Here is a 114,920-nt window from a genome sequence, read left to right as displayed (position 1 = left end):
TGGCGGTACAGCAGCATTTCCCTGAGGGCACACAGATGACTCGGCCCACAGGCGGATTCATTCTGTGGGTCAGTCTTCCGGGGCGGGTCAATACCCAGGAGCTGCATGTGCGGGCGCTGGAGCAGGGCATCAGCATCGCGCCCGGGCTCATCTTCAGCAACACCGAGCAGTTCAACCACTGCATTCGCTTGAACTGCGGGATTCCCTGGAACAGGGAAGCCGAGCGTGCAGTCATGACGTTGGGGCTGTTGGCCCAGCAGTTGTGTCGAGAATCGTCTATGGCCATTTTCTAGCTTGTCATATGCGCGTTTAACGGGGAGCATAGGCATTTTGATGCCATGCCTTCGATCGCTATGACTGCCTTCCGTCTTTCTGCACTGCTGTTGTGTCTAGCGTGCCCCTTGTGGCCCGGCATTGCGGTGCATGCTGCGCAGGCGCCAGCTGCAAGTGAGGCTGCGTCGGCTAAGACGGGTGGTGCCGCTGCCAAGCCTGCAGTCAAGCAGGCTGCCAAGCCGGTCGCGAGGAAGCCGGCGAAGGCGCCGAGCAAATCGGCAGCCAAGGCCAAGCGCAAGGCGGCCAAGAAGTCCGTCAGTAAGGCTGCCACCCAGCCGCTGCCCAATCCTAAGCTCGACCTCAGTCTGCCGAGCGATATGGTGAGAAACCTCAAGCCGGATGTAAGGTCTACACCTGCCCCCCGAAAGGCGTTGTTGCCGGCCATGTTCCCCGACAAGTCTGCCGGTGATGACAGCCCGTTCCAGCTCAATGGCAGGCTGATCAGCAATGAGATGCAGCTTCAGTTGCGTAACGACAGCCGTCGTGACGTGGAGGGCGCTGCCATTGAATTCGAATTCCGTAACTGACTATCGAGTCACGGCGGATTTCATCGAGTCGGCAATTTCAAACGTATGTTTGAGCGGTTAGTATCCAGGGATGTCCGTCCCGTTCTGTTCCAGGGAGTGCAGTGGTCATGAAATGCCGTGAGGGCTGCGGTGCTTGCTGCATCGCCCCGTCCATCAGTTCGTCGATACCCGGAATGCCGCATGGCAAACCGGCAGGCGAGCGCTGCTTGCATTTGTCTTTGGATAACCTCTGTGCTTTGTTTGGCAAGCCCGAGCGGCCGAAAGTCTGTGCCGGATTCAAGGCTGAGGTGGACATCTGTGGGAGTGATCGCGACGAGGCGATCAGGATCATCGGCTGGCTGGAGCGAATGACGGCGGCGTGACATTGGGCTCTTCGACAAAAGGAACAAGATGATGAGATCGATCAAGCGCGTTGTTTTGCTGTGTGGCATGGGCGTTCTCCTGGTGCCGGTAGCCTGGGCGGAGAACTGGCAGGTGGCCAAGAACGAGGAGGGCATCCAGGTGTCCCTCAGCGAAGTGGCTGGCTCGAAGTACAAGGCCTATCGCGGCGTCACCGTCATCAAGGCGCCATTGGCCAAGATCAAGGCGCTGCAGGAGGATGTGGCGAGCTCTTGCGCGTGGGTGCATGAATGCAAGTCACAGAAGCTGCTCAAGCACGAGGGCGACCAGAGCTGGACCTATACGCAGTTCAATACCCCATGGCCAGTGACACCGCGTGACTCGATCCTGCACGTGACCACCGTGCAGGAAGCGGACGGCAGCCTGATGCGCAAACTCGAAGGTGAGCCCAAGTACCTGCCTGAAGAGAAGGGCTTCGTGCGAGTGGCCCAGGTGGAGGGCTTCTGGAAGCTGGTGCCCAAGGGTGACAGTACCGAGGTGACCTATCAGGTGCACACGGAGCCGGGCGGCAGCGTGCCGTCATGGCTGGCCAACAAGTTCGTGGTCGAGGCGCCGTTCAATACGCTCAAGGCGTTGCGCGAGCGGGCTGAAGCGCGCTGATCGAAGAGCAATCCGCCCCATCGCGTGGGGCGGGTGCTCCATTGATCAAAGCGGGTCAATCTCCTTCACGCGCTGCGTACCCAGGGCCTTTATGACCCTCATTCGGACATCGTCGTAGTCTGCTGTCCGTGAAAATGTGGCTTCTCTCACCTTGACGGAGACAGGACGATGGGTGGTGGCGTAGTGCTGCTGAGTTATCCAGTTGTCTTCAGGCGATTGCGCGCAATCGAAGTGCAAGCTCTTCAAATCGAAACGGTCCGGCGCGACGATCCGAACGGTTGCCACTCTCTTCTGAGAGAGGTCGCTGCGCTCTCGGTTGGTATAGGCAAACATCCGCAGCCTCGCCTCTACCGACAAGCGCTCCAGTAAGTCTGCGCTGGTAGTATTTTCTGCCAACGATTTGATGCTGAAGGTATCGGTGAGTGTCTCTGTTCTGTTCAGAAACGAGGTCATGCTCCAATGAAGGTTATTCAGGCTGGCCAGGCACGTGACCGCCCATTTGTCTGGAGCATCGAACGCGTCATGTTGGCGGCTGGCAGAGAGTTGTGCCAGCAAAAGGGTGTCCAGTATGTCCTGTCGGTCGATAGCGCTGATCGAGCAGGGGATGGACACGATCGCCTGGGCTACTCGATAGAGATTGCTAGATTCGTCGTCCATGAGGTCGTCCTATTAAACCGTCAGAAATTCAGTGAGTCGAAGAATTTGCTCGTGCTCTCACCGAGCTTTTCCTTGACTTGGCTTTCCACGCTCTTGTAGTGCGAGTAGTTGAATGTCCACTCATTGGCGCAATGTTCCAGGCTGACATTGCTCGAGGTCCAGCTCCAGAACCAAAAGCCCCCACTGTCTTCCTTGTGCTCGAACACCATGGCGTGGCTGTACATCACCACGTCGTCATCCTTCTGCATGACGGGCAATATGTCGAAGGCACCCGATGCGCCTGAACTTGAAGACTTCTGGAGTTTGCTTAGTACTTCGCTGTCGCCTTTGAGGGCATTGATGGTGGCGCTGGTGAGGTCAGCAATGAGCGCAGCATTCGGGCCGGCCGCGAGTTTGATCAGTTCAATCGCCACATTTTCCATGGTGACTTCGAATTTGCTGCCTTTGTAGCGGGTCAGCTTGTTGTCCGAGCCAATCCAGCCCAAATGTTGGAGTGCTTCGTTGTACACCTCATACCATTGCATGCGCTGTTCGATGTGATTGAATTTTTGATCGGCCGCGCGTTGCGCAAGCTGTGTCGAATACTTGACGGCCTCTTTGAAAGGGGTATCCAGGTTCGAGGTGAAGGCAATCAACTGCGATTGGACTACGCCGGCCTTGGCGTCCGTATTCTCTGGAGTGGGGGCATCCGGGGTATCGACCGCGTTACGACGCACGCGTGGGGCGGGAATCTGATCGATGAATGCCAGGCTTTTTTCGATAGTCATTAGTTTGTCCTGCTGAGGCTGTGTGAGTTCGCACGTTCTGACGTGCGCTCGGATCGTCTCGTGTCCGTTGGCGACACATCAGCAGGAAGGGTTTCGTTGGATTGGGTCGGTCAGTAGAAACGAAAAGCCCCGGCAAGTTGCCGGGGCTTTTCGTTCGACGCGCAGTGATCGTTTACTTGCGATCTTTCAGTGCGGTCAGGTCACGCTGCGGTTCGCCGGTGTACAGCTGGCGCGGACGGCCGATCTTGTACGGGCCGGACAGCATTTCTTTCCAGTGCGAGATCCAGCCTACGGTACGGGCCAGGGCGAAGATCACGGTGAACATGCTGGTTGGAATGCCGATCGCCTTGAGGATGATCCCTGAGTAGAAGTCGACGTTCGGGTACAGCGAGCGCTCGATGAAGTACGGATCGGTCAGGGCAATCTCTTCCAGGCGCATGGCCAGTTCGAGTTGCGGATCGTCTTTGATGCCCAGTTCGCGCAGCACTTCGTCGCAGGTCTGCTTCATTACGGTGGCGCGCGGGTCGCGGTTCTTGTAGACGCGGTGACCAAAGCCCATCAGCTTGAACGGATCGTTCTTGTCCTTGGCCTTGGCGATGAAGGCATCGATGTTCGAGACATCGCCAATTTCATCGAGCATGGTCAATACGGCTTCGTTCGCACCACCGTGGGCAGGGCCCCACAGCGCTGCGATGCCGGCGGCGATACAGGCGAACGGGTTGGCGCCCGAGGAGCCTGCCAGGCGTACTGTAGAGGTGGACGCATTCTGCTCGTGGTCCGCGTGGAGGATGAAGATCCGGTCCATCGCCTTGGCCAGCACCGGGCTGATCGGTTTGATCTCGCACGGGGTGTTGAACATCATGTGCAGGAAGTTCTCTGCGTACGACAGGTCGTTGCGCGGGTACATCATGGGTTGGCCCATGGAGTACTTGTAGACCATCGCGGCCAGGGTCGGCATCTTCGCCACCAGGCGCACGGCCGAGATCTCGCGGTGCTGGGGGTTATTGATGTCCAGCGAGTCGTGGTAGAAGGCCGAGAGGGCGCCGACCACGCCGCACATGACGGCCATGGGGTGCGCGTCGCGGCGGAAGCCGTTGAAGAAGGTTTTCAGCTGTTCGTGAACCATGGTGTGGTTCTTGACGTTGCTGACGAACTTGGCCTTCTGCTCGGCGTTCGGCAGTTCGCCGTTGAGCAGCAGGTAACAGGTTTCCAGGTAGTCCGACTGCTCGGCGAGCTGTTCGATGGGGTAGCCGCGGTGCAGCAGTACGCCCTTGTCGCCGTCGATGTAGGTGATCTTGGATTCGCACGAGGCGGTGGCCATGAAGCCCGGGTCGAAGGTGAAGTGACCGGATGCCCCCAACCCGCGGACGTCGATGACATCGGGACCAACGGTGCCGGTTAAAATGGGCAGCTCTACGGGGGCTGCGCCCTCGATGACCAACTGCGCTTTTTTGTCAGCCATGTGGCCTCCTATTAATGCTTGAAATCATCAGTCAGACCCCCCACGCAGGGCCCGCACCACTATAGAGGGATAAATTCAGATGTCAATTTGCCTAAAGGCTGGTTGAAACCCTCTCCAAGCCCATGATTTTCACGAAATTGCCGGCCATTTACGCCTTTTGTTCACTAAAGGCAATGCGCTATTCGGGCTAGCCCCTCACGTTGTCATAAGCAGCCTAACTGTCTATACTCGGCAGCCGACTCCCAGGGGCTTTCCAGCCCGCCCTGCTGGGTGTCGTGTTCTCTCCGGTGGTGGGTACCTGACCAGTACACTTACCAACAACTTTGCCCTGTTCCCTAGGGGCTCTTCAGTGTGAAAAAAGCCGTGAAAAGCCAACGACCTGTAAACCTAGACCTAAGGACCATCAAGCTCCCTATAACCGGCGTAACGTCCTTCCTCCACCGCGTATCCGGCATCATCCTGTTCCTGGGGCTGGCCTTCATGCTTTATGCATTGGGTCAATCTTTGGGTTCGGAAGAGGGCTTTGGTGAGGTCAAAGCGACCTTGACCAGCCCGCTGGCGAAGTTCATTGCGTGGGGTCTGCTGTCTGCTCTGCTGTATCACCTGATTGCTGGCGTACGCCACCTGATCATGGATATGGGCATCGGAGAGACGCTGGAAGGCGGACGACTGGGTTCGAAGATCATCATCGTGGTGTCTGTCGTGATGATCGTTCTGGTAGGAGTTTGGATATGGTAACCAACGTCACGAACCTTTCGCGTTCGGGCCTTTATGACTGGATGGCGCAGCGTGTCTCTGCGGTCGTTCTCGCGGCTTATTTCATTTTCCTGATCGGCTACCTCGCCGTGCACCCGGGCCTGGACTACGCGCAGTGGCACGGGCTGTTCTCTCACAACGCGATGCGAATCTTCAGCCTGCTGGCCCTGGTCGCACTGGGCGCTCACGCCTGGGTCGGCATGTGGACCATCGCCACCGACTACCTGACGCCTATGGCGCTCGGCAAATCGGCGACGGCGATTCGTTTCCTGTTCCAGGCGGTATGCGGCGTTGCGATGTTCGCTTACTTCGTCTGGGGTGTGCAGATTCTCTGGGGTATCTGATTCATGGCTAACATTCCAACCATTTCCTTCGACGCCATCATCATCGGTGGCGGCGGTGCTGGTATGCGCGCTGCGCTGCAGCTGGCTCAAGGCGGCCACAAGACTGCCGTAGTCACCAAGGTCTTCCCGACCCGTTCGCACACCGTATCCGCCCAGGGCGGCATCACGTGCGCCATCGCTTCGGCCGACCCGAACGATGACTGGCGCTGGCATATGTACGATACCGTCAAGGGCTCCGACTACATCGGTGACCAGGACGCTATCGAATACATGTGCCAGGAAGGCCCGGCTGCGGTCTTCGAACTGGACCACATGGGCCTGCCGTTCTCGCGTACCGAAACCGGTCGTATCTACCAGCGCCCATTCGGTGGCCAGTCCAAGGACTTCGGCAAGGGTGGCCAGGCCGCGCGTACCTGCGCTGCGTCCGACCGTACCGGTCACGCCCTGCTGCACACCCTCTATCAGGGCAACCTGAAAGCCGGCACCACTTTCCTCAACGAGTACTACGCCGTTGACCTGGTCAAGAACCAGGACGGCGCGTTCGTCGGTGTGATTGCGATCTGCATCGAAACCGGCGAAACCATGTACATCAAGTCCAAGGCCACCGTACTGGCCACCGGCGGTGCTGGCCGTATCTACGCCTCCACCACCAACGCCCTGATCAATACCGGCGACGGTATCGGCATGGCGCTGCGCGCCGGCGTACCGGTGCAGGACATCGAGATGTGGCAGTTCCACCCGACCGGCATCGCCGGCGCTGGTGTACTGGTCACCGAAGGCTGCCGCGGTGAGGGTGGTTACCTGATCAACGCCCACGGCGAGCGCTTCATGGAGCGTTACGCGCCGAACGCGAAAGACCTGGCTGGCCGCGACGTGGTCGCCCGTTCCATGGTCAAGGAAATCATCGCCGGCAATGGCGTGGGTCCGAACAAGGATCACGTCCTGCTCAAGCTCGATCACCTGGGCGAGGAAGTGCTGCACAGCCGCCTGCCAGGTATCTGCGAGCTGTCCAAGACCTTCGCCCACGTCGATCCGGTGGTCGCGCCGGTACCGGTGGTCCCGACTTGCCACTACATGATGGGCGGCGTTGCCACCAACATTCATGGCCAGGCCATCACCATGGACGCCGACGGCCAGGATCACATCATCCCGGGTCTGTTCGCCGTGGGTGAAGTGGCATGCGTATCGGTACACGGTGCCAACCGCCTGGGCGGCAACTCGCTGCTCGACCTGGTGGTGTTCGGCCGTGCTGCCGGCCTGCACCTGGAAAAAGCCCTGAGCGATGGCGTCGAGTACCGCGATGCGAGCGACACCGATGTCGACGTGGCGCTGAACCGCCTGAACAAGCTCAACGAGCGTACCAGCGGCGAAGACGTCGCCAGCCTCAAGCGCGAACTGCAAAGCTGCATGCAGAACTACTTCGGTGTATTCCGTACTGGCGAATACATGCAGAAGGGTATCGAGCAGTTGGCCGGTCTGCGTGACCGCATCGCCAACGTCAAGATCAACGACAAGTCCCAGGCCTTCAACACCGCGCGCATCGAAGCGCTGGAGCTGCAGAACCTGCTGGAAGTCGCCGAAGCTACCGCCATCGCGGCCGAAGCCCGTAAAGAGTCGCGCGGCGCACACGCCCGTGAAGACTTCGAAGACCGTGACGACGAAAACTGGCTGTGCCACACCCTGTACTACCCGGGTGAGAAGCGCGTAGCCAAGCGTGGTGTCAACTTTGCGCCGAAGACAGTGCCTGCCTTCGAACCAAAAGTCCGGACTTACTAAGGGTGGCCGCTATGTTGAAAGTCGAAGTTTATCGTTACAACCCGGACACCGACTCGGCGCCCAAGATGGAGTCGTTCGACGTCGATACCGGCGGCAAGGACCTGATGGTGCTGGACGTGCTGGCGCTGATCAAGGAAAAGGACGAGGGCTTCTCGTACCGTCGTTCCTGCCGTGAAGGCGTGTGCGGTTCCGATGGCATGAACATGAACGGCAAGAACGGCCTGGCCTGCATCACCCCGTTGTCGGGCGTGGTCAAGGGCAACAAGCTGGTGCTGCGTCCACTGCCGGGACTGCCGGTCATTCGTGACCTGGTCGTCGACATGAGCATCTTCTACAAGCAGTACGAGAAGGTGAAGCCGTTCCTGCAGAACGATACGCCGGCACCGGCCATCGAGCGTCTGCAGTCGCCGGAACAGCGCGAGAAGCTGGACGGTCTGTACGAGTGCATCCTGTGCGCCTGCTGCTCGACCTCCTGCCCATCGTTCTGGTGGAACCCGGACAAGTTCCTGGGCCCCGCCGCGCTGCTGCAGGCCTACCGTTTCCTGGCCGACAGCCGTGACACCAAGACCCAGGAACGCCTGGCGTCGCTGGATGACCCGTTCAGCGTATTCCGCTGCCGCGGGATCATGAACTGCGTGAACGTCTGCCCGAAGGGTCTCAACCCGACCAAGGCGATCGGCCACGTACGTAACATGCTGCTGCAAAGCGGCACCTGATTCGAATGTTGCACCAGCAGTAAGCCGACGCGCGGGTGGTGAGCCCGCGCTGAGGTAAAACCGGAGCAAGGGCCCACAAAGCCCGCGCTCATTACCTTTGAAGATATGAGACCAGCAGGGGCTTCCGGGCTGGTACCCGGAAAATCTGCAGGATCCAGGTGGCGTGGTTGGTCGCTGTGTTCGGACTTTTCCAGGTTTGCGTGGTTCTTGTCGATCCGTCCCCTAACGAGGGTGACCAAGCATGCAAGAAAGCGTGATGCAGCGCATGTGGGAAAGCGCCCACCTTTCAGGTGGTAACGCTGCATATGTGGAAGAGCTCTACGAACTCTACCTGCACGACCCTAACGCTGTGCCAGAAGAGTGGCGCACCTACTTCCAGAAGTTGCCCGCCGACGGCAGCACCGCTACCGACGTCTCGCACTCGACGATCCGCGATCATTTCGTACTGCTGGCGAAGAACCAGCGCCGCGCTCAACCGGTATCTGCCGGGAGCGTGAGCAGCGAACACGAGAAGAAGCAGGTTGAAGTGCTGCGACTGATCCAGGCCTATCGTATGCGCGGTCATCAGGCTGCCAAGCTCGACCCCTTGGGGTTGTGGCAGCGCCCTGCGCCCGTAGACCTGTCGATCAATCACTACGGCTTGACCAATGCCGATCTTGATACGACCTTCCGTGCCGGCGACCTGTACATCGGCAAAGAGGAAGCGAGCCTACGCGAAATCGTCGATGCCTTGCAGAAGACATATTGTCGCACCATCGGCTCCGAGTTCACCCACATCGTCGATTCCGAGCAGCGCAGCTGGTTCCAGCAGCGCCTGGAAAGCGTGCGTGGTCGTCCTGACTTCTCCGTCGACGTGCAGACTCACCTGCTCGAACGCGTCACCGCCGGTGAAGGCCTGGAGAAATACCTGGGCACCAAGTATCCAGGCACCAAGCGTTTCGGCCTGGAAGGCGGCGAGAGCCTGATTCCGATGCTGGACGAAATGATCCAGCGCTCCGGCTCCTATGGCACCAAGGAAGTCGTGATCGGCATGGCCCACCGCGGTCGTCTGAACGTGCTGGTCAATACCTTCGGCAAGAACCCGCGCGAGCTGTTCGACGAGTTCGAAGGCAAGAAGATGAACGAGCTGGGTTCCGGTGACGTGAAGTATCACCAGGGCTTCTCCAGCAACGTCATGACCAGCGGCGGCGAAGTCCACCTGGCCATGGCATTCAACCCGTCCCACCTGGAAATCGTCTCGCCGGTGGTGGAGGGCTCGGTTCGTGCCCGCCAGGACCGTCGCAACGACAGCGTCGGTGACAAGGTTCTGCCCATTTCCATCCACGGTGACGCGGCATTCGCCGGTCAAGGTGTGGTCATGGAGACCTTCCAGATGTCGCAGACCCGCGGTTTCAAAACCGGCGGCACTGTGCACATCGTGATCAACAACCAGGTCGGCTTCACCATCAGCAACCCACTGGATGCGCGTTCCACCGAGTACGCCACCGATGTTGCCAAGATGATCCAGGCGCCGATCCTGCATGTGAACGGCGACGACCCGGAAGCCGTGCTGTTCGTCACCCAGCTGGCCATCGACTATCGCATGCAGTTCAAGCGTGACGTGGTGATCGACCTGGTCTGCTACCGCCGTCGCGGGCACAACGAGGCTGACGAGCCCAACGGCACCCAGCCGCTGATGTACCAGCAGATCAGCAAGCAGCGCACGACCCGTGAGCTGTACGCCGACGCGCTGATCCAGGCTGGTCGCATCGACAGCGAGCGCGCCCAGGCCAAGATCGACGAGTACCGCAGCGCGCTGGACAACGGCCTGCACGTGGTCAAGAGCCTGGTCAAGGAACCGAACCGCGAGTTGTTCGTCGACTGGCGTCCGTATCTGGGCCATGCCTGGACCGCGCGTCACGACACCCGCTTCGACCTCAAGACCCTGCAGGAACTGTCGGCCAAGCTGCTCGAGCTGCCGGAAGGCTTCGTCGTCCAGCGTCAGGTCGCCAAGATCTACGAAGACCGGCAGAAGATGCAGGCCGGTGGCCTGCCGATCAACTGGGGTTACGCAGAGACCATGGCCTACGCCACTCTGCAGTTCGAAGGTCACCCGATCCGCATGACCGGCCAGGACATTGGCCGTGGCACCTTCTCGCACCGTCACGCGGTGCTGCACAACCAGAAGGACGCCGGCACCTACGTACCGCTGATGAACCTGTTCCCGGGCCAGCCGCGTTTCGAACTGTACGACTCCTTCCTTTCGGAAGAGGCCGTGCTGGCGTTCGAATACGGCTACTCGACCACCACGCCGAACGCGCTGGTGATCTGGGAAGCCCAGTTCGGCGACTTCGCCAACGGTGCGCAGGTGGTAATCGACCAGTTCATCACCAGCGGCGAACATAAATGGGGCCGTCTGTGCGGTCTGACCATGCTGTTGCCGCACGGTTATGAAGGGCAGGGCCCGGAGCACTCCTCGGCACGCCTTGAGCGTTACCTGCAGTTGTGCGCTGAGCAGAACATCCAGGTCTGCGTGCCGACCACGCCAGCGCAGATCTACCACCTGCTGCGTCGTCAGGTCATCCGTCCGCTGCGCAAGCCGCTGATCGTGCTGACGCCCAAGTCGCTGTTGCGCCACAAGCTGGCTGTGTCGACCCTGGAAGACCTGGCCGAAGGCTCGTTCCAGACCGTCATTCCGGAAATCGATGCGATCGAGCCGGCCAAGGTCGAGCGTCTGGTGCTGTGCAGCGGCAAGGTCTACTACGACCTGCTGGAAAAACGCCGTGCCGAAGGCCGCGAAGACATCGCCATCCTGCGTATCGAGCAGCTGTATCCGTTCCCTGAGGACGATCTGGTCGAAGTCCTGGCGCAGTACACCAACCTCAAGCATGCGGTCTGGTGCCAGGAAGAGCCGATGAACCAGGGCGCCTGGTACAGCAGTCAGCACCACATGCGTCGCATCCTGGGCCGCCACGACAAGGCGCTGGTCCTCGAGTACGCCGGTCGCGACGCCTCTGCCGCGCCTGCTTGTGGCTACGCGTCCAAGAGCGCCGAGCAGCAGGAAAAACTGCTGCAAGACGCGTTCACTGTCTAACGCCTTCGCGCACCTGAAACCGAATTTAAGGAAACACTGATAATGGCTATCGAGATCAAAGCCCCAACCTTCCCGGAATCGGTTGCCGACGGCACCGTTGCCACCTGGCACAAGAAGCCGGGCGAAGCCGTCAAGCGTGACGAGCTGATCGTCGACATCGAGACCGACAAGGTCGTCCTGGAAGTGCTGGCCACCGCCGACGGCGTACTGGGCGACATCGTCAAGGGTGAGGGCGACACCGTCCTGTCCGACGAAGTACTGGGTTCGATCGTTGAGGGTGGCGCAGCTGCCGCTGCACCTGCCGCCGCCGCTGCTGCTCCGGCTGCTGCCGCCGCTGACGCTGACGCTGGCGAAGATGACCCGGTCGCCGCGCCTGCCGCACGCAAGCTGGCCGAAGAGAACGGTATCGATCTGGCCTCTGTGAAGGGCACTGGCAAGGGCGGTCGTGTGACCAAGGAAGACATGGTCGCGGCCATCGCCAACAAGAAGTCCGCGCCTGCTGCTGCTCCGGCCGCCAAGCCTGCCGCTGCCGCCGCTGCCCCGGTCGTCGTCGCTGCCGGCGATCGCACCGAGAAGCGCGTGCCGATGACTCGTCTGCGCGCCAAGATCGCCGAGCGTCTGGTCGAAGCGCAATCGAACATGGCCATGCTGACCACCTTCAACGAAGTGGACATGACCGAAGTCATGGCCCTGCGTTCGAAGTACAAGGACCTGTTCGAGAAGACCCACAATGGCGTGCGCCTGGGCTTCATGTCGTTCTTCGTCAAGGCCGCCACCGAGGCGCTCAAGCGCTTCCCGGCAGTCAACGCATCGATCGACGGCAACGACATCGTCTACCATGGCTACGCGGACGTCGGCGTAGCCGTTTCCAGCGACCGTGGTCTGGTGGTGCCTGTGCTGCGTAACGCCGAATCGATGTCGCTGGCCGAGATCGAGAACGGCATCGCCACCTTCGGCAAGAAAGCCCGTGACGGCAAGCTGTCCATCGAAGAGATGACTGGCGGTACCTTCACCATCACCAACGGTGGTACCTTCGGTTCGATGATGTCGACCCCGATCGTCAACCCGCCGCAGGCTGCGATCCTGGGTATGCACAACATCATCCAGCGTCCGATGGCGATCAACGGCCAAGTGGTCATTCGCCCGATGATGTACCTGGCGCTGTCCTACGACCACCGTCTGATCGATGGCAAGGAAGCCGTAACCTTCCTCGTCACCATCAAGAACCTGCTGGAAGATCCGTCCCGCCTGCTGCTGGACATCTAATCGCACAGTTGCAAGCGGCAAGCGCCAGGCTTCATGACGAAGCCTGCCGTTCCAGCCGCTTGCAGCTTGAAGCTTGAAGCTAAAAAGGAATCTTTTATGACCCAGAAATTCGACGTAGTGGTGATTGGTGCGGGTCCTGGCGGCTATGTGGCTGCCATCAAGGCTGCCCAGCTCGGTCTGAAGACTGCCTGCATCGAGGAATACACCGACGCCGAAGGCAAGCTGGCCCTGGGCGGTACCTGCCTGAACGTCGGTTGCATTCCCTCCAAGGCGCTGCTCGACAGCTCCTGGAAGTACAAAGAAGCTAAAGAAAGCTTCAACGTCCACGGTATCTCCACGGGTGAAGTGAAGATGGACGTCGCCGCGATGATTGGCCGTAAGGCCGGCATCGTCAAGAACCTGACCGGTGGTGTGGCCACTTTGTTCAAGGCCAATGGCGTGACCTCGATCCAGGGCCACGGCAAGCTGCTGGCGGGCAAGAAAGTCGAAGTCACCAAGGCTGATGGCAGCAGCGAAGTCATCGAAGCTGAGAACGTGATTCTCGCTTCCGGCTCGCGCCCGATCGACATCCCACCGGCGCCAGTCGACCAGAAAGTCATCGTCGACTCTACCGGCGCGCTGGAATTCCAGGCCGTGCCTAAACGCCTGGGCGTAATCGGTGCCGGCGTGATCGGTCTGGAGCTGGGTTCGGTCTGGGCTCGCCTGGGCGCAGAAGTGACTGTCCTGGAAGCTCTGGACACTTTCCTGATGGCCGCCGACACCGCGGTTTCCAAGGAAGCCCAGAAGACCCTGACCAAGCAAGGTCTGGACATCAAGCTGGGTGCACGCGTCACCGGTTCGAAAGTCACTGGTGAAGAAGTCGAAGTCACCTACACCAACGCCGAAGGCGAGCAGAAGATCACCTTCGACAAGCTGATCGTCGCCGTGGGCCGTCGTCCTGTGACCACTGACCTGCTGGCCGTCGACAGCGGCGTCAATATCGACGAGCGCGGCTACATCTACGTTGACGACTACTGCGCCACCAGCGTCCCAGGCGTCTATGCCATCGGCGACGTGGTGCGTGGCCTGATGCTGGCGCACAAGGCCTCGGAAGAGGGCATCATGGTCGTCGAGCGCATCAAGGGTCACAAGGCCCAGATGAACTACGACCTGATCCCGTCGGTGATCTACACCCACCCGGAAATCGCATGGGTCGGCAAGACCGAGCAGGCATTGAAAGCCGAAGGCGTTGAGGTTAACGTGGGCACCTTCCCGTTCGCGGCCAGCGGCCGTGCGATGGCGGCGAACGACACCGGTGGTTTCGTCAAGGTCATCGCCGATGCCAAGACCGACCGTGTGCTGGGCGTTCACGTGATCGGCCCATCGGCTGCCGAGCTGGTTCAGCAGGGCGCTATCGCCATGGAATTCGGCACCAGTGCCGAAGACCTGGGCATGATGGTGTTCAGCCACCCGACTCTGTCCGAAGCGCTGCATGAAGCCGCGCTGGCTGTGAATGGCGGCGCCATTCACGTGGCCAACCGTAAGAAGCGTTAATTATAAAAACCACGGCGGGCTGCCCGTCGTGGGTCTTGCGCGCAAGATCCACCGCGGAATGTCCGCCGGACCGGGCCACCGGAACAATCCGGGGTTAACGGTCACAGGTGGCGCGGCGCTGGAAACAGCGCAGCGCCGAAGCGCAGTACCTAACGAAGACGGTAAAAAGCATGAATCTTCACGAGTATCAGGGTAAACAGCTGTTCGCTGAGTACGGCCTGCCAGTTTCCAAGGGTTTCGCGGTCGATACCCCTGAACAAGCCGCAGAAGCCTGCGACAAGATCGGTGGTTCCGAGTGGGTGGTAAAAGCCCAGGTTCACGCCGGTGGTCGCGGTAAAGCGGGTGGCGTCAAGCTGGTTCGCAGCAAAGAAGACGCCAAGGCGTTCGCTGCGCAGTGGTTGGGCAAGAATCTGGTGACCTACCAGACCGATGCCAACGGTCAGCCAGTCTCCAAGATCCTGGTCGAGTCCTGCACTGACATCGCCAAGGAGCTGTACCTGGGCGCTGTAGTGGATCGCTCGAGCCGCCGCATCGTGTTCATGGCCTCCACTGAAGGTGGCGTGGACATCGAGAAGGTTGCCCACGACACCCCCGAGAAGATCCTCAAGGCTACCATCGACCCGCTGGTCGGCGCTCAGCCGTTCCAGGGTCGCGAGCTGGCGTTCCAGCTGGGTCTGGAAGGCAAGCAAGTTCAGCAGTTCGCCAAGATCTTCGTAGGCCTGGCCAAGCTGTTCAAGGATCACGATCTGGCCTTGCTGGAAGTGAACCCGCTGGTGATCAAGGCCGACGGCGACCTGCACTGCCTCGATGCCAAGATCAACATCGATGCCAACGCCATGTACCGTCAGCCCAAGCTGAAGACTTTCCACGATCCGTCGCAAGACGACGCCCGTGAAGCCCACGCTGCCAAGTTCGAACTGAACTACGTCGCGCTGGAAGGCAACATCGGCTGCATGGTCAACGGTGCTGGCCTGGCCATGGGTACCATGGATATCGTCAACCTGCATGGCGGCAAACCGGCCAACTTCCTCGACGTGGGCGGTGGTGCTACCAAAGAGCGCGTGACCGAGGCGTTCAAGATCATTCTGTCCGACAGCAATGTCGCGGCCGTTCTGGTCAACATCTTCGGTGGTATCGTGCGCTGCGACATGATCGCCGAAGGCATCATCGGTGCAGTCAAAGAAGTCGGCGTGAAAGTGCCGGTGGTTGTTCGCCTCGAAGGCAACAACGCCGAACTGGGCGCTAAAGTACTGGCAGAAAGCGGTTTGAACATCATTGCGGCAACCAGCCTGACCGACGCTGCTCAACAAGTTGTCAAAGCTGCGGAGGGCAAGTAATGAGCGTCCTGATCAATAAAGACACCAAAGTCATCTGCCAGGGCTTCACCGGCTCGCAAGGTACTTTCCACTCCGAGCAAGCCATCGCCTACGGCACCAAGATGGTTGGCGGCGTTACTCCAGGCAAGGGTGGCACCACCCACCTGGGCCTGCCGGTGTTCAACACCGTCAAGGAAGCCGTGGAAGCCACCGGTGCTGACGCTTCGGTCATCTACGTTCCGGCTCCGTTCTGCAAGGACTCCATCCTCGAAGCGGCCTTCGGCGGTATCAAGCTGATCGTCTGCATCACCGAAGGCATCCCGACCCTCGACATGCTGGACGCCAAGGTCAAGTGCGACGAATTGGGCGTGACCCTGATCGGTCCTAACTGCCCAGGCGTCATCACTCCGGGCGAGTGCAAGATCGGCATCATGCCAGGCCACATTCACTTGCCAGGCAAGGTCGGTATCGTTTCGCGTTCCGGCACCCTGACCTATGAAGCGGTCAAGCAGACCACCGACGCCGGCTTTGGCCAGTCGACCTGCGTCGGCATCGGTGGCGACCCGATCCCAGGCTCCAACTTCATCGACATCCTGAAGCTGTTCCAGGAAGATCCGAAGACCGAAGCGATCGTCATGATCGGCGAGATCGGCGGTTCGGCTGAAGAAGAAGCGGCTGCCTACATCAAAGCTCACGTTACCAAGCCGGTCGTTTCCTACATCGCCGGCGTTACCGCGCCTGCAGGCAAGCGCATGGGCCACGCTGGCGCCATCATCTCCGGCGGCAAAGGCACTGCGGACGAGAAGTTCGCTGCCCTGCAGGACGCTGGTGTCAAGACCGTGCGTTCCCTGGCAGACATCGGCAAGGCCCTGGCCGAGCTGACTGGCTGGGAAGCCAAGAAGTAAGCAACTCGCTGTACCCCCCACGCGCACAGAGGCCACCTTCGGGTGGCCTTTGTCGTTTCTGTCCTGCAGCTCTAGGATTTTTCCTCATGGTTAACAGGATCCTTCATACAGAAGCTTTCCGCGTCTCTGGAATAATCCCTACGTCATCGGTCGCTTAAACGACAAACATGTACGCACATCGGACAAGCTGCACCGCTACAGTGCGTTTGCTGGCCAAATTCTGTACCCTACGCGTCACTCTGTGCCCGTACCCCAAAAGGGAACGACACGCTAAACGGGTCTGGCTCATCAGGCCGGGCAGCATTTCCGCCATCCATGTGGAAATCCCCTCTCGAACCCCGATTTCAGCAGTGTGGTACTTCCTTAAATGAAAGTGTTAAAAGGCCAGGATATCCTGGCACTTGGCTTTATGACGTTCGCGCTTTTCGTGGGTGCGGGCAATATCATCTTCCCCCCTATCGTCGGCCTGCAGTCCGGGCCGCATGTGTGGATGGCGGCGCTGGGCTTTCTGGTCACGGCCGTGGGCCTCCCGGTCATCACCGTGGTGGCGCTGGCCAAGGTCGGCGGCGGCATGGATGCGCTGAGCAGTCCGATCGGCAAGTTCTGTGGTGGCCTGCTGGCTGCTGTCTGCTACCTGTCGGTGGGGCCGTTGTTCGCCACGCCGCGCACGGCGACCGTTTCCTTCGAGGTAGGCGTTGCACCCCTGACCGGCGAGAGCCCACTGGCGCTGTTCATTTACAGCCTGGTGTATTTCATCGTAGTGCTGGCGGTGTCGATGTATCCGGGCAAGCTGCTCGATACTGTCGGACGTTTCCTCGCACCGCTGAAGATCATCGCCCTGGCGGTACTGGGTATCGCAGCCTTCATGCTGCCAGCCGGCGGTATCGGCGAAGCGCAACCTGCCTATGCCGCCGCGGCGTTTTCCAAAGGCTTCTCCGATGGTTATCTGACCATGGACACCTTGGGCGCTCTGGTATTCGGCATTGTCATCGTCAACGCCATTCGCTCGCGTGGTGTCGAGTCGCCGAAGTTGATCACCCGCTATGCCATCATCGCCGGGCTGATCGCTGGGGTCGGCCTGGCCCTGGTGTATATGAGTCTGTTCCGGTTGGGGGCGGGTAGCCACGAGATTGCTGCCGGCGCCAGCAATGGGGCTGCCGTGTTGCATGCCTATGTTCAGCATACCTTCGGCTCGCTGGGCAGTGGTTTCCTCGCCGTGCTGATCGCGCTGGCCTGCCTGGTCACCGCCGTAGGCCTGACCTGTGCCTGCGCCGAGTATTTCAGCCAGATGCTGCCGCTGTCCTATCGCGCGTTGGTGGTGATTCTCGCCGGGTTCTCGCTGCTGGTGTCCAATCTTGGCTTGACCAAGCTGATCATGTTCTCGATCCCGGTGCTCACTGCCATCTATCCGCCGTGCATCGTGGTAGTCGGGCTCAGCTTCGTCAACGACCTGTGGAATTCGCCGACGCGTATTCTCGCGCCGGTGATGCTGGTTTCGCTGATCTTCGGCATCGTCGATGCGATCAAGGGCAGCGACATCGCCCATATGTTGCCTGACTTCCTGGCACACCTGCCGCTGAGCGATCAGGGACTGGCCTGGCTGGTGCCTTCGGTAGCGACATTGGTTGTTGCCGTGGCGTGCGACCGCCTTCTTGGCAAACCACGCGAAGCCTTGGCCTGACAGATCGAAGGGTGCCGGTGGTAACGGCTATACGTTACGCAGCCACTGAGTGAAGTGCCCATCAATAACCCTGCAATCGTCAGACTGCAGGGTTTTTTTAGGAGAGTAAGCGACAGCCGCCAGGCGAGGGGTGCACGTGGAGAAGTTGCTCTGGCGCGAAACGCGCGCGTTCAGTAGTCGTTTCGGCAAGAACAAGAGTTTGCACTTCCCAAGTGAAGCGTTTCACCATTAAGTTGCGGCCATAAAAAAACCCGACATTGTCGGGTTTTTTGTTCTGCTTGAATTACTGCTTGGCAGGTTCAGCAGGAGCGGTGGTCGGCGCCGGATTGGACGGCTGAGCTTCCTCGACGGCCTTCTGCTGCGCTTCAGCCTGATCTTTGGCAGCTTCGGCATTTTCCTTGGCGGCGTCGTTCACTTTATCCTGGGCTTCGCCCATCTTTTCCTGGGCCTGCTCGGCATGTTTCTGTGCGTCCTGAGCTTTATCTTCGCTGGACTTGTCGCATGCAGCCAGACCCATGGCAGCGGCCAGCATCAGAGCAAAAGCGAAAGGTTTACGCATGGGATGTTTCTCCTTGTGGAATAAGTGAGTTGAAACCTTCGAGTTCGACGGTGTGTGAGAAGTTCAATGCCGCGTGCAGATATATAAACACGCCACTCGCCTCGACTTTTTCCAGGCCCTGTGGGCCAGTACAACATGGAGCGCTCTGGTCATGAATCCAACCCCTACAGAGCTCAGTACGCTGATGGCAATGTCGCAGCGATTCCTGTCGGCGCTGCGGCATTGCCAACAGTTGCAGATGCGGGTGCAGCATGCCGACGCGCAGGGTATGACCTTGATGCTGCCTTGGTCGGACAGGTTGGTGGGCAATCCGCAGACCGGCGCCGTGCACGGCGGGGCGCTCACCACGTTGCTGGACACCACCTGCGGCATGGCCACGCTGTGCGTGCTGCCGAAATTCGAAGTCTGTCCGACGCTGGATCTGCGTATCGACTACATGCACCCGGCCAAGCCAGGTTTGGACCTTTACGGTCATGCGCACTGCTACCGGGTGACCCGCGATGTGATCTTCACTCGAGGTAGCGCTTACCAGGACGACCCGGCGCAGCCGATCTGTCAGGTCGTAGGCACCTTCATGCGTCTAGGTGGTGAGGCGCGCGGAGGCCTGAGTTTTGCCGCGCGCATGGGCGAGGGGCAGGCATGATCCCTGCGCCGATACGCCAGCAACTGACAGAGGCGCATGCACGCGGCGACTATGCGCCGTTATTGGCACTGATTCCCTACGCCGGGCTGATCGGCATCGAATGTCAGCGCGAGGGCGATGATCTGCTGTTTCGTCTGCCCGCCAACCCCGACAACATCGGCAACCCGCTGCTCCCGGCCATTCATGGCGGCGTGATCGCGGGTTTCATGGAGCTTTCAGCCGCCCTGTACCTGTTGATCTTCAGTGACAGCCTGAGCATTCCGAAGATCATCGACTTCTCCATCGATTACCTGCGCGCCGGCCATTACCGCGACACCTTCGCCCAATGCCAGCTGTGGCGCCAGGGGCGGCGGGTGACCAATGTGTCGATCACCGCCTGGCAGGGCGAGCGCGGCTCGCCCATCGCCACGGCCCGGGCGCATTTCAAGATCCAGCCGCAGCCACCCTTGAAATAGCCAGCCATGCCCCCATCTGCTGAACATCCGCCCATCAGGCTCGACGCCTGGGGCGCAATGACCAACAGATCGGAGTGTGAAGACGATGAGTGTGGAGACTCAAAAAGAAACCCTGGGCTTCCAGACCGAGGTCAAGCAACTGCTGCACCTCATGATTCATTCGCTGTATTCGAACAAAGAGATCTTCCTGCGCGAATTGATCTCCAACGCCTCCGACGCTGCTGACAAGCTGCGTTTCGAAGCCCTGGCCAAGCCCGAGTTGCTAGAGGGCGATGCCGATCTGAAGATTCGCCTGAGCTTCGACAAGGAAGCCGGCACGGTCACCCTGGAAGACAATGGCATCGGCATGAGCCGCGCGGATGTCATCACCCACCTGGGTACCATCGCCAAGTCCGGCACGGCCGACTTCATGAAGAACCTCACCGGTGATCAGAAGAAGGACTCGCACCTGATCGGCCAGTTCGGCGTGGGCTTCTATTCCGCGTTCATCGTTGCCGACAAAGTCGATGTCTACAGCCGCCGTGCTGGCACTGCTGCCGCCGAAGGCGTGCATTGGTCGTCCAAGGGCGAGGGCGACTTCGAAGTCGCGACCATCGACAAGCCGCAGCGCGGCACGCGCATCGTCCTGCACTTGAAGCAGGATGAGCAGGAGTTCGCCGACGGCTGGCGCCTGCGCAATGTGGTGAAGAAGTATTCCGACCACATCGCCTTGCCGATCCAGTTGCCAAAAGAGCAATCGGCCGTAGCCGAAGGCGAAGAGCAGCCTGCTGAAGAGTGGGAAACCGTCAACCGCGCCAGCGCGCTGTGGACCCGCCCGCGTACCGAGATCAAGGACGAGGAGTACCAGGAGTTCTACAAGCACATCGGCCATGATTTCGAAAACCCGCTGGCCTGGAGTCACAACAAGGTCGAAGGCAAGCTGGAGTACAACTCGCTGCTGTACGTGCCGGCACGTGCGCCGTTCGACCTGTACCAGCGCGAAGCACCGCGCGGCTTGAAGCTGTACGTGCAGCGCGTGTTCATCATGGACCAGGCCGAATCGTTCCTGCCGCTGTACCTGCGCTTCATCAAGGGTGTGGTCGACTCCAACGACCTGTCGCTGAACGTCTCGCGTGAAATCCTGCAGAAGGATCCGATCATCGATTCGATGAAGTCGGCCCTGACCAAGCGCGTGCTGGACATGCTGGAGAAGTTGGCGAAGAACGAACCTGAACAGTACAAGGGCTTCTGGAAGAATTTCGGCCAGGTGCTCAAGGAAGGTCCGGCCGAAGATTTCGCCAACAAGGAAAAGATCGCGGGTCTGTTGCGCTTCGCCTCCACGCACGACGACAGCGGCGAGCAGAGCGTCAGCCTGGCCGACTACCTGGCTCGCGCCAAGGAAGGACAGGACAAAGTCTACTACCTCACTGGCGAGTCCTACGCGCAGGTCAAGAACAGCCCGCACCTGGAAGTCTTCCGCAAGAAAGGCATCGAAGTGTTGTTGCTCACCGACCGTATCGATGAGTGGCTGATGAGCTATCTCACCGAGTTCGATGGCAAGAGCTTCGTCGATGTCGCCCGTGGCGACCTGGACCTGGGCAAGCTGGATTCCGAAGAGGACAAGAAAGCCCAGGAAGAAGTGGCCAAGGACAAGGAGGGGCTTGTCGAGCGCCTGAAAACGGCGTTGGGCGACAGCGTTGCCGAAGTGCGCGTATCGCACCGCTTGACCGATTCTCCGGCGATCCTGGCCATCGGCGAGCAGGACTTGGGTCTGCAGATGCGCCAGATCCTCGAAGCCAGCGGTCAGAAGGTGCCGGACTCCAAGCCGATCTTCGAATTCAACCCGACTCACCCGCTGATCGAAAAGCTCGATCACGAACAGAGCGAAGATCGCTTCTCGGAGCTGTCGCACATTCTGTTCGACCAGGCGGCCTTGGCCGCTGGCGACAGCCTCAAGGATCCGGCAGCGTATGTGCGCCGCCTGAACAAGCTGCTGGTCGAGCTGTCTGCTTGAGATGACGCACCGCAAAGCCCGCTTCGGCGGGCTTTTCTTTTGGTCAAGCCTGAGGAATGCATGATGAGCAAGGTAATCGTCGAGTCGCTGGTCTATCACCTGTCCGGCCGTAGCTATGAGAGCCGCCTGGTCTTTGAGCCAGGGGCGGCCGCACGGCCTGCGTTGGTGATGGCACCGAACTGGATGGGTATCGGCGAAGTGGCTGAGCGCGTCGCCAAGGAAGTGGCCGAACAAGGCTACGTGGTCTTGATCGCCGACCTGTACGGGCAGGGCGTGCGTCCGTCGAATGCTGAAGAGGCGGGGGCGGCGATGATGCCGTTGAAGAATGACCGCGACGAGTTGCGCAAACGTATGCATGAGGCCCTGGCGCAGTTGCTCGGCCAGTCCAAGGCGCTCCTGGCGCCTGGTAAAGCGGGCGCGTTCGGTTTCTGCTTCGGTGGGTGCTGCGCACTGGAGTTGGCACGCAGTGGCGCGGACCTCAAGGCGACGGTGTCTTTCCATGGCACCCTCGATACGCCTAGGCCTGAAGACGCTTCGCGTATCAAGGGCTCGGTACTCGTGCTGCACGGCGCCTCCGACCCGCTGGTACCCGCCGAACAACTGCCGGCATTCGAGGCCGAAATGAACGCGGCCAAGGTCGATTGGCAACTGCTGAGCTATGGCGGTGCGGTGCATTCCTTCACCGATCCTACCGCCAACGTGCCGGGCAAGATGCAGTACGATCGACGCACCTCGGAGCGTGCGTTCCGCTCGATGCACAACCTGCTCGAGGAAGTGTTCAAGGCGTGAAGTGGCAGTCCTGAACGATCGGCCCGCGGCGGTGGTCTACGCTGCTTCGATTGCCATCAGGACGTTGCCCCATGATCGCCAGAGCACTGGCCTGCCTGCTGTTTTCCGCCAGCCTGTGCCCAACGGTGCAGGCTCGCGATTATCGCTACAGCGATGCCCACCTGCATTACGTCGACTTCTTCCAGGAAAGTGAAGGCATGCCCGCCTTGCTACGGGCCATGGATCAAGCAGGGGTCGATCACGCGATGATCTCCGGTATTCCGGTGGCGAAGAAATGGCACGAGGACGAACCCAAGCGTCCTCGCTATTACGCCGGCGACGATGCCGAAGCGTACTGGTTCAGTGCCACCGACATTCACGTCGCGGCGGCGGTGCAGAAACTGCCCGCCGAACAGCGCGAACGCTTTCATCCGTTTCTTTCCGGGATCAATCCGGTGGACAAGAACGCGGTCAGCCATGTCGAGCGCATGCTCGAACTGTATCCCGATTTCTGGCAAGGCATCGGCGAGGTGTTCACCCGCCACGATGACCTGACGGCGCTGACCAGCGGCGATACGCCCCGGGCCAACAACGAGGCGATGGCGCGAATTTATCACCTGGCTGCTGAGCGGGATCTGCCAGTGATGGTGCACTCTAACATCACCTCTAAACGCGAGCGTAACCCGCTGTATCTGGCGGAGATCGAAGAGCCGCTGCGCGATCATCCGCATACCCGATTCATTTGGGCCCACGCTGGCACCAGTCTGGAGATCCATCGTCACCAGACCCAGATGGACTTCATTCTGCCCACCCTCGAGCGCATGCTCGAAGCCTACCCCAACCTCTACATCGATTTGTCCTGGAGCATGCGTCAGCCCTATCTGCTGGATGAGCAGGGAAAACCCCGCAAGGCCTGGCTGGCGCTGGTGGAGCGCTTCCCGGATCGATTCATGTTGGGTTCGGATGTGGTGGGCCGGTTCGCCAGCGTAGGCGAGCAGATGCATGGCTTCGACGTGTTTCTGGATGCGTTGCCCGAAGCCGTGGCCCGCCAAGTGGCGAGGGACAACTTCCTGGCACTATTACCAAAGCGTCGATGAGCACGCTTATCGTATGAACCGTGTTGCGCAGGTCCGTGCGTGCCTACGCAACACCTGTGCTTATCAGGCGTGCGGCTCTTTGGCCAGGCGTTTGAGCAGTGCCTCGGCCGTGGCGTGCGATGAGGCAGGATTCTGACCGGTGATCAGATGGTCATCTTCGATCACGTAACTGGCCCAGTCGGCCGCCTTGGAATACTCGCCACCCTGGGCCTTGAGCATGTCTTCTACCAGGAATGGCACCACGTCGGTCAGGCCGACGGCGTGTTCTTCACTGTTGGTGAAGCCGGTCACGCGCTTGCCATCGATCACCGACGTGCCGTCGGGCGCCTTCACCCGCTTCAGTACGCCGGGCGCGTGGCAGACCGCGGCAATGGGTTTGTTGGCCGCATAGAACGCTTCCAGCAAGATGATTGAGTCCTTGTCCTGGGCCAGGTCCCAGAGTGGGCCGTGGCCGCCCGGGTAGAACACGGCGTCGAAATCGTAAGGATCGATCTCGCCCAGCGGTACGGTGTCGGCCAGCGCCATCTGTGCCTGGGTATCACCTCGGAAGCGTTCGGTGGCTTCGGTCTGGGCATCGGGTTGGTCGCTCTTCGGGTCGAGCGGCGGCTGGCCGCCCTTGGGCGAAGCCAGGGTGATCTCCGCGCCGGCATCGACGAACACGTAATACGGCGCGGCGAACTCCTCGAGCCAGAAGCCGGTTTTCTGACCGGTATCGCCGAGTTGGTCGTGGGAAGTCAGCACCATCAGGATCTTGTACATGCGAGTGGTCCTCCAGATCTTCGTGGGCAGCGCGCTATTGGCCTGCGTTAGTGTGGGAGGTCTCAAGGGCTTGGACGTTCCATCGGATAGTCTCGGGCGACATTTCAACTGAGGAGGCGACTTCGATTCGGGTGAACCTTCCGAGTGTCGCGTAGGGCTTTTCCCATGATGCTATTTCCCCGTGTTGAGCCGTTGTGCCTTGACCAGGGGCCCTCTAGGCTTCGCCTGCTTGCTGCATTTCCCCATCCTGCCTCAGCCCACGGGCAGAGGCGCACGCCGGGTTCGCGTGAGTCTGGTTGAGCTAGGACGAGGAAGTGTGGCAAGCACTTCATGACGATTTCCAGGAGGATATATGGGCAGTGACGATCAATCATCCAAGGGGCCTGAGCTCAAGGTCATCAGCGCCATGGACCGCTTGCGCCGCAAGCCGAGGATGGACTGGGTGCAGGCGATACCTGGCCTGCCGGCCAAGGACACGCTCATGGAAATTTCCGCCATCATGGGTTGCGTGACCGAGCTCACCCGTCGGGCCATCAATCACCCCAGTGAAGCCGCCGTGTTGATGCGCGCCACCTTCTACCTCAGCGGCATGAGCAAGGCCATGATCGACGGTCAGATGGCACAAATGCGCGGTGATCAGTCAGCGCCAGAGGGCCCCAAGCCCTGAAGCAATCACTGATGCCTGACAGCGTCGTTCTATCGGCCTGACTTGGCAATCCCCTCGCCGCAAGCTTCACCGCCAGTGACCGCGCTACAATGCGCCACAGACGAGTATCCAAGGGCTCAAGGTGATGTCGAAATGCTGAATACGAACGAAACGCGGGTCTTCATTCGTCGTTTTGGCTGGGTGATATTGCTCGCCCACATACTGGTAATGGCAACGCTGGCGGTCACGTGGATCATCACTACTCCAGTTCCATGGCGCGGTCATGAGCACGTGCTCAAGGTTGCATTCTTTGCGACCGTTTTTGGCGGCGTGATCATGGGGCTCGCGTTCATGCTCGTCGTACGCGGGCGCAGTTGGGGTGTGTGGATCAATGTGGTGTTACTGGTGCTGTGCATGGCCCTCACGCTCGCGTTTCATGCCCCGGGTCACGGAATGGCCATCCTGGGGGTAGCGCTGATGCTCCCATTGTTGGCGATGCTGGTGATAAACAGTGGTCGTCATCGGCAGGCGGTCAAACGCTACGCCGTCTTTCGTCGAGACAGGACCCGATGGGCAATGACGATCAGCATTGCCAAAGAAAAGGGTATCGATCTGAACCAGGAGGCTGAACGTCTCTTTGGTGGTGCCAGTGCAGAGCGCGACCATTGACCGCCTTTCAAACGTGCATTCACGCTTCACAGTAGGGCGTAAACGCCTTCATTTTCTAAAGCGATGCACTGTGTGGAGTGTTCACATCAAGTGAAGCTGGCTTGCGCCTGAGCACCCGCGCGCGTTGTCAAGTCCAGCCCAGCCCGGCCCGTATCTTGCTCTGCCTGTTGGAATCCTCACTCTTGGACTACTCCAATCATGAGTTCATCCGGCGAATTTTCTCTGACCGAAGCCCCTCCAGCAGCCCGCAAGGGCCTGCTTCCCATTGCCATGATCCTGTTCAGCTTCACGTTCTTCACCGGCACCATGTTCGCCGGGGGCAAGCTCGGCATGGCGTTTACCTTTGCCGACATGCTCTGGATAGCGACGATTGGCAACATTCTGCTGGCCGCCTATGCCGCGAGCCTGGCGTTCATCGCCTCGCGCAGTGGCCTGAATACCGTATTGATGGGGCGTTTCTGCTTCGGCGAGGCGGGCAGCCGCCTTTCCGACTTCTTGCTCGGTTTCGCAGAGCTGGGCTGGTACGCCTGGGGCACGGCAACGGTGGCGATCGTATTGGTCAAGCTGCTGGGGTTGGCAGAGGGCTTCACTCCGGCCTTGATGGTGCTGTTCGGGTTGGGCTTCAGTGTCACTGCGATCATCGGTTTCAAGGGGCTTGAAGGGTTGTCACGCGTCTCGGTGCCTTTGATGTTCGCGCTGCTGGTGATCTCGATGGTCATCGCTACACGCGATGCGGGCGGGTTTTCAGGGCTGCTGGCCGTGGTGCCGCATGAGAGCATGAGCTTCCCGGCCGCCGTGACCATGGTGTTCGGCACCTTCGCCAGTGGCGCGACACAGGCCACCAACTGGACCCGATTGTCGCGCAACGCACGGGCTGCGGTAGCCGCCAGCGTGGTGGCGTTTCTCGTAGGCAACGGCTTGATGGTGGTCGCGGGGGCTTGGTGCGCGATGGTTTATCAGCAAGCTGATATCGTCGAGGTGATGATGCTGCAAGGGCTGTCGTTCGCTGCGGTGGTGATGCTGTGCCTGAATCTCTGGACCATCCAAGGCCCGACCCTCTATAACGTGGCAGCCGCCAGTTGCCACCTGGCACGCAGTGAGCGACGACGCACCGCTACGCTGCTCGCCGCAGGTGTCGGCATTGTGCTGGCCATAGGCGGTATGTACGAGTGGCTGATTCCTTTCCTGGTTTTGCTAGGCTCGATCATTCCGCCGGTCGGTGGCGTGATCATGGCCGATTTCTGGTACCGCTATCGCGGCCACTATCCCACCTTGGCTTCGGTCAAGCTGCCGCGCTACAACCGCGCAGGTCTTTTCGCTTATGCTCTGGGCGCGGTGTTGGCCTATAGCTCGCCGTGGGTCGCACCGCTGGTGGGAATCGGCGCCTCGGCACTGTGTTATGTCGTTCTGCTTGAGTTCAGAGCGCGAATACAACCTGCGGTCCAAGCCAAACGCTAGGCCTGTCCCGGGGCTGCTTAGACTCCCCTGCGTTCGTCATCGTCAATACCTTCCATGCGCGATCGTCACGCATGAATGCTTTTATCGCGCCGTCGCTCTGGCGCGAGCGTAATAGCCAAGGCCAGGAGTAACGCCATGAACATCATCAACGCCCGCCTGCGCGGCAAGACCGGGCTGTTCACAGTCCGGGTGAGCGGCGAGCGCATTGCCGCCATCGAGCTCCAACCGGCGAAGATTGAACCGAGCAGTGCCGAGGATATCGACGCGGCACAGAACTTGGTGATACCGCCTTTCATCGAGCCGCATATCCACCTCGATGCCACCCTGACAGCCGGTGAGCCGCGCTGGAACATGAGCGGCACGTTGTTCGAAGGCATCGAATGTTGGGCCGAGCGCAAGGCTATTACTACCCACGAAGACATCAAGGCGCGGGCCAAGAAGACCATAGGCGCGCTGGTGGATCACGGCATCCAGCATGTGCGCACTCATGTCGACGTCACCGATCCGACCTTGGTGGCGCTCAAGGCCATGGTCGAGGTGCGCGAGGAGGTGCGTCATCTGATCGATTTGCAGATCGTGGCGTTTCCTCAGGAAGGCATCGAGTCGTACGCCAACGGGCGGGCCCTGATGACCGAGGCGGTGGCGCTGGGCGCCGATGTGGTGGGTGGTATTCCGCATTTCGAGAACACCCGCGATCAGGGCGTGTCCTCGGTCAAGTTCCTGATGGACCTGGCCGAGCGCACTGGCTGCCTGGTGGATGTTCATTGCGACGAGACCGACGATGCGCAGTCGCGCTTTCTTGAAGTGCTGGCCGAAGAAGCCCGTGTGCGCGACATGGGGGCTCGGGTCACTGCCAGCCATACCGTGGCCATGGGCTCCTATGACAATGCCTACTGCTACAAGCTGTTTCGTCTGTTGAAGATGTCGGGCATCAACTTCGTATCCTGCCCCACCGAAAGCATTCATTTGCAGGGACGTTTCGACAGCTTTCCCAAGCGGCGCGGTGTGACCCGGGTGGCCGAGCTCGACCGTGCCGGGCTGAACGTCTGTTTTGGCCAGGATTCGATCGTCGACCCCTGGTATCCACTGGGTAACGGCAACATCCTGCGCGTGCTCGAAGCGGGTCTGCATATCTGCCATATGCTCGGCTACGAGGATCTGCAGCGCGCGCTCGATCTGGTCACCGACAACAGTGCGCGTACCTTGAATCTGGGCGAGCGCTACGGCATCGCAGTCGGGCGCCCGGCGAACCTGCTGGTGCTGTCTGCCGCCGACGACTACGAGATGGTTCGCAGCCAGGGGCATGCGCTGGTCTCGATCCGTGCAGGCAAGGTGCTGATGCGTCGAACGCCTGCTCGAGTCGAACGATTCGTCTGAAGGGCAGGGCGGTCAGCCTGGAGCGTCATTGCCGGGGCTGTGGTGCTTGCACTTAAAGCGGCGTGGGCACGTGCTGAGCGCTTGCCTCGGCAGCCGTTACTTGGCACGCTTGGCCCCGGTCTTCAACTGCGCGTGCCGCGCTACAAGGAACCGCCAAGGTGAGTTGGGAAAAAGTCGGAAAGGCCCTCGCGGGTCTGTTGGTCGCGGCGGGCGCTGTCGCCGCGTTGTACGTTTCGTTCAAGGATGAGGGTGGGTTGAAAGCCTATGTCGCCTACGAGGCACTGACCTATCCCAGTCAGTTCAACGAACGCATCGGCCAGGCTCGAGAGCAGCTCAAGTACGAGCGACTGTTCGCCGGCGTCGAAGCCGTGGCTAAAGGCGCACTGAATCGCGACCAGGTCGAGGCGCTGGTCAGCCAGGCTCAAGCGCCCTACATGCAACTGTTCGCCAAACCCTTCGAGGCAGGGTTGGTCGATCACCGTACTGGGCTGTTCGTCACCTTGCGCAATACCAGCGACAAACCTGTACAGAAGGTGTTGATCCGTCTGCCGGCCAAGGGCTTGGTGCAGGTCCGCGATGATGCCGGTGATGACAGCATTCCCGAAAATGCCACCAACATTATTCAGATCCCTGCAATCGAGCCCGGTGGCGTATGTCGCGTATGGGTGTACTTCGATGCGGACTTCTCGCAGATCACCCAAGGGGGCATCAGCATCGTGCATGCCGATGGGCCGGCGACCCTCCAGGTCATGCGTGAGGTCAGTGGCTTCCAGGCGCTGATGGCGCGCTATGGCCAAGTGTTGGTTGGCCTGGCGGTGGTGCTGGTGGCGGTGGTGCTGATCCTGGCCTACACGTGCGCACGCCAGCGGCGTCGTTTGCGGCGTCTGCGCGGTTGATCGGCATCCCCTGAAAGCAAAACGCCCCGACCAGGTCGGGGCGTTTCAGGTGTAGCGACGGTCTTACTTGCCGGTCCAGCGCTTGAGCACCAGGGTGGCATTGGTGCCGCCGAAACCGAAGCTGTTGCTCATGACCGTATCGATCTTGGCGTTCTCTTCAGTCTTGCGCAGCACTGGCAGATCGGCAACCTCTGGGTCCAGCTCGTCGATGTTGGCCGAGCCGGCGATGAAGTTGTTTTCCATCATCAGCAGGCAGTAGATCGCCTCGTGCACACCCGCTGCGCCCAGCGAGTGACCGGACAGGCTCTTGGTCGAGCTGATCTTCGGTGCCTTGGCGCCGAACACTTCACGCACGCCCTTCATTTCGGCAACGTCGCCGACCGGGGTGGAGGTGCCGTGGGTATTGAGGTAGTCGATCGGTGTATCGACGGTCGACAGCGCCTGCTGCATGCAGCGGATGGCGCCTTCACCGCTTGGCGCGACCATGTCGTAGCCGTCGGAAGTAGCACCGTAACCGACGATCTCGGCATAGATCTTGGCGCCACGGGCCAGGGCATGTTCCAGCTCCTCGACCACCACCATGCCGCCGCCGCCGGCGATGACGAAGCCATCACGGTCGGCATCGTAGGCGCGCGAAGCCTGCTCGGGCGTTTCGTTGCGCTTGGTCGACAGCGCGCCCATGGCGTCGAACAGGAACGACTGGCTCCAATGCTCTTCTTCGCCGCCACCGGCGAAGACGATGTCCTGCTTGCCCCACTGGATCTGCTCCAGCGCGGTACCGATGCAGTGTGCAGAGGTGGCGCAGGCCGAAGAGATCGAGTAGTTGATACCCTTGATCTTGAACGGGGTGGCCAGGCACGCCGAAACGGTGCTGCCCATGGTGCGGGTAACGCGGTAGGGGCCTACGCGCTTCACGCCTTTTTCGCGCAAGGTGTCCAGCGCTTCCATCTGGTTGAGGGTCGAAGCGCCACCGGAGCCGGCTACCAGGCCAGTACGCGGGCTGGACACTTGTTCTTCAGTCAGGCCGGCGTCCTTGATTGCGTCCTGCATCGCCAGGTAGGCATAGGCAGCGGCGTGGCCGACGAAGCGATAGACCTTGCGATCGATCAGCTCTTCCAGATTCAGGTCGATGGAGCCGGAAACCTGGCTACGCAGTCCCATTTCCTTGTATTCCGGGTTGTAACGGATACCCGGACGGCTGTTGCGCAGGTTTTCGGTGACGGTAGCTTTGTCATTGCCCAGGCACGAAACGATGCCCAGACCAGTGATAACGACGCGGCGCATGCGAATAACCCTTAGAAATTGTCAGTGGAGGTGAACACGCCGACCCGCAGGCCTTCGGCGGTGTAGATCTCGCGACCGTCGACGCTGACCGAGCCATCGGCGATGGCCATGTTCAGCTTGCCTTTGAGGACGCGCTTGATCTGAATGTTGTAGGTGACTTTCTTGGCCGTCGGCAGTACCTGGCCAAAGAACTTCACTTCGCCCGAGCCCAGGGCGCGGCCGCGGCCCGGCAGGCCTTGCCAGCCGAGGAAGAAACCGACCAGCTGCCACATGGCATCGAGGCCCAGGCAACCTGGCATCACCGGGTCGCCTTCGAAATGGCAGGCGAAGAACCACAGGTCCGGGGTGATATCCAGCTCAGCGACCAATTCACCTTTGCCGTACTTGCCGCCTTCTTCGCTGATATGAGTGATGCGATCGACCATCAGCATGTTCGGGGCGGGCAGTTGCGCATTACCTGGGCCGAACAGCTCACCGCGACTGCAGCGCAGCAGGTCTTCCCGAGTAAAGGCGTGTTGTTTGGTCATGCGAGCTCCTCAATAACCCCCTGTGGCAGGGGATGAATCTTCCTGGCCAGCCTGAAATCCTACAGATACCAGGGCGGCAGCCTACAGGTAGACTATTGCGTTGGGGTGAAAGTCACAGCGCACCTGGCAAAAGAAGTACAGGTGTGCACTGAAAGTTTATTTTCCGGGCCCTTGCAGGCTCTGTCCAGTCTTTAAGACTGCCGCACTTTATCATTTATCGCCAGTCGCCGCTGTGCGGTCCGGCAGCCAGCGTTGCAGCGTGCGCAGCAAGTCGGCGCGTTTGAACGGTTTGCTCAGGTAATCGTTCATTCCAGCCTCCAGGCAACGCTCGCGATCACCCGGCAGCGCGTTGGCGGTCAAGGCGATGATCGGCACGTCAGCCTGATGCAGACGAATGCAGCGGGTGGCTTGGTAGCCGTCCATATGCGGCAAGCGACAATCCATCAAGATGGCGGCGTAGTTTTTTTCGGTTGCCAGCGTCACGGCCTGCTCGCCGTCCGTCGCCAGGTCCACCTCGAAGCCCAGGCTGCGCAGCATGGCTTCGATGACGCTCTGGTTGACCGGGTTGTCCTCTACCAACAGGATCGGTTGGCCATCACTGAGCGCAGTGGCCCTGTGTTCGCTTTCCAGTAGCTGCTCAGCACGCTGTTTAGAGCGTACCAGCGGAATCTCCAAGGTGAAGGTCGAGCCGCTGCCTATGCTGCTCTCACCACGTAGCGTGCCGCCCATGCGTTCGGCCAGGGTGCGCGCAATCGACAGGCCCAGGCCAGTACCGCCGTAACGTCTTGAAATAGAACTATCGGCCTGCTGGAACGCCTCGAACATCGTCTCCAGCCGCTCGCTGTCGATGCCGATGCCGGTGTCACGGACCGTGCAGGTCAGCCTCAGCAACTGATGATCGAGCATGCGCCAGCGGGCGTCGACCTGCACCTCGCCGTACTCGGTGAACTTCAGCGCGTTGCCCACCAGATTCAGCAGAATCTGTCGGATACGTGTCGGGTCACCTGTCACGTGCAGACGTTCCAAACCAGTAGCCAGTTGCAGGCGTAACTGCAGGTTGCGCTGCTGGGCGCTGTGCTGGAACGACTGCACGCTACTTGAGATCAGCTCGCCGAGATTGAAATCGATGTGTTCCAGTTCCAGGCTCGCGCGTTCGATGCGCGAGAAGTCGAGGATGTCGTTGATCACCTTCAGCAGGTGGCCGGTGGATTCGCTGGCCACGGCCGTGTATTCGGCCTGCTCGTGAGTCAACCGAGTAGTCTCCAGCAGTTGCAACATGCCCAGCACCCCGTTCATCGGAGTGCGCAGTTCATGGCTCATCATCGCCAGGAACTCGGATTTGGCACGGTTGGCCCGCTCGGCTTCCTCGCGCGCCTGGATCAGCTCAGTGATGGTTTGCTGTTGCTCGCGGCTGGCCTGATCCAGGGCGTTGGCCAGGTTGTTGATGTGCCGCGCCAGATGACCGAGCTCGCTGTCATCGACCACCGGCAACGGCGCGTTGAACTGGCCCTGCTGGATAGCCTTCACGGCATGGCCCATGTCGCTGATCGGCATCGACAGGCTCCTGGCCAGACGCCGCGCCAGGAGGAAGGTGAACGCCAGCGCGAACAGGGCAAGAATGCCGGCCTTGATCACGATTTCCTGCTGGCGCTCGCTGAACGCGTCGTCGGACATGCCGACGATCACTCGACCGAGATAGTCGTCGCCGATGCTCGGCGGGGTCTTGCCCTGCTGCAGGAAGTCGTTGTCCAGGCGGATCTGTTGCAGGCGGATTGGGGCCTGGAAGACTTCCACTCGCTGGGCGCGATTGGCACTTTCCCCGGACTGCTCGACGTATACCAGGATGTGGTTGCGGCTGTCCTGCACCTCCAGAAAACGCACGTGCGGGATGCTCAGCGTTGCGCGCATCAGGCTGTCCAACACGTCATTGTTGCCCGAGATCACCCCGTATTCGCAGGCGGGTGCCAGTTGGTTGGCAATCAGTTGGCCCGTGTGGTCCAGCTCCTGGCGCAGGTCCTGCAAGCGTACGAAGGTGAAGAAACCGATCAGCAGCAAGGTGAGCAGCAGCGCCGGTCCCAGGCTGATGATCTGGGTGCGGGCATGAATGTCCCAGCTCAGGCGCTTGCTCATGGTGTCGACTCTCCTTCGGCCAGGACCAGCTCGGCTGCGTTCGGCTCTATGCGCTCCAGCCCAAGGGCGCGGGCCACCTGCTGATTGCCGCTGACGCGGAAGTGATCGGGATAGAGGCTGCGCGGCCAGCGCGAGGGCGGCTGGTCGAGCAAGCGATCGAGTACCGCCAGCCAGTCGTCCTGGTCGCTGTAGGTGCTGGCCAGGGCGCCGGCGCGGACGAAGCCGGCGTTGGGACCGATCAACGCCATCTGCCGCCCATAACTGCTGAGCAAGAGGTTCTTGACGGTCTTGGCATTGAACAACTGAGGATCGTCGATGCCCAGTAGCACGTCGCTGTTGCCCAGGACATGCTGCAGAGGGCGACTGTCGCGCAGATCGGCCCAGTCCTGGGCGACGATCTCCAGGCCCATGTGATTGGCTGCCTGATGCAACTCGTCGATGAGGAAGCGGCTGTCAGGTCCATACAGCACGCCGATACGTCGTGCCTGCGGCAGCAGATAGCGCGTCAGGCGCAGTTGCCGTGCCAGTGGCGGATCGCTCCACAGCAGGCTGAGGTACTCGGGGCGCGACTTTCCCAGGCGCAGTTGCGCCTGAACCCGGCTGATCCGCAGCGCCAGCGAGAGGGGGCCGGATGGCTCGCGCAGGCGCCAGTCGAGTGCGGCCTCATCCAGCAGGATCAGGCGCGTCTGGACATCGAGTCGGCCGGGCGAGGGCAACTGCGTGACAGTCTGGAAGCGCACCTGGTCGAGGGGGCGTCTGGCTTGCAGCGCGCTGACGAAGCTGCTGACCCCGGCGGTGTCATCGCCACCGACCAGCAGGATTTCATGGGCGCACAGCGTGCCCATGGGCCACAGACACAGCGCCAGCATCCGTAGCAGGCGCAGCATCAGAACTCCAACTCCGCACTGACGCTCAGGCGATGGCGGCTGTCATAGCGGTTCTGCTCCACGGTCGTGGGCTGGTCGTCCAAGCGTTGCTGCCACAGTGCAGCCAACTCGACCGAACTGCCATAAATTCGCATGCGCTTGGCCACCCGCAGATCGACACGCTCGTAGCGGTATTGATTGAGGGCATCGTCCCCGTAGTAGAACAGCGCGCTCGACCAACCCGACCCCCAGTCGCGCAACCAGCCGACCGAACCGCTGTTGTGTGCGCTGAGGCGGCGGTCGTCGGGGTTGCTCGCCCAGGCATCGACGTAGGCATAGCTCACGCGCAGGCGGTCACGCGGGCTCAGGCGCCAGTCCAACTGTGTTTCGCTGCCGCTGAAGCGTGCCCTGTTGGCATTGCTGGCGATGTACTGATTGTTCTTCAACGGTTCGCTGATCATGCCGGTGATCTCGTCGTAGAACAGCTTCACGTCCAGGTTCAGGTCAAGGTCGGAAAAGAAACCGTTGTAGCCCAGTTCGCGCGAGCGCATGCGCTCCTGGTCGAGGTTGCCGGGACCGCGGGTCTTGACGAAGTACTCACCGTCGCGCAGGCCGAGCACGTTGGGCGTGAGGTTTCGGACCGTGTAGCTCCAGTTGACGTTATTCTCGAACATGTCCGGCGAGCGCACGGCCTCGGAGTACACTGCGCGCAGCCCCTGACGCGGAGTGATCAGGTAGTTCACCGCCACGCGCGGGGTCAGGGACGTGCCGGAGAGCTGGCTGTTTTCGAACATCGCGCCGCCTTGCAGGATCCAGTGCTCGTCAGCGCGCCATTCGAGCTGGCCAAACAAGCGCCAGGTGCGGTCGTCGAGCCGACCGTTGAAGTAGGTCTGCGAGTCGGCGCGATCATAACGGTAGTTGAGGCCGCTGAGCAGGCGCAGGCTGTCGGTCAGGCTCAGGGTGTCCTGAATTTCCAGGTCATAACGGGTCTCGCGGGTGCTCTGGTCGACGTCGCCGCACACTTCCCGGCTGCCACCGTTGTCCCATTGGCTCTTGATCTGGTTGCGCAGGCCCTGCAGAACCGGATCGCGGCTGTTCGGCGGGTTGTTGGCGTTGCGTGCCACGCGTTCGGCGTAATTCGGGTCGAGCTGCCACAGGCGGGTCAGTTCGGGGCTGAAGGCCAATGTCGCGTCGCAGGCACGCCAGACCTGCTGACGGTCGAACTGCTGCGCCGAGCCCTGCACATAAAGGCTGTGCTCGGGATTGAAGTCGATGCTCCAGCGCAGCGAGCCGGCGTAGTCCTTGGCGTCCAGGTCGGGGTTGTCGCCGCGCCCGGTGACGAAGGGGAACACCGGTTTGTAGGTATACGGCCGTTGGTTGCTGCCTTCCTTGGCCGCCAGTTGCCAGTCCAGCGTCTGATCCGGGGCCAGGCTGTGACTGACGCTGAGGTTGAAGCGGGTCAGGCGCCGGCTGTCGCGGTAGTCCTGACCGTACTGGTTCTTGTCGAAGCCATCGTCCTGCAGGCCGGACATCGACAGGCGCAGGTCGCCGCCGTCCCAGCCCAGGCCTTGGCTGGCATAGAAGTCATTGATGCCGTCCTGGCCGCGGGTGATCTTCAGGCGCGTGCCATGGCTGTCGGCAGGGCGTCGGGTGAGGATGTTGACCACCGCCATCAGCGCGTTGGCGCCGTAGCTGACGGTATTGGGGCCGCGAAACACTTCGATGCGCTCGATGTCTTCGATGGCCAGGGGAATGTCGCTCCAGTCCACCGTGGCCAGGCCCGCCCGGTACACCGAGCGGCCATCGATCAGCACCTGCATGCGCCGAGCATCGTTGACGTTGCTGCCGTGATAGTTGACGGTCGGCTGGTTGCCGGCGCCGTAGCCGATCATCATCCCCGGTACCAGGCGCAGCAGCTCGGGTACGTCACGTGCGCCGCTGGCGTGGATCAGCGCGCTGTCGAGCACGGTCATGCTGCCGGGCACCGCCGCCGGGGATTGTTTGAGCCGCGTGGCGGTCAGAACCTGCGGCAGGTCGGTGTCGATGAACAGATCGTCGGCCACGGCCGGGCCGCCCAGCAGGGCAGTGAGCAACAGCAAGCGGCGGGCAGGGGGCGTGCCAGGGAACACGTGACGGCCTTGTGTCAGACATGAGCCGCGCATGGTAACCGAGCCGTCGAGAGGCAAGCTATAAGCGCCGAGCGGCGTGTGAGAAGGGCACGGCCTTTTCTTGCCGTGTGTCGCTTGAAGCGTGCAGCTTGCCCTTATAATGCGCCGTCGCCCTCAACTTATTGGCTTTGACGGATTGAATATGACTGAACAGCGACCTGTTGCAGTGCTGGGAGGTGGAAGCTTCGGCACTGCCGTGGCGAATCTGCTGGCGGAGAATGGCAACCCGGTGCGTCAATGGATGCGCGATCCGGAACAGGCCGAGGCCATGCGCGTCAACCGCGAGAATCCACGGTATCTCAAAGGTATCCGCCTGCATGAGCGGGTCGAGCCGGTCAACGACCTGCTGGCCACGCTGCAGGGTAGCGAACTGATTTTCGTCGCGCTGCCGTCCAGTGCCCTGCGCAGCGTGCTGGCGCCGCATGCCGAGACGGTTAGCGGTAAGGGCCTCATCAGCCTGACCAAGGGCATCGAGCCGCAGACGTTCAAGCTGATGAGCCAGATCATCGAAGATATCGCGCCCCAGGCGCGGATCGGTGTGCTGTCCGGTCCTAACCTGGCGCGTGAAATCGCCGAACATGCGCTGACCGCCACCGTGGTCGCCAGCGAGGACGAAGCGCTCTGCGAGCAGGTCCAGGCCGTGCTGCACGGGCGCACCTTCCGTGTCTACGCCAGCGCCGACCGCTTCGGCGTCGAGCTCGGCGGCGCGCTGAAGAACGTCTACGCAATCATCGCTGGCATGGCGGTGGCCCTGGACATGGGCGAGAACACCAAGAGCATGCTCATCACCCGCGCACTGGCCGAGATGACGCGCTTTGCCGTCAGTCAGGGCGCCAATCCCATGACCTTCCTCGGTCTGGCGGGGGTTGGCGACCTTATCGTCACCTGCTCGTCACCCAAGAGCCGCAATTATCAGGTCGGCTATGCCCTGGGGCAGGGGCTGAGCCTGGAGGAAGCGGTCAGCCGCCTGGGCGAAGTGGCCGAGGGGGTCAACACGCTCAAGGTGCTCAAGGCCAAGGCCCAGCAGGTGCAGGTGTACATGCCGCTGGTCGCCGGGCTGCACGCGATCCTGTTCGAAGGCCGCACCCTGGCCCAGGTGATCGAACACCTGATGCGCGCCGAACCCAAGACCGACGTCGATTTCATTTCCACCAGTGGTTTCAACTGAGCCGCACGAGCAAGGAGCGAGACATGAACGATACCCCCGAACACGCCCAGCGCGAGTCGATCATCCTGCGGATCGTGTGGATGCTGGTTTTTCTGGTGGTCTGGCAACTGGCCGAACTGCTGCTCGGCGGCCTGGTGTTGGTGCAACTGATCTATCGCCTGGTCTACGGCGCACCCAGCGCCAGCCTGATGAACTTCGGCGACAGTCTCAGCCAGTTCCTGGCGCAAATCGGTCGCTTCGGCAGCTTCCACACCGAACAGAAACCTTGGCCTTTCGCCGACTGGCCGGCACCGCGCGCGCCTGAGGGCGAAGCCCCGCATGCGGTGCCCCCGGCGCCGCATCCGGTGCGTGACGAAGAGCCGAAGCTGTGAAGCTGTGGATCCTGCGCCACGGCGAGGCCGAGCCGCGGGCCAACACCGATGCCGAACGCAGGCTCACCGCCCATGGTCGCGAGCAGGTGTTGCGCAGTGCTGCGCGCCTGTTGGGACAGCCCCTGCAAGCGATCATTGCCAGCCCCTACGTACGGGCCCAGCAGACCGCCGCGCTGGTGCACGACACCCTCGGTTTCACCGAGCCAGTGCGCACCGTGCCTTGGCTGACACCTGAAAGCGATGCGGCGCAGGTCATCGGCGAAATCGAGCGGTTGGGGTTGGAACAGGTGTTGCTGGTCAGTCACCAACCTTTGGTGGGTAGCTTGGTGAGTCTGCTGGAACAGGGTCATGCGCAGTCCCCTGCGCCGATGAGTACGGCTTCCCTGGCGCAGTTGGAGGGTGACTGGCCGCTCGCAGGCCTGATGACCTTGCAGGCACTCGACCACCCGGATTGACCCGCTTGTGGCAACTGGCATTTCTGTCAGTTGTGAGCCGCGAGGTTCGCTTGCTAGCGTCTGTGACAGTCATGGCTGATATCAGGGAGTTTCGTCTATGAGTGGTCTGCAACGGGAGTTGATGCGGTCTCTGGATCTACAGCCGACGATTGGCAAGCTCGATGCCGGGGTGGCATTGGATTTTGCCGAGCACAGCCTGCTGCGCGAAGCCGCCGAGGCGCGTCTTTACCATGTGCTGGGCAAGCTCGAAAGCGGCCAAGTCTCGGCGGCTTCCAGGCATGCCGCACAGGAGCTGCAAAGGCTTCAGGCGTCGTGCATGCAAGTATCAAGTGGGGTGCAGACCAGTTGCCTGGCGCTGGCGCGGGCCGAGTTGAGTCCAGCCGACCTGCAGCGGGCCTGCGAAGCGCTCGACAGCCAACTGACCTACATCAAGGCCTGTCTGCAGCGCGCCCTGGGCCGTCTGCACGGCGGCACCTGACCTGATCGCCTTAGGCGATGACCTATCCGAATGTTGTGATGCGTTGGCAGCTTGTCGACAATGGCCGAAATCTGCTTAGGATCCGGCGTCCATGTCCCAGCTCCTGTTCTTCGCTCGCACCCACGATGTTTCTTCACGCGCCAGTGGCAAACCACTCGCCGCTTTAACGGTAGGCGGCCCAGCAGTGCAGCAGTTGCTCGATATCCTCGGCCAGGTTGAACACGGGAGCTGGGCATGAGCGCACGTGTCGAGGAAATCCGCCTCAACCTGGGCCATATCGAGTTGGCCGCGCATGTTTTCGGTCCTGTCGATGGCCTGCCCGTCATCGCCCTGCACGGCTGGCTCGACAACGCCAACAGCTTCGCCCGTCTCGCACCACGCCTGCTGGGGCTGCGCATCGTCGCGCTCGACCTGGCCGGGCATGGCTATTCCCAGCACCGGCCGGTGGGCGCGGGTTATCACCTGGCCGACTATGTGCACGATGTCCTGCGCGTCGCCGAGCAGATGGGCTGGGCGCGGTTTGGCTTGCTTGGCCATTCGCTGGGGGCGGTCATCAGCGTCCAGCTCGCGGGTGCACTGCCGGAGCGCATCAGTCATCTGGCACTGATCGACGGCGTGATCCCGCCGACCGCTGGCGAGCAGGAGGCCGCTGAGCGCCTAGGAATGGCGCTGCAGGCCCAACTGCGTTCGGATGGCAAGCGCAAGTCTGTGTATCCAACCATCGAGCAAGGCGTTCAGGCGCGCATGAAAGGCATGGTGGCGGTCAGTTGCGAAGCGGCCGAGCTGCTGGCCGAGCGGGGGCTGATGCCGGTGCCTGGCGGCTACAGCTGGCGCAGCGACAGCCGTCTGACGCTGCCCTCGCCGGTGCGCCTGAGCGAGGCCCAGGCCATGGCGTTCACCCAGCGCATCCACTGTCCGAGTTGCCTGGTGGTCGCCGAGCAAGGCTTGCTGGCTCGGCACACAACGCTGCTGGAGCAGCTACCCTTCGAGCAGGTGGTGTTGCCCGGCGGACACCATCTGCACCTGAACGATGAACACGGCGCAAGCCTTGTTGCAGACTGTTTCAATCGCTTCTTTGGCTTTGCTTGACTTGCATCGGACAAGTGCCGAGGCTTGGCGGGTTGAACAGGGAGACAACCATGCACATGCCAGATATCCAGGCACTTCACAGCGGCCTTCGCCGCAAGGACGGCCGATGACCCCGCCGTCGATTCTGCGCGGCGCCATCGCCGTCTGCCTCACACTCACCAGCCCCTTGCTCTGGGCTGGCAGCCTGCCGGTGCCGACCGACGCCAGGGTGGTCGACCAGCGCCCTGCCGTGGAACAGGAACGGGTCTACCCCATGGGACCGGTGCGCAAGATCAGCGGCCGGTTGCGCGTGGAGGGCAAGGTGGAAAGTCGCGGTCAGGTCAGTTCGGTCACCTATGAACTGCCTGTGGAGCGCACTGCACGGGAGGCCTTCACCAGCGCTCGCGAAGCCCTGCAGCGCGAGGGTGGTTATCCGCTGTTCTGGTGCCAGGGCCGCGACTGTGGTGAGGCCAGCATCTGGGCCAACGACGTATTTGGCAGCGCCCGTCTCAACGGTGGCGACGAGCAGCAGGCATTCATCCTGCTGCGCCGCTCGGCCGAGCAGGCCGATACCCTGGTCGCCCTGTACAGCGTGACCCGTGGCAACCGCCGTGCCTATCTGCATGTCGAGGAATTCGTCGCCGACAGCCCGTTGGGCGAGGTGCTGCCGACCCCGGCCACCGTACTGCGCGAAATGCGCGACACTGGCAAGCTCGACTACCCCGATCTGGCCGCGCCGCGCCCGGCCTGGGTGTCATTGCTGGCTCGAAGCCTGAATCTGGACAGTACCCTGCGCGCCAGCCTCAGCGGCGAACAGGCCGAGGCCTGGCGCGAGCAACTGGTCAAGGCCGGCGTGCGCAACGCGCGTCTGGAGGTGGGCAACGCGCCTACCGAGGGTGTGCATCTGGAACTGATTCGTTGAACGAGAGCCCCCATGGCCAACACTGACCGTCTGTTGGTACAGATCCTCCTGCTGGCGCTCTTGGGCGCCGCATTGTGGGTGATGGCGCCGTTCATCTCGGCGCTGCTGTGGGGCGCGATCCTGGCCTTCGCCAGTTGGCCGCTGATGCGCCTGCTCACCCGCTGGCTGGGTGGCCGTGAAACCCTGGCGGCGAGCATCCTTACGAGCATATGGATTCTGCTGGTGGCCTTGCCGCTGGTGTGGCTGGGTTTCAACCTGGCCGACCATGTGCGCGATGCCACGTTGTTCGTGCGTGACATCCAGGTCGACGGCCTGCCGGATGCGCCCGACTGGGTGGCTGGCATTCCCTTCGTCGGTGAGCGTCTGGTCGCCTGGTGGCAGTCCCTGGACCAGCAGGGCGCGGCGTTGCTGGCGTCGGCCAAGCCGTACTTCGGTCAGGTCGGCAACTGGTTGCTGGCGCGCAGTGCGCAGATCGGCGGCGGCGTGCTGGAGCTCACCCTGAGCCTGGTGTTCGTGTTCTTCTTCTACCGCGACGGCCCGCGCCTGGCGGCGTTCGTGCTGCGTCTGCTGCAGCGGTTGGTGGGCGAACGCGCCGACTACTACATCCTGCTGGTGGCCGGCACCGTGCAGCGGGTGGTCAACGGCGTGATCGGCACCGCGGCCGCGCAGGCACTGCTGGCGCTCATCGGCTTCCTCATTGCCGGAATACCCGGGGCGATCGTGCTGGGCCTGGTGACGTTCATGCTCAGCCTGATTCCCATGGGGCCGCCGCTGGCCTGGATCCCCGCCACCGCCTGGCTGGTGTGGAAGGGCGAATACGGGATGGCGGTATTCCTCGGTATCTGGGGCACCTTCGTCATCAGCGGCGTGGACAACGTGCTCAAGCCCTACCTCATCAGCCGTGGCGGCGACTTGCCGCTGGTGATCGTGCTGCTCGGCGTGTTCGGCGGGCTGATCGCCTTCGGCTTCATCGGCTTGTTCATCGGCCCCACGTTGCTGGCGGTGGGCTACAGCCTGTTGCTGGACTGTTGCTGGACTGGAGCCGCAACGCCGTGCCGCCCAGCCCGCAGCCGTAATCGGCCACACAGGCCCTGCCCATGCAGGGCCTGATCTTTACGCATTCTTTATGCCCTGAGCCAAGGCTCGATCTCGTCCCTTTACGCCCATGCCTTCGACAATTTCCCCATAGCGGTCAACGCCGCATCCTGGGGAGATTCATCGATGAACATGCTCGACGGCCTGTCGCTGCTGCTGGCAATGGCGTTATCCGTGTACCTGCTGGTTGCGCTGTTGCGCGCCGATCGCAGTTGAGGAGCAGCCATGCACAGTTACGACTTCGCATTGCTGCTGGCGTTTTTCGCCCTGGTGCTGTTGCCAGCACCCTGGCTCGGGCGCTTCTACTACAAGGTGATGGAGGGACAGCGCACCTGGTTGTCGCCGGTGCTCGGGCCACTGGAGCGCGGCGGCTACCGGCTGGCCGGCGTACGCGCCGACCAGGAGCACAACTGGAAGCAGTACAGCCTGGCCTTGTTGACGTTCAACCTGATCGGTTTCCTGTTGTTGTTCGCCGTCCTGCTGCTTCAGGGTTCGCTGCCGCTCAACCCGCAGCACCTGCCTGGCCAGGAATGGTCGCTGGCGTTCAATACCGCCGTCAGCTTCATGACCAATACCAACTGGCAGGCCTACAGTGGCGAGGCCTCGGTCAGCTACCTGAGCCAGATGATCGGCCTGACCGTGCAGAACTTCGTCAGCGCTGCCACGGGGCTGGCAGTGTTGGTCGCCCTGTGCCGTGGCATCGCGCGCCGTAGCACTCACCAACTGGGCAACTTCTGGGTCGACATGACCCGTGCCACCCTCTACGGCCTGCTGCCGCTGTGCGTGCTGCTGGCGCTGCTGCTGGTGTGGCAGGGCGTGCCGCAGACCTTTGCCGACTATGCCCACGCCGTGACCCTGCAAGGTGCCGACCAGACGATCCCGTTGGGCCCGGCTGCCAGCCAGATCGCGATCAAGCAACTGGGCACCAACGGCGGTGGCTTCTTCGGCGTCAACTCCGCGCACCCGTTCGAGAACCCCACGGCCTGGAGCAACCTGTTCGAGGTGGCGGCGATCATCCTGATCCCGGTGGCGCTGGTGTTCACCTTTGGCCATTACGTGAAGGATCTGCGCCAGAGCCGGGCGATCCTGGCGTGCATGCTCACCCTGTTCCTCGTCGGTGGCGCCGTGGGGCTATGGGCCGAGCATCAGCCCAACCCGACCCTGGACAGCGCGCAGGTGCAACAGAGTGCGCCGCTGGAAGGCAAGGAAAGCCGCTTCGGCATCACCGGCACGGTGCTGTGGACGGTGACCACCACCGCCGCCTCCAACGGCTCGGTCAACGCCATGCACGACAGCCTCAACCCGCTGACCGGCATGGTCGCGATGGTCAACATGATGGTCGGCGAGGTGATCTTCGGCGGCGTCGGCGCGGGTCTCTACGGCATGCTGCTGTTCGTACTGATCGCCGTGTTCCTGGCCGGCCTGATGATTGGCCGCACCCCTGAGTACCTGGGCAAGAAGCTACAGGCCCGTGAAGTGCAACTGCTGGTGGCGACCCTGCTGGTGATGCCGCTCGGGGTGCTGGTGCTCGGCGCCATCGCCGCCAGCCTGCCGGGGCCTGCCGCGGCGGTCAGCAACCCGGGGCCGCACGGCTTCAGCCAACTGCTGTACGCCTACACCTCGGCCACCGCCAACAATGGCTCGGCCTTTGGCGGCTTCGGCGCCAACACCGTGTTCCACAACCTGATGATCGGCCTGGCCATGCTCATCGGCCGCCTCGGCTACATCCTGCCGATCCTGGCCCTGGCCGGTAGCCTGGCGGCCAAGACGCCCGCACCGCAGGGCCAGAACAGCTTCCCCACCCACGGACCGCTGTTCGCCGGCCTGCTGTTGATGACCATCGTCCTGGTCGGTGGCCTGACCTTCCTGCCGACCCTGGCCCTGGGGCCGATCGCCGAACAGTTGAGCCTGGGCTTCTGAGGACCCACACATGAATATGCCGTTACCTGAAATGAACGCTGCCCGCGCTGCCGACCAGACCCGTTTCGCCGCGCTCTGGCGACCGGCCCTGGTGCAGGCGTTCGTCAAGCTCGACCCACGCCAACTGCGGCGCTCGCCGGTCATGCTGGTGGTGGCCCTGACCGCGCTGCTCACTACCGTGCTGTGCCTGATGCCGAACAATGGCGTGAGCACCGGCGTTGCGGTGCAGATCACTGTCTGGCTGTGGTTCACCGTGCTGTTCGCCAATTTCGCCGAGGCCCTCGCCGAGGGCCGTGGCAAGGCGCGTGCCGACAGCCTCAAGGCGGGCAGTCAGGGCTTGTCCGCCCAGCGCCGACTGGCCGATGGCCGCTTCGAAATCGTCGCGGCGGGCGATCTGCGCAAGGACGATGTGGTGCGCGTGGTCGCCGGCGAGCTGATTCCCGGCGACGGCGAGGTGCTCGAAGGCATTGCAGCGGTGAACGAGGCGGCCATCACGGGCGAATCGGCGCCCGTGATCCGTGAGTCGGGTGGCGACCGCTCGGCGGTGACCGGCAACACCCGTGTGGTCTCCGACTGGCTGCTGATCCGCATCAGCAGCAACCCCGGAGAATCCACCCTGGACCGGATGATCGCGCTGGTCGAAGGCGCCAAGCGGCAGAAGACGCCCAACGAGATCGCCCTGGACATCCTGCTGATTGGCCTGACCCTGATCTTCCTGATCGTGGTGGTCACCCTGCAGCCGTTCGCCCGCTTCAGCGGCGGCAGCCTGCCGTTGATCTTCCTCGCGGCCTTGCTGGTCACGCTGATACCCACCACCATCGGCGGCCTGTTGTCGGCCATCGGCATCGCCGGTATGGACCGTCTGGTGCGCCTGAACGTCATCGCCCGCTCCGGGCGCGCGGTGGAGGCCGCCGGTGACGTTCACACGCTGATGCTCGACAAGACCGGCACCATCACCTTCGGCAACCGTCGCTGCAGCGCCCTGCACGCCGCACCGGGCGTTACCGCGAAGGAGTTGGGGCAGGGCGCCTTGCTGGCGTCGCTGGCCGACGACACGGCCGAGGGCAAATCGATCGTCGAATACCTGCGCCAGTTGCACGACTTCGTCGAGCCGCCAGCAGCGCAGTACGACGCCATTGCCTTCAGCGCCGAAACGCGGCTGTCAGGCATCGATTTCGAGCAGCGCCATTATCGCAAGGGTGCGGTGGATGCAGTGCTGGCCTTCGTCGGCTTGCAGCGCCTGGAAATGCCGGCACCGCTGGCCCGCGAGGTGGAGCGCATCGCCCAGAGCGGAGGCACGCCGCTGCTGGTGTGCCTGGACAAACGCCTGCTCGGCGTGATCCACCTCAAGGACGTGGTCAAGCCCGGTATCCGCGAGCGTTTCGCCGAGCTGCGCAAGCTGGGTATCCGCACCGTCATGGTGACCGGCGACAACCCACTCACTGCGGCGGCCATCGCTGCCGAGGCCGGCGTCGACGACGTGCTCGCCGAAGCCACCCCGGAAAAGAAACTGGCGCGTATTCGCCAGGAGCAGCATGACGGTCGTCTGGTGGCCATGTGCGGTGACGGCGCCAACGACGCCCCCGCCCTGGCCCAGGCAGACGTCGGCATGGCCATGAACGACGGCACCCAGGCGGCGCGCGAAGCGGCCAACATGGTCGACCTGGACAGCGACCCGACCAAGCTGCTGGATGTGGTCCAGGTCGGCAAGGAACTGCTGGTCACCCGTGGCGCCTTGACCACGTTCTCAATCGCCAACGACGTAGCCAAGTATTTCGCCATCCTGCCGGCACTGTTCGCCTCGATCTACCCGCAGCTCGGGGCGCTCAACCTCATGGGCCTGACCAGCCCGCAGAGCGCGATCCTTTCGGCCATCGTGTTCAACGCGCTGATCATCGTTGTGCTCATTCCCCTGGCGCTGCGCGGGGTGCGTGTCCAGGCCGCCAGTGCGGCGCAACTGCTGAGGCGCAACCTGCTGATCTACGGCGTGGGCGGCATCCTGGTGCCGTTCGCCGGGATCAAGCTCATCGACATGCTGCTGACTGCCCTGCATCTGGTTTGAAGGAGAACCCCCATGAATACCTATCTGCGTCCAGCCCTGAGCCTGGTCCTGCTGATGACCTTGGTCACCGGCGTGCTGTATCCGCTGGCGGTGACCGGCATCGCCCAGGTCGCCTTTCCCGAGCAGGCCAACGGTAGCCTGGTGCGCGACGCCCACGGCCAGGTCCGGGGCTCGGCGCTGATCGCCCAGGCCTTCGAGGGCGATGGCTGGTTCCATTCGCGGCCTTCGGCGGGCGCCTTCGCCACCGTGTCGAGCAGCGCCAGCAACCTGGCGCCGAGTAACCCGGCGTTGGCCGAGCGGGTCACAACCGAGGCCGATGCCCTGTACCAACCGGCACTGGGGCCGGTGCCCCAGGCCTTGCTGACCACCTCTGGCAGCGGCCTGGATCCGCAACTGCCGCCCGAGGCGATCGCGTATCAAGTGCCGCGGGTGGCGGCGGCGCGCAACATGCCCGTCGAGCGCTTGCAAGCCTTGGTGGATGAGGCCACTCTGCGGCCATTGGTCGGTCCACCCGTGGTCAATGTGCTGGCCTTGAACCAGGCGCTGGAAGGCTCGGTGCCCGCCAAGTAAAGACCGCGAAGACCTGCGCAGCAGGCCCGTTGGAATCGACCGCTTCGTATAAGGATCCCTGATGAGCAATTCCACCCGCGCCGATGCCCTGCTGGCAGGCCTGCCCCGGGCAGGTCGCGGCCGCCTCAAGGTGTTCCTCGGTGCAGCGCCCGGTGTCGGCAAGACCTACGCCATGCTCCAGGCCGCTCACGCCCAGCAGCGCCAGGGCGTCAGGGTACTGGCGGCGGTGGTCGAAACCCATGGCCGCAGCGAGACCGAGGCGCTGCTCGGGGGCCTGCCTCAGCAGCCCTTGCTGCGCAGCGAGTACCGTGGCGTCACCCTCGAAGAAATGGACCTCGACGCCCTGTTGCAGGCTGCACCGCCCTTGGCGCTGGTCGACGAACTGGCGCACAGCAATGCCCCCGGCAGCCGGCACGCCAAGCGCTGGCAGGACGTGCAGGAACTGCTCGCCGCCGGCATCGACGTCTACACCACGGTCAATGTCCAGCATCTGGAAAGTCTCAATGACAAGGTGCGCGACATCACCGGCGTGCAGGTGCGTGAAACCGTGCCGGACTGGGTGCTGCAGGAAGCCTTCGAACTGGTGCTCATCGACCTGCCGCCGCGGGAACTGCTCGAGCGTCTGCGCGAGGGCAAGGTCTATGTGCCCGAGCAGGCGCGCGCCGCCATCGATGCCTTCTTTTCCCAGACCAACCTCACCGCCTTGCGCGAGTTGGCCATGCAGACCGCTGCCGCCCAGGTTGATGCCGACCTCGCCCACGGCTACCGGCAACGGGGCGAGCAGGCGCCGGCGTTGCGCGGGCGCCTGCTGGTGGGGATCGATGGCGACGCCCAGGCCGAACGCCTGGTGCGTCACGCCAGCCGCGTGGCGCAGCGGCGTCACCTGCCGTGGAGCGCGGTGCACGTGGACAATGGCCGGCTGCCGGACGAGGGCGCGCGCCAGCGCCTGCAAGCGGCGCAGCAACTGGCCGAACGCCTGGGCGGCGAAGTGGTGGTGCTGCGTGCCGGCGAGGTGGCGCGCACTTTGGTCCAGCATGCGCTGGAGCGCCGGGCCAGTCTGGTGCTGGTCGGCCAGTCCCAGGATCGCTTGCGCCGCCGTGTGTTCGGTGCCGGCGTGGCAGTGCGGCTGCTGCGTGACAGCCGGGGCCTGGAGATCAACGTGCTTGACCGCGACGATCTGCCGCCGCCGACGCGCGCTGCGGTCAAACGGATCTGGCACTGGCGGCATTACCTGCTGGCCCTGCTGGCCACCGGACTGGCGTCGGCGCTGGCCTGGGGTGTGTCGAGCGTGCTGGCGCTGCCGAACATCTCGCTGGTGTTTCTCGCCGCCGTGCTGCTGGTGGCGGTGCGCAGCAGCCTGGGCCCGGCGCTGGCCTGCGCGGCGCTGTCGTTCCTGAGCTATGACTTCCTGTTCATCCCGCCGAGCTTTTCCCTGAGCATCCAGCGCGAAGAGGACGTGCTGACCCTGGTGTTCTTCCTGCTCATGGCCGCCCTGACCGGCAACCTGGCGGCCCGTCAGCGCCGTCAGTTGCAAGCGCTGCGCGATACTCAAGCCGAGACCCGACAACTGCTCGACCTGTCGCGCCGGCTGACCGTGGCCACCGATCGCCAGGCGGTGTTCAACGCGGCGGGCCAGTACCTGGGCGGCTCCCAGGGAATCGACGTGTGTGTGCTCGAGCGCGATGCTGACGGCCTTCTGCAGGTGGCCAGCGGCGCTCCCCAGACCTTCAGCGACAACGAGCGCGCGGCCGCCGACTGGGCCTGGCAACACGGCCAGGCAGCCGGGCAGGGCAGCGATACCCTGCCCAATGGCCGCTGGTGGTGGTGGCCACTGGCGGTGGACGAGGCGCCGCTGGCCTTGCTCGGGGTGCGCGCCAGCGGCGGCGAGACCCTGAGTGCCCAGCGCCGGCGTGTACTCACGGCCCTCGCCGAGCCCCTGGCCCAGGCCTTGGCCCGTGCACGGCTGGGCGAGCAACTGGAGGCGGCGCGTCTGCAAGGCGAGACCGAGCAATTGCGCAGCGCCTTGCTCGCCTCGGTGTCCCACGATTTGCGCACCCCGCTGACCGCCATGCGCGGCAGTATCGACAGCCTGCTGGCGCTGGGCGAGGCGATCCCGCTCGACGACCGCCGCGAGCTGCTCGAAGGGACGCGTAACGAGGCTGAACGCCTGGACCGCTATATTCAGAACCTGCTCGACATGACCCGCCTGGGCCACGGCAGCCTCAAGCTCGCCCGCGATTGGGTGGCGCCCGGCGATATCGTCGGCAGCGCGCTGGCACGCCTGCACGCGGTGCTGGCGCCTTTGCAGGTACACACCGACGTGCCCGCCGAACTGCCGCTGCTGTTCGTGCACGCCGCGCTGATCGAGCAGGCGTTGGTCAACGTGCTGGAGAATGCCGCGCGCTTCTCACCGGTCGGCGGGCGCCTGGAACTGCGACTCAGGGTCGAGGACGCGCAGTTGTGCCTGGCTGTCGCCGACCAGGGGCCGGGCATCCCGCCAGCCGAACGCAGCAAGATCTTCGACATGTTCTACACCGCCGCGCGCGGCGACCGGGGCGGGCAGGGCACGGGGCTGGGGCTTGCCATCTGCCAGGGCATGATCGGCGCCCATGGCGGCAGCATCCGGGTGGGCGAGGGCATCGATGGCCAGGGCACCTGCATCACACTATGCTTGCCGCTGCCCCCTCAACCCGACAGCGACAGTGACGCCCCATGAGCCAGCCCGCCACCCTTCTGGTCATCGACGACGAGCCGCAGATCCGCAAGTTCCTGCGCATCAGCCTGGCCTCCCAGGGCTACACAGTGCTGGAAGCAGCCAGCGGCAGCGAGGGGTTGGCCCAGGCGGCACTGAACAAGCCTGACCTGGTGGTGCTCGACCTCGGCCTGCCGGACATGGACGGCCAACAGGTGCTGCGCGAACTGCGCGAATGGAGCACGGTGCCGGTAATGGTGCTGTCGGTGCGCGCCAGCGAGGTACAGAAGGTCGATGCCCTCGATGGCGGCGCCAACGACTACGTGACCAAGCCGTTCGGCATCCAGGAGTTTCTTGCTCGCGTGCGGGCACTGCTGCGGCACAGCCCCCAGGCCGAGGTGGCGCAAAGCAGCAGCGCGCAGTTCGGTGCGCTGCTGGTCGATTTCGCCTACCGCAAGGTCAGCCTGGACGGCGTCGAGGTCGCGCTGACGCGCAAGGAGTACGCGCTGCTGGCCCAGTTGGCGGCGCACCCGGGGCGGGTCATCACCCAGCAGCAACTGCTCAAGGACATCTGGGGCCCGACCCATGTGCAGGACACCCATTATTTGCGCATCGTGGTCGGTCATCTGCGCCAGAAGCTCGGCGACGACCCCACCGCCCCCCGCTTCCTGATCACCGAGGCCGGCGTCGGCTATCGGCTGGTGGCCCCGGAGGGGCTGTAGAGAATAAAAAGCTGACGGAATGTTTGAATCGCTACCGGTGTATTACTGGGTGAGTCGTCGGCGGCCTGAGCCTGGGGTCAGGAAGGCTCCAGCAGGCGCCTGAGGTTGGACAGGATCGACGCGGGGTCGTAGGGCTTGCGCACGACGGTCACCTCACGCAGATGCGCCGGGATGCTCAGCGTGTCGCCATAGCCGGTGGCGAACAGGAACGGAATGGCGCGCCGGGTCAGCTCATCGGCGATGGCCACGGAGTTGCCGCTGCCCAGGTTCACGTCCAGCACCGCGATGTCGGGCGCGCGCGCCTCGATCAGGCGCAACGCCTCCTGTTCAGAGCCGGCGGTGCGCACGTCGTCGAGCTGCGCATCGGCAAAGATCTGCTCCAGGCCGACGGCGATCACCAGTTGATCCTCGACGATCAGCACGCTCAGCGGTCCCAGGTGCGTCAGGCCGGCTTCCGTCAGCAGGCCCTCGGTCTGCACGGGGGTGCTGTCGGTCGCATCGACGACGTTGATGTGACGGGCCGGGATGCGAAACACGCCACGCAGCCCCTCGGGCAGATACTCGACCTGACTGGTCCCGCCCAGATCGAACGGAATGCTGCGGTCGATCAGCACCGAGCCAAAGCCGCCGCGGGTGGGGGCGCGCACGGTCGGGCCATCGCTCTCGCGCCAGACGATCTCGCAGGCGTTACCGGCATCGATCGTCCACTCCACGTGCAGCCTGCCGCCGGACCGTGACAGCGCACCGTACTTCGCGGCATTGGTCGCCAGCTCGTGCAACACCAGCGCCATGACCGAATAGGCCCGCGCGTCGAGTACCACGCAAGGCCCGCTCAAGACGATGGCCTCGGCGCCGGAACAGTACGGCGACAGCTCAGCCTCCAGCAGCGTGGACAGCCGTCCGCCGCCGTCGCCGCGCACCACCTGGTCGTGGGCCAGCGACAGTGCCTGGATGCGCCCCTTGAGCTTGCCAACGTAGTCGCGCAGCGTCTGGTTCTCCGAGCTGGGGTGCGCCACCAGTGCGCCGATCAGCGAGAGAATGTTCTTTACCCGATGATTGAGCTCTTCGTTGAGCATGCGCTGACGCACTTCGGCTTTGGAGCGCTCGTTGGCCAGCAGTTCACTGTTGTGCAGTGCCACCTCGACGATGGCAGCACGAATCGCTTCGCCGAACTGGCGATCCTGCTCGGTCCAGGGCATGGACTGCTGGTGCACGGTTTCCTTCCACAGGGCGAAGCTCTTGCGCGGTGTCAGGCGCTCGCCGTAGGCACCGGTGAGGTAGGTCTTGTGCGGATCGCCCGCCCAGTCCAGGGTCGCCAGCACTTCCTGACGGAACAGCAACAGGTAGTCTCGCGGATGCTGGGACATGGGGATGGCCAGTACGCCCGAGACCTGCGCGGCGTAGTCCTGGGCGGCCGGATGAACCAACGACAGTTGATGACTGGCCCAGGTCCGCCCTTCGGCCAGACTTTGCACCAGGGGCAGCAGGTCGGCGATGGCGGCAGGCGGCGGCGTCTGGCCCAGTGCCGACCAGCGGCCTTGCACGGCCATGCCGATGCCGTCGCAGGCGATCAGCGACTTGAATTCGCCCAGCCGGGCCTGGAAGAAACTGGCCAGGTCCGGGCTCTGGTTGGCGTCGCGCAGCAGTGCGTCCAGCGAACTGTGCACCTGTTCGGCGGCCTCGAGTTGCTGGCGAGTGCGCAGGCGCTCGATGTGCAGGGAGAAGAATTCGCCGAACATTTCCGCCGCCGCGCGCTGGCCCAAGGTGAGCGTGCGCGGAGCATAGTGATGGCAGGCGATCAGCCCCCAGAGCGCGCCGTCGACGATCACCGAGATCGACATCGAGGCGCCCACCCCCATGTTGCTCAGGTACTCGCAGTGGATCGGCGAGACGCTGCGCAAGTGTGCATGGGACAGGTCCAGTGGCTCGCCAGAGGGATCGAGCACCGGTTCGAGGGGCACGGCCTGAAACCGCACGTCGCCGATCAGCCGGATGGGATTGCGCAAATACAGGGCGCGGGCCTGCTGCGGGATGTCCGAACCTGGGAAGTACTGACCCATGAAGCTTTCCAGATCGCCGCGCTTTGCCTCGGCCACCACCTGACCGGCGCCGTCGGCACCCAGCTTGTAGATCATCACCCGGTCGTAGCCGAGCATGGCCCGCACATACCGCGCTGCGTCGCTGAGCAGCTTGGGCGAATGGTCGATCTCGCGCAGTTGGGCGATCAGGCTGCGCGCCAGATCGATAGGCTCTGCCGCGCCCGTGCTGGCCGGTTCGAACTCGATGATCGCGGTGCCTTTGAACAGGTGGGCAGCGATGTCGAAGGTTCCACCTGCGGGCAGGCGCACGGCGAACAACAGGGCAGGGCGCGAGGCATCGCGGGTGCGGGCCAGGGCATTGCGGATGTCATGGGCCACGTCCTGGCCAAGCAAGGCGTGCAGCGTCTGACCATTGACCGCCTCACCACAGCCGAGCAGGTGCGGCGTGTTGATCGAGTGGCGCAGGATAAGGTTGGCCGAAGCATCGCAGGCGATCAGGCAGCCGTGGGGCTGGATGCTGCCGGGGATCTGGATCGGCTCACGGTCGCAATTGCTGAGGTTCACACGGGAATCGAGCGTCATCGGCCCTGCCTGTCATGGGGAGGTGAGCAGACAGGCAAGGGCGCGCCGACTGCATGTGAAAAGGCCATCATTCTAGCAGGGCTGTGCGTAGGGTTCAGCCTGCCAGCGATGACCATTCGACAGTCAGCTTCAAGCAGATGTTTCAACCCATTCAAATGCCTCATGGGTCGATGCCGGTGCGGTCGTGTCCAGGTCTGGACGCAACGGGCAGGCGAGTGTCAGGCGCTGGCGCAGGGCACCGCGCAGTTGATCGAGTTCGGCGATACGCTGCTCGACCAACAGCAGTTTGTCGTGCAGCAGGCTGCGCACCGCCTGGTCGGGATCGGCTGCGCCCCATAGCTGCGCGACGTTGCTGCCGATCTCGCCAAGGCTGAAGCCCAGGCGCTGGGCGGTACGGATGAACAGCACCAGTTCGACCGTGTCCTGCGGGTAGTCGCGGTAGCCATTGGCGCGGCGCTGGGATTGGATCAGCCCGCGTGCTTCGTAGAACCGCAGCGTGTCGCGACTCACAGCGCAGACCTGGGCGAGTTCACCGATGCGCATGGGATTTTCCTCTTGGGGCACTTGACCTTGGAGCATACCCCAGGGTTTAGCCTGGCGCCTTCATTGATGCTCAGGAGCAGCCCGCATGTGGACCCCTTCCCAATACCGTCGTCTGGTGCGCGCCAGTGGCGTGTATGACTTCGCCATCACCGTCGCGTTCGCCACGCCCTGGACCTTCGTGCTGCTGCACGGCTGGCTGACGGCACTCCACACGACATTGGGCCTGAGCGGCAACCTGCCGGCATTCGAACCGGTGCAGATGATGATGGCCAACTTGATGGGCTCGATCGTGTGTGTCTGGGCCTGGCTGCGCATTCGTCATCCCGAGCGGCGCCTGGGCCGCTATGACGCGGTAGGCCGGCTGCTGTTCGCCTCCTGGCAAGTCTATGCACTGCTGCACGGCGCCACTGCGCTGATCGGGGCCATCCTGGCGCTGGAGTTGCTGTGGGCCGGCGCGCAGTTGCTGCCGATCAGGGCCATCGAGCGGCCAGCCGTGGTTGAAGAAAGGCCGCAATTGGCCTAGGGCGGCACCCTCAGGCGAAGGCCTCGGCTCCCGGCAGCCTCCGCCAGTGCTGTGGGCCCTCGAGGATTTCCTGCTCGCTGAGCAGGCACGCGTCCAGTTCCTCGCGCAGGAGCTGCCAGTCCAGCCCCTGACCGATGAACACCATCTCCTGTCGGCAGTCGCCCACCTGTTCGTCCCACTTGTCGAGAATGGCTTGGCGACGATAAGCATCGACCGGCCATTGTGTCTGGTCGATGAACCGCCACCAGCGCCCGTCGTGCTGCCACTGGAAGTGCCCGGCGGTCTGCGCCAGCAGACCGATTTCAAAGAAGCGGCTGGCCACCCAGAAATAGCCTTTGCAGCGCAGCAGTCGACCATTGCGCCAGGGCCGCTGCAACAGTGCCTGCAGACGCTGCGGATGAAACGGCGCACGCTCGCGGTACACCCACGAGACGATGCCATAGGTGGCCGATTCCGGCTCAGGCGTGCCCAGCGTGTCCATCTGCTGCATCCAGCCCGGCGAGCGCGCCAGGCTCGGCAGGTCGAACAAGCGCGTGCCCAGCACGCGGTCCAAGGCAATCTCCCCGCGCACCATGGGCACGATCCGCGCCTGCGGGTTGAGCTGCTGCAGCATCGCCTCCAGCGCTGGATAAGCCGCCTCCGGCAACAGGTCGAGCTTGTTCACCAGGATCACGTTGGCGTATTCCACCTGCTCGATCAGCAACTCGCCCAGTGGCCGTTGCCCTGGCTCACCGCCGGCTGGCATCGATGAGCCGAGCAACTGTTCGAAGCTGCTGGCATCGACCACCGTCACCAGCGTGTCCAGGCGCGCCAGCTCGCTCAGGCTAAAGCCATCGCGGTCGAGAAAAGCGAAGGTCTCGGCCACCGGCATCGGTTCGGAGATGCCGGTGGATTCGATCAGCAGGTAATCGAAGCGTCCGGCCCGCGCCAGATGGCTGACCTGCTCCAGCAGGTCAGCGCGCAATGTGCAGCAAATGCAGCCGTTGCTCATCTCCACCAGTTGGTCGCTGCCGCGGTTGAGGCTGACCTGGCGTTCGACGTCCTCGGCGTCGATGTTCACCTCGCTCATGTCGTTGACGATCACCGCCACGCGCAGGCCGGCGCGGTTGCGCAGGATGTGGTTGAGCACGGTGGTCTTGCCGGCGCCGAGAAACCCCGACAGCACCGTCACCGGCAGACGCGTGGGCAGGTTCGCCGCCGCGTTCACGACTGCGGCACCCGGTCCAGGTAGCTCTCGAACAGGTCGACCACCACCTGCCCGTCGTCGGCGGCGTCGCCCCACAGGTCGCGCACCTCGAACTGCACATGGTAGGTCGGCTGCAGCAGCGCCGAACGGTCGCCATGGCCGATGCTGTCCGGGAACGGCCAGCGCTCGCGGGTCCGGTGCAGCACCACGCCCTCCTTGCCGCGCACGTAGCCGGGGAAGCGCACGTGCCCGGCGACGTGCTCGTCGCGCACCCGCACCCGCTCGCCGACTTCGAACGGCACACGGTCGGCAATGGCTGCACGGCCTTTGCTGTGCGGCGGGTTGGCCAGCTTGAATGGCGCCCCGAGCGCTTGGTTCAGTGCCTCGCGGCTGATCGCGCCGGCCTCCACCAGCAGCGAGGCGGTGGCGATGACATACCGCTCGTAGTAGGTGGTGCCGACGTGTTGGCGCACGTCCAGGCGTTCGACGGCGTGGCGTACTTCGTCGATGCTGAACAGCCCCAGGTGGTCGCAGGCGACGAACATCAGGCTGTAGGCCAGGTGCTCCCAGTCGTCCTTGAACACCGGTTTGTAGCTGAGGCTGTCGATGCGGTGGGGCACCTGGCCGAAGCCCTGGAAGCCGCCGAGGTCGTGAAATCCGTTCATGCAGATGTACCTGTCTGGAAGAGGGAGAAAGCGCTGGGCTCAGCGCACCACGGGCAGGGCGACGCCGATCAGCACGTCCTTGGTGACCAGGCTGCGCAGGGCCTGTTCGTCCAGGTGTTCGCTGCCAGCCGGGCGTAGCGGTAGCACCAGGTAGCGGGTTTCGGCCGTGGTGTCCCAGACGCGTACCTGGGTCTGGGCCGGCAGTTCGGTGCCCAGCTCCTTGAGCACCGTGCGGCCTTCGCGCACCAGCCGGGCACGGAATTCGAAGCCCTTGTACCACTCCGGCGGCAGCCCCAGCACCGGCCAGGCGGTGCACGAACACAGGCTGCAGACGATGACATTCTTCAATTGTGGGGTGTCTTCCAATGCCACGATGTATTCGCCCTGTGGCCCGGTGTAGCCGAACTGGGCACAGGCCGCGGTGCCATCTTCGAGCAGCAGGCGGCGGAAGTCCTCGTCGACCCAGGCGCGCGCCACCACGCGTGCGCCGTTGGCTGGATCCCACTGGTTCTCCATCAGGTCGGTGAGGTGTTCGATGTAGCCGTCGGGAATCATGTCCTGGTCGCGCATGACCTTGAGCAGGGCGCGCGCGCGCTGGCCGGGGGTGGTGGTTTCGGGTGTCGGCACTGATGTGCTCATGGTGATCTCCTCAGGGGCGGGCACGGTCGGTTACAAGGTGCGCCAGTCGGCGCTGGCTTCGAAGGCGGCGGCGGCCTGGTACAGCAGGCCCTCGGCATGGTGGCGGGCGACCAGCATCAAGCCTACCGGCAGGCCATCGACCAGACCGCAGGGGATCGACATCGCCGGGTGGCCGGTGATGTCCTGGGCGCTGGTGTTGCCGATCATCTCCAAGGCGCGGGCTACGTATTCGCTGATCGAGCAGTCTTTGGGTGGGTGTGGCTGGGCCAGGATCGGTACGGTCGGCATCACCAGCAGGTCGCAGTGCTGCAGCGCCTGGTCGTAGGCGGCGCGGGCCAGGCGCGCGATGTTCTGCGCCTTAGCGTAGTAGCGCCCGTGGTAGCGCTCCAGACCATATTGGCCGACGAACATGCACAGCTTCAGCGAAGGCGACAGCCGGTCGGCCTGGGTGCGCCAGCCGACCTGCTTGTCCAGCAGGGCCACGTCGTACAGGCCTTTCCAGTTGAAGCCGGCGCCGTTGCCGTGCATCAGTTGGCTGGTCAGGCCTTCGCAGCCGATGGGATGCCACAAGGCACCGGCCAGCCGATGTTCGGCCACCGACACCGGCGCTACCTGAGCCCCCAGTGAGGCGAGGCGTTCGATGGCCGCGTTGACCTTGTCGGCCACGCGTGGATCGAGGTTGGCCAGCTCGAAGCCCTCGCGCAGCACACCGATGCGCAGACCCTTGGCGCCGCGGTCCAGGTACTGGGTGTAGTGATCGACCTGCGGCGCGGCCTGGCGCGGGTCGAGGCCGTCGGCCCCGGCCAGCACTTCGAGCATCAGCGCGTTGTCGCGCACGTTGGCGGTGATGGGGCCGGCGTGATCGAGGGTCGCTTCGATGGCCATGATCCCGGTGTAGGGCACCAAACCATGGGTCGGCTTCATGCCGTAGGTGCCACAGAAGGCCGAGGGAATACGGATCGAGCCACCTTGGTCGCCGCCCACGGCCATGTCCACCTGGCCGGCGGCGACCAGCGCGGCGCTGCCCGACGACGAGCCGCCGGCGGCATAGCCGTGGCGGTGCGGGTTGTGCACCGGTGCCGGCTCGGAGGTATGGCTGCCGCCGGAGAGGCAGTAGTGCTCGCAGGTGGCCTTGCCCAGTACGGTCGCGCCGGCCTCCAGCAGGCGCGTCACCACCGTGGCGTCGAAGCCGGGCACGAAGCCTTCCAAGGGCGTGGCGCCATTCATCATCGGCACGCCAGCCAGGGCGATGTTGTCTTTGAGGGCGACGCTGCGCCCGGCCAGCTTGCCGTCCACCGCGCCGCTCACTTCGCAGCGGTAGTACCAAGCGTTGAGCGGGTTGTCGCTCGAGGCTGGGCGATGGCTGGGGCGCGGTGAGGCGGGTGCTACCGGGGTGTAGTCGGGCAGTTCGTCGATCAGGTCGTAGGCCTGGAAACTGCCCTGCATCAAGGCCAGGTATTCGCTGGCCTGTTCGGGTGTCAAGTGCATGTGCAGGCGCTGGGCGAGCGCCTGCAATTGTTCGGCGGTGGGGCGGTCGATGGCCATGGTGCGGTCCTTGGGGTCAGGTCGATGAGGGCGGGCGTGGCGGCCGCCGATCAGAAAATATGCGCATAGCGCAGATTCACGCGCAGGTCTTCCTTGGGTCCGTTTTCCACCGCCAGGTCGCGACCCAGTTGCACCTGCACCTGGTCCTTGGGGGTGACGAAACGGGTGGCGGTCAGGCGCAGGTTGGTGGTGCCGAGCCGGTTGTCCTGGTTCAACTGCTCGATTTCGGTCTCGCCGCCCCAGGTGTGGCCCACGCCGATGGCGAAGGTGGTGGCGGTATCCGGCATGTAGCGGGCCATGATCTGCGCTGCGTAGGACACGTCCTGCTCCAGACGCTGGCTGGCTGGGCCGTAGTCGTCGTTGTCGCCGTACCAGGTGGCGCCACCGACCAGGTCCAAGGCCCAGTGCTCGTCGAAATGCTTGACGTAGGCGCCTTGCAGTTCGAACTTCCAGCGGTTCTCGCCGATGTTCAGCGGATCGTCGCGGTCGTAATTGCCCGTCGGCACGAACAGGTAGGGGGTCAGGCTCAAGGTGTCGCGGGCGTCGTTCAGGCGCAGCTTGACCGGTGCCGCCAGGATCAGGTCGCCGATGCCGTCGGCGCTGCCCAGGGGGGAGGCGTCGCCATGCCCGGAAACGTGACCGAAGGGCAGCAGGAACTGCGGGTCGAGGGTCACCGTGTCGCTCAGGGCGATCACGTGCAGCAGACGCAGGATGCCGATGTCCGAGCGCAGCTTGAAATCGGAACTGACCTTGTGGTCCTGGGCATATAGCGCGTTGGTGCTCGAATGCTGGTAGTAGATCGCGCCGATGGTGGCGCCGACCGGGTACTGTTCATAGTCGCCGGGCGCCACTTCCACGGCATTCGCTGCAACCCCTGGCAGCAGCAGGCCCAGGCCGAGCAGGCGCAGGGTGGAGTTGGCCGCGTTCATGAGGCGTTCGCCTGTGCCGGGCACGCCTGGGGCGCGGGCTTGGCATCGCGCAGCATGCCGGTCTGGGCATGGCAGTTGATGTACTCGAACAGTTGCTGACGACCATCGCTGACCGACACTTCGTGGTACAGGCGCAGCTTCTGCAGGCCGGCGGCCACGCGGAAGAAGGTGACGAAGATGCGCAGGTGGGTGGGGTGCGATTCGGCCCAGCGTTCGAGCTTTTCCACCGAGCGCCAGTGGCCGATGTTGTAGCTGGTGTCGAGCAGGTTGCCCTGCAGGTCGATGTTGCGCACGAAGCGGTTGCTGTAGCAGCCCAGCGGCGCGCCGTTGTCGCGCAGGAAGTCCATGCCGGCTTCCAGGGTGGGGAGGATTTCGTCCAGGTACAGCGAGCGCTCCTCGGGGCCGGCCTCGGCCCAGTCTTGCCCGGAGCGGATCAGCGCGATGTTGTCGTGGCCGCCGACGATCACCCGACCGCCCTTGGCCGGGTCGCCGCTGAGGATGCGCAGCTCGTCATCGGGCTCCATCCAGTCGGTCTGCGAGGCCGGGAAGCGGTCGCGCATCGAGCCCCAGTAGCCATGCTCCTCGATCTCGCCGCTGGTGCTGTCCATCACCGCGCCGACACCGGGCAGGTCTTCGCGGAAGGCGTACAGGGTTTCGAACTGCTCGGCGCGCGGCGCCACCACCTCGCGGAAGTAGCCCAGGCCCTCGTGCAGGCGTGCCTCGGCCGACCACCAGCCATCCACCTCGCTGCTGCGCAGCCAGCGGCAGTACGCGGCGGGGTCCTTCCAGTAGCCGACCACGATCAGATTGTCGTAGCCGCTGTTGTCGGTGTGGTGGGTCAGGTCGTGGTTGAGCGGGCCATCGGTCAGGGCGAAGCTGGCGACGATGTGCTGCAGGGCAGCCAGCGCCGCGGCTTTTTGTGCTTCGCCCTGGTATTGCACGCCCAGGTAAGCCATCACCACCTGGCGCAGCTCTTCGCCGGCGCGCGCCACCCACATCGGGAAGGGCGGCTGGTAGTGGTCGGGGACCCGACGCGAAAGCGTCCTGGGACATTTCAGATGCTTGTCGATTGCGGATTCCATGGGGCGGCTCCTTATTCTTCTTGGTTGTCATCAGGCGCTGTGCACGCAGCCTTGGCGGCGCCGGGATGCGCCCGGCGTCGGCTAAACGTTAGGCAGCGCCTGGGCGCGCCGCTTGGTCGGTCGGGACAACCTGTTGGTTGGGAAGGACAGCGTCCGGGCGCTGTACCCGCATGGGGCTGGAACTGGCGGCAAGCACCAGAAGGGTGCGGCTTTCAGCGTTGGGCGATGGACTGTGCGGCCTTGCGGCGCTGGCGTGAAACTTGCTGCCCCTGTACTCGCGTCACTCCACTCCACACGCTGCACCGCGCCGTTCGAGGTCCAAGCCATGCCTGATTCGAATCGCTACTCGACCCTTGCCGTGGAGGCGCCGCGCCGTTTCGACTACTGGCGCGACGTGGTCTGCCAGCACTGCCTGAAGGCGGACAGCGAACCGGCGTCGCAGAGCGATTTCCAGGGCACGCTGGGGGTCAAGGGCATCGGTCCGCTGGAGCTGTATACCTTGTCGGCGCCGCTGCATCATTGGGCCCGCGAGCAGGACCACGTCCGCAGCGATCCAAACGACGATCTATGGCTGGGGTTCACCCGCCAAGGCTATGGACAGTTCGAGCAAGGCGGGCGTCAGGCTCGGCTGGCGGCGGACGATTTGTTTCTTTACGACGCAGACCAGCGTTTCCGTTTCAGTCTGGGTGGTACCGAAAATCACCTGCTGCGCATTCCCCGGCACTGGCTGGCGTCGCGGGTGCCCGGCATCGAGCAACGCACCGCCACGGTGCTGGACGCGCACCGGCCGGGCGTGTTGCCGCTGCGCGCCATGCTTCAGCAAGCCGCCAGCCACGGCACCTTGGGCGAGGGCGCGCTGAGCGCGCGCTATGCTGAAACGCTGCTGGACCTGCTGGTGCTGAGCCTGGAATGGCAGGACCTGACCATCACCCATGCCGAGCTGGATCTGCACGGGCGGGTAATGCACTACATCCGTCAACACCTGGGCGACCCCGAACTGAGCCTAGAGCGCATCGCCCAGGCGCACCACGTCTCCACACGCACGGTGACCCGCGCCTTTGCCCGCCACCAGAAGACCCCAGCCGCGGCCATTTGGAAGGAGCGCCTGGAAGGCAGCCGTCGAGCGCTCGAGCGGGGCGAGGCCAAGAGCATCTCGCAAGCGGCGCTGGACTATGGCTTCAGCGATTTCTCACATTACAGCCATGCGTTTCGCAAAGCCTTCGGTGTCGCACCCTGCACGCTGCTCAAGCGTGAGTGACGCGTGCGCGCTCAGGACGAGGCCGTGTAGCTCAAGGCGTGCACCTGCTGCACCAGAGCTTCCAGGGAAAACGGTTTGCTCAGTACCGGACACTGGCTGCGCAGCGGGGAACTCTCCAGCAACTCCGGGTGGGCATAGCCGGTCATGAACAGGATCGGCAATCCCGGCCGGTACTTGCGGCTTTCCAGCGCCATGCAATGACCGTCCATGCCGCCGGGCAGACCGATGTCGGTTACCAGCAGGTCGATGGGGATGTTCGATTGCAGCAACTGCAGACCCGCCTTGCTGTCGGCCGCTTCGATGACCACGTGGCCCAGGGCCGATAAGGTTTCGGTCACGAAGGCACGCACCGAGGCCTCGTCGTCGACCACCAGGATGTTCTTGCTGGCTTCACGGTCGGGCAGCGCCAGCGACGGCAAGGGTTCGCCCGCGGCCAGCGGCTGGGTGTCGTGTACCGGCAGCAGCAGGCAGGCGCGGGTGCCCTGGCCAGGTTCGGATTCCAGGCTGATCTGTCCGCCGGACTGCTTGGCGAAGCCATAGATCATCGACAATCCCAACCCCGAACCCTGGCCGACCGGCTTGGTGGTGAAGAAGGGGTCGAAGGCTTTGGCCAGGGTCGCAGCGTCCATGCCGATGCCGTCGTCTTCCACCACGATGGACAGATAATTGCCGGCAGGCAGACTGTCGCCGCCGTCCTGCGCGCCGAGCAGGGTGCGTGCGGCGGTGCGGATGCTGAGGTTGCCGCTGCCCGGCAGGGCGTCGCGGGCGTTGATGCACAGGTTGAGCAGGGCGTTTTCGAACTGCACCGGGTCGACCAGGCAGGTCTTCAGGGTGGGGCTGAGGTCGACGGTGACGTTGACCGTGGGGCCGACGGTACGCTGGATCAGTTCTTCGATACCGCCGATCAGCGCGTTCATGTCGGTGGGCACCGGCAGCAGCGTCTGCTTGCGGGAAAACGCCAGCAAGCGGTGGGTGAGGGCCGCCGCGCGCTGGGCAGCGGTATGGGCCACCGATACGTAGCGCTCCAGGTCTGCGGTACGGCCCTGGTTCAGGCGCAGGCGGATCAGGTCGAGGCTGCCGGTGATGCCAGCCAACAGGTTGTTGAAGTCGTGGGCGATGCCCACGGTCAGTTGGCCCACGGCCTCCATTTTCTGCGCCTGACTCAGCGCCGCCTGAACCGCTTCGCTCTGCGCCACCGCTTCGCTGATACGCGCCTCGAGGGTGCGGTTGAGCTCACGTAGCGCCTGCTCGGCGGCCTGTTTGGCGGTGACGTCGATGGACGAGCCGATCAGCCCGATCACCTTGCCGTGGTCGTCGAACAGCGGCGCCTTGTGCGACAGCCAGATGGTCACGGTACCGTCTGCCAGGTCGACCCGTTCTTCCACTTGCTGCGCCTTGCCTTCGCGCATGATGCGCTGGTCGGTGGCCATCACCTGGCGTGCCTGCGCCTTGTCTTCGAGGAACTCCAGGTCGGTCTTGCCCAGGTAGAACTCCGGCGGCTTGCCAATCAGGTCGGTGGTGCCTTGGTTGGCCACCAGCATGCGACCTTGCAGATCCTTGGCGTACACCACACCAGGCACGGCAGCGGCGAAGGTGCGCAGCAGCGCGGACATGCGGTCGCGCTCGGCCTCGGCGGCGCGGCGACCCTCGATGTCGATCAATACGCCGGGAAAGCGTATCGGCGTGCCGTCCGCGTCCAGTTCGACATGGCCGCTGGCTTCGATCCAGCGGTACTGGCCGTCGTCGCGGCGGGTACGGTACTCGCAGCGAAAGGCGCCGCCACGCTGTAGGGTGCGCTGGATCTCCTCGGCCACCCGGTCGAGGTCGTCGGGATGGATGGAGCCAAAGGCTTCTTCGATGGGAATCCCGGCCCTGCAGCGCTCGGCGGGCAGGCCGAAGGAGCGGGAGAACTCAAGGTCGGCGGTGACACTGTTGTTGGCAATGTCCCATACCCAGGTGCCTGAGACCGCACCGGAATCCAAAGCCAATTGCAGGCGTTCGAGCACGCTGGCAGGTTCGTCGCTGGTACTGGGCGACGGAGGGACGTTGGAATCCATGTGGAGCCTCGAGAGTGCTGCGGGTGGGACGGTGGTGCCGTGGGCACTACGGATACTGACACAGACCGCAGCGGGGCGTATTCGATCCGTGGGGGTGTGGCTTTAAGCCATCTTTTTCGGCAGGGTCGTGGAGGATCTTTCTGGTACGGCAGTGTGCAGGCGGCGCATCACGGTTGATCAGGCAAGGTGTCATCCAACCGGATTTCCATAACGATGGTTCGTTCTGCGCCGTGCATGACTTCACGAAGCCTCTGGTAGCCCAACCGAGCGTAGAAACCCTCTGCGGTGATGGACGATGGAACCTGCAGGCGACTGATCCCGTTTTGCACTGCGGTGTTATGAACATGCGTCATCAGCCGATGGCCGACGCCACACCCTTGTACGTGCGGCGCTACGAACACCGTCCTGACTACCGATCCATCAAGGCTGGCCGTACCCACGAGTTGCCCATCATCTTGCGCCACGAAGACCCTGCGCGCGACGATCAGCTTCTTGATCGCCGACGCGGAAAAATGCTGCTCTACGTTGCCGATGACCTCAGGTGGGTAGTCCTGCGAATTGCTGATACGCAGTGCCGCAACTACGACGCTGCTGATGGCCTGCGCATCATCCTGGGTGGCGTCACGTATCCGATAGGTCATGCGGCCCCCTGCACTCGCCATTCACCTTCCTCGATCACTGGCCTCATCGCACGGGCGCCTGCAAAAACGCGGCCTCCAGCAGTTGCCGGGTATACGGATGCTGCGGTGCGTTGAAGATCCCTTGCGCATCGCCCTGTTCCACCACTTGCCCTTGCTTGATCACCATCAACTGGTGGCTCAGCGCCTTGACCACCGCCAAGTCATGGCTGATGAACAGGTAGGTGAGGTTGTACTTCACCTGGAGGGTGCGCAGCAGCTCCACGACCTGACGCTGCACGGTGCGGTCCAGCGCCGAGGTGGGTTCGTCCAGCAGGATCAGCGCCGGCTTGAGCACCAGCGCCCGGGCGATGGCGATGCGTTGGCGCTGGCCGCCGGAGAACTCATGGGGGTAGCGATGCCGGGTCTGCGGGTCCAGGCCCACCTCCTGCAAGGCGGCGATGATCGCCGCTTCCTGCTCGGCCGGCGTGCCGATCTTGTGGATGCGCAGGCCCTCGCCGACGATGTCGGCCACGCACATCCGCGGGCTGAGGCTGCCGAAGGGGTCCTGGAACACCACCTGCATTTCCCGGCGCAACGGTCGCACCTGCTGCTGGTTCATGCTGTCCAGCGACTGACCGTGAAAGCGGATACCGCCCTGGCTGGCGATCAGGCGCAGAATCGCCAGGCCCAGGGTGGACTTGCCCGAGCCGCTCTCGCCGACGATGCCCAGCGTCTGGCCCTGCGGCAGGCTGAAGTTCACGCCGTTGACGGCCTTCACATGGTCGACGGTGCGGCGCAACAGCCCCTTCTTGATCGGGAACCAGACCTTCAGATCATCCACCTGCAGCAGCGGCGTGCCCACCGGCGTGATGGCCGGAGCGCCGCTGGGTTCGGCATTGATCAGCATCTGCGTGTAGGGGTGCTGGGGCTGCTCGAACAACGTGGCGCAGTCGGTCTGTTCGACGATCTTGCCGCTTTGCATCACGCACACGCGATGGGCGATGCGGCGCACCAGGTTGAGGTCGTGACTGATCAGCAGCAACGCCATGCCCAGGCGTGCCTGCAGTTCCTTGAGCAGGTCGAGGATCTTCAACTGCACGGTCACGTCGAGCGCCGTGGTCGGCTCGTCGGCGATCAGCAGTTCCGGTTCGTTGGCCAGGGCCATGGCGATCATCACCCGCTGGCGCTGGCCGCCGGAGAGCTCGTGGGGCAGGGCTTTCAGGCGCTTGCGTGGCTCGGGAATGCCGACCAGCTCCAGCAGCTCGAGCGTGCGAGCGGTGGCCTGCTTGTCGGTCAGGCCCTTGTGCAGCAGGAGGATCTCGTTGATCTGCTTTTCGATGCAGTGCAGCGGGTTCAGCGAGGTCATCGGCTCTTGGAAGATCATCGCGATGCGATTGCCGCGAATGCGCTGCATGGGCTTTTCGCCCAGGTGCAGCAGGTCTTTGCCAGCGTACTGAATGGTGCCGCTGGGATGGCGCGCCAGTGGGTAGGGCAGCAGGCGCAGGATCGAGTGGGCGGTGACCGACTTGCCCGAGCCGCTCTCACCGACCAGGGCCAGGGTTTCGCCTTTGCGGATGTCGAAGCTGATGCCATCGACCACACGGTTGACCTGTTCGCCGTTGACGAACTCCACCGCCAGGTCGCGGACTTCGATCAGGGTGTCTTGGCTCATGTCATTTCCTCGGGTCGAAGGCGTCGCGGGCGGATTCGCCGATGAACACCAGCAGGCTCAGCATCACGGCCAGCACGGCGAAGGCGCTGATGCCCAGCCAGGGTGCCTGCAGGTTGGACTTGCCCTGAGCCACCAGTTCGCCTAGCGATGGCGAGCCGGCGGGCAGGCCGAAGCCGAGGAAGTCCAGCGCAGTGAGCGTGCCGATGGCGCCGGTGAGGATGAACGGCATGAAGGTCATGGTCGAGATCATGGCGTTGGGCAGGATGTGGCGGAACATGATCGGGCCGTTGCGCATGCCCAGGGCTCGTGCGGCGCGCACGTACTCCAGGTTGCGGCCGCGCAGGAACTCGGCACGCACCACGTCCACCAGGCTCATCCAGGAAAACAGCAGCATGATGCCCAGCAGCCACCAGAAGTTCGGTTGCACGAAGCTGGCGAGGATGATCAGCAGGTACAGCACCGGCAAGCCCGACCAGATTTCCAGGAAGCGTTGGCCCGCCAGGTCCACCCAGCCGCCGTAGAAGCCTTGCAGGGCGCCGGCGATCACGCCGACGATGGAACTGGCCAGGGTCAGGGTCAGGGCGAACAGCACCGACACGCGGAAGCCGTAGATGACCCGTGCCAGCACGTCGCGACCCTGGTCGTCGGTGCCCAGCAGGTTATCGGCCGACGGTGGCGCCGGTGCCGGCACTTTCAGGTCGTAGTTGATGCTCTGGTAGCTGAACGGGATGGGTGCCCAGAGCACGAAGCTGTCCTTCTTGCTCAGCAGTTCGCGCACGTACGGGCTCTTGTAGTTGGCTTCGAGCGGGAACTCGCCACCGAAGGTGGTTTCCGGGTAGCGCTTGAAGGCCGGGAAGTACCACTGGCCGTCGTAGTGCACGGCGATCGGTTTGTCGTTGGCGATCAGCTCGGCACCCAGGCTCAGGCCGAACAGGATCAGGAACAGCCACAGCGACCACCAGCCGCGACGGTTGGCCTTGAAGCGCTCGAAGCGCCGGCGATTGAGGGGAGAGAGGGCCATGTCAGTGCTCCCGGCTGGCGAAGTCGATGCGCGGATCGACCAAGGTGTAGGTGAGGTCGCCGATCAGTTTCACCACCAGCCCCAGCAGGGTGAAGATGAACAGGGTGCCGAACACCACCGGGTAGTCGCGATTGATCGCGGCCTCGAAGCTCATCAGGCCCAGACCGTCGAGGGAGAAGATCACCTCGATCAGCAGGGAACCTGTGAAGAAGATGCCGATGAACGCCGAGGGGAAACCGGCGATCACCAGCAACATGGCATTGCGGAACACGTGACCGTAGAGCACGCGGGTACGGCTCAGGCCCTTGGCCTTGGCGGTGACCACATACTGCTTGTTGATCTCGTCGAGGAAGCTGTTCTTGGTCAGCAGGGTCATGGTGGCGAAGTTGCCGATCACCAGCGCGGTGATCGGCAGCACCAGGTGCCAGAAGTAGTCCAGCACCTTGCCGGTGGCAGACAACTGCTCGAAGTTGTTCGAGGTCAGGCCCCTGAGCGGGAACCAGTCGAAGTAGCTGCCGCCGGCGAACAGTACGATCAGCAGGATGGCGAACAGAAACGCGGGGATGGCATAGCCGACGATGATCGCCGAGCTGGTCCAGACGTCGAAGTGGCTGCCGTGGCGCACCGCCTTGGCGATGCCCAGCGGGATCGACACCAGGTACATGATCAGCGTGCTCCACAGCCCCAGCGAAATCGACACCGGCATCTTCTCGGCGATCAGGTCGATGACCCGGGCATCGCGAAAGAAGCTGTCGCCGAAGTCGAGTTGGGCGTAGTTCTTGACCATGATCCACAGCCGTTCGGGCGCGGACTTGTCGAAGCCGTACATGCGCTCGATCTCGGCGACCAGCGCCGGGTCCAGGCCTTGCGCGCCGCGGTAGTTGGAACCGGCCACCGACACTTCGGCGCCGCCACCGGCGATGCGGCTGGTGGCGCCGTCGAAGCCTTCGAGCTTGGCGATCATCTGTTCGACCGGACCGCCGGGGGCCGCCTGGACGATGATGAAGTTGATGATGAGGATGCCGAACAGCGTCGGGACGATCAGCAGCAGGCGCCGCAGGATGTAGGCGAGCATGTCAGTTCGCCTCTGCGGCAGGGGTGGCGGGTGCTTCGCTCACCGCTGGCGTGACGTCGGGCTTGATCCACCAGGTGTCCAGGCCGATGTCGTACTTGGGCGACACCTTCGGATGGCCGAGGTGGTTCCAGTACGCCACGCGCCAGGTCTTGATGTGCCAGTTGGGGATCACGTAGTAGCCCCATAGCAGCACGCGGTCCAGCGCCCGGGTGTGGGCGATCAGGCTCTGGCGCGATTCGGCGTTGATCAGTTCCTCGACCAGTTGGTCGATGGCCGGATCGCGCAGGCCGATGAAGTTGCGGCTGCCTGGGTTGTCGGCGGCGGCGCTGGTCCAGAATTCGCGCTGCTCATTGCCCGGCGAGTTGGATTGGGGGAAGCCGCCGACGATCATGTCGAAGTCGCGCGAGCGCAGGCGGGTGACGTATTGCGAGACGTCTACACGGCGGATGCTCAGGTCGATGCCCAGGTCTGCCAGGTTGCGTTTGAACGGCAGTAGAACACGCTCGAATTCGGTCTGAGCCAGGAGAAACTCGATGGACACCGGCTTGCCCTGGGCATCGACCATCTTGTCGTTCTCGATCTTCCAGCCGGCTTCAGTCAGCAGTTGGTACGCCTTGCGCTGTTGTTCGCGAATCATGCCGCTGGCGTCGCTGACCGGGTTGTGGAAAGCCTGATCGAAGACCTGCTCGGGCACCTTGCCGCGCAGCGGTTCGAGAACCTTCAACTCATCGGCCGAGGGCAGGCCTTTGGCGGCCATTTCCGAGTTCTCGAAATAGCTGCCGGTGCGGGTGTAGGCACCATTGAACAACTGTTTGTTGGTCCATTCGAAATCCAGCAGCAGGCTCAGTGCCTGGCGCACGCGGATGTCCTGGAACACCGGCTTGCGCAGGTTGAAGATGAAGCCCTGCATGCCCACGGGGTTGCCGTTGGGCAGCTCTTCCTTGATCAGTCGACCGTCGCGCACGGCTGGGACGTTGTAGGCGGTGGCCCAGTTCTTGGCGCTGACTTCAAGGCCGTAGTCGAACTGGCCGGCCTTGAGCGCTTGCAGGGCCACGGCGGTGTCGCGATAGGCATCGAAGGTCATGGCGTCGAAGTTGAACTGACCGCGGTTGATCGGCAGGTCCTTGGCCCAGTAGTCCTTGACCCGCTCGTAACGGATCGAGCGTCCGGCCTTGACCTCGGCCACCTTGTACGGCCCGCTGCCCAGTGGAATTTCCAGGTTGCCGCGGGTGAAGTCGCGCTCGGCGTACCAGTGCTTGGGCAGCACCGGCAATTGCCCGAGGATCAGCGGCAACTCGCGGTTGTTGGTGTGCTTGAACCTGAACAGCACGCGCAGCGGGTCTTCGGCGATCACCTCGGCCACGTCGCTGTAGTACTGGCGGTACAGTGGCGCGCCTTGCTTGGTCAGCGCCTCGAAGCTGAACACCACGTCGTCGGCGCGCATGGGGTGGCCGTCGTGGAAGCGCGCCTGGGGCCGCAGATAGAAACGCACCCAACTGTTGTCCGGCGCTTTCTCGATGCGTTCGGCGACCAGACCATACTCGGTGAAGGGCTCATCGAGGCTGGCGCGCATCAGGGTGTCGTAGATGCTGCTGATGTTGTCTGCCGCTACGCCTTTGTTGATGAAGGGGTTGAGGCTGTCGAAACTCCCGAAGCTGGACTGGCGGAAGGTACCGCCCTTGGGCGCATCGGGATTGACGTAGTCGAAGTGCTTGAAGTCGGCGGAATACTTGGGCGGTTCGTCGTACAGGGTGAGGGCATGCTGCGGTGCGGCGGCTGCCGCGAGGCTCAGGCAGGCGAGCAGCAAGCCGCTGGCCAGGCGCAGGCGAGGCATTGGCATCATTTGGCTTTCTCCGAAGTCTTGAGCCACCAGCTGTTCAGCCCGAGGGTGTAGGGCGGCGTGGTGACGAAGGCGAACCGGTTGCGGTAGGCCAGGCGATGGTTGTCCAGATACCAGTTCGGGATCATGTAGTAGTGCCAGGACAGCACCCGGTCCAGAGCGCGGGCAGCGGCGACCTGGTCGTCGCGGGTGCGCGCGGCCATCAGCGTATCGAGCAGCAGGTCGACCACGGGATCGTCGATGCCGGCGTAGTTCTTGCTGCCCTTGACCGAGGCCTGGCTGGAGTGGAAGTACTGCCACTGTTCCAGACCTGGACTGAGCGTCTGGTTCAAGGTCATCAGAATCATGTCGAAGTCGAACTGGTCCAGCCGTTGTTTGTACTGGGCACGGTCCACGGTGCGCAGGCGCGCATCGATGCCGATGCTCGAGAGGTTTTCGACATAGGGCTGCAGGATGCGTTCCAGGTTGGGATTCACCAGCAGCAGCTCCAGGCGCATCTGACGGCCCTTGGCATCCACCAGGCGCTGGCCGTCGAGCTTCCAGCCCGCCTCAGCGAGCAGGCTTAGCGCCTTGCGCAAGGTCTGGCGGTCGATACCGCGGCCGTCGGTCTGGCTGACCTGGTAGGGCTCGGTGAACAGCTTGGCCGGTAGCTGATCGCGCAGGGGCGAAAGCAGCAGCCATTCTTTGCCGGTGGGCAGGCCTGTGGCCGCGAATTCGCTGTTGGGGTAGTAGCTGGTGGCACGTCGGTAGGCACTGCTGAACAGGGCACGGTTGGTCCATTCGAAATCGAGCATCAGCCCCAGGGCCTGGCGCACCTTGGGCTCGGCGAAGGCTTCGCGGCGGGTGTTCATGAACAGGCCTTGGGTCTGGGTCGGGATCCGGTGTGGAATTTGCGCCTGGATCACTTCGCCGCGACGGATGGCCGGGAAGTTGTAGCCGTTGGCCCAATTCTTGGCCTGGTGTTCGATGTAGATGTCGAATTCGCCGGCCTTGAATGCCTCGAAGGCGACGGTGGCGTCGCGGTAGAACTCGAATTCGACGCGGTCGAAATTGTACTTGCCACGGTTGACCGCCAAGTCCTTGCCCCAGTAGTCCTTGACCCGAGTGAACACCAGGCGCCTGCCGGGCTGCACTTCGCTGATCCGATACGGCCCGCTGCCCAGCGGCGGCTCGAACGTGGTGGCCTCGAAGTCGCGGCCTTGCCAGTAGTGCTTGGGCAGCACCGGCATTTCACCCAGGCGCAGGATCAGCAACGGATTGCCGGCACGCTTGAAGACGAAGCGGATCCGCAGCGGGCCGAGGATATCGACGCGCTGCACCTCCTGCAGGTTGGTGCGGTACAGCGGATGGCCCTGCTTGAGCAAAGTGCGGTACGAGAAGGCGACGTCGGCCGAAGTGATCGGGTGGCCGTCGTGGAAGCGTGCTTCAGGTCGCAGGTTGAACACCACCCAGCTGCGATCCTCGCTGTATTCGACCGAGCGGGCGATCAGTCCGTAGCTGGAGGTGGGCTCGTCGCCGGAAGGGTCGTACTGGCCAGTGCCGATCATCAGCGTCTCGTTAAGCTCGCTGACTCCGTACTGCTGGAAATTGGGCGTTGAGACCGGGCTGGTGCCCTTGAAGGTGTAGGGGTTGAGGGTATCGAAGGTGCCGAATGCCATGGCTCGCAAGGTGCCGCCCTTGGGCGCCTGCGGGTTGACCCAGTCGAAATGGGTGAAGCTGGCCGGATACTTGAGCGTGCCGAACTGCGCATAACCGTGGCTTTCGCTCACTGTCGCGACTGCGGGAAAGCTCAAGGCCAGGCTCAATGACAGGAGGAAAGTTCTTATCAAGTCTGGGATCCGGTCGAGGCGGCGTTGGGCTTGGTCCGGCGTACAGTAACAGCTTGTCTGCAATGGAAAAAGGGTAGGGCCCGGGGCGGCTGCGGCGGCTCATCGCCGCGCACTCACCCTGGGCTGGCGCGGTTCAGCGTCCGAGGTAGACGGTGAGGGTCTGGCCGGGCTTGAGCGCCTGGCCGGTACGCGGATTCCAGCGCTTGAGGTGCTTCATCTCGACGTTGAAACGCTTGGCTACAAGGTAGTAGGAGTCGCCCTTGCGCACCTTGTACTGGGTCGAGCGCTGCTGAGCTGCGGCTACGCGGCTGGCGGCAGCGTTGGGGGCGCTGGCGCCACGCAGGGCGAGCACCTGCCCAGCCTTGAGGCTGGTGCCGGACAGGCGGTTCCAGCGTTGGATGTCCTTGACCGACACGCGGTTGGCCTTGGCGATGGCGCCCAGGTTGTCGCCCCGCTTGACCCGGTAGCTGCTGGTGGCGGCGGGGGCCTTGGCCTCGGCCAGGGCGGCCTGGAACACCGCTTTGTTCGGTTGCAGGCTCAGGAGCTGTTCAGGCTTGAGGTTGGACAGGCTGCTGGTCAGCAACCGAGCCTTGGCGGTGGGCACCAGCAATTGCTGCGGACCATCGACGGTCATGCGTTTCTTGAAGGCGGGGTTGAGCTGGATCAACTCGTCTTCGTCGATGTTGGCAAAGGCGGCGACGCGGGTCAGGTCGAGGCGGTCGTTGATGACCACCGCTTCGAAATAGGGCTCGTTGGCGATGGGGCTGAGGTTCACGCCATAGGCCTGCGGGGTCAGCACCACCTGCGACAGTGCCAGCAGCTTGGGCACGTAGTCACGGGTTTCCTGGGGCAGCGGCAGGTTCCAGTAATCGGTGGGCAGGCCGAGCCGTTCGTTGCGTTCGATCGCCCGGCTGACCGTGCCTTCGCCGGCATTGTAGGCGGCCAGGGCGAGCAGCCAGTCGCCGTTGAACATGTCGTGCAGGCGCGTCAGGTAATCCAGCGCCGCGTTGGTCGAGGCGGTGATGTCGCGACGGCCATCGTAGAAGTTGGTCTGGCGCAGGTTGAAGTGACGGCCGGTCGAGGGGATGAACTGCCACAGGCCCACGGCATGGGCGCGCGAGTAGGCCATCGGGTTGTAGGCGCTCTCGATGGCCGGCAGCAGTGCCAGCTCCAGCGGCATGCCACGCTCTTCCAGACGCTCGACGATGTAATGCAGGTACAGGCTGCCGCGTTCGCCGGCCGTCTCCAGGAAGCTCGGGTTGCTGGCGAACCACAACCGCTGCTGTTCGATACGCGGGTTGACGTCGATGCTGTCCTGCAGCACGAAGCCCTGGCGCATACGCTCCCAGACATCGTCGGGGGCCTTCTGCTCGACCGGTTTGATCACCAGCGGGGCTGGCCTGTGCTTGAGCCGCGCCTGGTAGTTATGCGCGCGAACGCTGTCGGTTTCCTCCACCTGACGGGTGCTCTGACAGCCCACCAAGGTGGCGGCCAGGGCCAGGGCGCTGACTTGTGCCAGACGCGTCAGGGCGGCGGAATGAGCGGTGCGGCGGCTACGTGAAGACATCGGCGTACACATTTTTCCGGGCAAAAAATTTCGGCGATTCTAGAAACCGCACCCGGATGGGTCAACCTTGGATGTCTTTCTGCGACCTTAGGACGGGCGATCAGAAGCTGTCTTTCCAGGCCCTGAGCGCAGCGAAGACCGCTATCTGGCTATTGTTGGGGCTGCCTTTCCATTCGTCCGCTTTTTGTTTAACGGATGTTACAGCGGTGCGAAGAAAAGGATTGGTCAGGCGCTCCAGCGCAATGGACGAGGGCAGGGTGATGCGCTGCTGCGCACGCAACTGCGTGACCTCTTCGAAGCGTCGTTGGATATCGGCGTTGCTCGGCTCCACGGCCCTGGCGAAACGCAGGTTGCTCAAGGTGTATTCGTGGGCGCAGTACACCTCGGTGCTCTCTGGCAGGCTGGCCAGGCGTTGCAAGGCGGGCTGCATCTGCTCGGGCGTGCCCTCGAACATCCGTCCGCAGCCGGCGGCAAACAGCGTGTCGCCGCTGAACAGCAGCGGCGTTGGCGTGCGGTCACTGTAGAAGGCGATGTGGCCGAGGGTATGCCCCGGCACGGCGAGCACCTCGAACGTGATGCCGAGCACCGTCGCCGTGTCGCCGTCGTCCAGCGCCACATCGCGCCCAGGAATGGTTTCGTGGGCCGGGCCATGGACGCTGGCGCCGGTGACCTGCTTGAGTTGTTGCACGCCACCGACGTGGTCGTTGTGGTGGTGGGTAATGAGGATGTCGGTGAGCGTCCAGTCGCCATGCGCCTGCAGCCACGCCAGCACCGGTGCGGCGTCGCCGGGGTCGACCACCGCGCAGTGGCGTTTGGCAGTATCCTGTAACAACCAGATGTAGTTGTCGGAGAAAGCGCGAAGGGCTTCGATCTGTATCATTGTGCGGTTCCGAATCATCTGGCGTGGGAGATGAGGGCATCTTAGCCGCGATGGCGCGGCCGACGAAACCTTCGAGGGAGAATGCGATGACCGATCAAGCCTTTGCCCAGGCCGATCCCGAGTGGGTCGAACTGATCAGCCTGGCCCGCGACTGGTTCGCCGGGCCATTGGGTCAGCTGATGCTCAAGGAGGAGGAGAAACTGCTCGAGGACGAATTGGAGCGCTTCTTCGGCGGCTTTCTGGTGCACTACGGCCCCTGTGCCGATGCCCCCCCTCAGGCGTTGAAAGTGCAGCGCAATGTTCGCTTGGGCGCGCCACTGCCCGGTGTCGAGATCGTTTGCGAGGAGCAGGCCTGGCCGCTGTCCGAGCATGCCGCCGACGTGGTGGTGCTGCAGCATGGTCTGGATTTCAGCCTCTCGCCCCACGGTCTGCTGCGCCAGGCCGCCAGCGCGGTGCGTCCGGGCGGACATCTGCTGATCGTCGGCATCAATCCCTGGAGTGCCTGGGGCGCCCGCCATCTGCTCGGTCGCGGGGTACTGCGCAAGGCGCGCTGCATCTCGCCTTCGCGCCTGGGCGACTGGCTGAACCTGCTGGGCTTCGCGCTGGAGAAACGCCGCTTTGGGTGTTATCGTCCGCCGCTTTCCTCACCCACCTGGCAGCAGCGCCTGGCGGGTTGGGAGCGGACGGCCGGGCGCTGGCAGGTGGCCGGCGGCGGCGTTTATCTGCTGGTGGCGCGCAAGGTGGTGGTGGGGTTGCGGCCCTTGCCGCTGGAGCGTCGCGAACCGATGGGCAAGCTGTTGCCGCTGCCGCTGGCCAAGGTCAATCGCCGTCACAGCGAGCCCTGAGCGGAGTGTCCGCGCTATTTAACCTGCAAGCGAACGAAGGCGGTACATGAGCGATAGCGTCGAGATCTACACCGATGGTGCCTGCAAGGGCAATCCCGGCCTGGGCGGCTGGGGCGCCCTGATCGTCTACAAGGGTGTCGAGAAGGAGCTGTGGGGCGGCGAGCGCGACACCACCAACAACCGCATGGAACTGATGGCCGCGATCTGCGCGCTGATGGCGCTCAAACGCGAGTGCGAGGTGGTCCTGACCACCGATTCGCAATACGTGATGAAAGGCATCACCGAGTGGATGCCCAATTGGAAGAAGCGCGGCTGGAAGACCGCCACCAAGGAACCGGTGAAGAATGCCGACCTGTGGAAGTTGCTCGACGAACAGGTCAATCGGCACAAGGTGACCTGGAAATGGGTCCGCGGCCATATCGGCCATCCGGGCAACGAACGCGCCGACCAGTTGGCCAACCGTGGCGTCGATGAGGTCCGTGCACAGCGCTGAACCACCCCACGGGCGGGCGTGCCCGCCCTTGACTGTCAAAGAAATGAACTCTCCAAGCCGCCTCGCTCTCCACTGAGAAATCCCATGAGGCGGCGTTCGATGCTCCCCTACAGCCAACAGGGCTCAGGCCCGATCACTTTGGTGTTGATGCATTTTCTAGGCGGCTCCCATCGCACCTGGGGTCCCACGCTGCCGTTCCTCGACCGTGAGCACGCCTGTGTGGCTCTCAACACGCCAGGCTTTGGCGATGCCCATGGAGTCAGCGGCTATTCGGTGGCCGAGATGGCCGATCAGGTAGATGCCAGCGTACGTGCGCTGGGCATCGAGCGCTGCGTTCTTGTCGGTCATTCGATGACCGGCAAGGTCGCGGTGGCCCTGGCCTCCCGCCGTCCCGACTATCTGCAAGGCTTGGTGCTGGTAGCGCCGTCACCGCCTGGTCCGCAGCCGATGAGCGAGGCCGATCGCGACCGCCAGCGACGCTATCAAGCCTCGCGGGTCGAAGCCGAACAGTTCGTCGATGAGTCCAGCTTTCACCGCTTGCCCGATGCCCTGCGTGAGGTAGCCATCGCCGACGCCCAATCGGTGAACCTCGACGCTTGGCGTGCCTGGGTCGACCACGGCAGTCGCGAGGACTGGAGCGATCGGATCGGCGAACTGCCGTATCCGACGTTGCTGGTCTGCGGCGCCGACGATGCGCAGGTGCCAGATGCCTCAGCGCAACAGCGCACCACGCTGGCCCATTTCCCAGACAGTACGTTGCTGACCTTGCCTGGCGCAGGTCATCTGATGCCGCTGCAGACACCCCGTGAATTGGCCGAACGCATGCTTGAATTCGTTCGCCGTATCGCTGTTGACAGTGCCCGAGGAGAGATGTGATGGATCTAGGTTTGACTAAGCGTGTAGCCCTGATCAGCGGCGCGGCAGGAGGCATTGGTCTGGCGACCGCGCGCCTGCTGGCCGAAGAGGGTGTGCGATTGGTGTTGACGGACAAGGACCAGGATCACCTGGAAAAAGAAACCGCAGGCATCGGCGGTGAGCCGCTGCTCATTGCTGCGGACATGACCGACCAAGCCGAGGTCGACGGCCTGATTCGTCAGGCCGAAGCGCACTTTGGCCAGGTGGACATCGTGGTGCACACCGCCGGTGTCACCGGTGCCAAGGGCGATCCGCTGGCGTTGTCCGACGAGGACTACGAGGAGGCCTGGTCCACAGACTTCTTCAGCGCCGTGCGCATCGCCCGCGCCGCCATCCCACCGATGCGTCAGCGCGGCTGGGGACGTCTGGTGTGCATCACGTCGGAAAACGCAGTGCAGCCTTACTGGGAAGAGGCGGTGTACAACGTCGCCAAAGCAGCCCTGGCCGCGTTCATCAAGAACCTCTCTTACAAGGAAGCGGCCCACGGGGTGCTGTGCAATACGGTCTCACCGGCGTTCATCGAAACCGGCATGACCGATGGCATGATGGAGCAGCGTGCGCAGGAGCGCGGCGAAAGCTTCGAGGAGGCGATCAAGAGCTTCCTCGACGAAGAGCGCCCCGGCATCGTTCAGAAGCGCCGTGGCAAACCCGAAGAGGTGGCAGCGGCCATCGCCTTGCTGGTGTCCGATCGCGCATCGTTCATCAACGGCAGCAACCTGCGCGTCGATGGCGGGTCCGTGCAGAGCGTACAGAACTGACGCCAGGGTGGTGGGAACAGGCGACCACGGGTGCCGAGCCCGTGGTCGCTTTGTTGTATACTCGCCGGCTTTCCCAGATGTCGCTTGGAGCCCCGCGTGGATCAGCAGAACACCCGCCTGATCGTCCTCGATACCGAAACCACCGGTATGCCGGTCAGCGAAGGCCATCGGATCATCGAGATCGGTTGCGTCGAGGTCATCGGCCGGCGCTTGACCGGCCGCAACTTCCACGTCTACCTGCAGCCTGACCGCGAAAGCGACGAGGGCGCCATTGGCGTGCACGGCATCACCGATACCTTCCTGCTCGACAAACCGCGTTTTGCCGATGTGGCCGAAGAATTCTTCGACTACATCAAGGGCGCGCAGTTGGTCATCCACAACGCAGCGTTCGACGTTGGTTTCATCAACAACGAATTCGCGCTGCTGGGCCAGGACGACCGTGCCGACATCGCTCAGCACTGCTCCATTCTCGACACTCTGATGATGGCGCGGGCCCGTCATCCGGGCCAGCGCAACAGCCTCGATGCCCTGTGCAAGCGCTATGGCATCGACAACTCCGGCCGCGACCTGCACGGCGCGCTGCTCGACTCGCAATTGCTGGCGGACGTCTATCTGGCGATGACCGGTGGCCAGACCAGCCTGTCGCTGGCTGGGCAGGGCGGTGAAGAGGACGATGGTCAAGGTCGCTCGGGGAGCGAGATCCGACGTATCGTCGGGCGCCAGACGGGTAGGGTGGTCATGGCCAGCGATGGAGAATTACAGGCCCATGCCGAGCGCTTGGCGGCCATTGCCAAGTCGGCCGGTGGGCCGGCCCTGTGGGAAACACTGAGCGAAGCCTGAACCTCAATCTGGCCAGGCTTGAGCACCGCTGTTCACGGAATGCGCACGATCTCCACGCCGCTCTGAGCGAGCTCGAAGCGATCCTCGCCCAAGTAGTTGACGCGATCGCCGATGGCCAGGCGGTAGGTGGTGATCGGCGAGCCCAACGTGCTGCCGTCCGGCTGCAAGGTCGATTCCTGGAACTCGTGCACCGGGTAGATGCGGCCTTCGGCGTCGCGGGCATGGAATTGGCCGACCATTACTGCTGCCATGTGGATTGAAACCTCTGAAATATGGAGAAATATCTGTAGCCATAGACAAACGAGGAGGGTGGGAAGTTTTCCTGCGGCGGAAAAAAACCTTGGCCGGGAAACACGGTCATCTATAACTACACAGTCCCCCTTACCCCGCAGAGGATGCATTGCCATGAGTCAGGTCTATTCGGTCGCGGTCGTTGTCGGCAGCCTGCGCAAGGACTCCTACAACCGCAAGGTTGCACGTGCTCTATCTGAGCTGGCACCGTCCAGCCTTTCCTTGAAAATCGTCGAAATCGGCGATCTGGCGCTGTACAACGAGGACGTCGAGGCAGCGGGTGCGCCACAACCCTGGCAGCGCTTTCGCGATGAGATCCGCCGCTGTGATGCGGTCCTGTTCGTGACCCCGGAATACAACCGCTCCGTGCCGGGTGCGCTCAAGAATGCCATCGACGTGGGCTCACGACCCTATGGTCAGAGTGCCTGGAGTGGCAAGCCTGCGGCGGTGGTGAGCGTGTCGCCGGGTGCGATCGGTGGCTTTGGCGCCAACCACGCTGTGCGTCAGGCGTTGGTGTTCCTCGACATGCCTTGCATGCAGATGCCCGAGGCCTACATTGGTGGGGCGGCGACCCTGTTCGACGAGGCCGGCAAGCTCAATGACAAGACCCGTCCGTTCCTGCAGGGTTTCATCGACAAATTCGCCTCGTGGGTGAAGCTCAACCGCGCAGTCTGAGGGCCGCGGCTTGCGGCAGGTGAAGCGGCAGCGGTTCGATCCGCCTGCCGCTGTACCTCCAGACGCCCTCAACACGCCTGTGGCATCTCCCCTTCGGCCAGGCGCTGGTTGATATCGGCCACCACCTCTGGCAACTGGTTGAGGGTATCGATCAAATAGTGCGGGCGTGCGCTTTCGAATTGGGCGTGAATGCGCTGTCGCGCCTCATCCCGTTGTTGCGGCTCAAGGGCCTGGTACTGCTCCCAGGTCAGCCCCAGCGCGTTGCCGGAGCAGACCAGCGCCACGGTCCACATACCGGCGCGACGTCCCTCGAGAATGCCCGGCAGCGTATCATCGACTTTCACGCAGGCCGCCACATCCTCGATACCCAAGGCGATCACATTGGCCAGGGCTTGGGCTGGCCATGGGCGGCCCTGGGGCGTTTCGTCGGTGGCCACGACGTGGTCGGCGATGTAGCCGTTGCGCGCCGCCAGTTCCACCACTTTGTCCATCACCACCTTCGGGTAACCGGAGCAGGAGCCGATCTTCAGCCCGGCGCGCCGCAGTTCGCCAATGGTATCCAGTGCACCCGGTATCAACGCCGAATGCTCGGCGATCTTCTCGATCTGCAAAGGCATGAAGCGCTCGTAGAGGGCTGTGACGTCATTGTCCGTCGGCGTGCGGCCGAAGGCTCGGCGATAGCGCTCGGCGATCTGTGGAAGATCGCACAGGGCGCGGATATGGTCCCATTTGCCCATGCCCATGGGGCCGCGGGCCTCTTCGATGGACAGGAGAACACCGAATTCGGCGAATGCCTCCACGAAGATCTGGGTGGGCGCGAATGAGCCGAAGTCGACGACGGTGCCGGCCCAGTCGAGGACCGCTGCTTGCAGGTGTGTCGGGTTGCGGTAGTTCATTGAGGGGGTGTCCTGGGGTTCGGGGGCAGGGTTCAGATATCCACGACATGCATGTCGCGCAACGCCTGGGCGACAGCATCGACCGCGGCGTGCATCTGCGTGGGGCCGACTGCGCCGATGCAGCCAACGCGGAACGTCTCGACCTCGGTCAGCTTGCCGGGGTAGAGGATGAAACCTTTGGCCTTGACCCGCTCGTAGAAATCCTTGAACTGAAAGCGGGCATCTCGGGGAGCGTGGAAGGTGACGATGATCGGCGCCTGGCAGGCGCTTGGGAGGAAGCTGCGCAGGCCCAGCGTGGCCATGCCCTCGAGCAGGATCCTGCAGTTCTCCTGATAGCGAGCATGGCGCGCAGCCAATCCTCCTTCTTGCTGGTACTGCTCAAGCGCCGCCTGCAAGGCGGCCAGCACGTGCGTCGGTGGTGTGAAGCGCCATTGGCCCGTGCGCGCGAGGTACTGGTACTGGTCGTGCAGGTCCAGAACCAGGGATTGGGCGTTGCCCGCCGCAGCACTCAGTGCGTGTTTCTCGGCGAGGACGAAGCCCATTCCCGGCACCCCCTCCAGGCATTTGCCCGAGGCGGCGATCAGCGCCTCGAAGCGGACCTGACGGGCATCGATGGGTAGTGCGCCGAACGAGCTCATGGCGTCGATGATCAGGCCTCTGCCATGTGCGGCGACCACCTCGGCGATGTCGACCAGCGGGTTGAGGATGCCGGTGCTGGTTTCACAGTGAATCAGCGCCACATGGGTCAGCGTGGGGTCGTCGGCCAGTAGACGATCAACCTCGGCAGCGCAGGTCGGTCGAACCTCGTCGCTGCGCACTGGCGTGAAGCGACGACCCAGCACCTGGCAGATCTTCGCCAAGCGCTCACCGTACGCCCCGTTGATCAGCACCAGCACCTTGCCGTCGCGGGGCACCAAGGTGGCGATGGCCGCTTCGACGGCGAAGGTGCCGCTGCCTTGCAGGGGAACGCAGCAGTGACTGGCGCTCGCTTGAACAATGCCCAGTAACTGTTCGCACACGCTGGCTGTCATGGTGTTGAAGTCTGCGTCCCAAGAGCCCCAGTCCATCAACATGGCCTGGCGCGTGCGCGCAGTGGTGGTCAATGGGCCTGGGGTGAGAAGAATCGGGGCATCGCGCATTGTGCATCCTCGCGTGGCAGGGGCCAAAAATCGACGTGGTCAGGTTGCAATGGTGAAGCCTATCAATCAAATTGTTTGTAGGTATCCCAGCTATAAGTAAGGCCGATAGTTATGAATTTGTTTCAGCTTCGTGCGTTTGACGCCGTTGCGCGTGAGGGCAGCTTCACTCGCGCAGCAGAGCGTCTGTTCATCAGCCAGCCCGCGGTGACCGGACACGTCAAGGCGCTCGAAGAGCATTACCAGATCACGTTGTTACGACGCACTGCCCGGCGCGTGGAACTGACCGAGGAGGGCACGCGGCTGGCAGCTATCACGCGAGCGATGTTCGGCTTGGCCGAGGAAGCCCAGGTCATGCTCGAGGCCAATCGCCAGTTGTTGAGTGGGCGCCTGGAGGTGGCCGCCGATGGGCCGCATCGGGTGATGCCCATACTGGCCAAATTGCGCGAGCGCTATCCGGGTATCAGCGTCAACCTGCGCCTGGGCAATGCCCAGGACACCCTGGCGGCGCTGCTGGGCGAGCATGTCGATGTCGCTGTACTGACTGAAACCGAGCCGCGCAAGGGGCTATACCTGCAGCCGCTGTGTCAGTCGCGACTCTGCGTGCTGCTGCCGGTCGGCCACCGCTGGGCTGTTTCGCAGCAGGCGCTGCCGCTGTCCACGTTGGAGCAACAGGTCATGGTGCTGCGCGAGCCGAGTTCGGTCACTCGCCGCACCTTCGACAAGGCCTGCGCCATGGCCGGAATCCAACCCCAGGTGTTGCTGGAGCTGAGCAGTCGCGAGGCGGTCAACGAAGCCGTGGCCGCTGAATTGGGGATCGGCGTGGTGTCGTCCACCGAGTTGTCCCATGACCCCAGGTTGGTAGCGTTGTGTCTGACGGGCGAGGGGCTGGTCAATCAGCACTGGGTGGGCTGCCTGGATCGCCGACGCGAGCTGCGCCTGATCCAGGCGTTCATGGCATTGGCCGGTACGTGAAGGCGGTGGCGGGGCAGAGTTCCTGCTGAGCGCCCTGGCCGCGATCGGACAAGGTGGTGAGCGATCCCTCACCAGGAGCCTCACATGGCTAGCGCCGTCGCCTCACCCGATCACATCGACCGCTTCATTTCCGAACACATGCCCGACTGGCTGCATGCCGCGTCTGTCGAGCAGATTGCCGCGTTGCGCACCCGCTTCGACGACCACCGTGTGATCGAGCATCGATTGCAGCCCCTGTTCAAGAGTTTGGCAGCCCCCGAACCCTTCGCGCGCGAACGGCTGAGCGCGGTTCTGGAGCACACGTTCAAGGTCAAGGTCGACCTGCGTCATGCGATCTGGCGGGAGCGCTGGGACAGCTACAGCATGATGGGCGCTGAAGCGCTACGCGACCACTACACCTACGACACGGCCATGAGCCACCTGATGCAGAACTTCCCTTCAGGGTCGAGCTTCGATGCCAAGAGCGGGCTGATTGAACCGCGCCGCGGCGCTTCGGCCGCCGCCGCGGCCGTGGTGGTGGACAGTGCTCGACTGGCGCAGGCGTGCCGTACCGCCGATGTCGGCGCGCAGTACCAAACCTACCTGCAGACCTTCTTCAATGCATCGGTTAGCCAGTTGCTGGCGCAGGATCAGCGCAAGCGTCTGGCCCTGGCCGTCGAGCTTGCAGGCCTGCAGCAGGGCATCACCGAAGCCGATGTCGTCAACCTCAAGCACACCTTGGGCGAGCAGGCAGCGCCGAATCCCAGGCAGCCGGCGGTGGTCATCAAGCACTTGTCCGTGCTGGGGCACGCGCTCTTGGGCGCGCTGATCATCGAACTGTCCGATGCCGGATCGCAGCACATGGCCCGCCCCAGCGCCGGTTTGCTGCTCTACCTGCCCCACCATCCCCTGCAGCGCTTCGCCAATCTGGAGGACCTCAACGCCCATCTGGTGACCCTGTTGAGCGATCCTCGGCAGGCTCAGGCTCTGTTTGCCTTGATTGCGCTTGAGGCGAAAAGCCAGTGGCAACTGCTCCTGCGCAAACGCCTGAGCGATCCGGTCCCAGACTTGGAGGTGACCGGGCAGGCGGCCGGTGCTGAGCTGTTCGATGAACTCGCCAGGCTGCAGGTGGCGCGGATCAAGGAGGACGCTCGCTATTTGCTGGTGCCGGTGGCTGACGTTGACAGCCACGTCAGATTGCACCGTCTGCAGACCTTGCAGGAGGTCGGGTTGAACCTGCTGCAACTGGCTGCGGTGTTCGTGCCCCAGTTGGGACAGCTCATGCTGGCTGCGACCGTGGTTCAGGTGCTCGAGGAACTGTACGAGTCGGTGCACGACTGGTCGCGGGGACATCAGCATGAAGCCCTTGAACACATGCTAGGGGTGGCGGAGGTCGTCGCCGTGAACGCCCTGGGCGCTGCAGGGGGGGTGGCAGTGGCGCGTGGTTTCAAGCGCAGCGCATTCGTCGATGAATTGGTTCCGGTGGAGCCGGCCTCGGAGACGGCTAGCTTGTGGTCGCAAGATCTTGCACCGTTTCGCGTGGCACGCAAGCCGCCGCACGCATACCGTGGTGCAGACGGTTTGTATCATCACGGCGACCAGCGCTGGTGGCTGTACGAGGGGCATTTTCATCCCGTGCGTCGTGATCCGCTGACCCGTCAATGGCGCCTCGAGCGCACGGATGGCCAGCCAGGGTTCGCACCGGCGCTGCAATGGAACGGTGAGTACGGTTGGCGTCTGGCCTGGCAGCGGCCGCAGGAGTGGCACGGCGGCTTTGGCCTGTTGGAGCGTCTGTGGCCAGTGTCCTCGGAGCTGGACGCCGCGCGCATCGACTTGATCTTGAAGATCGCCGATATCGAGCATGCCGAACTACGTCGGTTGGTAAGTGAGCAGCGGCCGTTGCCGATGCAGTTGCGCGATACGCTACAGCGTTTCGCGGCCGATACCCGCATCGACAAGTTCTTCCTGGCCACTGGGCAAAAGCCGCAACTTCATGACATTCAGTTGTTCGAGTACTGCCTGGAGCAATTGCCCGTTGAGCAGCGCGCTGCACCACTGTGCACGCAAGCCATTCTGGACCAGGCGCCTGCGCTTCGACAGAAACTCATGGCGCACTTGAGCGAAAGCGCCTCGAAAGACGGTGCGATGGCGATCATCCAGCGGGACTTCCCCGGATTGCCCGATACCTATGCTGCGGCGCTCCTCGAGCAGGCCAGCACCCAGCAGCAGCAGCGGCTGAGGGTCAAGGGTAGCCTGGACCTGGCCCTGGCCGAGCGGGCCAGGCTGGCCTTGCAGCAGGCAAGGGTATGCCGCACCTTGCAGGGCCTCTACCTCAACAATGCCTATCATCCGGACCTGCCAACGTTGGTGTTCGCGCTGTTGCGCCAAGCGCCTGCCTGGCCGCCGGAGATCAATTTCCAGGTGCGCGAGGGTTCGGCACAAGGCAGGCTTGTCGCCGAGCTTTACCCTCAACAGGAGGGCGTGATGCCCAAGGTGCTGGTCTGGCGTGACGGGCAGATGTGGGTTCATGAAAACGGCGTACCGGTGTACCCCATGCCCCCGCAGCCCAGGGGGCTCGTCGAAACGCTGTGGCATTTCCTGCCGGAAGGCGATCGCACGCGCCTGGCGTGCTCTGGCGAGCACGGAGTTGCAGCCCTTCGCGCAGGACTGCAGCAGCGTCTACCCAGCGACCGCGCCACGCTCCACGAAATGATGGGCATCATGGCTTCAAAGCCCACCTTCCGTGCGCCGAAACCGTTGCCGGATCGGCGCTTCGGCTACCTGCTAAGTGGACGCGGGACCAGCAACCATCTTGCCGAGCGCACGTTGCAGGACCGCGTACGCAGCCTCTATCCAGGTTTCAGCGAGCGACAATTGGAGCTGTTCCTGCGAGTGCTGGACGAACAGCCTGGCTCGCCGTTCACGATTTTGCTGGATCTGGAGCGGGAGTTCTCCCGCTTGGAGCAGACCTTGGATCGCTGGGTAGAACGCACCGAAAGCGTGGCCCGCCGCCCGCAGCGGCGCAGGGTGGCAGACGAGCTCAAGCGCTGCTGGCGCTTTCAGGGGCAGGCGGGTCGGCCGCAGGCCAATGGCGATCCGGGCATGTTCATGGACCTCTCCGGTATCGCTGCGGGTGCCCTGCCAGACTTGAGCGGGCAGGACGGTTTCAGTCATGTCAGCGAAGTCAGTTTGGCGAACATGCAACTGCGTGATGTTCCTAGCAGCTTCCTGCAGGCGTTTCGCAGCCTGTTGACGCTGAATCTGGACAACAACTCGCTCACTGCGCTCCCGCAAGCGCTCAGCTACACCCGGCATTTGCGGGAACTGACCTTGTCACACAATGAGTTGCAGATGAACGATGCCAGCTTTGCACTGCTGACCGGTCTGCCGCGACTGCAAGTGCTGGACATGAGCGATAACCACTTTGGCAATTTCACCCTTGCGCTCGACCGTTTGCCGCGCCTGCGCCAATTGGGCTTGCGCGACGTCGGTCTGACCGAGGTGCCACGTTCGCTGGAGCATGCCGTGTCTCTGGAGTCCGTGGATTTACGCGACAACCAGATCAGCGACTTACCGCTCGCTCTGCGAACCCAGCGTCTGGATTGGCGGCGCAGGCTGTTGCTGGCCGGCAATCCGCTGCCGGAGGTCTACCGGGAGTTGTGGTTCGAGCCCAGCAGAACCTCCGACAGCGAGCTGAGCAGCGAAGGCGATGCCTTTCAGATCAGCCGCTGGATGGAGCATCTGGATACGACCCAGCGTGCCCTGCGCACGGCGCAGTGGAATCGCCTGCTGGCTGAAGCGGGCAGTGGCGACTTCTTCACCCTCGTCTCGGAACTGACCGAAACCAGTGACTTCCGCCTGGCCCGCGCTGATCTGGAGGCGCGGCTGTGGGCGATGTTCGACAGGCTCGAGCAACATACCACCTTACGCGAGCGCACCTTCGCCTTGGCCAGTGAGCCGCGTACCTGTGTCGACAGCGTCATCTCCAATTTCGGTTTGCTCGAGGTGAATATGCTCAGTGCCTCGGTGGAGGATGCCGCAGGCGCCGATACCGAAGCGCAGTTGTTGAGCCTGGCGCGTCGGTTCTTCCGCCTGGATCAAGTGCAAGCCTATGCGCTGCAGGACATGCGCCAACGCGAGGCCCGAGGGACCGATGTCGATCAGGTCGAGGTCAGCCTGGCCTACCGCGTGGGGCTGGCGCGCGAACTGGACCTGCCCGGCCAGGCGCGTACGTTGCAGTTCGAGACCATCGCCGATGTCAGTCAGCAGGACCTGAGCGCTGCCCAAGCCGCAGTCCGTGAGGCCGAAGCCAGCGACCGCCTGGCGCTGGACATCAGTCAACGGAGCTTCTGGTTCGATCATCTGCAACGGCGCCACAGGAGTGCATTCGACCTGATCCGCGAACCTTTCGCCGAGCAGATGGAGACGCTCTACGCTGATCGCCAGAGCATGACCGACGCGCAGTACGATGCCCAGGCCAAAGCCATTGCCAAGGCCTGTGACAGCGCGGTCCAGGCCAAGGCCTTGGCCTTGACGCAGCAGGCACTGGCCAAGGAGGCGGGCGAGGGGGGCGATTGAGCGCAGGGAGGCTGGTGTTTTTCTTCGTTGCCTCTAAGATGGCTCGCACAGGGCGATCTGGGCAGGCGATGAGCGAGAAAGACAGCATTTCCATGCAACTGGTGCGCGAGGCGCTGGTCCAGTCCTGCCCACAGGACGCTCCCGTGGCCGCGTTGCTGACCCGGGCCGGAATCGATCCGCAACTGCTGCAAGTGGCCAGCGCGCGGGTACCTGCCCGGGCCTATGCGCGGCTCTGGCGTCTGCTGGCGCGCCGCTGCAATGACGAGTTCTTCGCCATGGACCGAAGGGGTCTACGCAGCGGCAGTCTGGCCTTCATGTGCCGGGCGAGCAGGGTGCAGCCGAGTGTCGGTGAAGGGCTGGAGACATTGCTCGAATTTCTGACGTTGATGCTCGACGACCTGCAGCCCACCCTGGTGCGCCAGCACAGTCTGGCTGAAATTGTCTTGGGCGAGCCTCACGACGAGCCGCGCCGGGCGTTCACCTATTTCACCTTCTGGATGATCGTCCACGGGGTGGCGTGCTGGCTGGCCGGGCGGCGCATCCCTATTCTGGCCATTGAGCTGCGCTGCGCTGAGCCGCCTTTCTGCGACGACTATCGCGTGATGTTCTCGGAGAACCTGCAGTTCGACCGGCCCTGTACGCGCATGATCATCGCCGCGGACTGTCTGGCCCTGCCGATCCGCCGCACGCCCCAGGAGTTGCAGCGTTTTCTGGCCCAGGCGCCGGCCAACATCCTGGTCAAGTACCGCGATCCCGACAGCTTGGCGCGGCGTATACGCAGCGACCTGCTGCGCCTGCCCCCCGACGCCTGGCCAGACGCCGACGGTCTGGCGTCCCAACTGTGCCTGTCGGTATCGACGTTACGCCGCCGTCTCGCCGAGGAGGGGCAGACCTACCAGGGGCTCAAGGACAGCGCACGACGAGAGTTGGCGATTGCCTGGCTGAGCGAGTCGCAGGTGGCGATGGCCGAGATCGCCGAGCGTCTCGGGTTTGCCGATGCCAGTTCTTTTTACAAAGCCTTTCGCAAATGGTTCGGTTGCAACCCCGGGCACTACCGCACGCTGGTGCAGACCCGCCAGGCAAGCGATTCCGACTGATTTGCGCGAGAGACGGGGGCGAAGGTGGCGAGATTCCCACACCTGGATTGCCCGCCATGCAGCACGATTCGGTTCACGACAACATTTCCCACGCCACTGACCCATTCATCCAGCAGATCTTGCCTGACTGGCTGACCAAGGCCAGCGCGCAGCAACTGATGGACCTGCGCGATGCCTTCGCCGAGCATGGCAAGCATCGGCGTGCATTGACCCATCAGCTCTCTGCACTCGAACCGCTGGATCGCTTCGCCAGGCAGCGATTGACTGATGCGCTGCATTATCGATTGCAGTTGACCGTCGACCTGGACAAGGTGTGGTGGCGCGAACAACGCCGGCGATTCACCGTCAAGCCGGACCAGCTCCCGTCGGATGAGCCCTATTTTGTCTCGGAGCCGGCCTTGCCCAGGCTCATGCAGAATTTTTCCAGTGGCGAGTCTTTCTATGAGGGAACAGCGCTGATCTACCCGGCCAGCGCCCAGGCCGCATTGGCCGAAGTCGTGCTGACCCAGGACAGCGCTGGCGTGGTGAGTGTGTGCCGCGAGACCGATGTGGGGGCCGCTTACCAGGATCATCTGTCGACGGTATTCAATGCGCAGTTCATGCAAGACCTGGCGAACGACCTGCGCGCTTCTTTCGTGTTGGCCACACGGATTGCCGATGCTCGGCGGCAATTGCCGCAGGATGAGAAGCAACTGTTGCTCGACCTTGCGGCGGGCAGGCGCCCCCGGCATCGCTACGCCCGGTTCGTTCAATGCGCCGAGGTGCAAGTGCTCGGCGCCGCGCTGACGGGTGTGCTGGCGGTGGAGATGCGTGGGCGCATGGGGGGGCTGTACGCACTACCCATGTTGCCTCCGATCATCGGGGTTCTGCTGCTGATGCCCGAGGATGCCTTGCAACCGGTGCGGCATTTCATCAACTGGCGTGCAGTAAACGACTTTCTGCTCAGCCTGGCCAGGCAGCCTGAGACCTTGCAGGCGCTGTGCATGCATGTTTCTGTGTCGGCGCGGGCCGACTGGCTGGCCAGGTTGGAAAAGCGCCTGCTCGATCCGGAGCCCGACCTGGAACCGACCGTGGCTGCTCGCCAAGGGGCCTTGTTCGATGCCATGGCGCGGGTGCGGGTGTCGCGCATCCGCGACGATGCGCGAGCGCTGGCCGTCCCCACTGCCCAGGCCGATAGCGCCCACCGCGCTGGGCTGCAGCAGGCCCTGGTCTCGGCAGGCTGGAGCGTGATGGGGCTGGCCGGACTATTCGTGCCGGCCATAGGCACCTTGCTATTGGCCGATCTGCTTCGCCAGACCTTGAGCCAGTTGTGCGAGGGCGTCGTGCACTGGACCCTTGGTCATCGCTACGAGGCGGTGGAGCACCTACTGGGCGTTGCCGAGACCGTGGCGGTCAACGCCGCGCTGGCGGCAGGTGCGACGCTGGTGGCGCGACAGTTTGTGCGCAGCGACTTTGTCGAGAGCTTGGAGCCTGTCACCAACTCGCGCGGTGAGCGTCGCCTGTGGCGTAATGACTTGACGCCCTATCAGGCGCCGCCACCGCCGGCGGTATCGATCGCACTGGAAAACGGTTTGCACGGGGACGGCACACACCTGTGGTGGCGCACACGGGATGTGAGCTACAGGGTCTGGGCCGCAGGCAACAATGGGCCTTGGCGCCTGCTCGATGGCTCCGATGCGCAAGGCTTCGGCCCGGCGCTGGAGTCTAACGGCGAGCGTGCCTGGCGCTCGCAGTTCGAGCGTGCGCAGCAATGGTCGCAGACGACCTTGCTGGAGCGTCTGTGGCCAGCGGCAGAAGGCTTGAACGACGAGCAACAGCGCCAAGTGCTAGGCGTGGCAGGGATCGACGAGGTGCACTTGCGCGGCTTGATGGTCGAGGCTCGCCCAGTGCCGGTGCAACTGCGAGACACGCTTGAGCGGTTCGCTGTGCAGAACCGGATCGATGCCTTCTTTGCGCAGTTGGCCGAAGGAGATGCCGATCCAGCGCTGTGGCAGTTCTGCGTGGATCAGTTGGGCATTCAGGATGTATCCCAGAAGGCGCAGGCCGAAAGCCTGGCAGAGTCGGCGTACACCTTGCGTCCTCGCCTGCTTGAGCATTTCTCGCGGCGCTACCTGCGCACCGATTCCGTTCTGCACATACTGCAGCGTGATTTTCCAGGTCTGCCGGATGCCTATGCCCTGGCAGCACTCGAACGCGTGTCGATGAAAGACCGGGTCACCCTGCGCAGCAAGCAACGTATCCCCCTGGGCGTTGCACAGCACGCCCGCCAGATGCTCCAACTGGCAAGGCTGACGCGCATGCGTGAGGGGCTGTTCCTGCCCGACAGTCATGGACTGGGCGCGGTGGAGTTGATCTTCGCATTGTTGAACCGCTACGCGGACTGGCCCGCTTCGGTCACCCTGGAGCTGCGCCAGGGCACCTTCGCCGGGCACTTGCTCGGACGTCTGGCGGCCTTCGAATCGAGTACCACGACCCAGGTCATGGTTGCCGACCAGGGGGTGATGCGCCTGTACGACAGTCAGGGGGCCGCATCGAGCCTGGTTGTCGCACAGCCGCTTGGACTGTTCGAAGCGCTGTATGCCTGTCTGCCGCAGGCTGATCGCACGCGTCTGGCATTGCCTGTCACGGACGGTGCTCAAGCCTTGCGTCAGCGGCTGCGCAGTTGGCTGCCCAGCTCGCGCGTCGCGCTTCTGGCGTTGATGAACATCCGTGATGTCGGTGAACCGGTCAGCCCTCTGCGGCGCCTGCCTGATGGTCGCGTAGGGTATCTGCTCAGCGGTCGCCAAGCTGGCACCGGAACCTCTCGCGACCTGCTGCGCCGGCGTATCGGCGCTTTGTATAGCGAGTTCGACGACCATCAGGTCGAGTCCCACTTGAATGCGATGATGGCGAATCCGGAAACTGCCTACAGCGCCATGCTGGCCCTGGAAGAGCAGTACAGCCAGCTAGAGCAGCGACTGGCGCTGTGGGTGGACCGTGCCAGAACCTTACTCAACGCCCAAGCGCGCCGACAGGTTGCCAGCCAGTTGCGCAGGGCCTGGCGATTGAACGGTGAGGTCATTCTCGATGTGCACGGCAGGTCCTATGGCGTGCGCCTGAATCTGAGCGGTCTGCCGCTGCGCAGCCTGCCGGACCTGGGGGCAGACATCGATTTCAGCCACGTGGGAGAGTTGGTCCTGACGAACCTGGGGCTGGAGAGCCTACCGCCCGACTTCTTGAACTGCTTCAGCGAACTGCGTTGGTTGAATGTCAGCAACAATGCCCTGCGCCAGATTCCCGAAGCCTTGGCGCGCCTGCCCAAGCTGCGAAATCTGCGCATGGAGGCTAATCAGATCATCCTCAACAATGCCGGTGTGAGCACCCTGCGTACGCTGACCAGCCTGCGCACGCTGGATCTGAGTTTCAATCCCTTGGGTGCTGTCAGCCTGCAGTTGCGACCGCTGGTGCGTTTGCGTCAACTGAACCTGCGCAGTGCCAATCTACCCGCCGTGCCGGTCGATCTGGACTGGTGCGGGCTGTTGGAAAACGCCGACCTGCGCGATAACCACATTCATTCGTTGCCCCAGTCAATTCTCGAGTCCTCCCAATCCTTCATCCAGGCTTTGCGTCTGGAGGGCAACCCCCTGCCTGCTGCGATCAGGCGCCGTGTCGGTATCGTAGAACCGCTACCCGCGCAGGCTGGGGAGCAAGCGCTGCTGGTGGACGGTGCCCGCGACCTGTGGCTGGAGTCGCTCGAGGAGCCGCAACGCACCGTCCGCTGGGAGCAGTGGCAAGCCCTGCGGCAAGAGCCGCAGAGCGAAGAGTTCTTCAGGCTGCTTGCCGAAATGACCGTGACCAGTGATTTTCGCAAGATCCCAGCGGACCTGAGGCAACGGGTCTGGACGCTGGTCGAAGCGGCTAGCGAGAACACCACCTTGCGCAACGAGCTGTTTTCCCTGGTGGCCGATGAGCGTACGTGCGTGGACAGTGTCGCGTCCTGTTTCAGTGCTCTGGAAGTGCGCTTGTTCATCGCTCAGGAGGTGGGTAGCGTACGTGACCCGGTCATGGCGCGCGTGGCGTTGCTGCGTCTGGCGCGTCGGCTGTTTCGTCTGGAGCAGGTACAGAAAGCAGCGCTGGCCGACATCACTCAACGCCGGACACGTGGCCAGACGGTCGACGAGGTGGAGGTGATGCTGGCGTATCGCGTGGGGCTCGCGGCGCAACTCGAGTTGCCGGGACAACCACGCACCATGCAGTTCTCGGCCTTGGCCGAGGTCAGCGCAGACCAGTTGCGTCAAGTGGCCGCCGCAGTGCACGCAGCCGAGGCTGGCGAGGAACTGGCTCAGTCCATCAGTAAGCAAGACTTCTGGATCGACAATCTGGAGTCCGAGCATGCCGCTGCGTTCAACGCGGTGCGAGCGCCATTCTGGGAGCGCTTGGAGAAGCTGCACGTCACCCATTCGACGCGTGATGCGGTCTATCTGAGTCAAGTCGAGACCGTGGCGCACGAGCAGCGCGAAGCGATCGCCGCGTTGCGCTTGCGTCTGACCCGGGAAGCCTTGGCCGAGGTGGATGCCGGAGCAGGGTAAGCCCCATTCGAGCACCAATGTGTGACAGGTTTCCCGCTGCGGATGACACTCGCCTCTGGGCACTCTGGGCGTTTATCGCTCGAGGAACGTGCCATGTCACAATCACACGCTGCAAGTCCAGACGACGCTGCCCGCCTGCAGGCGGCCACCGATGCGTTCATCGGTGACGCCCTGCCTGCTTGGTTGCGCCGGGCGTCTGCGGCCCAGATCAACCGGCTGCGGGACCGTTTCGCGCAGCATCAGGCCAGCCAACGGCGCGTGCGCGCCGCCACGCTGGACCTGATTCCCCTGCAAGCCTTCGCGCAGCAGCGGCTGAGTACGCTGCTGCGCGATGGGGCGTCGTCGCAGGTGAAGCTCGAAGACCTGCAATGGCTGGAGGTCCGCCGCGAGTTTGGTCTACTGCCCGGCGTGCATTGGCCGTTCTACCGGCCTGTGACAGTTCGTGAGCCGGGGTTGCTGCGCCTGATGCAGAATTTCAGTGAGGGCGATGAGCTGTTGGCCGGTAGCGGATTGGTGGCGGCCGGCAGCGACACGCTGTTGTCCGATACACCCAGTGCGCTGGCCAATGCCTGTCGAGCGCTGGACGTCGGTTCACAGTATCAGCGTCAATTGCAGCAGGTTTTCGATGCTGCTACCTGTGCCAGCCTGGCTGACGACAAGCGTGCCGGGTTGAGCTTGGCGGCAGAGATCGCAGCGCTCAAAGGTCAATTGAGCGCTTACGAGCAGATCGCGCTGGACGAGGTCGCGCGTGGACACCGCGACGCCAACGAGCAGGGGCTGCGGGGCTATCCTGGATTGTTGAGCCTCCTTGGCTGCACCACCAACGGCGCCATGGTCATTCTGCTGCGCGACAGCGAAGGTCAAGCGCAAGGGCTGGTGCTGTATCTGCCCAGTGATCCGGAGCGGGCCATCGAGCGCTTCGCTGATTGGCACACACTGGCCGTAACCTTGGTGCAGCGCCTGCGCGAACCTGTCTACCGCGAACGTTTCAGCCGCCTGATCGCCCTGCGCGAACGGCCGGCGTTTCTTCGGTTGTTGGCGACTCGCCTGAGTGACCCGCGTCCGGACCTGGCGCTGGAGGGCGTAACCCCTGAGGGGGATGTGTTCGTGCAGTGGGTGCATCGACAGGTGCAGTGCATTCACGACGATGCACGGCTGCTGCTGGTGCCGACCGCCGATGCCGACCGCACTGGCCGAGTCCAGCGCTTGCAAGCCTGGACGTCGGCCGGGCTTGGATTGGTCAATCTGGCCGGTCTGTTCATTCCCGGTGTCGGCGAGTTGCTGCTGGGACTGCTTGCGGCGCAGACCCTGTCGCAGGTTTACGAGGGTGCCCGGGATTGGCTGCAGGATCACCAGCATGAAGCGCTGGAGCATATGCTGGGTGTTGCCGAAACACTGGCGGTCGCGGCCGTGGTTACCACCGGGGCGACCCTGGTCGCACGCGGCTTCCAGCGCAGCGCCTTCGTCGACAGCCTGGAGCCGGCGAGCCTGGGCAGCGGCCGTCACCGTCTATGGTGTACCGACCTGTCACCTTATCGATCCCGCGCCGATGGCGCCGAATTGCTCGCTGACGGCTCCTATGGACGAGAGGGGCGGCGCTGGATCTACGACGCCACCGACTGCTTCGAGATCCACCGTCCCGACCCGCAGGGTCCATGGCGTCTGCGTCATCCGCAGCAGTCTGAGGCGTTCGGACCGGTGGTCGATTTCAATGGCGAGCGCTGCTGGCGACTGCGTCGAGCACGCCCGTTGGAGTGGGGCGACGAAGCGCGCATGCTTGCGACGCTGTGGCCATCGACCACGGCCCGCAGTGCCGAGGACGCCAGAGCGATCATCCAGGCCGCCAGGGTTGATGCCGACGAACTGCGTGGCCTGTTGGTCGGCAATCGCAGGCTGCCGGTCAATCTGCACGATACCCTGCGCCGCTTCGACGCCGATGCGCGTACGCAGCGATTTTTCGCCAGCCTGCAGGAAGGCAGCGACGCTGTGGAAGGTGATGAGGTGATTCAGCGCTGGTGTCTGGCCCAGCCGTCACTGGTGGGTCTGAACGCCGACGGATTGCGCCAGGCGCTTGTGCAACAGCAGACTGCACTGCGCAAGGCGCTGTTCGATCACCTCAGTGAGGTTGTGCTGCCCGCTGACGACGCGCTGCTGGGACAGGTGCGCCGTGATTTTCCGGGCTTGCCGCCAGCCTATGCTGCGCAGGCAGTGGCGCAGGCCAGCGCCACCCAACGGCTGCTGGCAAGTAGCGAGCAGCGGGTGCCGTTGGCTATTGCCCAGGGCGCCCGATCCCTGTTGCGTCTGGCCAGGCTTAGTCGTGCTGTACAAGGTTTATTCCTGGCCAATGCCACGTGCGCGGAGACGGGCGAGTTGGTCCTGGCGCTGTTGCGCCAAGTGCCTAATTGGCCTTCCTCGATCAACCTGCTGCTGCGCGATGGCAATGGTCGGCAATTGGCGATTATGAATCCGGCGGGCAGTGCCCAGGCGTATACGGAGCTCATGGTACGGGAGGGACGCGTATCGCTGCACGATGCTCAGGGACGTACGCTCGAGGTGGAGGTGGAAGAGCCCGCAGGCTTCTGCGAGGCGATCAGCGCGCTGTTGTCGCCTGCGCAACTGGAATCGTTGGTCACTGCGCCTGGTACAGCTACCGAACGCTTGCGTCAGGTGTTGATCGGTCAACTGCCCGCTTCCGATACGCAACTGATCCGCCTGTTGGGCTGGCCGACCCAGGCGCGTTGGATCAATCCAGGACAGCGGTTACCCGACGGTCGAGTCGGCTACCTGCTCAGCGGCCGCCGCCCTGGCGGTTCGCGCGGCGCGGTACCGGCGCTCAGCAACGCGATCCGCGCACTCTATCCCAGTTTCGACGACGCCCAGGTGACCCGCTATCTGCGCCGCCTGCTGTTATCGTCATCTTCGCCGATGAGCGCATTGTTGCAGGCACAGGAGGCCTATCAGGATCTCGATACGGCCCTCAATGGATGGCAAGACGCTGAACTGAACGAATCGAGAAGCGTGCTGCGTGGCCGGGTGGCTGATCGGCTGCGCCGTATCTGGCGCATGGAGGATAACTCCATTTCATCGACCTCCCATACGCCTGCCAACGTGCGTCTGGATTTCAGTGGCCTGGCGCTGCGAACCCTGCCCGCGTTTCCCAGTACCGTGTCGTTCGAGCCGGTGACCGAACTGGTCTTGACGGACATGCAGATCAACGCTGTTGTACCCCAGTTCCTGCAAGCCTTCCCGCGTCTGCGGCGACTGACCCTCAATCGCAACCAACTGCTGGCGATACCTTCTGGGATAGGCTATCTCGTGGAACTGCAGACATTGCGCCTGGCGCACAACCAGGTGCGCATGAATGCCCAGGGTCTGGCGGTGCTCAGCGGTCTGCCGAACCTTGAGGTGCTGGACTTGAGTGACAACCCCGTGGGATTCGTCCAGTTGCGCTTCAATCAGCTTTCCCACCTGCGCGAGCTTTTCCTGCGCCATTGCAATATGACCACTTGGCCTTTCGGCTTGCAGTTGTGCGGGGCGCTGCAGCGGGTCGATCTACGCGACAACCAACTGATGTCGCTGCCCGACGACATCATGATGATGCCGTTGTCCTATCGCAGAGCGTTTCTGCTCGAGCGTAACCCCATGCCTAGTCGCGAACTCGTCAGGCTTTACAGTGTGCAGGACTACGACCGGCTGCATGACATCGATGAGGGGGATTCAGAGCCTGAGCGCCAGGAGGGTGCAGGCCACTGGCTGGCGTATCTTGAGCCCGAGCAGCGCCTCACGCTGCAGACGCAATGGGACATGCTGCAAGCGCTGCCGGGCAGTGACAGTTTCTTCGCGCTGCTGGACGAGTTGTACTCCACGGCCGACTTCGTCGCACACCACGCCTACCTCACCGGTAGGGTGACGTGGATGGTGGGCGTGCTGGCGGAGGATGCGCCGTTACGTGACACGGTCTTCGAGCGGGTATCGGACAGCCCGACTTGCGCGGACGGCCTGGCCGAGCGGTTCAGCGAGCTGTTGCTACAAGTGGAGGTGGCCAGGGCTAACCGCTACGGTGCGGTACAGGAACGAGGTGCTCGGCTGATCCACTTGGGGCGGCAGTTGTACCGCTTGGGGCAAGTGGACCGTATCGCCCGCCAGGTGATCGCCGGCCGGCGCCAGACCGGCCGCGATGTCGATGACCTCGAAGTGATCCTGTTCTATCGGATACAGCTTGCCGAGTCCCTGGATTTGCCATTGCAGCCGCGTTCGATGCGTTACGAGAGCGTGGCTGACGTCAGCCCGTCGCAACTGGATGAGGCGTTGAAGACCGTGCTCGCTGCCGAGACTGAGCAAGCGCTCGTCGAGTATCTGGTGCAGCAAGAATTCTGGCGAACGTACCTGCAGGAGCGACATGACCGGGTATTCGCTTCGGTCACCCAGGACTTCGCTGCCCGGGGCGAGGCCATCGATGAAGCGAGCGAGCAACTGTCCAGCCAGCAATACACCGCGCGTTGGGATGCGCTGAAGAGCGAGCGGGAGGCCACCCTCGATGCGCTGGTCATGGAGTTGACCCTTGAAGCCCTGGCCGGTCTTGCGCCCAGGCACAGCGGGAGCTGAACGCGAGCACGGCCATAACGCTCAACCACATTGACAGCTTTGGCCATTGTCGGCCCTGGCTGGCAGCGCCAACATCGTCGGACCCCCTGTCTCTTGCTCCCATAACAACAACAGGAGTCCGACGATGCGTGACCATGCCGAAGCCGTGCGCGCCTTCGACTATGCCCGAACGGCCGAGGAGGCCTTGCACGGCACCCTCCAGCGTCTCAATGCCTGTTTCGAATGCTGTGATCGACACGTCGGTGCCGACCGGATCGCGCTGATTTGCGAGGACCGCGACGGCACTACCCGTCGCTACAGTTTCGAACAGTTGCAGGCGCAGTCGCAGCGTTTTGCCACGGTGCTCAAGGATCGCGGGGTCGGCGCCGGCGACCGGGTCGCCGGGCTGATGCCGCGCACGGTCGAGTTGCTGGTGACCATCCTGGCCACCTGGCGCCTGGGGGCGGTCTATCAACCGCTGTTCACGGCCTTCGGGCCCAAGGCCATCGAGCACCGCCTGGAGCAGTCTCATGCCCGTGTGGTGGTGACCGATCGGCACAACCGCCCCAAGCTCGACGGACTGTCGTGCGAGCCGGCAATCATCACCGTGGGCGCTGCGGCGGGCGAGCCCGACTTCGCCCAATTGCGCAACGCCGCCGAGCCCCTGCGCGAGGCGGTGATGCGCAGCGGCAATGACCCCTTCCTGCTGATGTTCACCTCCGGTACTACCGGCCCTGCCAAGCCGCTGGAAGTGCCGCTGCGCGCCATCGTGGCGTTTCAGGGCTACATGCGCGAGGCCATCGACCTGCGCCCGGAGGACAACTTCTGGAACCTGGCCGATCCTGGCTGGGCCTATGGACTCTACTACGCGGTCACCGGCCCGCTGGCCCTGGGGCATGCCACCACGTTCTACGATGGTCCATTCAGCGTCGAGAGCTGCGCGCGGGTGATCGACAAGCTGGGCATCAGCAACCTGGCTGGATCGCCCACGGCTTATCGCCTGCTGATCGCGGCTGGCAGCGCCTTTTCGGCGCCGATCAAAGGCCGTCTTCGCGTGGTCAGCAGCGCCGGTGAACCACTCAATCCCGAGGTGATCCGCTGGTTTGCCGACGAACTGGGCGTGACCATCCATGACCACTACGGGCAGACCGAACTGGGCATGGTGCTGTGCAACCACCATGGTCTGGCCCATCCAGTCCACATGGGTTCGGCCGGCTACGCCGTGCCGGGGCATCGCATCGTGGTGCTGGACGAGGGCTACAACGAGCTGGCGGCGGGCCAACCCGGCGTGCTGGCGGTGGACCGCGAGCAATCGCCGCTGTGCTGGTTCGACGGCTATCACGGGGTGCCGACCAAAGCCTTCGTCGGCAAGTACTACTTGTCCGGCGACACCGTCGAGCTCAACCCCGACGGCAGCATCAGCTTCGTCGGGCGCAACGACGATGTGATCACCACCTCCGGCTATCGCGTCGGTCCGTTCGATGTGGAAAGCGCGCTGATCGAGCATCCGGCGGTGGTCGAGGCCGCCGTGATCGGTAAGCCCGATCCTGAGCGCACCGAGCTGATCAAGGCATTCGTGGTGTTGAGCGCGGGCCATGGCCCGAGCCCGGAACTTGAGGAAACCCTGCGTCAGCATGTGCGTCAGCGGCTTTACGCCCACGCCTACCCACGCGAAATCGAATTCGTCGCAGAGCTGCCCAAGACCCCCAGCGGCAAGCTGCAACGCTTCATCCTGCGCAACCAGGAAATCGCCAAGCAACAGGCTGCGCAGACCCCCGCTGCCAGCGCCTGAAGGAAGCTATCCATGAACCTAAAGAACTCCCATTTCATCGTCACCGGCGCCGCTTCGGGCCTGGGTGCGGCCACCGCGCAATCGCTGGTGGAGGCGGGCGCCCGCGTGATGCTGGTCGATCTCAATGCCCAGGCGGTCGAGGCCAAGGCGCGCGAACTGGGTGACAATGCCCGTTTCGCGGTGGCCGACATCAGCGACGAGCAGGCGGCGCAGGCCGCCGTAGCGGCAGCACTGAACGCGTTCGGTAGCCTGCAAGGGCTGGTCAACTGCGCCGGTATCGTCGGCGCCGAGAAGGTCTTGGGCAAGGAGGGGCCGCATGCCCTGGCCAGCTTCGCCAAGGTGGTCAGCGTCAACCTCATCGGCAGCTTCAACATGCTGCGCCTGGCCGCTGCGGCCATCAGTGAAAGCCCTGCCGAGGACGGCGGCGAGCGTGGCGTCATCATCAACACGGCGTCCGTGGCCGCCTATGATGGCCAGATCGGCCAGGCAGCCTATGCCGCCTCGAAGGGGGCGGTGGCCAGCCTGACCTTGCCCGCCGCGCGCGAGCTGGCGCGCTTCGGCATCCGCGTGATGACCATTGCCCCGGGCATCTTCGAAACACCGATGATGGCCGGCATGACCCAGCCGGTCCGCGACTCGCTGGCCGCTGGCGTGCCATTCCCGCCACGCCTGGGGCGGCCAGATGAGTACGCTGCGCTGGTCCGACACATCATTGAGAACAGCATGCTCAACGGCGAGGTGATTCGCCTCGACGGCGCGCTGCGCATGGCTGCCAGATAAGGAGAACGCTACATGGCCCTCGCCAACGATCCCATCGTCATCGTCAGTGCCGTGCGTACGCCCATGGGCGGGCTGCAGGGCGATCTGAAGAGCCTCACGGCGCCGCAATTGGGCAGTGCCGCGATCCGCGCCGCCGTGGAGCGCGCCGGCCTGCAACCCGACAGTGTCGAGCAGGTGCTGTTCGGCTGCGTGCTGCCCGCCGGGCTCGGCCAGGCACCGGCGCGACAGGCTGCCCTGGGCGCCGGTCTGGACAAGCACACCACCTGCACCACCTTGAACAAGATGTGTGGCTCTGGCATGCAGGCGGCCATTTTGGCCCATGACCTGTTGTCGGCCGGCAGTGCCGAGGTGGTGGTGGCCGGTGGCATGGAAAGCATGAGCAATGCGCCGTATCTGCTGGACAAGGCGCGGGCCGGTTACCGCATGGGGCATGGCCGGATCCTCGACCACATGTTCCTCGACGGTCTGGAGGACGCCTACGACAAGGGCCGTTTGATGGGCACCTTCGCCGAGGACTGCGCCCAGGCCAACGGCTTCGATCGCCAGGCGCAGGATGCCTTCGCCATCGACTCGCTGACCCGTGCACAAGCGGCGATCGACCACGGCCGTTTCGCTGATGAGATCGTTGCGGTGGAGGTGACCGACGGCAAACAGAAACGGCTGGTGGAGCACGACGAGCAGCCGCCCAAGGCGCGTCTGGACAAGATCGCTCAGCTCAAGCCAGCCTTTCGCGACGGCGGTACGGTCACGGCGGCGAACGCCAGTTCCATTTCCGACGGCGCAGCGGCGCTGGTGATGATGCGTCGCAGCGAGGCCGAGAAACGGGGCCTGCGACCGCTGGCAGTGATCCACGGGCATGCGGCGTTTGCCGACAGTCCGGCGCTGTTTCCCACCGCGCCGATCGGGGCCATCGAGCGGCTGGTCGAACGCACCGGCTGGCGCCTGGCCGAGGTGGACCTGTTCGAGATCAACGAAGCCTTTGCCGTGGTGACGCTCGCGGCCATGAAGCATCTGGACCTGCCCCGCGACAAGGTCAATATCCATGGCGGCGCCTGTGCCCTGGGTCACCCCATCGGCGCGTCGGGCGCGCGCATTCTGGTGACCCTGCTCTGGGCGTTGCGCCAGAACAATCTGCGCCGCGGCATCGCGGCCATCTGCATCGGCGGCGGCGAAGCCACGGCGATGGCGGTCGAATGCCTGTACTGAGGTGAACCATGCTGGTAACTGACGAGCAACAACAGATCGTCGACGCGGTGAAGGACTTCGCTCAGGAACGGCTCAAGCCGTTCGCTGAACAATGGGACAAGGCGCATCGCTTCCCGCGCGAGGCCATCGAGGAAATGGCCGGGCTGGGCCTGTTCGGCATGCTGGTGCCGGAGCAGTGGGGGGGGAGCGACACCGGTTATGTCGCCTACGCCCTGGCGCTGGAGGAGATCGCCGCCGGCGACGGCGCCTGTTCGACCATCATGAGCGTGCACAACTCGGTGGGATGCGTACCGATCCTGCGCTTCGGCACCGATGAGCAGAGAGCGCAATTCCTTGTCCCGCTGGCCAGCGGCAGCATGCTTGGGGCTTTCGCCCTGACCGAGCCGCAGGCGGGCTCCGACGCCAGCAGCCTGAAAACCCGTGCCCGCCGCGACGGCGATCATTATGTATTGAGCGGCAGCAAGCAGTTCATCACCTCAGGCCAGAACGCCGGGGTGGTGATCGTGTTCGCCGTCACCGACCCCGACGCCGGCAAGCGCGGTATCAGCGCCTTCATCGTGCCCACTGACGCGCCGGGTTATCAGGTGGCGCGGGTCGAGGACAAGCTCGGCCAGCATGCCTCGGACACCTGTCAGATCGTTTTCGATAATGTGAAGGTGCCAGTGGCCAATCGCTTGGGCGAGGAGGGTGAGGGCTATCGCATCGCGTTGGCCAACCTGGAGGGCGGACGCATCGGCATCGCCGCACAGGCCGTAGGCATGGCCCGCGCCGCGTTCGAGGTCGCCCGTGACTATGCACGCGAACGGCACAGTTTCGGTAAGCCGCTGCTCGAACACCAGGCCGTGGCTTTCCGCCTGGCCGACATGGCCACGCGCATCGCCGTGGCCCGGCAGATGGTGCTGCATGCCGCCGCCATGCGCGATGCCGGGCGCCCCGCATTGGTCGAGGCGTCGATGGCCAAGCTGTTCGCTTCGGAAATGGCTGAGAAGGTCTGCTCCGACGCCTTGCAGACGCTCGGTGGATATGGCTATCTGAAAGACTTCCCGCTGGAGCGTATCTACCGCGACGTGCGGGTGTGCCAGATCTACGAAGGCACCAGTGACATTCAGCGCATGGTCATTGCGCGCAACCTTTGAAGGAGCAGCTTGCATGGCATTCGAAACAATCCTGCTGGACATCCACGGCAAAGTCGGGCTGATCACGCTCAATCGTCCCCAGGCGCTCAATGCCCTGAACGCGCAGATCGTCGCCGAGGTCAACCAGGCCCTGGACCAGCTCGAGCACGATCCGAACATCGGCTGTGTGGTGATCACCGGCTCGGCCAAGGCGTTCGCTGCCGGCGCCGACATCAAGGAGATGGCCGAACTGAGCTACCCGCAGATCTACGTCGACGACCTGTTCAGCGATGCCGACCGCATTGCCAACCGACGCAAGCCGATCATCGCGGCAGTCTCTGGCTTCGCCCTGGGCGGCGGTTGCGAGTTGGCCATGATGTGCGACTTCATCCTGGCAGCGGACAATGCCAAGTTCGGTCAGCCGGAAGTCAACCTGGGTGTGCTGCCCGGCATGGGCGGTACCCAGCGTCTGACCCGCGCGGTGGGCAAGGCCAAGGCCATGGAGCTGTGCCTGACCGGTCGCCTGATGGGCGCCGAGGAGGCCGAACGGGCAGGGCTGGTGGCACGTGTGGTGCCCCAGGCCGAGCTGTTGGAAGAAGCGCTCAAGGTCGCGGCAAGCATCGCCAGCAAGTCGATTCCGATGAGCATGATGGTCAAGGAAAGCGTCAACCGCGCCTTCGAGGTCACCTTGAGCGAGGGCGTGCGCTTCGAGCGTCGGGTGTTCCACGCGGCCTTTGCCACCGAAGACCAGAAGGAGGGCATGGCCGCGTTCATCGCCAAGCGCGAGGCGCAGTTCAAGGACCGCTGAACACATTGGGCGCGTGGCGGGCGACGGCGGTGCGCCCGCCCGCGTCGCATCGCCGACTGGTCGGGGCTGTCGAGTTGCTGCATAGTACGCCCGTGGCCAGCGCGCCTTGCCCTGTCCGGCAGTGGCCGATCGACAGCCCGGCCGGCGGAATCCTTGCCGTTTCAGGCAAATTCCCCACGCTGGCTGTTGCCCCCCGGGGCTTGGCACCTTAGACTGCCGCCCCCTGCAAAAGAGTGCCGGTTGGCGCTTGAAGAATTCCGTCATCGGCGTGCCATCGCCGGTGGTACCCGAATCGCCCAAATGCACATTTTTTCATAGAGAATTCGATGACCAAGGAACAGTTGCTGGCCATGTCGGCCGATGACTACATGAATGCCGATCAGCTCGCGTACTTCACCGCGATGTTGCAAGCGATGAAAGTCGAGACCCACGAGCGTATCGAGCTGAGCCGCGCGACCATCGAAAGCCTGGATACGCCATCCGATCCCGCCGACGTGGCCTCGGTCGAGGAAGAGCGTCACTGGTTGGTCAATGCCATCGAGCGCGATCAGCGCCTGCTGCCGCAGTTGGAGATGGCCCTGGGTCGCATCGCCGACGAAAGCTTCGGTTGGTGCGATGACAGTGGCGAGCCGATTGGTCTGCAGCGCCTGTTGATCAGTCCAACCACCAAGTACTGCATCGAAGCCCAGGAACGCCACGAGCAGTTGGATCGCCACCAGCGGCAGATCTGATCGAGGCGTTCGGCAACAAGGCCCTGCAGCTTACGCGCAGGGCCTTTTGCATTTTCAGCCGTTTGCCGCCGCGCGCAGTGCAGGCTTCACGCTGCACAGCCGTCCAACAGACGGGCCAGTGCACAGGCTTCCAGGTGGCTGCGGCGGAAACCTTTGACCCTGCCGGTAGTACGGTCTGTGACGTGAAAGAACTGTATTCCGGCCGGGACAACGACGAACCGCAGGGTATTCGTCAGTTGCTGCATGTAAGAAATACTCGAGACCTCTCGACGGATTTCGGTGTTTTCGTGCATATTCCTTCCCCTGTAAATGCGCGGATACGTTGCAGGGCCCGATCTGCCGAGGGCCTGACGCTATCTATTGCATCTTTTCCAGCGGCGTTGTTGTCAGACGGTGCTGGTTCCCCTGTGGGACCGGCATGAAGCGTTTTCTGGGGAGTCTGCTGGCGATTCAGGGTAAAGAATCCTGCTCTTCGTATCGCCTAGCTTCACAGACGTCGGGCACATCATGTCACTAACCTTTCAGACTTCACGTTGAAATGGCCGCCGCGTCATGCCTGCACGGCCGTGCATGGCGGCGGGTAACATTAGGTTCGAGGATCACTTCATTGGCAGTCAGTACACTGGATACCCACGCCCTGTTCGCCTTGGGCGACTTGCGCGGCAAGCTGGTCAAACTCTTTCAGAACCGCTTCGTCTATGTCACCGAGCAGAATCCCGACGGTCTGTACATGGCTGAGATCGATACCGACAGCGCATTGGTGGTGGACGACAAGCAACACTTGGAACTCAAGGTGGGCGACCACTTCAGGGCTGCGGTATTGCCCAGTCGCGAAGGCGGTAAGCTCGAACTGCGCTTTCGCGAAATCAAGTTCAACGTCTATGGCGTAGGCGACTATGCCTTCGTCTCGGTTGCCGAAGGCGAAGGGATCGTCTTTCGCGACGGCCACAGCGTGATGCTGGTCTTCGCCGCGCATCAGCCAATCACCGAGGGCCTGGGCAAGTTGCTCAAGGCCGTGACCGGCAAGGTCGCCAAGTGGCGCAAGGGTGAGCTGACCACGTTCAAGGCCAGCGAATGAGCGAAGCGCGATCCCGGCCCTTGGATCGTACTGCGTTTCATCAGCGGCATCAGGCTGAAGCCGTGCGACAGGCGCAGCGGCTACTGGACTGTCGTTCGGCGATGCAGGGTGCGTGGTTCGACTGGGTGGCGGCTCAGCTCTATCAGATGGACTCGCCGCCTTTCGTGGCCATGGTTCGGCGTGAGTTGCAGCGTCTGGTCCAGTCTGCGCACGATCAGGCGGTTACCACAGTGCGCTCGCTCCAGCCATGATGACGCGGCGGAACACCTCGACCGCTTTGTCCACGTCCGTCTCGCTGCTGTAACGCCCGAGGCTGATGCGTACGCTGCTGCGCGCCTGCTGCTGGCTCATACCCAGCGCCAGCAGCACATGCGAAGCTGCATTGCTGGCCGAGTTGCAGGCCGAAGTCGATGAGATCGCCAGTTCCGAGGCCAGTGCCTCGACGTTGAAACCCTTGGCCTGAATACACAGGTTCAGCGTGTGTGCAATGCGCTGCTCGGCGCAGCCGTTGAGACCCACGCCCGGCAGGCCCAGCAGCCCATTGCGCAAGCGCTGTGACAATGCCTGGATGCGACGTTGTTCGTCCTCGGCCAGCAGCCCCGCCAGGGCGAATGCGCTGCCCATGCCAACGATCTGGTGGGTGGCCAGGGTGCCAGAGCGCATTCCACCTTCGTGACCGCCGCCGTGCATCTGCGCGTGCAGCAGCGGGCGCGCACGCTCGCCGACGTAGAGAGCGCCAATGCCTTTGGGGCCGTAGACCTTGTGCGCAGACACCGACATCAGATCAACGGCCTGGCGCTCGACGTCGAGCACGACCTTGCCCACCGCCTGCGCGGCGTCGACATGCAGCAGCGCCCCGTGCGCTCTTACGTAGTGGCCGATGCGGGCGAAATCGGTGACAGTGCCCAGTTCGTTGTTCACCGCCATCAGTGACACGAGCCGAGTGTCGGGGCGCAGCGCCGCGCGTACGGCCTCAGGTTGAATCAGCCCACGGTCATCCGGTGCCAGGCGTGTGACGGTCCAACCTTGGCGCTCAAGGTAGGCGGCCGTGTCGAGTACCGCCTTGTGCTCCAACTGACTGGTGACGAGGTGTCCTGGCTTATCCACACCATGACAGATGCCCTTGAGTGCAAGGTTGTTGGACTCGGTTGCCCCGGAAGTCCATACGATCGAGTCGGGCACCGCGCCGAGTTGCCCGGCGACTTGTCCTCGCGCCTGCTCGACCAGTTCGCGGGCGGCTTGTCCATAGGCGTGACCGCGTGAAGCAGGGTTGCCGAAGTGCGTATGACGGCTCATGCAGGCCAGCATACTTTCCAGGACCTGATCATCGATCGGGGTAGTGGCGGCATAGTCGAAATAGAGTGGGCTGACAGGCATAGTGAATCCGAGGCGGTTACTGGGATACCCGCCATGTTAGGCCCTGACCTAGAAACGATCTTTCATATTTTCTATGTTTTCCGTTTTAAAATAGAAATATTTCCTAAATATATGGATTTACATAGAAATAAATTTAATCGTTATCTCCGGGCTGGCCTGCTGAAAGCGCTCGTTCATCCTGCGCCACCACGTGCTGACACAACTCGATGATTTGTTCGCGCATCCAGCGGTTGGCGGGATCCTGATCTGTGCTCTCGTGCCAGTACAGGTGCGTTTCCAGCGGCGGAATCTCGACGGGCAAAGACAGGGAGCGTAATTGGTGCCGTCGGGCGAAACGTTCCGGTACGGTCATGACCATATCGGTTTGCTGCAGTACTTGGGACGCCATCAGGTAGTGCTGCGAGCGCAGGGCCACCTTGCGTTGCACTCCCATCTTGCCCAATGCCAGGTCGACGTAACCCAAGCCATTGCGGCGGCTGGAAATGTGGATGTGGGTCATGCCTAGATAGTGCTCAAGGGTCAATGTGCTACCCGACTGGGGATGGCCCTGGCGCATGGCGCAGACGTAGCGGTCCTCCATCAACTTGACGTGACGCACTTGTGGGTCGGTGTTCAGCGGTGCATCCACGGCGAAATCCAGACGTCCTGCTGCCAGTTCCTTGGTGGTTTCCCGGCGTTTACCCAGGAAGCTTTCGATCACCACGGCGGGGGCCAGGCGGCGCAAGCGCTGAAAGAGCAGAGGCAGGATCACGGCCTCGGTGAGGTCGGTCATGCTGATGCGAAAGGTCTTGTTCGCTTGCTGCGGGTTGAAGATACGGCTCTCCTGCACCGACGTGCGCAGCAGCGCCAGGGCATTGCGCACCGGGCCGATGATGTTCTGCGCCATGGGGGTGGGCACCATGCCTTGGGCGGTGCGCACGAACAGTGGATCGTTGAAGGTTTCACGCAAGCGTGACAGAGCGTTGGACACGGCAGGCTGGGTAATGCCGACGATCTGCCCGGCGCGCGTCAGGTTGGCCTCGGTGTAGATGGCGTCGAAGACGATGAACAGGTTGAGATCGACCTTGCTGAGGTTCATGGTGCGCCGCTCTTGATTGATGTTATGGCGGGATCATATATCGGTTATGAATGTTAATACACAGTGAAAATAGACTGGATGGATTGATGCCTGCTGCTCTAGTCTGCAATCCAGTCACTCCATTGCGCACAGGAACCTCTTTATGGATTTCGCCTACACGCCCAAGGTCCAGGCGCTGCGCGAGCGCGTCATCGCATTCATGGACACCCATGTCTACCCCGCTGAGGCGGAGTTCGAGCGTCAGGTGGCCGAGGGCGACCGCTGGCAACCCACTGCGATCATGGAAACGCTGAAGGCCGAGGCCAAAGCGCAAGGGTTGTGGAACCTGTTCCTGCCGGAATCGCATTACGGTGCAGGCCTGACCAATCTGGAATACGCCCCCCTGGCCGAGATCATGGGGCGCTCGCTGTTGGGGCCGGAGCCGTTCAACTGTTCGGCGCCCGATACTGGCAACATGGAAGTCCTGGTGCGCTATGGCACTGCGGCCCAGCAGCAGCGCTGGCTGGAGCCGTTGCTGCGTGGCGAGATCCGTTCGGCTTTCGCCATGACCGAGCCTGACGTGGCCTCCTCGGACGCCACCAACATGGCGGCCACCGTTGTGCGCGAGGGTGATCAGTGGTTGATCAACGGGCGCAAGTGGTGGACGTCCGGCGCGTGTGATCCGCGCTGCAAGGTGATGATCTTCATGGGGCTGTCCAACCCGGACGGCCCGCGGCATCAGCAACACTCGATGGTTCTGGTGCCTACCGATGCGCCAGGCGTGAAGATCGTCAGGCCGCTGCCGGTGTTCGGCTATGACGATGCACCGCACGGCCACGCCGAGGTGTTGTTCGACAACGTGCGCGTGCCTTATGAAAACGTCATCCTCGGTGAGGGCCGAGGCTTCGAGATTGCTCAGGGGCGTCTGGGGCCGGGGCGTATACACCACTGCATGCGCTCGCTGGGCATGGCCGAGCGAGCGTTGGAGCTGATGTGCAAACGTGCGGTGGCGCGTACGGCGTTCGGTAAGCCGCTGGCACGCCTGGGCGGCAATATCGACAAGATCGCCGATTCACGCATGGAGATCGACATGGCGCGGCTGCTGACCCTCAAGGCCGCCTACATGATGGACACAGTGGGTAACAAGGTCGCGCGCAGCGAGATCGCCCAGATCAAGGTGGTGGCGCCGAACGTGGCGTTGCGCGTGATCGATCGCGCCATACAGATCCATGGCGGCGCGGGGGTCAGTGGTGACTTCCCGCTGGCCTACATGTACGCCATGCAGCGTACCCTGCGCCTGGCCGATGGGCCGGATGAAGTGCATCGGGCTGCCATCGGCAAGTTCGAGGTTGGCAAATACGTGCCCAGAGAGATGCTGCGCAGCAGCCAGTGAACAGGTCTCCAGTGCGCATTGAGGCCCGTCCGGATTCACGAGGGCTTGCCGTTGCCGGCGGCTCTGTCGCCTCGATCATGCCGGGTCTTGAACAGTGACAGGAGTACCCCGCCCAGCAGCAGCCCGAGCGTGACCCCCAGCGAGAGCAGCGCGGGCACTTCACCGATCAGGCCATGGTAGAAAATCTTGCAGCCGATGAAGATCAGCACCAATGCCAAGGCATATTTGAGGTAGATGAAGCGGTGCATCAGCGCTGACAGGGCGAAATACAACGAGCGCAGGCCGAGGATGGCGAAGATGTTCGAGGTGTAGACGATGAACGGGTCCTGGGTGATGGCGAAAATCGCCGGTACGCTGTCTACCGCGAACACCAGGTCGGCCAGTTCGATCAGGACCAAGGCCATGAACAGCGGTGTCGCATAGCGCAGCGCTTTGCTCTGGCCCGGGGGCGTCAGGCGGACGAAGAAACGCTTGCCGTGTAACTGGTCGGTCACCCGCAAATGCTTGCGTACGAAGCGCAGGATGGGATTGTTGGCTAGGTCAGGCTCGCTGTCTTCCTTGGACAAGGCCATCTTGACCCCTGTGAACAGCAGAAATGCGCCGAACAGATAGAGCACCCAGGCAAAGTTCTGGACCAGCGCTGCGCCCACCCCGATCATGATCGCCCTGAGCACGACCACGCCGATGATGCCCCAAAACAGCACTCGGTGCTGGTAGCGCCGGGGAATGGCGAAAAAGCTGAAGATCATCGCCATAACGAACACATTGTCCATCGACAGCGATTGCTCGACGAGAAAGCCGGTATAGAACTCCAGCGCCGACTGTGCGCCCAACTCGAACCAGACCCACACACCGAACAGCACGCCCACGCTGAAGTAGCCTGAGTACAGCAGCAGGCTTTCGCGCATCTCGATCTCACGTTCCTGCCGATGCAGTACGCCCAGGTCCAGCACCAGCAAGGCAATGACGATGGTGACGAACACCAGCCACAACCAGGTGCTGGTGCCGAGCAGGGGAGAAGTGAGGAATGTCTGCAGAGCTGTCATGAGCCCCTCCTTGATTGTCGACGTTGCATGGCAACAGTGATTCCGACATGGCGGTTTGCACCGTCAGAGGGGCCCGGCATCACATGGGCTCAAGCGTAGTCCAGGCGCTGCCGGCTCCAAGGAGGAGGGTGTTACATTTCTTTGCGTGCCTACACGGCGCTACAGGGCTGCCGCGACCTTGTCCGCTACTGGCGATGGCATCCAGGCGCGCCATATTTCGGGGTGCTGGCTCAAAAACGCTTCAGCCGCCTTGCGCGGGTCCTGGCGCTTCTCGCTCATTTTGGCCAACGCCTGGTTGAGGATGTCGATGGGCAAGTCTACCTGCTCGAACAGCGCGACCAAATCCGGGTACTGGTTCTTGAAGGCTTTCGATACGCCTATCGACAGTTTGGTGGGGAGCGAAGCGCTGCCTTGAGGATGTGGGTTGCTCGGATCGGTCAATGTGGCCCACGCCTTGGGATCAAAGGGAGGCTCTTCGAGGCGCACCAGATCGTAGCGGCCCATCAGCGGGGTGGGGCTCCAGTAGTAGAACAGCACGGGGCGCCCGCGACGAATGGCCGAGTTGATTTCTGCGTCCAGCGCCGCGCCCGAGCCTGTGCGGAAGTTGACGTAGAGGTCGTCGAGCTTGTACGCCTTGAGTTTTTGACTGTTGACGATTTCCGAAGTCCAGCCGCTGGGGCTGTTGAGAACACGCCCTTGCTTGGGCGCTTCCGGGTCCTTGAACACGTGCGCGTAGCGCTGCAGGTCGGCTACGGTTTTCAAATCCGGCGCCGTCGCTTCGATGGAGCGGGCCGGATCGCCCTTGATCACGTAAGCCGGGACATACCAGCCTTCGACGGCATTCTTGACCGTATCACCCAGCGCGAACACTTCGCCTTTTTTCTCGGCCTCGACCCAGGCCGGACTGCGCCCAGCCCACTCTTCGGCAATCACCTGAAGGTCGTTGCGCGCCAGCGCCACTTCCATGCTCACGGTGCTGCCGGGCAGCGTGTCGGTTGGGTAGCCGTAGCCCTTCTCGACGATCAGGCGCAGGATCTCGGTAGTCAATGCGCCACTTTCCCAGCCAATGGCGCCAAACTGGATGGGTGCGTTTGGCTCGCCAGCGGCCACGGCATCGGTGCTGACCAGGCCCAACGCGAGCAGCAGCCCGGTGAGCAGGGCGTGGAGTCGTTTCATGAGCGTCTCTTGGGTTGCGGTGGATGACAGGGCTCAGTGTAGACGAGCCTCCAGGCAGCCCGGCGACGCGCGCTTGCTCAGTGATGGCAGGTAGGGCTCAACCCTTGAACAGTGCGCTCAAGACCATCCATTCGATAACAGCGACCATCAGGCAGGTGGCGACGAATCCGCGGGTGAAGACGCGGCGGGGACGTTCCAGTGTCGGCCAATCCGTCTGCACGAGTAGCACCTGGATCAGCACGGCAAGCAGTTTCATGGTCATCGACTCAGTATCATGGGCGGGCGAGGGCCGATCGTAGCGAACGTGCTGAGTAAATGCACCGGAACTGATGGCTGAGGGCTATTAATGTAGGCGGGGCGTGAGGGCTGACGAGCCCAAAAGAAAACCCGCCATGTGGGCGGGTCAGAAGAACGTATCGAAGCCAAGTGACTATGCCTCTGGGAATGTCGGCATTTTGTGAAAGCCGCGTCCATAGACTGTTTCAGCACGTGTGTGAATCAACGAACGCAGACAGCAAAAAAGCCCGCCGTGGCGGCGGGCAAGACGTTCTGAAGGGAGCCGCACCAACATAAGCCCGTGGCGGTTAAGGCAACGTTAACCCTGGCTACGGTTGACCTGCGGGGTCAACACGCCTATACAAGCATCCTCGAACCTGGAGCCAGCGATGCACGACGAAGACGATCTCCTCGAGCCCGAGCACGATCACTTGCTCGATCACGAATTCCTCTACGAGTCTCAGCCATTGGAGGCCGACGCCCAAGGCATGGAAGACGATATTGAGGACGACGACTACTCGGACGACGACCTGGACGACGAAGAGGATCATCCTGCCTGGCACGATGACCCGAATGACTGAGGGCAAGCACTGACACGAAAAAGGCGCCTGATCAGGCGCCTTGGACGAGGGAGATGGTGCGAGTGGTGGGACTCGAACCCACAAGGCTTGCGCCGACAGATTTTAAGTCTGCTGTGTATACCAATTCCACCACACTCGCACAGGTGATCGGGTCATTCGACCGGCACGCTTCAATGCTGAAGGGCCATGCAATCAGGGGCGCTTTATAACCCATCGTTATAGATCAGTCAACCGCAGGCCGTTTCACGGATGGATGGTATGAGCGATGCCGCGCATGTCTTGCGCGCTGTCGCGCAGTTCCTGAACCTGTTCACCCATGGTGTTGGCGTCTTCGGGATGCACCGAGTGACGCAGAAAGCGCGCATGGCCTTCCAAGCCTCGACACAACTGGTCGATCTGCTGTGCAGTGTTCATCAGATCGCGCTGAAGACTCAGTAGCCGATAATTGGTTGTCATTCAGGCTCCACAAGCGCATGAGGGCATGGGCACTATAGGGTAAATCCCGACTTGCTGTCATTGCTGTATGTATTGGACACTGGATCAATCAACTAGGCTCAATTCCACTGCTGCTGGTCGTGCTCATGGAGCTCGCATGGTTTTCAATGACAGGGTTTCGAATGATCGTCCCGCTTCGCCAACCATGCCCGCCGAGCACTACGAGCGTCTGGTACACGCAGTGGTCGATTACGCCATCTACATGCTCGATCCCGAAGGCTACGTGGTGTCTTGGAATCCGGGGGCGCAGCGCATAAAGGGCTACCGCGCCGATGAGGTGATCGGGCGGCATTTCTCGCTGTTCTTCACAGCCCAGGACTGCGCCGAAGGTCGGCCGGCCATGCTGCTGAACCAGGCTCTGGAGCATGGGGTGGCCCAAGATGAGGGCTGGCGGCTGCGCAAGGACGGCACGCCGTTCTGGGCGCTGACGGCGCTGGACGTTGTGCGCGACGATCAGGGTCAGGTCATCGGCCTGGCAAAGGTCACACGTGACATTTCCGACCGGCGCGAATCCTCACTGCAACTCGACGCCATGCGCGCCCAGCTGTTCCATGCGCAGAAACTAGAAGCGCTGGGCCAGCTCACTGGAGGCCTGGCCCACGACTTCAATAACCTGCTGACCATCATCCTGGGTTCGGCCCGGTTGGCACGCGCCAGCGCGGATCCCGCGCGCGTGGACAGCTTGCTGGGGCATATCGTCGAGGCAGGCCAGCGCGGCGCGCAGTTGACCCAGGTGCTGCTTGGTTTCGCCCGCCATCGCCAGTTGAACACTACCTTGATCGCACCTGCCGAGCTGATCGCCTCCACCTGCAACCTGATCGAGCACGCGTTGCCCGAGAGTATCGCGCTGCGTGCGTGCGTGGCCGAGGCCCTGCCGCAGATGGACGTGGATGTTGGGCAGTTGCAAATGGTATTGCTCAACCTGGTGTTCAACGCCCGCGATGCGATTGCCGAGCGGGGGTGCGTCCGGCTCGGCGTGTCGCAGGTCGTGCTGGGCGGGGAGGTGGAAGGTCTGCATGGCGCGTTTCTGCGCTTCGACGTAGAAGACGACGGGCAGGGCATCGATCCTGAGGTGTTGCCGCGAATCTTCGAACCTTTTTTCACCACCAAGGCCTTCGGCAAGGGCACCGGACTTGGCTTGAGTCAGGTCTATGGCTTTGCCAAGCAGAGCGGTGGTGCAGTGAGCGTGACCAGCACGGTCGGTCAGGGTACGTGCATGAGTCTGTACCTGCCGATTTCATCGAGCCCGATCCCCTCCTCAGAGCAGAGGTGCTAGCGAGTCATGGTAGAAACACTCAAGCGGCTGGTCACAGGTATCGACGGGTTGGATGCCTTGCTCATGGGCGGCCTGGTAGCCGGTGCCTCCTACATCGTTCAGGGCCCGCCGGGCGCGGGCAAGACCATCCTCGCCAACCAGGTCGCCACCGGTCATGTGGCGCAGGGCGGCCGCGTCCTGGTGGCGACGTTGCTGAGCGAGTCCCACGAGCGCCTGTTCCAGTACCTGTCGACGCTGGAGTTCTTCGACGCGTCGTTGGTGGGCGATCAGATCCTGTTCCTCAGCGCTTTCGACACGCTGCAGGAAGAGGGGCTGGAGGCCGTGGTGCGACTGCTGCGTCAGGAGATCGTACGTCAACGCGCCAGCCTGCTGATTGTCGATGGCCTGCTCAATGCGCGCTCGCGCGCCGAGACCAGCCTGGATACCAAGAAATTCGTCGCGCAGTTGCAGGGGCATGCAGCGTTCGCCGGCTGCACGGTGCTGCTGCTGACCAGTGCTCGATTGGAGGAAGGCAGCCCAGAACACACCATGGTCGATGGCGTCATCGAACTGGGCGAACAACTCGACGGCAGCCGTGCGGTGCGCCATGTGCAACTGCGAAAGACCCGCGGCAGCGGCGCATTGTCCGGCCGCCACGAATGCCGCATCAGCCAGGCCGGGCTGCAGGTCTATCCGCGACTGGAGGCGCTGTACAGCCATCCGAGCGACTTGGGCTCGGCCACGCTCAAGCTCGTGACCACCGGCGTGAGCACGCTGGACGAGATGCTCGGCGGCGGCTTGGCCGAAGGGTCGGTGAGCCTGGTCATGGGCCCGTCCGGGGTGGGCAAGTCGTCCTTGGGGCTGGCGTTTCTCGCCGCCGCCACGCCAGAGGCGCCTGCGTTGCACTTTGGCTTCTACGAAACGCCTGCCCGCCTGCGCTTGAAAGCGGGCTCGCTGGGCTACGACTTCGTCGAGATGGAGCGTCGTGGGGCCCTGCTATTGAGCTGGCAGCCGACTACCGAAGGCTTGCTGGACGAGGTCGGCGCACGCCTGCTGGCTCAGGTACGCGCATCCGGCGCCCGGCGCGTGGTGATCGACAGCCTCGGCGCCTTCGGTCGTTTGGCCTCGGACCCCAATCGTCTCAATGGTTTTTTCCGCGCATTGACCGCAGAGCTGCGTGCGCAGGGCGTCAGTGTGCTGCTGACCTGGGAAATGCGCGACTTGTTCGGTTCGGAAATCACCGCGCCGGCACCGGATCTGTCGAGTATCGTCGACAACCTGCTGCTCATGCGTTTCGTCGAACTGGATTCGCAACTGCGCCGCGTGCTTTCGATTCTCAAGGTGCGTGACAGTCACTACGACCCGTCACTGCACGAGCTGACCATCGGGCCCACGGGCATAACCTTGCGCAATGCCTTCGTTGGCACTCAGGGCGTGCTGTCGGGTACTGCAACAGCCTCGGGGGACCGCTGAGGCGGGCGATGAACACCATTCTGATCGTCGATGACGAATACCTGATCGCTGAAATCCTGGGCTTTGCCCTGGAGGACGAAGGGTTCGTGGTGGAAAAGGCCAGCAACGGAAGCAAGGCACTCGATGCGCTGAGAGCCTATCCAGTGGACCTGGTGATTACCGACTACATGATGCCGGTACTCAATGGCGAGGAGCTGGCCCAAGCGATTCGCGACGAGCTGCACCTCACCGGGCTACCGGTGATTCTGATGAGTGGTGCTCAGGCCAGCCAGGGACGCGTACAGCCAGAGCTGTTCGAGGCTGTGTTCGACAAACCCTTCGACATGGACAAGATGATCGCCAAGGTTCGCGCGCTGTTGCAGGCTTGATCCCTCTGCCTGAGCCGCAGGTCGAGTCCTGCGGTCATGGGCAGCGGCAAGCGCGTCCGTGCGACTTGGGTGAGCGATCAGTGTGAGTCGTCGTTTTTTTCTGGCGCAGGGCTGCCGGCTTGAATGCGTTTGAAGATCTCTTCACGGTGCACCTGGACATCTTTCGGTGCATCGATGCCGATTCTCACTTGCATGCCCTTGACGCCCAAAATCGTGACCTTGATGTCATCGTTGATGACGATGCTCTCGCCAACCTTGCGGGTGAGTATCAGCATGTACTTCTCCTTGGTGATGTAGAAATCCGCCAGGCATTTGCCAGGGCGGTGGGAGCGAGTCCCTCTTCCTTCTCAGTAAAGACGCTTTGGTACGCTATAAATTCCTGCTCAGGCGAAATCTCCAGGCGTTCTTCGGTGCAGGTGCCGTTTTGACCTGATGGGATCAGTTCGGCGAAGGTGCTCGATGGCAAGAATAGGGTGCCAGCGCGTCTATGGGAAATTTCTCTGATTTATGTTGGATATAGTCGCAATCAATGGCACTTCATAGCGCCTCCAGTGCCCGAAGAAAACCGAGCAAGGCGACCTCCTCGCGCTGCATGTCCTTGCGTGCCCGCACGCGCGGCAGGTCGGCCAGGCGACCCAAGTGGAAATGCTCCAGCACTGCAGGGTGGATATAGCAGCGGCGGCAGACCGCTGGCGTATTGCCCAATCGGCTGGCGACTTCCCGAACGATCGTCGTGACCTGCCGCTTGGCCTCGGTCTCCGGCAGCCACGCCAGGGGCTGCAACAAGTTCAGGGCCAGGGTG

General features: G+C 63.1%; 102 protein-coding genes and 1 tRNA gene (2 of these 103 only partly in view). 63 read left to right on the top strand and 40 right to left on the bottom strand.

Translation table 11 applies throughout. The features are described from left to right. The 4 genes from Q6A47_RS01195 to Q6A47_RS01180 form a co-directional block, all read left to right on the top strand. A protein-coding gene (locus tag Q6A47_RS01195) for an aminotransferase-like domain-containing protein (protein WP_039578677.1) crosses the window boundary here: on the top strand, positions 1–293 show its 3' end. Its footprint begins 1,150 nt before the window's first position; only the last 293 of its 1,443 coding nucleotides appear in the window; its start codon lies off the left edge, out of view; the stop codon is at positions 291–293. Between the two features lie 60 nt (positions 294–353). Then, positions 354–860, top strand: coding sequence for a hypothetical protein (locus Q6A47_RS01190; RefSeq protein WP_304482810.1), 507 nt, complete (start codon positions 354–356; stop codon positions 858–860). A gap of 107 nt (positions 861–967) precedes the next feature. Further along, entirely contained in the window at positions 968–1,222 is a 255-nt protein-coding gene (locus tag Q6A47_RS01185; RefSeq protein ID WP_029612058.1) for a YkgJ family cysteine cluster protein, read from the top strand. A 28-nt stretch (positions 1,223–1,250) separates the two neighbouring features. Beyond that, on the top strand, positions 1,251–1,859 hold the full coding sequence (locus tag Q6A47_RS01180) for an START domain-containing protein (protein ID WP_369811403.1): 609 nt from the start codon (positions 1,251–1,253) through the stop codon (positions 1,857–1,859). A 45-nt stretch (positions 1,860–1,904) separates the two neighbouring features. On the opposite strand, the gene Q6A47_RS01175 is transcribed toward Q6A47_RS01180, so the two are convergent. From Q6A47_RS01175 to gltA, 3 genes are all read right to left on the bottom strand, one after another. Beyond that, positions 1,905–2,516 carry a hypothetical protein gene (locus tag Q6A47_RS01175; protein WP_304482649.1) on the bottom strand — a complete coding sequence of 204 codons (612 nt, stop codon included), beginning with the start codon at positions 2,514–2,516 and terminating at the stop codon, positions 1,905–1,907. A gap of 20 nt (positions 2,517–2,536) precedes the next feature. Further along, a complete protein-coding gene (locus Q6A47_RS01170; protein WP_304482648.1) occupies positions 2,537–3,283 on the bottom strand; it encodes a hypothetical protein in 747 nt (248 codons plus the stop codon). A gap of 172 nt (positions 3,284–3,455) precedes the next feature. After that, positions 3,456–4,745 carry a citrate synthase gene (gltA, locus tag Q6A47_RS01165; RefSeq protein WP_029612062.1) on the bottom strand — a complete coding sequence of 430 codons (1,290 nt, stop codon included), beginning with the start codon at positions 4,743–4,745 and terminating at the stop codon, positions 3,456–3,458. A 363-nt stretch (positions 4,746–5,108) separates the two neighbouring features. Between gltA and sdhC the strand changes: the two genes are divergently transcribed. The 10 genes from sdhC to brnQ all read left to right on the top strand — a co-directional run bounded on the left by sdhC (position 5,109) and on the right by brnQ (position 18,111). Then, positions 5,109–5,483 carry a succinate dehydrogenase, cytochrome b556 subunit gene (sdhC, locus tag Q6A47_RS01160; RefSeq protein ID WP_029612063.1) on the top strand — a complete coding sequence of 125 codons (375 nt, stop codon included), beginning with the start codon at positions 5,109–5,111 and terminating at the stop codon, positions 5,481–5,483. After that, complete coding sequence (sdhD, locus tag Q6A47_RS01155; RefSeq protein WP_029612064.1) at positions 5,477–5,845, top strand: succinate dehydrogenase, hydrophobic membrane anchor protein; 369 nt, start codon at positions 5,477–5,479, stop codon at positions 5,843–5,845. Before sdhC ends, sdhD begins: the two co-directional genes overlap by 7 nt. 3 nt (positions 5,846–5,848) lie before the next feature. Next, the gene (gene sdhA, locus Q6A47_RS01150; protein ID WP_116888550.1) at positions 5,849–7,621 is read left to right on the top strand and encodes a succinate dehydrogenase flavoprotein subunit; all 1,773 of its coding nucleotides are present in this window, start codon (positions 5,849–5,851) and stop codon (positions 7,619–7,621) included. Between the two features lie 11 nt (positions 7,622–7,632). Next, on the top strand, positions 7,633–8,337 hold the full coding sequence (locus Q6A47_RS01145; RefSeq protein WP_029612065.1) for a succinate dehydrogenase iron-sulfur subunit: 705 nt from the start codon (positions 7,633–7,635) through the stop codon (positions 8,335–8,337). A 241-nt stretch (positions 8,338–8,578) separates the two neighbouring features. Beyond that, entirely contained in the window at positions 8,579–11,410 is a 2,832-nt protein-coding gene (locus Q6A47_RS01140; RefSeq protein ID WP_304482647.1) for a 2-oxoglutarate dehydrogenase E1 component, read from the top strand. A gap of 42 nt (positions 11,411–11,452) precedes the next feature. Then, entirely contained in the window at positions 11,453–12,676 is a 1,224-nt protein-coding gene (gene odhB / locus Q6A47_RS01135; protein ID WP_304482646.1) for a 2-oxoglutarate dehydrogenase complex dihydrolipoyllysine-residue succinyltransferase, read from the top strand. A gap of 96 nt (positions 12,677–12,772) precedes the next feature. Beyond that, positions 12,773–14,209 (top strand): dihydrolipoyl dehydrogenase, encoded by a 1,437-nt coding sequence (gene lpdA, locus Q6A47_RS01130; protein ID WP_029612067.1) that lies wholly within the window; start codon positions 12,773–12,775, stop codon positions 14,207–14,209. Positions 14,210–14,379: 170 nt separating this feature from the next. Then, entirely contained in the window at positions 14,380–15,546 is a 1,167-nt protein-coding gene (gene sucC / locus Q6A47_RS01125) for an ADP-forming succinate--CoA ligase subunit beta (protein WP_029612068.1), read from the top strand. Then, a complete protein-coding gene (gene sucD, locus Q6A47_RS01120; RefSeq protein WP_003254203.1) occupies positions 15,546–16,430 on the top strand; it encodes a succinate--CoA ligase subunit alpha in 885 nt (294 codons plus the stop codon). The genes sucC and sucD overlap by 1 nt, the downstream gene beginning before the upstream one ends. A 367-nt stretch (positions 16,431–16,797) precedes the next feature. Next, positions 16,798–18,111, top strand: a complete 1,314-nt coding sequence (brnQ, locus tag Q6A47_RS01115; protein ID WP_304482641.1) for a branched-chain amino acid transport system II carrier protein — start codon at positions 16,798–16,800, stop codon at positions 18,109–18,111. 283 nt (positions 18,112–18,394) lie between these two features. On the opposite strand, the gene Q6A47_RS01110 is transcribed toward brnQ, so the two are convergent. Next, a complete protein-coding gene (locus tag Q6A47_RS01110; protein WP_029612070.1) occupies positions 18,395–18,670 on the bottom strand; it encodes a hypothetical protein in 276 nt (91 codons plus the stop codon). 151 nt (positions 18,671–18,821) lie between these two features. On the opposite strand from Q6A47_RS01110, the gene Q6A47_RS01105 reads away from it, so the two are divergent. From Q6A47_RS01105 to Q6A47_RS01085, 5 genes are all read left to right on the top strand, one after another. After that, positions 18,822–19,313 (top strand): PaaI family thioesterase, encoded by a 492-nt coding sequence (locus tag Q6A47_RS01105; protein WP_304482639.1) that lies wholly within the window; start codon positions 18,822–18,824, stop codon positions 19,311–19,313. Beyond that, the gene (locus Q6A47_RS01100; RefSeq protein WP_029612072.1) at positions 19,310–19,768 is read left to right on the top strand and encodes a PaaI family thioesterase; all 459 of its coding nucleotides are present in this window, start codon (positions 19,310–19,312) and stop codon (positions 19,766–19,768) included. Before Q6A47_RS01105 ends, Q6A47_RS01100 begins: the two co-directional genes overlap by 4 nt. A gap of 85 nt (positions 19,769–19,853) precedes the next feature. Next, positions 19,854–21,761: a molecular chaperone HtpG gene (gene htpG, locus Q6A47_RS01095; protein ID WP_029612073.1), complete on the top strand. Its 1,908-nt coding sequence runs from the start codon at positions 19,854–19,856 to the stop codon at positions 21,759–21,761. A 63-nt stretch (positions 21,762–21,824) separates the two neighbouring features. Next, on the top strand, positions 21,825–22,550 hold the full coding sequence (locus Q6A47_RS01090) for a dienelactone hydrolase family protein (protein ID WP_029612074.1): 726 nt from the start codon (positions 21,825–21,827) through the stop codon (positions 22,548–22,550). Positions 22,551–22,621: 71 nt separating this feature from the next. Continuing rightward, on the top strand, positions 22,622–23,626 hold the full coding sequence (locus Q6A47_RS01085; protein ID WP_304482637.1) for an amidohydrolase family protein: 1,005 nt from the start codon (positions 22,622–22,624) through the stop codon (positions 23,624–23,626). A gap of 63 nt (positions 23,627–23,689) precedes the next feature. On the opposite strand, the gene Q6A47_RS01080 is transcribed toward Q6A47_RS01085, so the two are convergent. After that, positions 23,690–24,385, bottom strand: a complete 696-nt coding sequence (locus Q6A47_RS01080) for a type 1 glutamine amidotransferase domain-containing protein (protein WP_304482635.1) — start codon at positions 24,383–24,385, stop codon at positions 23,690–23,692. 352 nt (positions 24,386–24,737) lie between these two features. Here Q6A47_RS01080 and Q6A47_RS01075 point away from each other — a divergent pair, with 352 nt between their 5' ends. The 5 genes from Q6A47_RS01075 to Q6A47_RS01055 all read left to right on the top strand — a co-directional run bounded on the left by Q6A47_RS01075 (position 24,738) and on the right by Q6A47_RS01055 (position 29,431). Beyond that, the gene (locus Q6A47_RS01075; RefSeq protein WP_304482634.1) at positions 24,738–25,052 is read left to right on the top strand and encodes a DUF3077 domain-containing protein; all 315 of its coding nucleotides are present in this window, start codon (positions 24,738–24,740) and stop codon (positions 25,050–25,052) included. A 132-nt stretch (positions 25,053–25,184) separates the two neighbouring features. Then, complete coding sequence (locus Q6A47_RS01070) at positions 25,185–25,700, top strand: hypothetical protein (RefSeq protein ID WP_304482633.1); 516 nt, start codon at positions 25,185–25,187, stop codon at positions 25,698–25,700. 198 nt (positions 25,701–25,898) lie between these two features. After that, a complete protein-coding gene (gene codB / locus Q6A47_RS01065) occupies positions 25,899–27,158 on the top strand; it encodes a cytosine permease (protein ID WP_304482632.1) in 1,260 nt (419 codons plus the stop codon). Positions 27,159–27,293: 135 nt separating this feature from the next. Further along, complete coding sequence (gene codA, locus Q6A47_RS01060; protein WP_029612078.1) at positions 27,294–28,535, top strand: cytosine deaminase; 1,242 nt, start codon at positions 27,294–27,296, stop codon at positions 28,533–28,535. 158 nt (positions 28,536–28,693) lie between these two features. After that, positions 28,694–29,431: a hypothetical protein gene (locus Q6A47_RS01055; RefSeq protein ID WP_116888542.1), complete on the top strand. Its 738-nt coding sequence runs from the start codon at positions 28,694–28,696 to the stop codon at positions 29,429–29,431. 63 nt (positions 29,432–29,494) lie between these two features. On the opposite strand, the gene fabB is transcribed toward Q6A47_RS01055, so the two are convergent. The 5 genes from fabB to Q6A47_RS01030 form a co-directional block, all read right to left on the bottom strand. Continuing rightward, the gene (fabB, locus tag Q6A47_RS01050) at positions 29,495–30,715 is read right to left on the bottom strand and encodes a beta-ketoacyl-ACP synthase I (RefSeq protein WP_039578624.1); all 1,221 of its coding nucleotides are present in this window, start codon (positions 30,713–30,715) and stop codon (positions 29,495–29,497) included. 11 nt (positions 30,716–30,726) lie between these two features. Next, complete coding sequence (gene fabA, locus Q6A47_RS01045) at positions 30,727–31,242, bottom strand: 3-hydroxyacyl-[acyl-carrier-protein] dehydratase FabA (protein ID WP_029612079.1); 516 nt, start codon at positions 31,240–31,242, stop codon at positions 30,727–30,729. Positions 31,243–31,452: 210 nt separating this feature from the next. After that, a complete protein-coding gene (locus Q6A47_RS01040; protein WP_304482629.1) occupies positions 31,453–33,372 on the bottom strand; it encodes a response regulator in 1,920 nt (639 codons plus the stop codon). Next, complete coding sequence (locus Q6A47_RS01035) at positions 33,369–34,259, bottom strand: ABC transporter substrate-binding protein (RefSeq protein ID WP_304482627.1); 891 nt, start codon at positions 34,257–34,259, stop codon at positions 33,369–33,371. Before Q6A47_RS01035 ends, Q6A47_RS01040 begins: the two co-directional genes overlap by 4 nt. Next, complete coding sequence (locus Q6A47_RS01030; RefSeq protein ID WP_369811407.1) at positions 34,259–36,367, bottom strand: TonB-dependent receptor plug domain-containing protein; 2,109 nt, start codon at positions 36,365–36,367, stop codon at positions 34,259–34,261. The genes Q6A47_RS01035 and Q6A47_RS01030 overlap by 1 nt, the downstream gene beginning before the upstream one ends. A gap of 181 nt (positions 36,368–36,548) precedes the next feature. Here Q6A47_RS01030 and Q6A47_RS01025 point away from each other — a divergent pair, with 181 nt between their 5' ends. The 13 genes from Q6A47_RS01025 to Q6A47_RS00965 all read left to right on the top strand — a co-directional run bounded on the left by Q6A47_RS01025 (position 36,549) and on the right by Q6A47_RS00965 (position 49,929). After that, a complete protein-coding gene (locus Q6A47_RS01025; protein ID WP_304482624.1) occupies positions 36,549–37,574 on the top strand; it encodes an NAD(P)H-dependent glycerol-3-phosphate dehydrogenase in 1,026 nt (341 codons plus the stop codon). Positions 37,575–37,597: 23 nt separating this feature from the next. Then, a complete protein-coding gene (locus Q6A47_RS01020; protein WP_029612081.1) occupies positions 37,598–37,945 on the top strand; it encodes a DUF4389 domain-containing protein in 348 nt (115 codons plus the stop codon). After that, complete coding sequence (sixA, locus tag Q6A47_RS01015; RefSeq protein WP_295483064.1) at positions 37,942–38,400, top strand: phosphohistidine phosphatase SixA; 459 nt, start codon at positions 37,942–37,944, stop codon at positions 38,398–38,400. The genes Q6A47_RS01020 and sixA overlap by 4 nt, the downstream gene beginning before the upstream one ends. A gap of 97 nt (positions 38,401–38,497) precedes the next feature. Continuing rightward, positions 38,498–38,878 carry a hypothetical protein gene (locus tag Q6A47_RS01010; RefSeq protein WP_029612082.1) on the top strand — a complete coding sequence of 127 codons (381 nt, stop codon included), beginning with the start codon at positions 38,498–38,500 and terminating at the stop codon, positions 38,876–38,878. A gap of 234 nt (positions 38,879–39,112) precedes the next feature. Beyond that, positions 39,113–39,967 (top strand): alpha/beta fold hydrolase, encoded by an 855-nt coding sequence (locus Q6A47_RS01005; protein WP_304482622.1) that lies wholly within the window; start codon positions 39,113–39,115, stop codon positions 39,965–39,967. A 106-nt stretch (positions 39,968–40,073) separates the two neighbouring features. Beyond that, complete coding sequence (locus tag Q6A47_RS01000) at positions 40,074–40,868, top strand: DUF4892 domain-containing protein (RefSeq protein WP_116888537.1); 795 nt, start codon at positions 40,074–40,076, stop codon at positions 40,866–40,868. Positions 40,869–40,880: 12 nt separating this feature from the next. Beyond that, complete coding sequence (locus Q6A47_RS00995; protein ID WP_304482620.1) at positions 40,881–41,978, top strand: AI-2E family transporter; 1,098 nt, start codon at positions 40,881–40,883, stop codon at positions 41,976–41,978. 111 nt (positions 41,979–42,089) lie between these two features. Continuing rightward, on the top strand, positions 42,090–42,179 hold the full coding sequence (kdpF, locus tag Q6A47_RS00990) for a K(+)-transporting ATPase subunit F (protein WP_037027358.1): 90 nt from the start codon (positions 42,090–42,092) through the stop codon (positions 42,177–42,179). Positions 42,180–42,188: 9 nt separating this feature from the next. Further along, positions 42,189–43,883 (top strand): potassium-transporting ATPase subunit KdpA, encoded by a 1,695-nt coding sequence (gene kdpA / locus Q6A47_RS00985; RefSeq protein ID WP_304482618.1) that lies wholly within the window; start codon positions 42,189–42,191, stop codon positions 43,881–43,883. A 10-nt stretch (positions 43,884–43,893) separates the two neighbouring features. After that, positions 43,894–45,945 carry a potassium-transporting ATPase subunit KdpB gene (kdpB, locus tag Q6A47_RS00980; RefSeq protein ID WP_304482616.1) on the top strand — a complete coding sequence of 684 codons (2,052 nt, stop codon included), beginning with the start codon at positions 43,894–43,896 and terminating at the stop codon, positions 45,943–45,945. A gap of 12 nt (positions 45,946–45,957) precedes the next feature. Beyond that, entirely contained in the window at positions 45,958–46,515 is a 558-nt protein-coding gene (kdpC, locus tag Q6A47_RS00975; protein ID WP_039578595.1) for a potassium-transporting ATPase subunit KdpC, read from the top strand. A gap of 61 nt (positions 46,516–46,576) precedes the next feature. After that, entirely contained in the window at positions 46,577–49,231 is a 2,655-nt protein-coding gene (locus tag Q6A47_RS00970) for a DUF4118 domain-containing protein (protein WP_304482614.1), read from the top strand. Then, entirely contained in the window at positions 49,228–49,929 is a 702-nt protein-coding gene (locus Q6A47_RS00965; protein WP_029612092.1) for a response regulator, read from the top strand. Before Q6A47_RS00970 ends, Q6A47_RS00965 begins: the two co-directional genes overlap by 4 nt. A 77-nt stretch (positions 49,930–50,006) precedes the next feature. Here Q6A47_RS00965 and Q6A47_RS00960 read toward each other — a convergent pair whose 3' ends face one another. Together Q6A47_RS00960 and Q6A47_RS00955 are read right to left on the bottom strand one after the other, a co-directional pair. Further along, positions 50,007–52,550 carry an HWE histidine kinase domain-containing protein gene (locus Q6A47_RS00960; RefSeq protein WP_304482613.1) on the bottom strand — a complete coding sequence of 848 codons (2,544 nt, stop codon included), beginning with the start codon at positions 52,548–52,550 and terminating at the stop codon, positions 50,007–50,009. Between the two features lie 129 nt (positions 52,551–52,679). After that, complete coding sequence (locus tag Q6A47_RS00955) at positions 52,680–53,093, bottom strand: MerR family transcriptional regulator (RefSeq protein WP_029612093.1); 414 nt, start codon at positions 53,091–53,093, stop codon at positions 52,680–52,682. 85 nt (positions 53,094–53,178) lie between these two features. Between Q6A47_RS00955 and Q6A47_RS00950 the strand changes: the two genes are divergently transcribed. Further along, the gene (locus tag Q6A47_RS00950; RefSeq protein ID WP_295483034.1) at positions 53,179–53,616 is read left to right on the top strand and encodes a hypothetical protein; all 438 of its coding nucleotides are present in this window, start codon (positions 53,179–53,181) and stop codon (positions 53,614–53,616) included. Positions 53,617–53,626: 10 nt separating this feature from the next. Here the strand turns inward: Q6A47_RS00950 and Q6A47_RS00945 are convergent, their stop codons facing one another. The 6 genes from Q6A47_RS00945 to oxdA are packed head-to-tail and all read right to left on the bottom strand — an operon-like array spanning position 53,627 to position 59,662. Next, positions 53,627–54,823 carry a GTP-binding protein gene (locus Q6A47_RS00945; protein WP_304482610.1) on the bottom strand — a complete coding sequence of 399 codons (1,197 nt, stop codon included), beginning with the start codon at positions 54,821–54,823 and terminating at the stop codon, positions 53,627–53,629. Next, a complete protein-coding gene (gene nthB / locus Q6A47_RS00940; protein ID WP_039578585.1) occupies positions 54,820–55,467 on the bottom strand; it encodes a nitrile hydratase subunit beta in 648 nt (215 codons plus the stop codon). The genes Q6A47_RS00945 and nthB overlap by 4 nt, the downstream gene beginning before the upstream one ends. Positions 55,468–55,506: 39 nt before the next feature. After that, positions 55,507–56,106, bottom strand: coding sequence for a nitrile hydratase subunit alpha (gene nthA / locus Q6A47_RS00935; RefSeq protein WP_116888528.1), 600 nt, complete (start codon positions 56,104–56,106; stop codon positions 55,507–55,509). 30 nt (positions 56,107–56,136) lie between these two features. After that, the gene (locus Q6A47_RS00930) at positions 56,137–57,651 is read right to left on the bottom strand and encodes an amidase (RefSeq protein ID WP_304482608.1); all 1,515 of its coding nucleotides are present in this window, start codon (positions 57,649–57,651) and stop codon (positions 56,137–56,139) included. 50 nt (positions 57,652–57,701) lie between these two features. Beyond that, the gene (locus tag Q6A47_RS00925; RefSeq protein WP_304482606.1) at positions 57,702–58,580 is read right to left on the bottom strand and encodes a transporter; all 879 of its coding nucleotides are present in this window, start codon (positions 58,578–58,580) and stop codon (positions 57,702–57,704) included. Further along, positions 58,577–59,662, bottom strand: a complete 1,086-nt coding sequence (gene oxdA, locus Q6A47_RS00920) for an aliphatic aldoxime dehydratase (protein WP_295483020.1) — start codon at positions 59,660–59,662, stop codon at positions 58,577–58,579. Before oxdA ends, Q6A47_RS00925 begins: the two co-directional genes overlap by 4 nt. Before the next feature lie 325 nt (positions 59,663–59,987). On the opposite strand from oxdA, the gene Q6A47_RS00915 reads away from it, so the two are divergent. Beyond that, positions 59,988–60,920 (top strand): AraC-like ligand-binding domain-containing protein, encoded by a 933-nt coding sequence (locus Q6A47_RS00915; RefSeq protein ID WP_304482605.1) that lies wholly within the window; start codon positions 59,988–59,990, stop codon positions 60,918–60,920. Positions 60,921–60,931: 11 nt separating this feature from the next. Here Q6A47_RS00915 and Q6A47_RS00910 read toward each other — a convergent pair whose 3' ends face one another. From Q6A47_RS00910 to gloB, 9 genes are all read right to left on the bottom strand, one after another. Beyond that, positions 60,932–62,977 (bottom strand): hybrid sensor histidine kinase/response regulator, encoded by a 2,046-nt coding sequence (locus Q6A47_RS00910; protein WP_304482603.1) that lies wholly within the window; start codon positions 62,975–62,977, stop codon positions 60,932–60,934. Between the two features lie 167 nt (positions 62,978–63,144). Continuing rightward, entirely contained in the window at positions 63,145–63,618 is a 474-nt protein-coding gene (locus Q6A47_RS00905; RefSeq protein ID WP_304482602.1) for a GNAT family N-acetyltransferase, read from the bottom strand. Positions 63,619–63,661: 43 nt separating this feature from the next. Then, on the bottom strand, positions 63,662–65,269 hold the full coding sequence (locus Q6A47_RS00900; protein ID WP_304482600.1) for an ABC transporter ATP-binding protein: 1,608 nt from the start codon (positions 65,267–65,269) through the stop codon (positions 63,662–63,664). 1 nt (position 65,270) lies between these two features. After that, positions 65,271–66,290 carry an ABC transporter permease gene (locus Q6A47_RS00895; RefSeq protein WP_039578570.1) on the bottom strand — a complete coding sequence of 340 codons (1,020 nt, stop codon included), beginning with the start codon at positions 66,288–66,290 and terminating at the stop codon, positions 65,271–65,273. A gap of 1 nt (position 66,291) precedes the next feature. Next, positions 66,292–67,365: a microcin C ABC transporter permease YejB gene (locus Q6A47_RS00890; protein ID WP_039578567.1), complete on the bottom strand. Its 1,074-nt coding sequence runs from the start codon at positions 67,363–67,365 to the stop codon at positions 66,292–66,294. Between the two features lies 1 nt (position 67,366). Beyond that, a complete protein-coding gene (locus tag Q6A47_RS00885; protein ID WP_039578564.1) occupies positions 67,367–69,208 on the bottom strand; it encodes an extracellular solute-binding protein in 1,842 nt (613 codons plus the stop codon). Further along, positions 69,205–71,034, bottom strand: coding sequence for an extracellular solute-binding protein (locus tag Q6A47_RS00880; RefSeq protein ID WP_052192088.1), 1,830 nt, complete (start codon positions 71,032–71,034; stop codon positions 69,205–69,207). The genes Q6A47_RS00885 and Q6A47_RS00880 overlap by 4 nt, the downstream gene beginning before the upstream one ends. A gap of 133 nt (positions 71,035–71,167) precedes the next feature. Beyond that, positions 71,168–72,601 carry a lytic transglycosylase domain-containing protein gene (locus Q6A47_RS00875; RefSeq protein WP_304482597.1) on the bottom strand — a complete coding sequence of 478 codons (1,434 nt, stop codon included), beginning with the start codon at positions 72,599–72,601 and terminating at the stop codon, positions 71,168–71,170. Positions 72,602–72,701: 100 nt separating this feature from the next. Beyond that, on the bottom strand, positions 72,702–73,481 hold the full coding sequence (gloB, locus tag Q6A47_RS00870) for a hydroxyacylglutathione hydrolase (RefSeq protein WP_116888522.1): 780 nt from the start codon (positions 73,479–73,481) through the stop codon (positions 72,702–72,704). An 86-nt stretch (positions 73,482–73,567) separates the two neighbouring features. On the opposite strand from gloB, the gene Q6A47_RS00865 reads away from it, so the two are divergent. The 5 genes from Q6A47_RS00865 (at position 73,568) to dnaQ (ending at position 77,332) form a co-directional block, all read left to right on the top strand. Next, the gene (locus Q6A47_RS00865) at positions 73,568–74,326 is read left to right on the top strand and encodes a methyltransferase domain-containing protein (RefSeq protein WP_304482596.1); all 759 of its coding nucleotides are present in this window, start codon (positions 73,568–73,570) and stop codon (positions 74,324–74,326) included. Positions 74,327–74,372: 46 nt separating this feature from the next. Beyond that, positions 74,373–74,819, top strand: a complete 447-nt coding sequence (gene rnhA / locus Q6A47_RS00860) for a ribonuclease HI (protein ID WP_295482993.1) — start codon at positions 74,373–74,375, stop codon at positions 74,817–74,819. 99 nt (positions 74,820–74,918) lie between these two features. Beyond that, positions 74,919–75,695: an alpha/beta fold hydrolase gene (locus Q6A47_RS00855; protein WP_029614164.1), complete on the top strand. Its 777-nt coding sequence runs from the start codon at positions 74,919–74,921 to the stop codon at positions 75,693–75,695. 11 nt (positions 75,696–75,706) lie between these two features. Continuing rightward, entirely contained in the window at positions 75,707–76,492 is a 786-nt protein-coding gene (locus tag Q6A47_RS00850) for an SDR family NAD(P)-dependent oxidoreductase (RefSeq protein ID WP_240326850.1), read from the top strand. A gap of 96 nt (positions 76,493–76,588) precedes the next feature. Beyond that, entirely contained in the window at positions 76,589–77,332 is a 744-nt protein-coding gene (dnaQ, locus tag Q6A47_RS00845) for a DNA polymerase III subunit epsilon (protein WP_304482593.1), read from the top strand. Positions 77,333–77,364: 32 nt separating this feature from the next. Here dnaQ and Q6A47_RS00840 read toward each other — a convergent pair whose 3' ends face one another. Then, a complete protein-coding gene (locus Q6A47_RS00840; RefSeq protein WP_029614166.1) occupies positions 77,365–77,583 on the bottom strand; it encodes a hypothetical protein in 219 nt (72 codons plus the stop codon). Between the two features lie 154 nt (positions 77,584–77,737). On the opposite strand from Q6A47_RS00840, the gene Q6A47_RS00835 reads away from it, so the two are divergent. After that, positions 77,738–78,298, top strand: coding sequence for an NADPH-dependent FMN reductase (locus tag Q6A47_RS00835; protein ID WP_039578546.1), 561 nt, complete (start codon positions 77,738–77,740; stop codon positions 78,296–78,298). A gap of 68 nt (positions 78,299–78,366) precedes the next feature. On the opposite strand, the gene phnX is transcribed toward Q6A47_RS00835, so the two are convergent. Both phnX and Q6A47_RS00825 read right to left on the bottom strand, forming a co-directional pair. Next, positions 78,367–79,194, bottom strand: a complete 828-nt coding sequence (phnX, locus tag Q6A47_RS00830; RefSeq protein WP_304482591.1) for a phosphonoacetaldehyde hydrolase — start codon at positions 79,192–79,194, stop codon at positions 78,367–78,369. A gap of 32 nt (positions 79,195–79,226) precedes the next feature. Beyond that, positions 79,227–80,333: a 2-aminoethylphosphonate--pyruvate transaminase gene (locus tag Q6A47_RS00825; RefSeq protein ID WP_304482589.1), complete on the bottom strand. Its 1,107-nt coding sequence runs from the start codon at positions 80,331–80,333 to the stop codon at positions 79,227–79,229. 111 nt (positions 80,334–80,444) lie between these two features. On the opposite strand from Q6A47_RS00825, the gene Q6A47_RS00820 reads away from it, so the two are divergent. From Q6A47_RS00820 to Q6A47_RS00770, 11 genes are all read left to right on the top strand, one after another. Continuing rightward, the gene (locus Q6A47_RS00820) at positions 80,445–81,305 is read left to right on the top strand and encodes a LysR substrate-binding domain-containing protein (RefSeq protein WP_304482587.1); all 861 of its coding nucleotides are present in this window, start codon (positions 80,445–80,447) and stop codon (positions 81,303–81,305) included. A gap of 84 nt (positions 81,306–81,389) precedes the next feature. Then, on the top strand, positions 81,390–85,862 hold the full coding sequence (locus tag Q6A47_RS00815) for an NEL-type E3 ubiquitin ligase domain-containing protein (RefSeq protein ID WP_304482586.1): 4,473 nt from the start codon (positions 81,390–81,392) through the stop codon (positions 85,860–85,862). Positions 85,863–85,930: 68 nt separating this feature from the next. Further along, complete coding sequence (locus tag Q6A47_RS00810) at positions 85,931–86,959, top strand: AraC family transcriptional regulator (protein WP_304482585.1); 1,029 nt, start codon at positions 85,931–85,933, stop codon at positions 86,957–86,959. A gap of 56 nt (positions 86,960–87,015) precedes the next feature. Further along, positions 87,016–91,527: an NEL-type E3 ubiquitin ligase domain-containing protein gene (locus Q6A47_RS00805; RefSeq protein WP_304482583.1), complete on the top strand. Its 4,512-nt coding sequence runs from the start codon at positions 87,016–87,018 to the stop codon at positions 91,525–91,527. A gap of 93 nt (positions 91,528–91,620) precedes the next feature. Then, positions 91,621–96,132, top strand: coding sequence for an NEL-type E3 ubiquitin ligase domain-containing protein (locus Q6A47_RS00800; RefSeq protein ID WP_304482581.1), 4,512 nt, complete (start codon positions 91,621–91,623; stop codon positions 96,130–96,132). 124 nt (positions 96,133–96,256) lie between these two features. Then, positions 96,257–97,903 carry an AMP-binding protein gene (locus Q6A47_RS00795; protein ID WP_304482580.1) on the top strand — a complete coding sequence of 549 codons (1,647 nt, stop codon included), beginning with the start codon at positions 96,257–96,259 and terminating at the stop codon, positions 97,901–97,903. 12 nt (positions 97,904–97,915) lie between these two features. Further along, a complete protein-coding gene (locus Q6A47_RS00790; protein WP_304482579.1) occupies positions 97,916–98,683 on the top strand; it encodes an SDR family NAD(P)-dependent oxidoreductase in 768 nt (255 codons plus the stop codon). Positions 98,684–98,695: 12 nt separating this feature from the next. Continuing rightward, positions 98,696–99,889, top strand: coding sequence for an acetyl-CoA C-acyltransferase (locus Q6A47_RS00785; RefSeq protein ID WP_304482578.1), 1,194 nt, complete (start codon positions 98,696–98,698; stop codon positions 99,887–99,889). 8 nt (positions 99,890–99,897) lie between these two features. Next, positions 99,898–101,025 carry an acyl-CoA dehydrogenase gene (locus Q6A47_RS00780; protein ID WP_304482577.1) on the top strand — a complete coding sequence of 376 codons (1,128 nt, stop codon included), beginning with the start codon at positions 99,898–99,900 and terminating at the stop codon, positions 101,023–101,025. A 13-nt stretch (positions 101,026–101,038) separates the two neighbouring features. Continuing rightward, positions 101,039–101,812, top strand: coding sequence for an enoyl-CoA hydratase (locus Q6A47_RS00775; RefSeq protein ID WP_295482913.1), 774 nt, complete (start codon positions 101,039–101,041; stop codon positions 101,810–101,812). A gap of 326 nt (positions 101,813–102,138) precedes the next feature. Further along, the gene (locus Q6A47_RS00770; protein ID WP_029612337.1) at positions 102,139–102,543 is read left to right on the top strand and encodes a TraR/DksA family transcriptional regulator; all 405 of its coding nucleotides are present in this window, start codon (positions 102,139–102,141) and stop codon (positions 102,541–102,543) included. An 86-nt stretch (positions 102,544–102,629) separates the two neighbouring features. On the opposite strand, the gene Q6A47_RS00765 is transcribed toward Q6A47_RS00770, so the two are convergent. Further along, the gene (locus Q6A47_RS00765; RefSeq protein ID WP_304482821.1) at positions 102,630–102,836 is read right to left on the bottom strand and encodes a hypothetical protein; all 207 of its coding nucleotides are present in this window, start codon (positions 102,834–102,836) and stop codon (positions 102,630–102,632) included. 314 nt (positions 102,837–103,150) lie between these two features. On the opposite strand from Q6A47_RS00765, the gene Q6A47_RS00760 reads away from it, so the two are divergent. Beyond that, positions 103,151–103,621 carry a hypothetical protein gene (locus Q6A47_RS00760; protein ID WP_039578521.1) on the top strand — a complete coding sequence of 157 codons (471 nt, stop codon included), beginning with the start codon at positions 103,151–103,153 and terminating at the stop codon, positions 103,619–103,621. Continuing rightward, the gene (locus tag Q6A47_RS00755) at positions 103,618–103,872 is read left to right on the top strand and encodes a hypothetical protein (protein WP_304482573.1); all 255 of its coding nucleotides are present in this window, start codon (positions 103,618–103,620) and stop codon (positions 103,870–103,872) included. The genes Q6A47_RS00760 and Q6A47_RS00755 overlap by 4 nt, the downstream gene beginning before the upstream one ends. Here Q6A47_RS00755 and Q6A47_RS00750 read toward each other — a convergent pair. Together Q6A47_RS00750 and Q6A47_RS00745 are read right to left on the bottom strand one after the other, a co-directional pair. Beyond that, positions 103,844–104,998: a cysteine desulfurase family protein gene (locus Q6A47_RS00750; protein ID WP_304482572.1), complete on the bottom strand. Its 1,155-nt coding sequence runs from the start codon at positions 104,996–104,998 to the stop codon at positions 103,844–103,846. The two genes, Q6A47_RS00755 and Q6A47_RS00750, sit on opposite strands and share 29 nt — an antisense overlap. A 133-nt stretch (positions 104,999–105,131) precedes the next feature. After that, positions 105,132–106,076, bottom strand: a complete 945-nt coding sequence (locus Q6A47_RS00745; RefSeq protein WP_304482571.1) for a LysR family transcriptional regulator — start codon at positions 106,074–106,076, stop codon at positions 105,132–105,134. A gap of 142 nt (positions 106,077–106,218) precedes the next feature. On the opposite strand from Q6A47_RS00745, the gene Q6A47_RS00740 reads away from it, so the two are divergent. Further along, positions 106,219–107,448 carry an acyl-CoA dehydrogenase gene (locus Q6A47_RS00740; RefSeq protein WP_304482570.1) on the top strand — a complete coding sequence of 410 codons (1,230 nt, stop codon included), beginning with the start codon at positions 106,219–106,221 and terminating at the stop codon, positions 107,446–107,448. 35 nt (positions 107,449–107,483) lie between these two features. Here the strand turns inward: Q6A47_RS00740 and Q6A47_RS00735 are convergent, their stop codons facing one another. The 3 genes from Q6A47_RS00735 to Q6A47_RS00725 form a co-directional block, all read right to left on the bottom strand. Beyond that, positions 107,484–108,494 (bottom strand): TerC family protein, encoded by a 1,011-nt coding sequence (locus Q6A47_RS00735; protein ID WP_304482569.1) that lies wholly within the window; start codon positions 108,492–108,494, stop codon positions 107,484–107,486. Positions 108,495–108,653: 159 nt separating this feature from the next. After that, the gene (locus Q6A47_RS00730; protein WP_304482568.1) at positions 108,654–109,670 is read right to left on the bottom strand and encodes an ABC transporter substrate-binding protein; all 1,017 of its coding nucleotides are present in this window, start codon (positions 109,668–109,670) and stop codon (positions 108,654–108,656) included. A 97-nt stretch (positions 109,671–109,767) separates the two neighbouring features. Then, positions 109,768–109,932, bottom strand: a complete 165-nt coding sequence (locus Q6A47_RS00725; protein WP_155290531.1) for a hypothetical protein — start codon at positions 109,930–109,932, stop codon at positions 109,768–109,770. Positions 109,933–110,335: 403 nt separating this feature from the next. On the opposite strand from Q6A47_RS00725, the gene Q6A47_RS00720 reads away from it, so the two are divergent. Further along, positions 110,336–110,527: a hypothetical protein gene (locus tag Q6A47_RS00720; RefSeq protein ID WP_304482567.1), complete on the top strand. Its 192-nt coding sequence runs from the start codon at positions 110,336–110,338 to the stop codon at positions 110,525–110,527. Between the two features lie 54 nt (positions 110,528–110,581). Here Q6A47_RS00720 and Q6A47_RS00715 read toward each other — a convergent pair. Both Q6A47_RS00715 and Q6A47_RS00710 read right to left on the bottom strand, forming a co-directional pair. Next, positions 110,582–110,666: transfer RNA gene (locus Q6A47_RS00715), tRNA-Leu, on the bottom strand. 104 nt (positions 110,667–110,770) lie between these two features. Then, positions 110,771–110,983, bottom strand: coding sequence for a hypothetical protein (locus Q6A47_RS00710; RefSeq protein ID WP_029612330.1), 213 nt, complete (start codon positions 110,981–110,983; stop codon positions 110,771–110,773). Positions 110,984–111,119: 136 nt separating this feature from the next. Between Q6A47_RS00710 and Q6A47_RS00705 the strand changes: the two genes are divergently transcribed. From Q6A47_RS00705 to Q6A47_RS00695, 3 genes are read left to right on the top strand one after another with little or no spacing between them, the layout of a single operon-like run. Further along, positions 111,120–112,298: a two-component system sensor histidine kinase NtrB gene (locus Q6A47_RS00705; RefSeq protein ID WP_369811402.1), complete on the top strand. Its 1,179-nt coding sequence runs from the start codon at positions 111,120–111,122 to the stop codon at positions 112,296–112,298. Between the two features lie 6 nt (positions 112,299–112,304). Beyond that, positions 112,305–113,750 carry an ATPase domain-containing protein gene (locus Q6A47_RS00700; protein ID WP_304482565.1) on the top strand — a complete coding sequence of 482 codons (1,446 nt, stop codon included), beginning with the start codon at positions 112,305–112,307 and terminating at the stop codon, positions 113,748–113,750. Positions 113,751–113,758: 8 nt separating this feature from the next. Then, positions 113,759–114,118, top strand: a complete 360-nt coding sequence (locus tag Q6A47_RS00695) for a response regulator transcription factor (protein WP_304482564.1) — start codon at positions 113,759–113,761, stop codon at positions 114,116–114,118. A 77-nt stretch (positions 114,119–114,195) separates the two neighbouring features. Here the strand turns inward: Q6A47_RS00695 and csrA are convergent, their stop codons facing one another. Both csrA and Q6A47_RS00685 read right to left on the bottom strand, forming a co-directional pair. After that, positions 114,196–114,393, bottom strand: coding sequence for a carbon storage regulator CsrA (gene csrA / locus Q6A47_RS00690; protein WP_029612328.1), 198 nt, complete (start codon positions 114,391–114,393; stop codon positions 114,196–114,198). A gap of 262 nt (positions 114,394–114,655) precedes the next feature. Next, on the bottom strand, positions 114,656–114,920 hold the final stretch of the coding sequence (locus Q6A47_RS00685; RefSeq protein ID WP_304482562.1) for a DNA topoisomerase IB. Its footprint extends 749 nt past the window's final position; 265 of the gene's 1,014 nt are visible here — the last part of the coding sequence; its start codon lies off the right edge, out of view — the gene reads right to left on this strand; its stop codon occupies positions 114,656–114,658.

It is taken from the genome of Pseudomonas boreofloridensis (genome assembly GCF_030580795.1).
GTDB classification, from domain to species: Bacteria; Pseudomonadota; Gammaproteobacteria; order Pseudomonadales; family Pseudomonadaceae; genus Aquipseudomonas; species Aquipseudomonas boreofloridensis.
The sequence above is the reverse complement of the archived record's forward strand: the minus strand, read 5'-3'. Positions and strand labels throughout refer to the sequence as shown.

Coding starts and splice junctions, on each gene's coding strand:
- Q6A47_RS00795 (WP_304482580.1), top strand. CDS start 96,257: ATGCGTGACCATGCCGAAGCCGTGCGCGCCTTCGACTATGCCCGAACG.
- Q6A47_RS01090 (WP_029612074.1), top strand. CDS start 21,825: ATGAGCAAGGTAATCGTCGAGTCGCTGGTCTATCACCTGTCCGGCCGT.
- Q6A47_RS00875 (WP_304482597.1), bottom strand. CDS start 72,601: ATGTCTTCACGTAGCCGCCGCACCGCTCATTCCGCCGCCCTGACGCGT.
- htpG (WP_029612073.1), top strand. CDS start 19,854: ATGAGTGTGGAGACTCAAAAAGAAACCCTGGGCTTCCAGACCGAGGTC.
- Q6A47_RS00805 (WP_304482583.1), top strand. CDS start 87,016: ATGCAGCACGATTCGGTTCACGACAACATTTCCCACGCCACTGACCCA.
- Q6A47_RS00780 (WP_304482577.1), top strand. CDS start 99,898: ATGCTGGTAACTGACGAGCAACAACAGATCGTCGACGCGGTGAAGGAC.
- Q6A47_RS01040 (WP_304482629.1), bottom strand. CDS start 33,372: ATGAGCAAGCGCCTGAGCTGGGACATTCATGCCCGCACCCAGATCATC.
- Q6A47_RS01140 (WP_304482647.1), top strand. CDS start 8,579: ATGCAAGAAAGCGTGATGCAGCGCATGTGGGAAAGCGCCCACCTTTCA.
- Q6A47_RS01105 (WP_304482639.1), top strand. CDS start 18,822: ATGAATCCAACCCCTACAGAGCTCAGTACGCTGATGGCAATGTCGCAG.
- Q6A47_RS01180 (WP_369811403.1), top strand. CDS start 1,251: ATGATGAGATCGATCAAGCGCGTTGTTTTGCTGTGTGGCATGGGCGTT.
- Q6A47_RS00855 (WP_029614164.1), top strand. CDS start 74,919: ATGCTCCCCTACAGCCAACAGGGCTCAGGCCCGATCACTTTGGTGTTG.
- phnX (WP_304482591.1), bottom strand. CDS start 79,194: ATGAACTACCGCAACCCGACACACCTGCAAGCAGCGGTCCTCGACTGG.
- Q6A47_RS01080 (WP_304482635.1), bottom strand. CDS start 24,385: ATGTACAAGATCCTGATGGTGCTGACTTCCCACGACCAACTCGGCGAT.
- Q6A47_RS00755 (WP_304482573.1), top strand. CDS start 103,618: ATGAGCGAAGCGCGATCCCGGCCCTTGGATCGTACTGCGTTTCATCAG.
- fabA (WP_029612079.1), bottom strand. CDS start 31,242: ATGACCAAACAACACGCCTTTACTCGGGAAGACCTGCTGCGCTGCAGT.
- Q6A47_RS00785 (WP_304482578.1), top strand. CDS start 98,696: ATGGCCCTCGCCAACGATCCCATCGTCATCGTCAGTGCCGTGCGTACG.
- Q6A47_RS00865 (WP_304482596.1), top strand. CDS start 73,568: ATGACCGATCAAGCCTTTGCCCAGGCCGATCCCGAGTGGGTCGAACTG.
- Q6A47_RS00730 (WP_304482568.1), bottom strand. CDS start 109,670: ATGAAACGACTCCACGCCCTGCTCACCGGGCTGCTGCTCGCGTTGGGC.
- kdpC (WP_039578595.1), top strand. CDS start 45,958: ATGAATACCTATCTGCGTCCAGCCCTGAGCCTGGTCCTGCTGATGACC.
- codB (WP_304482632.1), top strand. CDS start 25,899: ATGAGTTCATCCGGCGAATTTTCTCTGACCGAAGCCCCTCCAGCAGCC.
- csrA (WP_029612328.1), bottom strand. CDS start 114,393: ATGCTGATACTCACCCGCAAGGTTGGCGAGAGCATCGTCATCAACGAT.
- Q6A47_RS01010 (WP_029612082.1), top strand. CDS start 38,498: ATGAGTGGTCTGCAACGGGAGTTGATGCGGTCTCTGGATCTACAGCCG.
- Q6A47_RS00905 (WP_304482602.1), bottom strand. CDS start 63,618: ATGACCTATCGGATACGTGACGCCACCCAGGATGATGCGCAGGCCATC.
- nthB (WP_039578585.1), bottom strand. CDS start 55,467: ATGAACGGATTTCACGACCTCGGCGGCTTCCAGGGCTTCGGCCAGGTG.
- Q6A47_RS00840 (WP_029614166.1), bottom strand. CDS start 77,583: ATGGCAGCAGTAATGGTCGGCCAATTCCATGCCCGCGACGCCGAAGGC.
- Q6A47_RS01185 (WP_029612058.1), top strand. CDS start 968: ATGAAATGCCGTGAGGGCTGCGGTGCTTGCTGCATCGCCCCGTCCATC.
- Q6A47_RS00750 (WP_304482572.1), bottom strand. CDS start 104,998: ATGCCTGTCAGCCCACTCTATTTCGACTATGCCGCCACTACCCCGATC.
- Q6A47_RS00775 (WP_295482913.1), top strand. CDS start 101,039: ATGGCATTCGAAACAATCCTGCTGGACATCCACGGCAAAGTCGGGCTG.
- kdpA (WP_304482618.1), top strand. CDS start 42,189: ATGCACAGTTACGACTTCGCATTGCTGCTGGCGTTTTTCGCCCTGGTG.
- codA (WP_029612078.1), top strand. CDS start 27,294: ATGAACATCATCAACGCCCGCCTGCGCGGCAAGACCGGGCTGTTCACA.
- Q6A47_RS01025 (WP_304482624.1), top strand. CDS start 36,549: ATGACTGAACAGCGACCTGTTGCAGTGCTGGGAGGTGGAAGCTTCGGC.
- Q6A47_RS00910 (WP_304482603.1), bottom strand. CDS start 62,977: ATGGATTCCAACGTCCCTCCGTCGCCCAGTACCAGCGACGAACCTGCC.
- Q6A47_RS00915 (WP_304482605.1), top strand. CDS start 59,988: ATGCCTGATTCGAATCGCTACTCGACCCTTGCCGTGGAGGCGCCGCGC.
- sucD (WP_003254203.1), top strand. CDS start 15,546: ATGAGCGTCCTGATCAATAAAGACACCAAAGTCATCTGCCAGGGCTTC.
- nthA (WP_116888528.1), bottom strand. CDS start 56,106: ATGAGCACATCAGTGCCGACACCCGAAACCACCACCCCCGGCCAGCGC.
- Q6A47_RS00820 (WP_304482587.1), top strand. CDS start 80,445: ATGAATTTGTTTCAGCTTCGTGCGTTTGACGCCGTTGCGCGTGAGGGC.
- Q6A47_RS00960 (WP_304482613.1), bottom strand. CDS start 52,550: ATGACGCTCGATTCCCGTGTGAACCTCAGCAATTGCGACCGTGAGCCG.
- sdhD (WP_029612064.1), top strand. CDS start 5,477: ATGGTAACCAACGTCACGAACCTTTCGCGTTCGGGCCTTTATGACTGG.
- Q6A47_RS00930 (WP_304482608.1), bottom strand. CDS start 57,651: ATGGCCATCGACCGCCCCACCGCCGAACAATTGCAGGCGCTCGCCCAG.
- sucC (WP_029612068.1), top strand. CDS start 14,380: ATGAATCTTCACGAGTATCAGGGTAAACAGCTGTTCGCTGAGTACGGC.
- Q6A47_RS01075 (WP_304482634.1), top strand. CDS start 24,738: ATGGGCAGTGACGATCAATCATCCAAGGGGCCTGAGCTCAAGGTCATC.
- Q6A47_RS00740 (WP_304482570.1), top strand. CDS start 106,219: ATGGATTTCGCCTACACGCCCAAGGTCCAGGCGCTGCGCGAGCGCGTC.
- Q6A47_RS01070 (WP_304482633.1), top strand. CDS start 25,185: ATGCTGAATACGAACGAAACGCGGGTCTTCATTCGTCGTTTTGGCTGG.
- Q6A47_RS00925 (WP_304482606.1), bottom strand. CDS start 58,580: ATGAACGCGGCCAACTCCACCCTGCGCCTGCTCGGCCTGGGCCTGCTG.
- Q6A47_RS00965 (WP_029612092.1), top strand. CDS start 49,228: ATGAGCCAGCCCGCCACCCTTCTGGTCATCGACGACGAGCCGCAGATC.
- Q6A47_RS00835 (WP_039578546.1), top strand. CDS start 77,738: ATGAGTCAGGTCTATTCGGTCGCGGTCGTTGTCGGCAGCCTGCGCAAG.
- Q6A47_RS00695 (WP_304482564.1), top strand. CDS start 113,759: ATGAACACCATTCTGATCGTCGATGACGAATACCTGATCGCTGAAATC.
- Q6A47_RS00770 (WP_029612337.1), top strand. CDS start 102,139: ATGACCAAGGAACAGTTGCTGGCCATGTCGGCCGATGACTACATGAAT.
- Q6A47_RS01020 (WP_029612081.1), top strand. CDS start 37,598: ATGAACGATACCCCCGAACACGCCCAGCGCGAGTCGATCATCCTGCGG.
- Q6A47_RS00890 (WP_039578567.1), bottom strand. CDS start 67,365: ATGCTCGCCTACATCCTGCGGCGCCTGCTGCTGATCGTCCCGACGCTG.
- Q6A47_RS00705 (WP_369811402.1), top strand. CDS start 111,120: ATGGTTTTCAATGACAGGGTTTCGAATGATCGTCCCGCTTCGCCAACC.
- Q6A47_RS00765 (WP_304482821.1), bottom strand. CDS start 102,836: ATGCACGAAAACACCGAAATCCGTCGAGAGGTCTCGAGTATTTCTTAC.
- Q6A47_RS00710 (WP_029612330.1), bottom strand. CDS start 110,983: ATGACAACCAATTATCGGCTACTGAGTCTTCAGCGCGATCTGATGAAC.
- Q6A47_RS00995 (WP_304482620.1), top strand. CDS start 40,881: ATGGCCAACACTGACCGTCTGTTGGTACAGATCCTCCTGCTGGCGCTC.
- Q6A47_RS00725 (WP_155290531.1), bottom strand. CDS start 109,932: ATGACCATGAAACTGCTTGCCGTGCTGATCCAGGTGCTACTCGTGCAG.
- Q6A47_RS01100 (WP_029612072.1), top strand. CDS start 19,310: ATGATCCCTGCGCCGATACGCCAGCAACTGACAGAGGCGCATGCACGC.
- oxdA (WP_295483020.1), bottom strand. CDS start 59,662: ATGGAATCCGCAATCGACAAGCATCTGAAATGTCCCAGGACGCTTTCG.
- Q6A47_RS00720 (WP_304482567.1), top strand. CDS start 110,336: ATGCACGACGAAGACGATCTCCTCGAGCCCGAGCACGATCACTTGCTC.
- fabB (WP_039578624.1), bottom strand. CDS start 30,715: ATGCGCCGCGTCGTTATCACTGGTCTGGGCATCGTTTCGTGCCTGGGC.
- Q6A47_RS00700 (WP_304482565.1), top strand. CDS start 112,305: ATGGTAGAAACACTCAAGCGGCTGGTCACAGGTATCGACGGGTTGGAT.
- Q6A47_RS01175 (WP_304482649.1), bottom strand. CDS start 2,516: ATGGACGACGAATCTAGCAATCTCTATCGAGTAGCCCAGGCGATCGTG.
- rnhA (WP_295482993.1), top strand. CDS start 74,373: ATGAGCGATAGCGTCGAGATCTACACCGATGGTGCCTGCAAGGGCAAT.
- Q6A47_RS01085 (WP_304482637.1), top strand. CDS start 22,622: ATGATCGCCAGAGCACTGGCCTGCCTGCTGTTTTCCGCCAGCCTGTGC.
- sdhA (WP_116888550.1), top strand. CDS start 5,849: ATGGCTAACATTCCAACCATTTCCTTCGACGCCATCATCATCGGTGGC.
- odhB (WP_304482646.1), top strand. CDS start 11,453: ATGGCTATCGAGATCAAAGCCCCAACCTTCCCGGAATCGGTTGCCGAC.
- Q6A47_RS00885 (WP_039578564.1), bottom strand. CDS start 69,208: ATGATGCCAATGCCTCGCCTGCGCCTGGCCAGCGGCTTGCTGCTCGCC.
- Q6A47_RS00955 (WP_029612093.1), bottom strand. CDS start 53,093: ATGCGCATCGGTGAACTCGCCCAGGTCTGCGCTGTGAGTCGCGACACG.
- Q6A47_RS01110 (WP_029612070.1), bottom strand. CDS start 18,670: ATGCGTAAACCTTTCGCTTTTGCTCTGATGCTGGCCGCTGCCATGGGT.
- Q6A47_RS01035 (WP_304482627.1), bottom strand. CDS start 34,259: ATGCTGCGCCTGCTACGGATGCTGGCGCTGTGTCTGTGGCCCATGGGC.
- Q6A47_RS00950 (WP_295483034.1), top strand. CDS start 53,179: ATGTGGACCCCTTCCCAATACCGTCGTCTGGTGCGCGCCAGTGGCGTG.
- Q6A47_RS00970 (WP_304482614.1), top strand. CDS start 46,577: ATGAGCAATTCCACCCGCGCCGATGCCCTGCTGGCAGGCCTGCCCCGG.
- lpdA (WP_029612067.1), top strand. CDS start 12,773: ATGACCCAGAAATTCGACGTAGTGGTGATTGGTGCGGGTCCTGGCGGC.
- Q6A47_RS01145 (WP_029612065.1), top strand. CDS start 7,633: ATGTTGAAAGTCGAAGTTTATCGTTACAACCCGGACACCGACTCGGCG.
- Q6A47_RS00825 (WP_304482589.1), bottom strand. CDS start 80,333: ATGCGCGATGCCCCGATTCTTCTCACCCCAGGCCCATTGACCACCACT.
- Q6A47_RS00815 (WP_304482586.1), top strand. CDS start 81,390: ATGGCTAGCGCCGTCGCCTCACCCGATCACATCGACCGCTTCATTTCC.
- brnQ (WP_304482641.1), top strand. CDS start 16,798: ATGAAAGTGTTAAAAGGCCAGGATATCCTGGCACTTGGCTTTATGACG.
- gltA (WP_029612062.1), bottom strand. CDS start 4,745: ATGGCTGACAAAAAAGCGCAGTTGGTCATCGAGGGCGCAGCCCCCGTA.
- Q6A47_RS00900 (WP_304482600.1), bottom strand. CDS start 65,269: ATGAGCCAAGACACCCTGATCGAAGTCCGCGACCTGGCGGTGGAGTTC.
- Q6A47_RS00810 (WP_304482585.1), top strand. CDS start 85,931: ATGAGCGAGAAAGACAGCATTTCCATGCAACTGGTGCGCGAGGCGCTG.
- kdpB (WP_304482616.1), top strand. CDS start 43,894: ATGAATATGCCGTTACCTGAAATGAACGCTGCCCGCGCTGCCGACCAG.
- gloB (WP_116888522.1), bottom strand. CDS start 73,481: ATGATACAGATCGAAGCCCTTCGCGCTTTCTCCGACAACTACATCTGG.
- Q6A47_RS00735 (WP_304482569.1), bottom strand. CDS start 108,494: ATGACAGCTCTGCAGACATTCCTCACTTCTCCCCTGCTCGGCACCAGC.
- Q6A47_RS00745 (WP_304482571.1), bottom strand. CDS start 106,076: ATGAACCTCAGCAAGGTCGATCTCAACCTGTTCATCGTCTTCGACGCC.
- Q6A47_RS00895 (WP_039578570.1), bottom strand. CDS start 66,290: ATGGCCCTCTCTCCCCTCAATCGCCGGCGCTTCGAGCGCTTCAAGGCC.
- kdpF (WP_037027358.1), top strand. CDS start 42,090: ATGAACATGCTCGACGGCCTGTCGCTGCTGCTGGCAATGGCGTTATCC.
- Q6A47_RS01190 (WP_304482810.1), top strand. CDS start 354: ATGACTGCCTTCCGTCTTTCTGCACTGCTGTTGTGTCTAGCGTGCCCC.
- Q6A47_RS00790 (WP_304482579.1), top strand. CDS start 97,916: ATGAACCTAAAGAACTCCCATTTCATCGTCACCGGCGCCGCTTCGGGC.
- Q6A47_RS01005 (WP_304482622.1), top strand. CDS start 39,113: ATGAGCGCACGTGTCGAGGAAATCCGCCTCAACCTGGGCCATATCGAG.
- Q6A47_RS00800 (WP_304482581.1), top strand. CDS start 91,621: ATGTCACAATCACACGCTGCAAGTCCAGACGACGCTGCCCGCCTGCAG.
- Q6A47_RS01170 (WP_304482648.1), bottom strand. CDS start 3,283: ATGACTATCGAAAAAAGCCTGGCATTCATCGATCAGATTCCCGCCCCA.
- Q6A47_RS01000 (WP_116888537.1), top strand. CDS start 40,074: ATGACCCCGCCGTCGATTCTGCGCGGCGCCATCGCCGTCTGCCTCACA.